Source organism: Halomonas dongshanensis (assembly GCF_024790395.1).
In the GTDB taxonomy this organism is placed as follows: domain Bacteria; phylum Pseudomonadota; class Gammaproteobacteria; order Pseudomonadales; family Halomonadaceae; genus Vreelandella; species Vreelandella dongshanensis.
The window spans coordinates 56,384-170,562 of the sequence record NZ_JAJISC010000001.1; the positions used below are offsets into that span (position 1 = coordinate 56,384).

General features: G+C 60.1%; 107 protein-coding genes (2 of these 107 running past the window's edge). 54 read left to right on the forward strand and 53 right to left on the reverse strand.

Going from position 1 to position 114,179, the window contains the following annotated elements:
* The 3 genes from LLY24_RS00265 to LLY24_RS00275 form a co-directional block, all read left to right on the forward strand.
* On the forward strand, positions 1-1,890 hold the 3' portion of the coding sequence (locus LLY24_RS00265; protein ID WP_259034266.1) for a DUF3987 domain-containing protein. Its footprint begins 615 nt before the window's first position; the window shows 1,890 of its 2,505 coding nt (coding positions 616-2,505); the start codon falls outside the window, past its left edge; it ends in the stop codon at positions 1,888-1,890.
* A gap of 516 nt (positions 1,891-2,406) precedes the next feature.
* A complete protein-coding gene (locus LLY24_RS00270) occupies positions 2,407-3,018 on the forward strand; it encodes a hypothetical protein (protein ID WP_259034267.1) in 612 nt (203 codons plus the stop codon).
* A 48-nt stretch (positions 3,019-3,066) separates the two neighbouring features.
* Positions 3,067-3,585, forward strand: coding sequence for a hypothetical protein (locus tag LLY24_RS00275; RefSeq protein ID WP_259034268.1), 519 nt, complete (start codon positions 3,067-3,069; stop codon positions 3,583-3,585).
* 408 nt (positions 3,586-3,993) lie between these two features.
* On the opposite strand, the gene LLY24_RS00280 is transcribed toward LLY24_RS00275, so the two are convergent.
* The 4 genes from LLY24_RS00280 to LLY24_RS00295 form a co-directional block, all read right to left on the reverse strand.
* Positions 3,994-4,194 (reverse strand): helix-turn-helix transcriptional regulator, encoded by a 201-nt coding sequence (locus tag LLY24_RS00280; RefSeq protein WP_259034269.1) that lies wholly within the window; start codon positions 4,192-4,194, stop codon positions 3,994-3,996.
* The gene (locus LLY24_RS00285; RefSeq protein ID WP_259034270.1) at positions 4,191-4,565 is read right to left on the reverse strand and encodes a hypothetical protein; all 375 of its coding nucleotides are present in this window, start codon (positions 4,563-4,565) and stop codon (positions 4,191-4,193) included. Before LLY24_RS00285 ends, LLY24_RS00280 begins: the two co-directional genes overlap by 4 nt.
* Positions 4,566-4,715: 150 nt before the next feature.
* The gene (locus LLY24_RS00290) at positions 4,716-5,180 is read right to left on the reverse strand and encodes a nuclear transport factor 2 family protein (protein ID WP_259034271.1); all 465 of its coding nucleotides are present in this window, start codon (positions 5,178-5,180) and stop codon (positions 4,716-4,718) included.
* 14 nt (positions 5,181-5,194) lie between these two features.
* Positions 5,195-5,806 (reverse strand): NAD(P)-dependent oxidoreductase, encoded by a 612-nt coding sequence (locus LLY24_RS00295; RefSeq protein WP_259034272.1) that lies wholly within the window; start codon positions 5,804-5,806, stop codon positions 5,195-5,197.
* 189 nt (positions 5,807-5,995) lie between these two features.
* Between LLY24_RS00295 and LLY24_RS00300 the strand changes: the two genes are divergently transcribed.
* Positions 5,996-6,373: a winged helix-turn-helix transcriptional regulator gene (locus tag LLY24_RS00300; protein WP_259034273.1), complete on the forward strand. Its 378-nt coding sequence runs from the start codon at positions 5,996-5,998 to the stop codon at positions 6,371-6,373.
* Here LLY24_RS00300 and LLY24_RS00305 read toward each other — a convergent pair.
* The 10 genes from LLY24_RS00305 to LLY24_RS00350 form a co-directional block, all read right to left on the reverse strand.
* A complete protein-coding gene (locus LLY24_RS00305) occupies positions 6,370-7,707 on the reverse strand; it encodes an MFS transporter (RefSeq protein ID WP_259034274.1) in 1,338 nt (445 codons plus the stop codon). The genes LLY24_RS00300 and LLY24_RS00305 overlap by 4 nt on opposite strands.
* Before the next feature lie 70 nt (positions 7,708-7,777).
* Positions 7,778-8,887, reverse strand: coding sequence for a cobalamin-independent methionine synthase II family protein (locus LLY24_RS00310; protein ID WP_259034275.1), 1,110 nt, complete (start codon positions 8,885-8,887; stop codon positions 7,778-7,780).
* A 113-nt stretch (positions 8,888-9,000) separates the two neighbouring features.
* A complete protein-coding gene (locus LLY24_RS00315) occupies positions 9,001-9,864 on the reverse strand; it encodes a 23S rRNA (adenine(2030)-N(6))-methyltransferase RlmJ (protein ID WP_259034875.1) in 864 nt (287 codons plus the stop codon).
* A gap of 88 nt (positions 9,865-9,952) precedes the next feature.
* Positions 9,953-10,636, reverse strand: coding sequence for a YiaD family glycine zipper/OmpA-like lipoprotein (locus LLY24_RS00320; protein ID WP_259034276.1), 684 nt, complete (start codon positions 10,634-10,636; stop codon positions 9,953-9,955).
* A gap of 21 nt (positions 10,637-10,657) precedes the next feature.
* The gene (gene hemW, locus LLY24_RS00325) at positions 10,658-11,839 is read right to left on the reverse strand and encodes a radical SAM family heme chaperone HemW (RefSeq protein ID WP_259034277.1); all 1,182 of its coding nucleotides are present in this window, start codon (positions 11,837-11,839) and stop codon (positions 10,658-10,660) included.
* Positions 11,832-12,440 (reverse strand): RdgB/HAM1 family non-canonical purine NTP pyrophosphatase, encoded by a 609-nt coding sequence (gene rdgB / locus LLY24_RS00330; protein ID WP_259034278.1) that lies wholly within the window; start codon positions 12,438-12,440, stop codon positions 11,832-11,834. Before rdgB ends, hemW begins: the two co-directional genes overlap by 8 nt.
* Before the next feature lie 206 nt (positions 12,441-12,646).
* Positions 12,647-13,927, reverse strand: coding sequence for a glutamate-1-semialdehyde 2,1-aminomutase (gene hemL / locus LLY24_RS00335; protein ID WP_259034279.1), 1,281 nt, complete (start codon positions 13,925-13,927; stop codon positions 12,647-12,649).
* A gap of 14 nt (positions 13,928-13,941) precedes the next feature.
* Entirely contained in the window at positions 13,942-14,769 is an 828-nt protein-coding gene (thiD, locus tag LLY24_RS00340; RefSeq protein ID WP_259034876.1) for a bifunctional hydroxymethylpyrimidine kinase/phosphomethylpyrimidine kinase, read from the reverse strand.
* Between the two features lie 11 nt (positions 14,770-14,780).
* On the reverse strand, positions 14,781-15,212 hold the full coding sequence (gene hemJ, locus LLY24_RS00345) for a protoporphyrinogen oxidase HemJ (protein ID WP_259034280.1): 432 nt from the start codon (positions 15,210-15,212) through the stop codon (positions 14,781-14,783).
* Positions 15,213-15,221: 9 nt separating this feature from the next.
* Complete coding sequence (locus LLY24_RS00350) at positions 15,222-17,054, reverse strand: chloride channel protein (RefSeq protein ID WP_259034281.1); 1,833 nt, start codon at positions 17,052-17,054, stop codon at positions 15,222-15,224.
* A 149-nt stretch (positions 17,055-17,203) separates the two neighbouring features.
* On the opposite strand from LLY24_RS00350, the gene argC reads away from it, so the two are divergent.
* The 19 genes from argC (at position 17,204) to mgtE (ending at position 34,910) form a co-directional block, all read left to right on the forward strand.
* Complete coding sequence (argC, locus tag LLY24_RS00355) at positions 17,204-18,238, forward strand: N-acetyl-gamma-glutamyl-phosphate reductase (protein WP_259034282.1); 1,035 nt, start codon at positions 17,204-17,206, stop codon at positions 18,236-18,238.
* Positions 18,239-18,436: 198 nt separating this feature from the next.
* Positions 18,437-18,790 carry an iron-sulfur cluster insertion protein ErpA gene (gene erpA, locus LLY24_RS00360; RefSeq protein ID WP_259034283.1) on the forward strand — a complete coding sequence of 118 codons (354 nt, stop codon included), beginning with the start codon at positions 18,437-18,439 and terminating at the stop codon, positions 18,788-18,790.
* 140 nt (positions 18,791-18,930) lie between these two features.
* Complete coding sequence (locus tag LLY24_RS00365) at positions 18,931-19,737, forward strand: transporter substrate-binding domain-containing protein (protein WP_259034284.1); 807 nt, start codon at positions 18,931-18,933, stop codon at positions 19,735-19,737.
* A 118-nt stretch (positions 19,738-19,855) separates the two neighbouring features.
* Positions 19,856-20,527: an amino acid ABC transporter permease gene (locus LLY24_RS00370; RefSeq protein WP_259034285.1), complete on the forward strand. Its 672-nt coding sequence runs from the start codon at positions 19,856-19,858 to the stop codon at positions 20,525-20,527.
* Positions 20,528-20,536: 9 nt separating this feature from the next.
* The gene (locus tag LLY24_RS00375; protein WP_267135153.1) at positions 20,537-21,310 is read left to right on the forward strand and encodes an amino acid ABC transporter ATP-binding protein; all 774 of its coding nucleotides are present in this window, start codon (positions 20,537-20,539) and stop codon (positions 21,308-21,310) included.
* 553 nt (positions 21,311-21,863) lie between these two features.
* Positions 21,864-23,768, forward strand: a complete 1,905-nt coding sequence (gene mnmG / locus LLY24_RS00380) for a tRNA uridine-5-carboxymethylaminomethyl(34) synthesis enzyme MnmG (RefSeq protein ID WP_259034286.1) — start codon at positions 21,864-21,866, stop codon at positions 23,766-23,768.
* A complete protein-coding gene (rsmG, locus tag LLY24_RS00385) occupies positions 23,765-24,418 on the forward strand; it encodes a 16S rRNA (guanine(527)-N(7))-methyltransferase RsmG (protein WP_259034287.1) in 654 nt (217 codons plus the stop codon). Before mnmG ends, rsmG begins: the two co-directional genes overlap by 4 nt.
* A complete protein-coding gene (locus LLY24_RS00390; protein WP_259034288.1) occupies positions 24,419-25,186 on the forward strand; it encodes a ParA family protein in 768 nt (255 codons plus the stop codon).
* Positions 25,187-25,202: 16 nt separating this feature from the next.
* Positions 25,203-26,126, forward strand: coding sequence for a ParB/RepB/Spo0J family partition protein (locus tag LLY24_RS00395; RefSeq protein ID WP_259034289.1), 924 nt, complete (start codon positions 25,203-25,205; stop codon positions 26,124-26,126).
* Positions 26,127-26,363: 237 nt separating this feature from the next.
* Positions 26,364-26,711, forward strand: coding sequence for an ATP synthase subunit I (locus LLY24_RS00400; protein WP_259034878.1), 348 nt, complete (start codon positions 26,364-26,366; stop codon positions 26,709-26,711).
* An 11-nt stretch (positions 26,712-26,722) separates the two neighbouring features.
* On the forward strand, positions 26,723-27,550 hold the full coding sequence (gene atpB / locus LLY24_RS00405; RefSeq protein ID WP_259034290.1) for a F0F1 ATP synthase subunit A: 828 nt from the start codon (positions 26,723-26,725) through the stop codon (positions 27,548-27,550).
* Between the two features lie 68 nt (positions 27,551-27,618).
* On the forward strand, positions 27,619-27,846 hold the full coding sequence (gene atpE / locus LLY24_RS00410; RefSeq protein ID WP_259034291.1) for a F0F1 ATP synthase subunit C: 228 nt from the start codon (positions 27,619-27,621) through the stop codon (positions 27,844-27,846).
* A gap of 75 nt (positions 27,847-27,921) precedes the next feature.
* Complete coding sequence (locus LLY24_RS00415; RefSeq protein ID WP_259034292.1) at positions 27,922-28,392, forward strand: F0F1 ATP synthase subunit B; 471 nt, start codon at positions 27,922-27,924, stop codon at positions 28,390-28,392.
* A gap of 11 nt (positions 28,393-28,403) precedes the next feature.
* The gene (locus LLY24_RS00420; protein ID WP_259034293.1) at positions 28,404-28,940 is read left to right on the forward strand and encodes a F0F1 ATP synthase subunit delta; all 537 of its coding nucleotides are present in this window, start codon (positions 28,404-28,406) and stop codon (positions 28,938-28,940) included.
* Between the two features lie 16 nt (positions 28,941-28,956).
* Positions 28,957-30,501, forward strand: coding sequence for a F0F1 ATP synthase subunit alpha (gene atpA / locus LLY24_RS00425; protein ID WP_259034294.1), 1,545 nt, complete (start codon positions 28,957-28,959; stop codon positions 30,499-30,501).
* A 67-nt stretch (positions 30,502-30,568) separates the two neighbouring features.
* Entirely contained in the window at positions 30,569-31,453 is an 885-nt protein-coding gene (gene atpG, locus LLY24_RS00430; protein ID WP_259034295.1) for a F0F1 ATP synthase subunit gamma, read from the forward strand.
* A 68-nt stretch (positions 31,454-31,521) separates the two neighbouring features.
* Positions 31,522-32,898, forward strand: a complete 1,377-nt coding sequence (gene atpD / locus LLY24_RS00435) for a F0F1 ATP synthase subunit beta (RefSeq protein WP_259034296.1) — start codon at positions 31,522-31,524, stop codon at positions 32,896-32,898.
* Positions 32,899-32,922: 24 nt separating this feature from the next.
* Positions 32,923-33,351 carry a F0F1 ATP synthase subunit epsilon gene (locus tag LLY24_RS00440; RefSeq protein WP_259034297.1) on the forward strand — a complete coding sequence of 143 codons (429 nt, stop codon included), beginning with the start codon at positions 32,923-32,925 and terminating at the stop codon, positions 33,349-33,351.
* Positions 33,352-33,521: 170 nt separating this feature from the next.
* Entirely contained in the window at positions 33,522-34,910 is a 1,389-nt protein-coding gene (mgtE, locus tag LLY24_RS00445; RefSeq protein ID WP_259034298.1) for a magnesium transporter, read from the forward strand.
* A 122-nt stretch (positions 34,911-35,032) separates the two neighbouring features.
* Here the strand turns inward: mgtE and LLY24_RS00450 are convergent, their stop codons facing one another.
* Both LLY24_RS00450 and LLY24_RS00455 read right to left on the reverse strand, forming a co-directional pair.
* Positions 35,033-35,878 (reverse strand): helix-turn-helix transcriptional regulator, encoded by an 846-nt coding sequence (locus LLY24_RS00450; RefSeq protein ID WP_259034299.1) that lies wholly within the window; start codon positions 35,876-35,878, stop codon positions 35,033-35,035.
* A gap of 116 nt (positions 35,879-35,994) precedes the next feature.
* Positions 35,995-36,960 (reverse strand): XdhC family protein, encoded by a 966-nt coding sequence (locus LLY24_RS00455; RefSeq protein WP_259034300.1) that lies wholly within the window; start codon positions 36,958-36,960, stop codon positions 35,995-35,997.
* 13 nt (positions 36,961-36,973) lie between these two features.
* On the opposite strand from LLY24_RS00455, the gene LLY24_RS00460 reads away from it, so the two are divergent.
* Positions 36,974-37,375 carry an alpha/beta fold hydrolase gene (locus LLY24_RS00460; RefSeq protein WP_259034301.1) on the forward strand — a complete coding sequence of 134 codons (402 nt, stop codon included), beginning with the start codon at positions 36,974-36,976 and terminating at the stop codon, positions 37,373-37,375.
* 12 nt (positions 37,376-37,387) lie between these two features.
* Positions 37,388-37,555, forward strand: coding sequence for a hypothetical protein (locus LLY24_RS00465; RefSeq protein ID WP_259034302.1), 168 nt, complete (start codon positions 37,388-37,390; stop codon positions 37,553-37,555).
* A gap of 26 nt (positions 37,556-37,581) precedes the next feature.
* Here LLY24_RS00465 and LLY24_RS00470 read toward each other — a convergent pair whose 3' ends face one another.
* The 17 genes from LLY24_RS00470 to LLY24_RS00550 form a co-directional block, all read right to left on the reverse strand.
* Entirely contained in the window at positions 37,582-38,214 is a 633-nt protein-coding gene (locus LLY24_RS00470) for a UbiX family flavin prenyltransferase (protein WP_259034303.1), read from the reverse strand.
* Positions 38,201-39,151 (reverse strand): LysR family transcriptional regulator, encoded by a 951-nt coding sequence (locus LLY24_RS00475; RefSeq protein WP_259034304.1) that lies wholly within the window; start codon positions 39,149-39,151, stop codon positions 38,201-38,203. Before LLY24_RS00475 ends, LLY24_RS00470 begins: the two co-directional genes overlap by 14 nt.
* Positions 39,152-39,171: 20 nt before the next feature.
* Positions 39,172-40,611: an aldehyde dehydrogenase family protein gene (locus tag LLY24_RS00480; RefSeq protein ID WP_259034305.1), complete on the reverse strand. Its 1,440-nt coding sequence runs from the start codon at positions 40,609-40,611 to the stop codon at positions 39,172-39,174.
* 53 nt (positions 40,612-40,664) lie between these two features.
* Positions 40,665-42,083, reverse strand: a complete 1,419-nt coding sequence (locus tag LLY24_RS00485) for a UbiD family decarboxylase (RefSeq protein ID WP_259034306.1) — start codon at positions 42,081-42,083, stop codon at positions 40,665-40,667.
* 53 nt (positions 42,084-42,136) lie between these two features.
* Positions 42,137-43,372, reverse strand: coding sequence for an alpha-hydroxy acid oxidase (locus LLY24_RS00490; RefSeq protein WP_259034307.1), 1,236 nt, complete (start codon positions 43,370-43,372; stop codon positions 42,137-42,139).
* 64 nt (positions 43,373-43,436) lie between these two features.
* Positions 43,437-44,828 (reverse strand): sodium:solute symporter family protein, encoded by a 1,392-nt coding sequence (locus LLY24_RS00495; protein ID WP_259034308.1) that lies wholly within the window; start codon positions 44,826-44,828, stop codon positions 43,437-43,439.
* Positions 44,829-44,967: 139 nt separating this feature from the next.
* A complete protein-coding gene (locus LLY24_RS00500) occupies positions 44,968-46,605 on the reverse strand; it encodes a thiamine pyrophosphate-binding protein (RefSeq protein WP_259034309.1) in 1,638 nt (545 codons plus the stop codon).
* A 60-nt stretch (positions 46,606-46,665) separates the two neighbouring features.
* Positions 46,666-47,730, reverse strand: a complete 1,065-nt coding sequence (locus LLY24_RS00505) for a TAXI family TRAP transporter solute-binding subunit (protein ID WP_259034310.1) — start codon at positions 47,728-47,730, stop codon at positions 46,666-46,668.
* Between the two features lie 14 nt (positions 47,731-47,744).
* A complete protein-coding gene (locus LLY24_RS00510; protein ID WP_259034311.1) occupies positions 47,745-49,703 on the reverse strand; it encodes a TRAP transporter permease in 1,959 nt (652 codons plus the stop codon).
* 328 nt (positions 49,704-50,031) lie between these two features.
* Positions 50,032-51,261: a benzoate/H(+) symporter BenE family transporter gene (locus tag LLY24_RS00515; RefSeq protein WP_259034312.1), complete on the reverse strand. Its 1,230-nt coding sequence runs from the start codon at positions 51,259-51,261 to the stop codon at positions 50,032-50,034.
* 135 nt (positions 51,262-51,396) lie between these two features.
* Positions 51,397-52,200, reverse strand: a complete 804-nt coding sequence (locus LLY24_RS00520; RefSeq protein ID WP_259034313.1) for an enoyl-CoA hydratase/isomerase family protein — start codon at positions 52,198-52,200, stop codon at positions 51,397-51,399.
* Between the two features lie 32 nt (positions 52,201-52,232).
* Complete coding sequence (locus LLY24_RS00525; RefSeq protein ID WP_259034314.1) at positions 52,233-53,762, reverse strand: AMP-binding protein; 1,530 nt, start codon at positions 53,760-53,762, stop codon at positions 52,233-52,235.
* Complete coding sequence (locus tag LLY24_RS00530; protein ID WP_259034315.1) at positions 53,755-54,270, reverse strand: (2Fe-2S)-binding protein; 516 nt, start codon at positions 54,268-54,270, stop codon at positions 53,755-53,757. The genes LLY24_RS00525 and LLY24_RS00530 overlap by 8 nt, the downstream gene beginning before the upstream one ends.
* On the reverse strand, positions 54,254-55,081 hold the full coding sequence (locus LLY24_RS00535; protein WP_259034316.1) for an FAD binding domain-containing protein: 828 nt from the start codon (positions 55,079-55,081) through the stop codon (positions 54,254-54,256). The genes LLY24_RS00530 and LLY24_RS00535 overlap by 17 nt, the downstream gene beginning before the upstream one ends.
* Positions 55,078-58,053 (reverse strand): xanthine dehydrogenase family protein molybdopterin-binding subunit, encoded by a 2,976-nt coding sequence (locus tag LLY24_RS00540; protein WP_259034317.1) that lies wholly within the window; start codon positions 58,051-58,053, stop codon positions 55,078-55,080. The genes LLY24_RS00535 and LLY24_RS00540 overlap by 4 nt, the downstream gene beginning before the upstream one ends.
* A 293-nt stretch (positions 58,054-58,346) precedes the next feature.
* Entirely contained in the window at positions 58,347-58,997 is a 651-nt protein-coding gene (locus LLY24_RS00545) for a phosphatase PAP2 family protein (RefSeq protein ID WP_259034318.1), read from the reverse strand.
* Between the two features lie 54 nt (positions 58,998-59,051).
* A complete protein-coding gene (locus tag LLY24_RS00550; protein ID WP_259034319.1) occupies positions 59,052-60,272 on the reverse strand; it encodes a cation diffusion facilitator family transporter in 1,221 nt (406 codons plus the stop codon).
* Positions 60,273-60,480: 208 nt separating this feature from the next.
* On the opposite strand from LLY24_RS00550, the gene LLY24_RS00555 reads away from it, so the two are divergent.
* The 4 genes from LLY24_RS00555 to glmS all read left to right on the forward strand — a co-directional run bounded on the left by LLY24_RS00555 (position 60,481) and on the right by glmS (position 65,716).
* Positions 60,481-61,281 carry an undecaprenyl-diphosphate phosphatase gene (locus LLY24_RS00555; RefSeq protein WP_259034320.1) on the forward strand — a complete coding sequence of 267 codons (801 nt, stop codon included), beginning with the start codon at positions 60,481-60,483 and terminating at the stop codon, positions 61,279-61,281.
* Positions 61,282-61,365: 84 nt separating this feature from the next.
* Positions 61,366-62,475, forward strand: a complete 1,110-nt coding sequence (locus tag LLY24_RS00560) for an FAD:protein FMN transferase (RefSeq protein ID WP_259034879.1) — start codon at positions 61,366-61,368, stop codon at positions 62,473-62,475.
* A gap of 13 nt (positions 62,476-62,488) precedes the next feature.
* Entirely contained in the window at positions 62,489-63,853 is a 1,365-nt protein-coding gene (gene glmU, locus LLY24_RS00565; RefSeq protein WP_259034321.1) for a bifunctional UDP-N-acetylglucosamine diphosphorylase/glucosamine-1-phosphate N-acetyltransferase GlmU, read from the forward strand.
* Positions 63,854-63,874: 21 nt separating this feature from the next.
* On the forward strand, positions 63,875-65,716 hold the full coding sequence (gene glmS / locus LLY24_RS00570) for a glutamine--fructose-6-phosphate transaminase (isomerizing) (protein WP_259034322.1): 1,842 nt from the start codon (positions 63,875-63,877) through the stop codon (positions 65,714-65,716).
* Between the two features lie 31 nt (positions 65,717-65,747).
* Here the strand turns inward: glmS and LLY24_RS00575 are convergent, their stop codons facing one another.
* On the reverse strand, positions 65,748-66,176 hold the full coding sequence (locus LLY24_RS00575) for a type II toxin-antitoxin system VapC family toxin (RefSeq protein WP_259034323.1): 429 nt from the start codon (positions 66,174-66,176) through the stop codon (positions 65,748-65,750).
* On the reverse strand, positions 66,173-66,403 hold the full coding sequence (vapB, locus tag LLY24_RS00580) for a type II toxin-antitoxin system VapB family antitoxin (protein WP_259034324.1): 231 nt from the start codon (positions 66,401-66,403) through the stop codon (positions 66,173-66,175). The genes LLY24_RS00575 and vapB overlap by 4 nt, the downstream gene beginning before the upstream one ends.
* 314 nt (positions 66,404-66,717) lie before the next feature.
* Between vapB and nhaD the strand changes: the two genes are divergently transcribed.
* Positions 66,718-68,199, forward strand: a complete 1,482-nt coding sequence (nhaD, locus tag LLY24_RS00585; RefSeq protein WP_259034325.1) for a sodium:proton antiporter NhaD — start codon at positions 66,718-66,720, stop codon at positions 68,197-68,199.
* A gap of 186 nt (positions 68,200-68,385) precedes the next feature.
* On the opposite strand, the gene LLY24_RS00590 is transcribed toward nhaD, so the two are convergent.
* The 3 genes from LLY24_RS00590 to LLY24_RS00600 form a co-directional block, all read right to left on the reverse strand.
* Positions 68,386-68,985 carry a CBS domain-containing protein gene (locus LLY24_RS00590; RefSeq protein ID WP_259034326.1) on the reverse strand — a complete coding sequence of 200 codons (600 nt, stop codon included), beginning with the start codon at positions 68,983-68,985 and terminating at the stop codon, positions 68,386-68,388.
* A gap of 112 nt (positions 68,986-69,097) precedes the next feature.
* Complete coding sequence (locus LLY24_RS00595; protein WP_259034327.1) at positions 69,098-70,480, reverse strand: ATP-binding protein; 1,383 nt, start codon at positions 70,478-70,480, stop codon at positions 69,098-69,100.
* A complete protein-coding gene (locus LLY24_RS00600; protein ID WP_259034328.1) occupies positions 70,477-71,157 on the reverse strand; it encodes a response regulator in 681 nt (226 codons plus the stop codon). Before LLY24_RS00600 ends, LLY24_RS00595 begins: the two co-directional genes overlap by 4 nt.
* Positions 71,158-71,615: 458 nt before the next feature.
* On the opposite strand from LLY24_RS00600, the gene LLY24_RS00605 reads away from it, so the two are divergent.
* Complete coding sequence (locus tag LLY24_RS00605; protein ID WP_259034329.1) at positions 71,616-72,101, forward strand: c-type cytochrome; 486 nt, start codon at positions 71,616-71,618, stop codon at positions 72,099-72,101.
* A gap of 86 nt (positions 72,102-72,187) precedes the next feature.
* On the opposite strand, the gene rep is transcribed toward LLY24_RS00605, so the two are convergent.
* Positions 72,188-74,245, reverse strand: coding sequence for a DNA helicase Rep (rep, locus tag LLY24_RS00610; RefSeq protein WP_259034330.1), 2,058 nt, complete (start codon positions 74,243-74,245; stop codon positions 72,188-72,190).
* Between the two features lie 101 nt (positions 74,246-74,346).
* On the opposite strand from rep, the gene LLY24_RS00615 reads away from it, so the two are divergent.
* On the forward strand, positions 74,347-74,826 hold the full coding sequence (locus LLY24_RS00615; protein WP_259034880.1) for a tRNA (cytidine(34)-2'-O)-methyltransferase: 480 nt from the start codon (positions 74,347-74,349) through the stop codon (positions 74,824-74,826).
* Here LLY24_RS00615 and pyrE read toward each other — a convergent pair.
* Positions 74,814-75,485: an orotate phosphoribosyltransferase gene (pyrE, locus tag LLY24_RS00620; RefSeq protein WP_259034331.1), complete on the reverse strand. Its 672-nt coding sequence runs from the start codon at positions 75,483-75,485 to the stop codon at positions 74,814-74,816. The genes LLY24_RS00615 and pyrE overlap by 13 nt on opposite strands.
* 206 nt (positions 75,486-75,691) lie before the next feature.
* On the opposite strand from pyrE, the gene LLY24_RS00625 reads away from it, so the two are divergent.
* Positions 75,692-76,459 carry an exodeoxyribonuclease III gene (locus LLY24_RS00625; protein ID WP_259034332.1) on the forward strand — a complete coding sequence of 256 codons (768 nt, stop codon included), beginning with the start codon at positions 75,692-75,694 and terminating at the stop codon, positions 76,457-76,459.
* 91 nt (positions 76,460-76,550) lie between these two features.
* Here LLY24_RS00625 and rph read toward each other — a convergent pair whose 3' ends face one another.
* On the reverse strand, positions 76,551-77,300 hold the full coding sequence (rph, locus tag LLY24_RS00630) for a ribonuclease PH (RefSeq protein ID WP_259034333.1): 750 nt from the start codon (positions 77,298-77,300) through the stop codon (positions 76,551-76,553).
* Positions 77,301-77,424: 124 nt separating this feature from the next.
* On the opposite strand from rph, the gene LLY24_RS00635 reads away from it, so the two are divergent.
* The 3 genes from LLY24_RS00635 to LLY24_RS00645 all read left to right on the forward strand — a co-directional run bounded on the left by LLY24_RS00635 (position 77,425) and on the right by LLY24_RS00645 (position 80,347).
* Entirely contained in the window at positions 77,425-78,303 is an 879-nt protein-coding gene (locus LLY24_RS00635) for a YicC/YloC family endoribonuclease (RefSeq protein ID WP_259034334.1), read from the forward strand.
* Positions 78,304-78,432: 129 nt separating this feature from the next.
* Complete coding sequence (locus tag LLY24_RS00640) at positions 78,433-79,134, forward strand: hypothetical protein (protein ID WP_259034335.1); 702 nt, start codon at positions 78,433-78,435, stop codon at positions 79,132-79,134.
* 1 nt (position 79,135) lies between these two features.
* Positions 79,136-80,347, forward strand: a complete 1,212-nt coding sequence (locus LLY24_RS00645) for a helix-turn-helix domain-containing protein (protein WP_259034336.1) — start codon at positions 79,136-79,138, stop codon at positions 80,345-80,347.
* Between the two features lie 97 nt (positions 80,348-80,444).
* Here the strand turns inward: LLY24_RS00645 and LLY24_RS00650 are convergent, their stop codons facing one another.
* Positions 80,445-81,446 (reverse strand): YecA family protein, encoded by a 1,002-nt coding sequence (locus LLY24_RS00650; protein WP_259034337.1) that lies wholly within the window; start codon positions 81,444-81,446, stop codon positions 80,445-80,447.
* Between the two features lie 278 nt (positions 81,447-81,724).
* Here LLY24_RS00650 and LLY24_RS00655 point away from each other — a divergent pair, with 278 nt between their 5' ends.
* The 3 genes from LLY24_RS00655 (at position 81,725) to LLY24_RS00665 (ending at position 84,747) form a co-directional block, all read left to right on the forward strand.
* Positions 81,725-82,861, forward strand: a complete 1,137-nt coding sequence (locus LLY24_RS00655) for an ornithine cyclodeaminase family protein (RefSeq protein ID WP_259034338.1) — start codon at positions 81,725-81,727, stop codon at positions 82,859-82,861.
* Between the two features lie 78 nt (positions 82,862-82,939).
* Positions 82,940-83,365, forward strand: a complete 426-nt coding sequence (locus LLY24_RS00660) for a Rid family hydrolase (protein WP_259034339.1) — start codon at positions 82,940-82,942, stop codon at positions 83,363-83,365.
* 92 nt (positions 83,366-83,457) lie between these two features.
* On the forward strand, positions 83,458-84,747 hold the full coding sequence (locus LLY24_RS00665; RefSeq protein WP_259034340.1) for an NAD(P)/FAD-dependent oxidoreductase: 1,290 nt from the start codon (positions 83,458-83,460) through the stop codon (positions 84,745-84,747).
* Positions 84,748-84,761: 14 nt separating this feature from the next.
* Here the strand turns inward: LLY24_RS00665 and LLY24_RS00670 are convergent, their stop codons facing one another.
* Positions 84,762-85,691, reverse strand: a complete 930-nt coding sequence (locus LLY24_RS00670) for a helix-turn-helix domain-containing protein (RefSeq protein WP_259034341.1) — start codon at positions 85,689-85,691, stop codon at positions 84,762-84,764.
* 209 nt (positions 85,692-85,900) lie between these two features.
* Between LLY24_RS00670 and feaR the strand changes: the two genes are divergently transcribed.
* Positions 85,901-86,815, forward strand: coding sequence for a transcriptional regulator FeaR (feaR, locus tag LLY24_RS00675; protein ID WP_259034342.1), 915 nt, complete (start codon positions 85,901-85,903; stop codon positions 86,813-86,815).
* Positions 86,816-86,953: 138 nt separating this feature from the next.
* Here feaR and LLY24_RS00680 read toward each other — a convergent pair whose 3' ends face one another.
* The 3 genes from LLY24_RS00680 to LLY24_RS00690 form a co-directional block, all read right to left on the reverse strand.
* On the reverse strand, positions 86,954-88,432 hold the full coding sequence (locus LLY24_RS00680) for an aldehyde dehydrogenase family protein (RefSeq protein WP_259034343.1): 1,479 nt from the start codon (positions 88,430-88,432) through the stop codon (positions 86,954-86,956).
* A gap of 141 nt (positions 88,433-88,573) precedes the next feature.
* Positions 88,574-89,917, reverse strand: a complete 1,344-nt coding sequence (locus tag LLY24_RS00685) for an alginate export family protein (RefSeq protein ID WP_259034344.1) — start codon at positions 89,915-89,917, stop codon at positions 88,574-88,576.
* Between the two features lie 241 nt (positions 89,918-90,158).
* Entirely contained in the window at positions 90,159-91,775 is a 1,617-nt protein-coding gene (locus LLY24_RS00690; RefSeq protein WP_259034345.1) for a GMC family oxidoreductase, read from the reverse strand.
* Between the two features lie 262 nt (positions 91,776-92,037).
* On the opposite strand from LLY24_RS00690, the gene LLY24_RS00695 reads away from it, so the two are divergent.
* The gene (locus LLY24_RS00695) at positions 92,038-93,030 is read left to right on the forward strand and encodes a helix-turn-helix domain-containing protein (protein WP_259034346.1); all 993 of its coding nucleotides are present in this window, start codon (positions 92,038-92,040) and stop codon (positions 93,028-93,030) included.
* 158 nt (positions 93,031-93,188) lie between these two features.
* Here the strand turns inward: LLY24_RS00695 and LLY24_RS00700 are convergent, their stop codons facing one another.
* From LLY24_RS00700 to LLY24_RS00715, 4 genes are all read right to left on the reverse strand, one after another.
* Entirely contained in the window at positions 93,189-94,505 is a 1,317-nt protein-coding gene (locus LLY24_RS00700) for a TRAP transporter large permease (protein ID WP_259034347.1), read from the reverse strand.
* Positions 94,506-95,006 carry a TRAP transporter small permease gene (locus LLY24_RS00705; protein ID WP_259034348.1) on the reverse strand — a complete coding sequence of 167 codons (501 nt, stop codon included), beginning with the start codon at positions 95,004-95,006 and terminating at the stop codon, positions 94,506-94,508.
* A 63-nt stretch (positions 95,007-95,069) separates the two neighbouring features.
* Positions 95,070-96,152, reverse strand: coding sequence for a TRAP transporter substrate-binding protein (locus LLY24_RS00710; protein WP_259034349.1), 1,083 nt, complete (start codon positions 96,150-96,152; stop codon positions 95,070-95,072).
* Between the two features lie 238 nt (positions 96,153-96,390).
* Positions 96,391-98,277: an FAD-binding monooxygenase gene (locus LLY24_RS00715; RefSeq protein WP_259034350.1), complete on the reverse strand. Its 1,887-nt coding sequence runs from the start codon at positions 98,275-98,277 to the stop codon at positions 96,391-96,393.
* 427 nt (positions 98,278-98,704) lie between these two features.
* On the opposite strand from LLY24_RS00715, the gene LLY24_RS00720 reads away from it, so the two are divergent.
* The 5 genes from LLY24_RS00720 (at position 98,705) to LLY24_RS00740 (ending at position 103,446) form a co-directional block, all read left to right on the forward strand.
* A complete protein-coding gene (locus LLY24_RS00720) occupies positions 98,705-99,091 on the forward strand; it encodes a 5-carboxymethyl-2-hydroxymuconate Delta-isomerase (protein ID WP_259034351.1) in 387 nt (128 codons plus the stop codon).
* Between the two features lie 28 nt (positions 99,092-99,119).
* The gene (gene hpaE / locus LLY24_RS00725; RefSeq protein ID WP_259034352.1) at positions 99,120-100,628 is read left to right on the forward strand and encodes a 5-carboxymethyl-2-hydroxymuconate semialdehyde dehydrogenase; all 1,509 of its coding nucleotides are present in this window, start codon (positions 99,120-99,122) and stop codon (positions 100,626-100,628) included.
* 90 nt (positions 100,629-100,718) lie between these two features.
* Complete coding sequence (gene hpaD / locus LLY24_RS00730; protein ID WP_259034353.1) at positions 100,719-101,699, forward strand: 3,4-dihydroxyphenylacetate 2,3-dioxygenase; 981 nt, start codon at positions 100,719-100,721, stop codon at positions 101,697-101,699.
* Between the two features lie 69 nt (positions 101,700-101,768).
* The gene (locus LLY24_RS00735; RefSeq protein ID WP_259034354.1) at positions 101,769-102,659 is read left to right on the forward strand and encodes a fumarylacetoacetate hydrolase family protein; all 891 of its coding nucleotides are present in this window, start codon (positions 101,769-101,771) and stop codon (positions 102,657-102,659) included.
* A complete protein-coding gene (locus LLY24_RS00740; RefSeq protein WP_259034355.1) occupies positions 102,646-103,446 on the forward strand; it encodes an FAA hydrolase family protein in 801 nt (266 codons plus the stop codon). The genes LLY24_RS00735 and LLY24_RS00740 overlap by 14 nt, the downstream gene beginning before the upstream one ends.
* Positions 103,447-103,458: 12 nt before the next feature.
* Here LLY24_RS00740 and hpaA read toward each other — a convergent pair whose 3' ends face one another.
* Positions 103,459-104,358: a 4-hydroxyphenylacetate catabolism regulatory protein HpaA gene (gene hpaA, locus LLY24_RS00745; protein WP_259034356.1), complete on the reverse strand. Its 900-nt coding sequence runs from the start codon at positions 104,356-104,358 to the stop codon at positions 103,459-103,461.
* Positions 104,359-104,497: 139 nt separating this feature from the next.
* On the opposite strand from hpaA, the gene hpaD (LLY24_RS00750) reads away from it, so the two are divergent.
* From hpaD (LLY24_RS00750) to hpaR, 5 genes are all read left to right on the forward strand, one after another.
* The gene (gene hpaD / locus LLY24_RS00750) at positions 104,498-105,352 is read left to right on the forward strand and encodes a 3,4-dihydroxyphenylacetate 2,3-dioxygenase (protein ID WP_259034357.1); all 855 of its coding nucleotides are present in this window, start codon (positions 104,498-104,500) and stop codon (positions 105,350-105,352) included.
* 30 nt (positions 105,353-105,382) lie between these two features.
* Complete coding sequence (gene hpaI / locus LLY24_RS00755; RefSeq protein WP_259034358.1) at positions 105,383-106,186, forward strand: 4-hydroxy-2-oxoheptanedioate aldolase; 804 nt, start codon at positions 105,383-105,385, stop codon at positions 106,184-106,186.
* A 60-nt stretch (positions 106,187-106,246) separates the two neighbouring features.
* Complete coding sequence (gene gabD / locus LLY24_RS00760) at positions 106,247-107,698, forward strand: NADP-dependent succinate-semialdehyde dehydrogenase (protein ID WP_259034359.1); 1,452 nt, start codon at positions 106,247-106,249, stop codon at positions 107,696-107,698.
* A 194-nt stretch (positions 107,699-107,892) separates the two neighbouring features.
* Positions 107,893-109,236: a sodium/glutamate symporter gene (locus tag LLY24_RS00765; protein WP_259034360.1), complete on the forward strand. Its 1,344-nt coding sequence runs from the start codon at positions 107,893-107,895 to the stop codon at positions 109,234-109,236.
* 175 nt (positions 109,237-109,411) lie between these two features.
* Positions 109,412-109,846 carry a homoprotocatechuate degradation operon regulator HpaR gene (gene hpaR, locus LLY24_RS00770; RefSeq protein ID WP_259034361.1) on the forward strand — a complete coding sequence of 145 codons (435 nt, stop codon included), beginning with the start codon at positions 109,412-109,414 and terminating at the stop codon, positions 109,844-109,846.
* A gap of 14 nt (positions 109,847-109,860) precedes the next feature.
* On the opposite strand, the gene LLY24_RS00775 is transcribed toward hpaR, so the two are convergent.
* Together LLY24_RS00775 and LLY24_RS00780 are read right to left on the reverse strand one after the other, a co-directional pair.
* On the reverse strand, positions 109,861-110,025 hold the full coding sequence (locus LLY24_RS00775; RefSeq protein WP_259034362.1) for a hypothetical protein: 165 nt from the start codon (positions 110,023-110,025) through the stop codon (positions 109,861-109,863).
* 154 nt (positions 110,026-110,179) lie between these two features.
* Positions 110,180-111,574 (reverse strand): APC family permease, encoded by a 1,395-nt coding sequence (locus LLY24_RS00780; protein ID WP_259034363.1) that lies wholly within the window; start codon positions 111,572-111,574, stop codon positions 110,180-110,182.
* A gap of 256 nt (positions 111,575-111,830) precedes the next feature.
* Between LLY24_RS00780 and LLY24_RS00785 the strand changes: the two genes are divergently transcribed.
* The 3 genes from LLY24_RS00785 to LLY24_RS00795 all read left to right on the forward strand — a co-directional run.
* Positions 111,831-112,649 (forward strand): molybdenum cofactor biosynthesis F family protein, encoded by an 819-nt coding sequence (locus tag LLY24_RS00785; protein WP_259034364.1) that lies wholly within the window; start codon positions 111,831-111,833, stop codon positions 112,647-112,649.
* The gene (locus LLY24_RS00790) at positions 112,639-113,430 is read left to right on the forward strand and encodes an SDR family NAD(P)-dependent oxidoreductase (protein ID WP_259034365.1); all 792 of its coding nucleotides are present in this window, start codon (positions 112,639-112,641) and stop codon (positions 113,428-113,430) included. Before LLY24_RS00785 ends, LLY24_RS00790 begins: the two co-directional genes overlap by 11 nt.
* A 67-nt stretch (positions 113,431-113,497) precedes the next feature.
* Positions 113,498-114,179 carry the 5' portion of an SDR family oxidoreductase gene (locus LLY24_RS00795; RefSeq protein WP_259034366.1) on the forward strand. 89 nt of this gene lie beyond the right edge of the window, so the window shows 682 of its 771 coding nt (coding positions 1-682); it begins with the start codon at positions 113,498-113,500; its stop codon lies beyond the right edge, outside the window.

The following is a 114,179-nucleotide window of genomic DNA, read 5'->3' on the forward strand; positions in this document are numbered from 1 at the left end:
GCGCTTGCAGGGCGTGGCACCAAGGCCGGTGGCTACTGGGCAACGGAGCGCATACCGGGCGGCAACGGCCAAGGTGTGACCCTGCTGATAGGCGAAGGGGTGGCAACCGTTCTATCCGCCAGCGAGGCGACCGGACACCCGGCCATTGCGGCGCTTTCGTCGGGCAATATGCTGGTGGTGGCAAAAGCCATGCGAGAGCACTACCCGGCGGCGCAACTGGTGATCCTGGCTGATGTGGTGAAGGCAGACGGTAAGCCCGATCCCCATGCCATCGAGGCGGCGCAATCCGTAGGCGGGAAACTGGCGGTGCCGGAATTTGGCGCTGACCGTGACCCTAGCATGACCGACTTCAACGATATGGCTGTGACCATCGGCAAGGACGCGGTGAAGCGCACCATTCAGAGCGCCAGCGCTGCGGGCAGCCTATGGCCGGAACCCCAGCCCTTGACCGCCAGCCTTGCGTCAGAGCCTTACCCCTTGGACGCATTGCCCGACACGGTGCGGGCGGCGGTGGAAGAGGTGGCAGGCTTTGTGAAGGCACCCTTGCCCATGGTGGCGTCATCGGCACTGGCGGCGCTGTCGCTGGCGATTCAAGCCCATGCGGACGTGAAGCGAGCGGAAAAGCTGCACGGGCCTACCGGGCTGTTCTTGCTGACCATTGCCGATTCAGGCGAGCGCAAAAGCACCTGTGACGGCTTTTTCACCAAAGCCATTCGAGACTATGAAGCAGAGCAGGCAGAAGCCGCCAAGCCGGTTCTGAAGCGTTACAAGGCCGATATTGAGGCATGGGAAGCCAAGCGATCCGGCATCAAGGACAAAATCCGCCACCTTGCCAAAGACAGCAAGCCCACGGATGGCATGGAATCAGCATTGCGCGAACTGGAGCACGACAAGCCAGAGCCGCCAAGAGTCCCCCGGCTGATGTACGCGGACGCCACCCCCGAAGCGCTGGCGCATGGACTGGCGAAGCAATGGCCTTCCGGCGGCGTGGTATCGGCTGAAGCGGGCATTGTGTTTGGTTCCCATGGCATGGGCAAGGATAGCGTCATGCGCAATCTGGCGACGCTGAACCAGTTGTGGGATGGCACCAGCCTGACCATTGACCGGCGCACCAGTGAATCATTCACGGTACAGGGCGCACGGCTGACGGTGGCCTTGCAGGTACAGGAACCGACCCTGCGGGAGTTTTTCAGCAAGTCGGGTGCGCTGGCGCGTGGTACGGGCTTTCTGGCGCGTTTTCTGGTTGCGTGGCCTGCGTCAACCCAAGGCTTCCGACCCTTTACCGAAGCCCCTGCAAACTGGCCCGCCCTGGAGGCTTTTAATCAGCGGCTGGCGACGATACTGAGCCAACCGGAACCGATAGACGATGACGGCGCACTGACCCCGGCCATGCTATCGCTGTCCCCTGAAGCAAAACGGGCGTGGGTGGAGTATCACGACGCTATCGAGCGGGAGCTTGCCAGCGGTGGTGAACTCTATGATGTGCGGGACGTGGCATCAAAGAGCGCGGATAACGCGGCACGACTGGCGGCATTGTTCCAGATGTTTGAGCACGGCACGGGCGCTGTCAGTGTGGATTGCTTCGAGAGCGCCAGCCGAATCACGGCATGGCACTTGAGCGAGGCGCGGCGCTTCTTTGGTGAACTGGCCCTACCGCCAGAGATTGCAGACGCGGCGCGGCTGGATAGTTGGCTGATCGAGCATTGCCAGCGGGAGCGCGTGGAAACCGTCAATAAGCGTTACCTGCGCCAGCATGGGCCGGTTCGGGATGGGGCGCGACTGGATAGCGCCATCATGGAGCTGGCAGAGCTTGACCGGCTGCGACTGCGGAAGGACGGACGGCGCATTGACGTGGCGGTGAACCCGGCATCGCTGGAGGTGGCTGCATGAGGTTATCCGCACTGATCCGAAAACGCCCAAGACAGGCACTTGCTACAGCTACAGTTGCTACACCTGCTACACATAAGGGGGCAAAGGCCGGAACTGTAGCAACTGTAGCGAGTGTAGCCGTAGCAAACCAGCTATTGGCCGAAGAGGAAACGGCCATCCGGGCATGGCTGGCGCATATCGAGGAAACCGACCCGGCAACCATTGCGGATGTGCTGGCGCGGTGCCAGAGCGATGCGCAAGCGCGGGCTTATTGTCTGGAGCAGGCAAAAGAAGTACCACCCCCACCTGAGCCGGATTACACGGCCAGCTGTGGAGCCTGCAAGCACTTCCAGCGGATCGACCATCCTCACTTGGGGCACTGCACCCTAGGCGAGCCGGAAGCCCCTGCCGGGCTTTGGGACACTGCCCGGCGGTGGTGTATGAAATATGAGGCAAGCAACCATGACTGACACCAGAAAAGCAAAGCTACTGAGGAAGATTAAAACCCCTATTTACCAATTGATTTAGGTTCCCACGATGAGCAGAGCACGCGAGAAGGGCAGCACCGACGATTACCGTACGCTGAATATCAGCTCCTTAAAGCGGGATAAATGTTTAACCCCCGGTCAGTCTTTCGATTGGAGTTGGTGGCGGCGTGAAGAAAAGGTGGCTAGTATCGGCATTGAGATTGAAGACCGGTACACTATACGCCTGCGCTACCGCAGCCAGCGTTACGGGTGCGATCCGGTACAACACGACTATCCCGTGATAATCGACTGGACGACCTGCCACCTTGGAGGGGAGCGGCCTTGGTTTCGCTGCCCGTCCTGCCACAGCCGGGTGGCGAAGCTGTACGGCGCCGCTGTGTTCCTCTGCCGTCACTGTCTGCGCCTCAATTACCCCAGCCAGCAATCAAGCAAACGTGACCGGCCAATCGAGCAAGCTTGGGAGTTACGCCGTAGGCTGGGCTGTGACGCTGGCCCGTTCGACTACCCAGCGGAATACATAGCGCGCCCCAAAGGAATGCACCGGAAAACATTTGCCAAACGGATAGGACAGCTGGCAGCTGTTGAAGAGCAGGCCCTGGGCATACTTGAAGAGTCGCTGGCACGGATCGCTGGGGCTTTAACCCGAAAAAAGCTAGAGTGATGAATGCTGGGAACCTATTACAGAGAGGGCGACTTGTGAGGCGAAGATATGAGAGATTGGCTTAAGCAACTTTTTCGTGGTTCGGGAAAGACATCTACCCAGAAAAAAAGTCCCAACGAAGGAGGGGTGTTAGGTCAGTTTGATCTTTGGGACTGGTGGTATGAGGAATTTGGAGATGAAGAGAGGGGGTATATCATAGGAAAATATAATCCATTCCCAGATTACCCTGAGGGTAAGTCGGTCTTAACGGATGGAAATATTAGTATTGCGCACCCTAGAACCTTCCTGTCTAGCATTGCTCTATGGTTCAACAACCCGGAAGGGTTCTCTGTAGCGCTGAAATTCATGGATAAAGCGCAGACGTACCCACATTCCGAGCTTGATATATTAAGCTATCATTTTGACTGCCATGAGAGAATAAAATTTTACTATCGGTGGAGAAATGAGCTTGAGGAAGCCTTAGAGGCCGCAATCATGGCTTGCAAAGAACAAATTGCCTTAGCCGAAAACGCCGTGCCGGTCTGTCTTGAAAAATTTACATACCTTTCCTCGCCACACGGGCTATGAGCAGCTCGCGATCGTATATGAGAAGCAAGGCAAGCTGGAAGAAGCTATTGCAATTTGTGAGCAGGGGCGAACTCAGGGGTGGGCAAACGATTTTGAAAAGCGACTTGCACGCCTGAATAAGAAGCTTGCAAGGGTAACAGGCAGCGCCAAAGGTGTTTGACTTACAGAGGGAGGCAGCTACTAGAATCTAACAGCGGCAAGGTTCTCCCTGATTTTTAGCATGTGCGAGTCAAGCCACATGGGAGAAAGGCATGGTGGTTGACCTAAAACTGAGTGCTCGATCTTGCGCAGCGCCTTAAATGTGTGCCCTTATGTGTGCCCTTCTGGAGCCGTACCGATCCGTGAAGCCAGTACCCGCAAGGCTTGCGGACATTTTTCTAGTTTCTGCATTGGAAATAAGCAGATTCTCTACTCTTTCCTCTCCGGCTCAAACAGCGCCTCGATAGAGGTTTCGAACACGTCGGCGAGCTTGAAGGCTAGGGTGAGGCTAGGGTCGTAGCGGCCGGTTTCGATGGCGTTGACCGTTTGGCGGGAGACGTCCAGGCGCTCGGCAAGGGCGGCTTGGGATAGGCCCCGCGCCTTGCGCTGCTCGCGGATTTGATTGATCACCGGTAACGCCTCCACCCTATTAGCGTTCCCAGAGCCCATAGCGGCGCCATTACGCTCCAGACGACGAACATCGAAAGCCGTGGAAAGCCTGCGGTTTCGAGAAAGCCGTAGCTGAACGAAAGCAAGGCGGTGCCCACGAAGGCTATCGCCAGCCCTTCCAACTGAATCTTTCTCGCCAGTTCGTCCAGTGTTCTCACTTGGCGAATGACGACGATGGCAATGGTGATCATCGGTACGACGGGAAGCAGCGCCGCCAGGGTGCGCAGCGCTCCCATGGGGAGCGACACCTGCAAGTAGGTGCTCAACGCCACCGTGACGGCGTAGGCGGCCATGGCGAGGGCGAAATGGACGACGTAGCGCTTGTGCGTCATGATGGCATCACTCTAATGGAAAGGAAACTTTACATTAAGGCGGTGCCCGCATTTAGTCAAGAACGCTTTACATAGACAAAGACGCTTTACATACAAAAAAAGGGCCGCAGCGGTTTAGCTGCGGCCCCTCGTTCATTTCACTCTTGCGAATTAGAACATAGTGTTGGTATTGGCCGAGGGCTCGGGTACATCCTGGATGACGTCCCAGTGTTCGACGATCATGCCCTCTTCGACGCGGAAGATATCGACGACGGCCTGGCCGCGATCGTCTTCTCCATTGGTGGAGTGGACGTGTAGCCACACGAGGTCGCCATCGGTGGCGCTACGCACGATCTCGCTGCGGTAGTCGGGATTCTCTTCGAAATACCCGGCAAAGTAAGAGACGAAGGGCTCTTTACCATCCGGCACGTCGGGGTTGTGCTGGATGTACTCCTCGGCAATCACCTCAGGGCTTACATCGACTTCGTGCTCGTTGAAGAACTGGTTGTAGAAGTCGACGACCAACTGACGGTTGGCCTCTTCCTGGTCGAGGTCACGAGGTGCCTCGGCATGGGCGGCAACGGGCAAAAGCGCCATGGCGAGAAGAGCGAGCGGACGTGAGAAAGCGGTTTTCATTATCGAATGCCTGGTTAGTAGCCAACGGTGAAGCGTTGGTTGGGGTGGGCAGGGCGCTCTAGTTCATCGACCATCGCCACGGCGAAGTCTTCAAAGGAGATGCTGGAACCCTCTTCGGAGACCAAGAGGGCGTCCTTGCCCAGGCGGAAAGTGCCGGTGCGCTCGCCGGGAACGAATACGGCCGAGGGCGAGAGAAAGGTCCACTCGGGTTGGGTAATGCCCCGTAGGTAGTCGAGGAACACAGCGCCCGCCGTGGCTTCGGGTTTGTATTCTGGGGGAAAATCAGGCTGATCGACGACGCGCTCACCGGGTGCGACCTCGAGACTGCCTGCGCCGCCTACCACCAAGTAGCGTGGTACCCCGGCATCGCGAACGGCGCTCACCAGCGTAGCGGCATCGGAACCGGTGAAAGGCACCGCGCTGATTACCGCGTCGTGGCCCTTGAAGAGTTCGGCCAACGCCGCCGCGTCGTTGGCATCTCCCGCTACCGCACGCACGTTGGCCAGCGCTTCGATGCGCTCGGGCTGACGAGCAATAGCGGTCACCTGATGCCCGCGTTCGACCAACTCCTTGAGTAGACGTGCGCCCGCATTACCCGAGGCGCCAAGTAGAGCAACGTTAGCCATGAGAATTCTCCTGTGTACCTACTGGGGGGTGTACCTACTGATGTGTACCTATTGGTCAAAAGTCTATTTTTTAGACCACAAGAGTGATCCTATGGTACCTTGTGCGCCCACACAAGAAGTCACAGCCATGTGACCACCTATCTGACTGCCTATCGCCCCTTCATCTTTTGACCTGACGAGGCCTTTCGCATGACCGCCGAGACCGCTGCTCCCTGCCTTGAACAGTGCCCGATTCGTAACGTGCTCGACCGTATTGGCGGGCAGTGGAGTCTATTGATCATCGAAGCGCTGGCGGGTGGAACGCTGCGCTTCAACGAACTACGCCGCGAAATCGATGACATCTCACGCCAGATGCTATCGCGTAACTTGAAGCTACTGGAGCAGGATGGGTTCGTGGCGCGCAAGCTCTACCCCGAAGTGCCGCCACGGGTCGAGTACACCCTTACGCCCCTTGGCCACTCGTTTCTCGTGCCCATGGGTGAGCTAATTCACTGGGCCGATGAGCATCACCACGTCATTCTGGCGTCGCGTCTGGACTATCAGCAACGCAGTGAAAGCAATGCCTAAGCAGCATTGGGCACAGGATTTTCTGCCGCTCGTCCGCGCAAACGCTGTAGCCCCTGCACGGTCAGCAGCGCCAGCAAGAGCACCGCTGCATAGAGCCAGTAGAGGCTTTGCGGTGACCACTCGGCATCCAGCAGCATACCCGCCACTACAGGCGATGCCATGGCACCAAGCCGACCGACTCCGATCACGAATCCTACACCGCTGGTGCGCAGGCGCGCCGCGTAGCTCTGAGGCGCGATGGTGTAGAGGCTCGCCACGGCGCCGTTGAGCAGCATGCCGATACCAAAACCCACGGCAAGTGCTAGACCGAATAGCACCGTGGCGGGCACCATGGCCAGCATCAACAGCGCAGTGAACAAGAGAAAAGCGAACAGCAGGCGATAGCCGCTCACACGACTGGCAAAAAGACCCATCAGCAGCGCCCCCACCATACCGCCAATGGAAAGCAGCATGCCCCCGGCTATGCCATGGCTTGCCGAAAGCCCGCTCTGGGCCAGCAGCTTAGGGGTCCAGCTCATCACGAAGTAGAAGCAGAACATCACCAAAAAGAAGGCCAGCGCCAAGAGTAGCGTGGTGCGCCACTGGGCAGGCGCGAACAACTGCCAGTAACCTTGGGCATCGCCAATCTCCGCGCGATTGTCGGGCAGCGCTTCGAGCGGCGCCTGGCCCATACGGGAAAGAAGCGTATTTACCCGAGCAAGCGCGCGGCGTGGGCGTTTGTAGAGCAAGAAGTCGAGCGATTCCGGCAACAGCAGAGTACAGGCGGCCCCCGCTACCAAGGTGATCACGCCGCCATAGAGAAACACGTAGCGCCAGCCCAAGGTCTCGTTGAGCTCGGTGGCCAGAAGCCCACCCAGCGTTGCCCCCAGGGCAAAGCCCACCGACTGCAGGCCGATGGCGAGCCCACGCCAACGAGCGTTGGCGTTTTCGCTGGTCAAGACGTTAGCCCCCACCAGGATCACGCCTACTCCGACCCCGGTGATAAGACGCAGCACCCCAAGCGTCATCGGCCCCGCACTGTAGTAGGAAAGCAGCATGCCTACGCCGCTGACCAGCAAACTCGCCAGTAGCAACGGGCGGCGGCCAAAGCGATCGGCCAGTGGTGCCACGAACACCGAGCCTATCGCCATTCCCACCACGCCGGCGCTAAGCAGCAACCCCAGTTGGGCGCCGCTGAGCGACCATTCGGCCGAGACGCTGGTAGCGGTGAACGCCATCGCCATCACGTCGAGCCCGTCCACTGCGTTGAGTACCAGACACAATAAAACCACCAGCCACTGAAAGGGCGACATGGGGCTCGACTCTAACCGTTCGCGAAGGCTCAGCGTGCTCATCGTTCATCCTCATATTCAGGACATTAAAAAGCCCACCGCCGAAAGCAGTGGGCTAGCAAAGATATCCGCGCTATTCGCCCCAGACGTCGCGCGCGACTTGCACCACGAGTTCGAGCTTGGCTTTCTGCTGCGCTTCGCTCAGCGAGTTACCCTCTTCGGTAGAGGCGAACCCACATTGGGTGCTCAGACAGAGCTGATCGAGGCTTACGTACTGCGCCGCCTCATGAATGCGCGCCTTGATGGCCTCTGGGTCTTCGAGCTCGCCAGTCTTACTGGTCACAAGCCCAAGTACCGCTTTCTGATGGCCCGGCTTGATGAAGCGCAGCGGAGCGAAATCACCGGCGCGGTCAGTGTCGTATTCGAGGAAGTAGGCGTCGATGGCCACCGAGCCAAACAGCAGCTCTGCCACCGGCTCATAGCCGCCCTCAGAGATCCAGGTGGAGCGGAAGTTGCCGCGACATACGTGCATGCCGATGACCAGATCATCGGGCTTACCCTCGAGCGCCTTGTTGATGGTGCGAGCGTACGCCTTGGCCAGCACGTCCGGGTCCTCGCCGCGCTCGATAACGAGCTGGCGCTGGGCGTCGGAGCAGAGATAGGCCCATACGGTATCGTCGAGCTGAAGGTAGCGGCAGCCCGCGTCGTAGAACGCCTTGATTGCCTGTTGATAAACCTTGGCTAGGTCATCGAAGAAGTCGTCGATGTCTGGATAGACCTCGGCGCTGACGGCTTTGCGACCGCTTCTAAAATGCAGCACGCTGGGGCTTGGGATGGTCATCTTGGGCATGGCACTGCCTGAGATGCTAGCCAGATACTTGAAATCCTCGAGCATGGGATGCTCGCCAAAGCCAAGCTTGCCCGTCACTTTCACGCTGCGCGACTTGGTTTGCACACCGTTGAACTGAATGCCCTGGTCGGCATCGTAGCCTTCCACACCCTCGAGCCCTTCGAAGAAGTCGAAGTGCCACCAAGCGCGACGGAATTCACCGTCGGTCACTACGTTTAAGCCGCACTGGCATTGGCTCTCAACGGCGTGACGAATGGCCTCATCCTCGACGCGGCGAAGCGCCTGCGCGTCGAGCTCACCGGCCTGACGCGCCAACCGCGCCTGCTTGATCGAATCCGGGCGCAGCAGGCTACCGACGACGTCAGCGCGAAAGGGGGCGGCATTCAAGCTCATAGGTGTCTCCCAAATTAGTCAGCTAATGAACGCTATGCTCCAGGATTAGCGATTCATATGAAAGCGATAATTTTTGAAGTTAACATGAGCAAAATTCATAGTTAGCGGCGCTATCAACCTTCTCCCACTAACCATTCGGCCTCATAGCGACTCGCATCGCCCAATAGCGGCGTCAGCTCTGTCATGGCCGACGCCAGCCGTTCATCGAGCCCCCAGGGTGGATTGATCACCAGCATGCCGCTTGCGTACATGCCGTGGCTCTGCGTACCCGGTGGGCGCTGAATCAGTTCGCTGCGCCAAATTTTGCTGATACCGCTCGCCGTGAGCGCCTCGAGTAGGGTGCGATGGTGTCCTGCAGGTAGCAGCGGGTACCAAATTGCCACGACGGCGTGGCGCGCTTTGGCAAGCGTAAAGGCAACCGTCTCGGCCACTTCCTGATACTCGCTCTTGCGCTCGTAGCTAGGGTCGATCAGCACACATAGGCGCGGCGTGGCTACCGGCAGGCGCTTGCGAAGCCCCTCTAGCCCGTCGGCGTGGATACGCTTCGCGTTAGCGGGCAGGCGCTGCTCTCCCAGGTGACGGTGCTCGCCGGGGTGAAGCTCGAACAGCGTCAGCGCATCCTGAGCGCGCAGCGCGTGGCTAAACCACCAGGGCGAGCCGGGATAGTGAGTGAGTGCACCTTGACTAGACTTTGACGTTGCTGGCTGTGATAGCGCCAAGGCGGCGAGCCAATCGCGGTTCAACTCATCGTGTAGGCGCGCCTTGGGCTGCCAAAGCTTGATTACCCCGCCTTGGTGCTCCTTGAGGCGTTGGCTCTCTGGAGCATCGAGCGGATAGTGACCGCGCCCGGCATGGGTGTCGATATATGTAATGGCCGTTTTTTTACGTAATAAGTGATCAAGGATGGCGTAAAGCGTAATGTGCTTGTGCACGTCGGCAAAGTTGCCGGCGTGATAGGCGTGCTGATAAGAGAGCATGAAAGGCCACCAGGGAGATGAAACCGAGCGATGAAAAAAGCCCGCCTCGAGGCTGGCGGGCTTTGTCATGATACGTCAGCAAAAAGGATCAGGGCTGATAGTTCTGCGCCGCGTTGGTCGGCGTCAAAGTAATCTCGACGCGACGGTTTTGCGCGCGACCCTGTTCGTTGTCATTGCTTGCGACCGGCTGGGTGGCGCCATAGCCCGAAGTGACCAAGCGCGAAGACGACACGCCGCGCTGGCTCAGGTAGCTACCTACAGCCTGGGCGCGTCGCTCGGAAAGACCCTGGTTGTAGTTGGCGTTCCCTACGCTGTCGGTATGTCCGGCAATATTGACGCGCGTATCGGTGTACTGCGCCAGTACGTTACCCACCTCGTTGAGCGCGCTGCGGGCATCGGGGGTGAGGTCGGCTGAGTCGAAGCCGAAGGTCACGCTGCTCGGCATGTTGAGCACAATGTCGTCACCGCGACGGTCGATCTCGATGCGCGAGCCCTGAAGGCTTTCACGCAGCTGATTCTCCTGGCGATCCATGTAGGCGCCCACGCCAGCACCAGCGGCCGCGCCTACGGCTGCGCCGATCAGCGCGCGATCGCGACGGCTGGTGCTGCCATCACCGGAAAGCGCACCGGCTGCTGCCCCAATCGCTGCACCGATCCCGGTACCCATACCGGTGCTCGAGCGCTGTGTCTGGCCGCCGTAAGGGTCCGACGTAGCGCAGCCTGCCACCAAAATGGCCGCTGCCAGCGGGGTCATGAGTCGAGATATACGCATCACTCTCTCCTTGATGGATCGTTAACGTTGTGGCGTTTCGTCGCTGATCATCGCCAGCAACTCGTTCAAGAATAATAGACCCTGAGGCGATGCTTGAAGGATTTCGGGCATTTCCATCAAAAGTCCTTTTTCTCGCGCCGCCGCCAAGCGGGGTTCGAGCACCTTGCGCTCGAGGCCCGTATGAGCCTCCCAAGCGCTCATTATCACGCCATCGGTGAGGCGTAGCGCATTCATGGCGAACTCAAGCGGTAACTCGTCCGGCATCACTTGGCGCTTGCCCGCCACGAAACCGCGCGGGTCGTTATCACGCCGCAAATACGCCTCGGGCTGACGCGTTTTCCACAGGCGTTGGACCACAAGCTCGCCCGAAGGATCCCGCACGCTTAGCTTGGCATGGGCACCGGCGCCGATGCCGAGGTAATCTCCAAACCGCCAGTAGTTGAGATTATGTTGGCTCTGCTTACCTGGGGTTGCATAGGCGGAGATCTCGTAGCGGGTAAAGCCGGCGCTCTCCAGCCGCTCGTGGCCCAGCTCCTGAATATCCCACAGCGCCTCCTCTTCGGGCAGCGTTGGCGGCTGAGAGTGAAAGGCGGTATTGGGCTCGAGGGTAAGCTGATACCAGGAGAGGTGATCGGGCGAAAGCGCCAGCGCCTGATCGATATCGGCCAGCGCGAGCGTCATCGTTTGCCCCGGTAAACCGTGCATCAGGTCGATATTGATATTGTTAAATCCGGCGCGACGCGCCTGCCCCACGGCCTTAATGGCCTCATCACCACCATGAATGCGCCCAAGGGCTTCGAGCTGGGCGGGTTGAAAGCTCTGAATACCCAGCGAGAGGCGATCGATTCCCGCCTCGCAATAGCCCTCGAAACGCGCCTGCTCGGTGGTGCCTGGGTTGGCCTCCATGGTGATTTCGATAGCCGACGAAAAATGTAAGCGAGCGCTCACTTCCTTCATTAGGCGCTGATAGAACCCTGGTGAGAGCAAACTCGGTGTGCCGCCGCCAATGAAGATAGAGATGAGCTCGCGCTCTCCCGCCCAGGTGAGATCGGCGTCGAGATCAGCGAGCAGCGCCTCCAAGTAGGCAGTTTCTGGCAACGTCTTACCCTGGGGCTCATGGGAGTTGAAGTCGCAATAAGGACATTTGCGTACGCACCAGGGGGTGTGGATATACAACGATAGCGGCGGCAACGACTTAGCCATGCGCCACCTTGAGTAGATCGACAAGACCCTGTAGCGCGCGGCCGCGGTGGCTAAGCCGATTCTTGGTTTCAGCCGAAAGCTCGGCCACACTCATGTTTTGATCGGGCAGCCAGAACAGCGGGTCGTAACCAAAGCCGCCCTCGCCGCGCGGATGCGCCAGAATCTCACCCTCCCAGCTGCGCTGAACGATGACCGGCACGGGATCGTCGGGGTGGCGCAGATAGACCAGCACGCACCAGTAGCGCCCGCTACGTTGGCCTTCGACACAGTCCGCCAGCGCCGTTAGCAGCTTTTCGTTGTTACGCGTGTCGCTTTTGGGCTCACCGGCAAAGCGCGCCGAATAGATACCCGGCGCGCCGTGGAGCGCGTCTACTTCGAGGCCGGAGTCATCGGCAAGCGCTGGCAGGCCGCTGACGCGACTGGCTTCGCGCGCCTTTAGCAAGGCATTTTCGACGAAGGTGAGCCCAGTCTCTTCGACATCGTGAACGCCAAAATCCGCCTGGGGGCGCACATCGAATCCCAGCGGCTTGAGCAGCCCATCGAACTCTTTTAGTTTTCCAGCGTTGCCGCTGGCCAGCACCAGGGTTTTCTCGGCCGTCATGGCGTTTCTCCTGTGGATAGAACAGAAAGTGTACGTTCACTTACCGCTTTCGCAAGCACCTCGCTTGCGCATACCACCCTTTAAACACCCCAAATAAACATCCCGCGTATTAAAAATACCCAGAGCCGCACGCAGGCGGCTCTGGGGTAAGGCTTTACGTGTGGCGAACGCTTGGCAACAACGGCTTGCGTAGCGCCAGTGAATGCTTACATCAGCGAGAAGGCTTTCTCGGCGGCATCCAGCGTGAACTGGATGTCTTCGGCGCTATGGGCGCTGGACATAAAGCCTGCCTCGAACGCCGAGGGTGCAAGATAGACGCCTTGGTCGAGCATCGCCCCGAAGAAGCGGCGGAAGGCCTCGGGATCGCAGGCGGTCGCTTGGGCGAAGTTATCGACCCGGCGCTGGGAGGTGAAGAAGACCCCAAACATACCGCCAGCGGACTGGGTCATCATCGCCACTCGCGCGGCGTCGGCGCGCTCCTGAAGCCCATGGCAAAGCGTTTCGACACGCTGGCTCAAGGCATCGTGGAAGCCCGGCGTGCGCAGTTTGCCAAGCAGAGTAATGCCTGCCGCCATGGCCAAGGGGTTGCCCGAGAGCGTGCCCGCTTGGTAGATCGGCCCCATGGGCGAGATGTTCTGCATGATCTCGCGCTTACCGCCGAAGGCGCCCACCGGCATTCCACCGCCGACGATCTTGCCAAGGCACGTAAGGTCGGGAGTAATGCCGTAGTGCGCCTGGGCACCGCCGAGCGCCACACGAAAACCGGTCATCACCTCGTCGAAGATCAGGATGCTGCCGTGCTCGTCGCACACCCGGCGCAGCGTCTCCAAGAAGCCAGGCTGAGGCGGAATGCAGTTCATGTTGCCGGCCACCGGCTCGACGATGATGCAGGCGATCTGCTCGCCGATCTCGGCAAAGCACGCTTCCACCCCTTCCGGGTCGTTATAGGAGAGCGTCACGGTGTGTTCGGCCAGTGCCGCCGGCACGCCGGGTGAGCTCGGCTCGCCGTGGGTCAGCGCGCCGGAACCGGCCTTCACCAGCAGCGAATCCGAGTGGCCGTGGTAGTTGCCCTCGAACTTGACGATCTTGTCGCGGCCGGTGCTGCCACGGGCCAGGCGAATCGCCGACATGGTCGCCTCGGTGCCGGAACTGGTCATGCGCACCATCTCCATGGAGGGAATCATCTCGCAGATCAGCTCTGCCATGGTGGTCTCGACGGCAGTGGGCGTACCGAAGGAGAGGCCGTTGTCGAGGCGCGCGCGTACCGCCGCCAGCACGTCCTGATCGGCGTGACCGGTGATCATCGGCCCCCAGGAGCCGACGTAGTCGACGTAGCGCTTGCCTTCGACGTCGAACAGGTAGGCGCCCTGGGCGCGCTCCATGAACACGGGGGGACGATGCAGCCCTTTGAAGGCGCGCACCGGAGAGTTGACGCCACCGGGAATATGGCGGCTGGCAAGATCGAAGAGTTCAGCGGAGGTGGTCATAACATCCTCAACGGTTACGGTGATTCATCTGGCCACCTCGACAAACGAGGCAGGCGATTGGGCAGGTACTGGCCGCGTTCGGGGCGGTACGCCTTGGCAAGGCTCTGCCAAGCGAACGCCTGCGCCTGCTCGCAGGCGGTAAGCAAGCGCTCACCAACGGCAAGGCGCGCGGCGATGGCCGAGGCCAGCGTACAGCCGGAGCCGTGGTACTGCCCCGGCAAACGCTGCCACTGCCATTGCCGCGTGGCCTCCGGCGAGTGCAGCGTATGCACCACGTAAGCAGCCTCAGCAGCGGTTTCGGAGCGCACGGGTAGCGGGTCATCGGTGCCGGTCACCAATACCGCTTGGCAGCCATGGGAGATCAGCGTCACCGCCCGAGCGGTGTCGTCTGCGCCGGGCGTGGTGGCGGTCAGTTGGGCCAGCTCGAAGCGGTTGGGCGTCAAAATATCCACGCAGGGCAGCAGGCGCTCGACGTAGAGCGCATGAAGCTCGGCGGAAGTCAGCGTCGCGCCGCCACCGGCCTTGAGCACCGGGTCGGCCACCACGGGCACGCCGGGAAAACGACGAATGATCTCCACTACGGCCAACAGTGTGGCGCGGTCGGCCACCAACCCCACCTTGATGGCGGCGATCGGCTCGGCTTCAAGGGCATCGACCATCGCCCGCATGGCGTCAGCCGCCACCGGCATCACTTGGCGCACATCAACGCCGTTTTGCACCGTTAGCGCCGTGGGCACCGTCAGCGCCCAGCCGCCGCAGGCGGCAATGGTTTCGCTATCGGCGATTAGGCCCGCACCGCCGGTGGGGTCGTGTCCCGCCAAGACCAGCACCAGCGGCGGCATGGGACGCGTACTCAAAAGGGTTTCACCACGGCCAGAATCACCGCCCCGATCAGAACGATTACCGGCAGCTCGTTGAACCAGCGAAAGAAAACATGACTGCGCTGGCAGCGCCCGGTCGCCAACTGCTTGAGATAGATCAAGCAGACATGGTGATAGGCGATCAATAGCGCGATGAGCAAGAGCTTCGCGTGCATCCACCCCTGGCTAAGCCAGGCGGGCACCAGCCACAGCATCCAGCCGCCGAAGAGCAGCACCACGATCATCGAAGGCATCATGATGCCGCGATAGAGCTTGCGCTCCATCGTGACGAAATAGCCAATCGCCTGCTGATCGTCGCGATCGCGGGCGTGGGCGTGATAAACGAACAGCCGTGGCAAATAGAACAGCGCGGCGAACCAGGTCACCACGGCCATCAGGTGGATGGCTTTCGCCCATAAATACATGCTGGCTCCTTACACGGGGGGCTTGTTGCGTTGCACGTCGAGATCGCGCGGGTCGGCATAATGATAATAGCGCTCTATGGCGCCGCGGGTGATGATACCCGAAATTCGCTGCTGCTTCGGGCGATAGCCGTGAATCACGTAGAGTGCATCGAGGGTGCGATCCTGCAGCGCAATGAACGCCTCGGAAAGCGTCGCCTGCAGGGCGATGGGCGCCATCTCCAAGCGCTCGCCTGGAATTTCGAGCAGGTCGATGCGCGTCTCGCTCGCGGTATCCGGCGCGCTGGCATCCTCTTCGGCCTCTTTCTCGCTCTGGCGTTCGTCATACTTGAGCAGCCAGCGGGCAAGATCGGCGGCCTTGAGGCCGATAAAGGGCTTCTCTTCGCTCGAGCGCTCGATGAGCAGCCACACCGGATTGCCCTCGAGCAGCCGCCGCGCCTGCGCGACCGTTACCTCGCGCTCGCAGCGGGCAAGCCCGCGCTCCATCACCGCCGGTACCGACACGCGCGAGAGCGCCTGCATCAAGGGCTGCTGCAGCGGATGGCGGCCATAGCGCACCGAACTGACGAAAAAGCCCTCACAGTGGGTAAGCTGGCGTGCCGTTAGGCAGGCCACCACCACGGTGAGCATGCCGGGCAGCATCAAACTCGGCGAGTGGGTCAGTTCGAGCAGAGCCATCAACGCCGCTAGCGGCGCCTGAAGTACAGCGCCCATCATCGCCGCCATACCGAGCATGGCGTAGATACCGGGGTCGGCGGCGTGTTGCGGCCATAGCCAGCCGCCTAGCTGGCCGTTCAGCGCTCCTGCCGCCGCGCCGACCACCAAAACCGGGCCGATGATACCGATGGGCACGCCGCCAGCGACGGTCAGCGCCGTTAGCAGTAGCTTGGCGATCACCAGGGCCAACAGTAGTTGGAAGCCGAGCTGGTTGTTGAGCGCGGCGGCAGCGCTGTCGTACCCAATCCCCTGCACCTCGGGCAGCCAGAAAGCCACGCCACTGGTGGCGATACCCACCAGGCAAAGCCGCAGCCACAGCGGCCGCGAGGTCAACCACTTGCTTTGCGAGACATGGATGAAAAGCCCCGCTAACAGCCCGATCATCAGCCCCGTGACGACGATCCAGGGCAGATTGATGAGCGACCCCAAAGCCACTTCGGGAATTCGGAAGGCGGGCTCGTTGCCGTAAACGAGCTGCGCGACCAGCGCCCCCATGGTGGAGGCCAGAATCACCGGCATGAAGCTCATCAGGGTATATTCCATCATCACCACTTCCATGGCGAAGATCACCCCGGCCAAGGGCGTATTGAACGACGCCGAAATGCCCGCTGCGGTACCGCAGGCGACCAGCACACGCAGGCTGTTGTTGGGCAAGCGTAGCTTGAGCCCCAGGCCGCTGGATGCCGCAGCGCCCAAGTGAATGGCTGGGCCTTCGCGCCCGGCAGAGAGCCCACCCAGTACCGATACCACGCCCACCCACCACTGGTTGAGCCAGTTGCGTAAGGGAAACCGCCCCTGATGGTAGGAGAGCCGCTCGATCACGTGGCCCACGCCGAGCTTGCGCGCGCTTTTTTTCTGGCGGTAGAGAAACACTCCTACCATGGCAACGGCCACCAGCGGCAAGAGCGCCCGCAGCCAGGGAGCAAGCCCCTCGAAGGCCTCGGGATCGTTGTTCGGCATATAGAGAGTGGCGCCGAGCTCCAAAAGCAGACGAAAGGCCACCATCAGCGCGCCGGTGATCACCCCCGAGATCAGCCCCAATACGCACAGCTGCGGCAGGGCATCGACGTTGGCCAACTGGCGACGAAAGCTTTCCAGGGTGAAGTCGGAGCGGGAAAAGCGCGCCACGGCAGGGCTCCTTGGGCATGTTGTGGTAATACGTGTGTACCATACCCCCATCCTAGACGACAGGCGACGGCTCGCCGCAGAGGCAGCGTCGCGCTATCATCGCCCCAGGGTCGTCCCGTCATCAACGCGAAATTCGCAAGGAGTGGTTCGTGATCAAGGTTGGTATCGTCGGCGGAACCGGTTACACCGGCGTCGAGCTTCTTAGACTACTCGCCCAACACCCCGACGTCAGCGTGGAGACGATCACTTCGCGCTCCGAAGCAGGCGTGAAGGTGTGCGACATGTACCCCAACCTGCGCGGCCACTATGACCGCCTCGCCTTCAGCGAGCCCGATGCCCGCGCGCTCGGCGCGCTCGATGCGGTGTTCTTCGCCACTCCCCACGGCGTCGCCCACGCGCTGGCCGGAGAGCTTTTGGATAACGGCACCCGGGTCATCGATCTCTCAGCGGATTTCCGCCTGCGCGATGCCACTGAGTGGAGCCGCTGGTACGACCAGGCCCACGGCGCCCCTGCGCTGTTGGGCGAGGCCGTCTATGGGCTTCCTGAGATGCACCGCGAGAAGATCAAAAACGCGCGCCTGATCGCCGTTCCCGGCTGCTACCCAACGGCGGTTCAGCTTGGCTTCTTACCGCTGCTCGAAGCAGGGCTAGTCGATGCAAGCCAGCTGATCGCCGACTGTAAGTCTGGCGTCACCGGTGCCGGGCGCGGCGCTAAAGTGCCTTCGCTATTGGCCGAGGCCAGCGAATCGTTCAAAGCCTACGGCGCCTCTGGCCATCGCCACCTGCCGGAAATTCGCCAGGGGCTCAACGACATGCACGACACACCGGTGGGCCTCACCTTCGTGCCTCACCTTGCGCCCATGATTCGCGGCATCCACGCGACGCTCTACGCGCGGCTCGATGCCAAGGCCGGGGATCTGCAGGCACTGTTCGAAAACCGCTACGCAAACGAGCCCTTCGTCGATGTCATGCCCGCCGGTAGCCACCCCGAAACACGCAGCGTTAAGGGCAACAACACCTGCCGCCTAGCGGTGCATCGCCCCGAAGGCAGCGATACCGTGGTGGTACTCTCGGTGATCGATAACCTGGTCAAGGGCGCTTCGGGCCAAGCGATTCAGAACCTCAACCTGATGTTCGGCTTCGATGAGAAGGCAGGGCTCAATGCGCCAGCGCTGATGCCCTAACAAGCCCTGCTACGGCGTCGCCAGATAGCTACCCAATAGATAAGTTCTCATAGATAGTTCCCGGCAATAGTTGACCCTTTTGCTGGGAATTACCCATAATTGTGCCCCATGTCACTTTATCTAGGCCTTGCTCATCGCGCGTCGCCGCCGGTTTTTACGCGGCGATGCTGCTGACGCCAGGGCCCGCGGGAGATCTTCATGAGCGGTGCCGAATCCTTCGTTCCCACTCCGCTGCTGCTGTCCGATAGCGCGCGCAAGCGCATCGAAGCACTCAAGGCCGAGGAGAACAACGCCTCCCTAAAGCTGCGTGTCTACGTTACCGGCGGCGGCTGTTCCGGTTTTCAATACGGTTTCGACTTCGCCGATAGCGTCGCCGAGGACGACACCGTGATCGAATTCGGCGGGGCGACACTCGTGGTCGATCCACTGTCGTATCAATATCTCGTTGGCTCTACGGTCGATTTCGAAGAGGGCCTTGCCGGGGCGCGCTTTCGCGTGCAAAACCCCAATGCCACCACGACCTGCGGCTGCGGCGCTTCCTTCATGGTCTAGGCGTCCCAACGTTGATTCCCCACCCCTTCCTGACTTGACGCCTGCCGGGTTTCTCGCCAAGGTTGAAAAGGTCAATAACAGCGCCATGCGACCGTTTTCTTTAACGCCGCTGCGCCATAAAGATCGGGGAAACTACGTTTATGTCTATCACAACACTGCCTACTCACGCCCTACCCACTCGCTCATCTTCTCGTGTTGCTCAGCTCAGCGCTGTCACGCTCGCCCTCGCCTTGGGTGCGGGTACGACGTCGGCACTGGCTCAAACCGTCAATGTCGCCACCGATCCAAGCTTCGTTCCCTTCGAGATGATGGACCCAGAAACGGGTGAAATGGTCGGCTTCGACATGGACATCATCAACGAAGTCGCCGAGCGCGCCGGTTTCGAGGTCAACCTGACCACGATGGAGTTCTCCGGCATCATCCCGGCGATCCAGACCGGCAACCAGGAGATCGCCGTTGCCGGTATCACCATCACCGACGAGCGCGCCGAGATCGTCGACTTCTCCGACCCCTACTACGATTCGGGCCTGCGGATCATCGTACGCAGCAACAACGATGAAGTGACTAGCCTCGAAGATCTCGCCGGGTTGACGATAGGTACCAAGATCGGCTCGACGAGCTACGACTTCCTTCAGCAGGAACTAGGGGAAGACGCCGAGATCACGCCCTACCCAGGCACCTCGGATATGTACATGGCGCTGCTCGGGCGCAACGTCGATGCCGTTTTTTATGATGCGCCCAACGTTGCCTACTTCTCCCAAACCCGCGGCGAAGGGCGCACCAAAGTGGTGGGCGATCTCTACGAGGGGCAGCAGTACGGCATCGTTTTCCATAAGGGCAGCGAGTGGGTGGAGCCAGTCAACGAGGCGCTCGCCAGCATGCGCGAGGACGGCACCTACGACGAGATCTACGAGAAGTGGTTCGGCGAAGCGCCCAGCGCCGACTAAGTTTTCACTCTGACACCTCTACTCAACAGCGCGCTTTAAGCGTTCAGGGCTGGGTGGCTTTGCCCCCGGCCCTGTTGCGCTGGGCGCTCTTGTCCTGCTTTCACTCTGGAGATGTCTCGTGGACGTCACTTTTCAGTTCGACTGGGCGGCGGCTTTTCGCTCCATCCCCTTTCTCTTGCCCGGTATCCCCTGGACCCTTCTGATCTCGTTCGGCGGACTCGCCATCGGCTTCGTCATCGGTATCGTCTTCGGTTTGATGCGTATCAGCCGCTCGCGTTGGCTTAGCATTCCGGCACTGTTCTATATCGAGATCTTTCGCGGCACGCCGATTCTGGTTCAGGTGCTGTTCATCTTCTACGGTCTTCCACAGCTGATCGATCGTCCCATCAATGCCCTCGCCGCCGGTATCGCCGCCATCGCGGTCAACTCCGGCGCCTATATCTCCGAGATCGTGCGCGGCGGCGTGCAGTCGATCGAACGCGGCCAGCGCGAAGCCTCGCTGTCGCTAGGGCTCTCGCGCTCCCAGGCCTTCACCTATGTCATCTGGCCTCAAGCGTTCCGGCGCATGATTCCGGCACTGGGTAACCAGGGCATCATCAGCATCAAGGATACCTCGCTGTTCTCGGTGATTGGCGTGGGTGAGCTGGTGCGTCAGGGGCAGATCTACATCGCCACCACCTTCACTGCGCTCGAGGTCTATTTCATGGTCGCCATGCTCTACCTGGCCATTACCTGGACGCTCTCCATCGTTCTGCGCCAACTCGAGCGCAGAGGCCTGGTCGGACAATAAGGAGTGCTAATGAATACCCCTCAACGGCCGACCCACGGCCAGCCCATCGTCGAGATGCGCAAGCTCAACAAGCACTTTGGCAGCCTGCACGTACTCAAGGAGATCGATCTTAGTGTCACCCCCGGCGAGGTCGTCGTAGTCATCGGCGCCAGTGGCTCGGGCAAGTCAACCTTGATTCGCTGTATCAACGGCCTCGAAGAGTTCCAGTCGGGTATGCTCGATGTCGATGGCAACCGGCTCGTGCCGCTAGGCAAGAGCACCAAGGCGCTGCAGACCATCCGCACCGAGGTGGGGATGGTCTTTCAGCAGTTCAATCTCTTTCCCCATCTGAGCGTGCTCGACAACATCACCCTGGCGCCAATGAAAGTACGCGGTCAGAGCCGTCAAGAGGCCGAGGCGACCGCCAAGCGGCTACTCACCCGTGTCGGCATTGCCGACCAAGCGCAAAAGCTGCCCACCCAGCTCTCCGGCGGTCAGCAGCAGCGTGTGGCGCTGGCTCGGGCGTTGGCCATGGAGCCACGGCTAATGCTCTTTGATGAGCCCACCTCGGCGCTCGACCCCGAGATGATCGGCGAGGTGCTCGATGCCATGCGCGAGCTGGCGCGCGAGGGTATGACCATGGTGATCGTCACCCACGAAATGGGCTTCGCCCGCGAAGTAGCCGACCGCGTCATCTATATCCATAAAGGCGAGATCACCGAGCAAGGCCCCCCTGAACAGCTCTTCGACGCGCCTCAACACGAACGCACCAAGAGCTTCTTGGCCCGGGTGCTCAAGCACTAAATCAGCGTTCCAAACCGCTATTTTTTCTTGGCCCATCCTCGCGGTGGGCTTTTTTTTGCCTGTGGATATCATTTTTAGGATTTTCATCTCGCCTTGCTGAAAGCCCCGGCATGGACACGTTTCATGACGACGTGGATAACCTATCGAGTTGTTCACAGTCGCGGTGACAAGCCCGGTATGCGCAGGTGGATAACCCCGGGCACGAAACCGCTGTGAACAACTCGCCACTTCATCCACAGGCAAACCACCGCTCGTCAAACGCTGATCGGCTGCTTTTACGCAGAGTTATCAATACTCCAATATATTGATAATTAAAAAATTAGTGTGGATATCCACAGAAAATGTCCACACCATTAATCACTACAACAACAGAACTTCTTTATATTCTTTTTTTATGTATTGATTGTTAATCAGTGTGGTGAAAACTCCGTGTGGAAAAACCTGACGGTTACCCACAGGAGGTTTATACTGGCGGGCTTATTTACCCCTGTTGCTCAACGGCGCCTTTAGGTAGGCGTCCATCCGTGCCGCTAGGCGCAAGACGAGGTGTCTTTTGAATTACCCCGACCGCTTTGACGTTATTGTCATCGGCGGTGGCCATGCGGGAACCGAAGCCGCACTGGCCTCTGCTCGCATGGGCTGTCAAACCCTGCTGCTCACCCACAACATCGAGACGCTCGGCCAGATGTCCTGCAATCCCGCCATCGGCGGGATCGGTAAGAGCCATTTGGTCAAAGAGATCGATGCTCTGGGCGGAGCCATGGGGCTGGCAACCGATTTGGGTGGCATCCAGTTTCGCGTGCTCAACGCCCGTAAGGGCCCTGCGGTACGCGCCACCCGCGCGCAGGCCGATCGCATACGTTACAAAGCCGCCATTCGCGGCATGCTGGAAAACCAGCCCAACCTGACGCTGTTTCAGCAGGCCGCCGGTGATCTCATCGTCGAGAACGACACCGTGCGCGGGGTCGTCACCGAAACCGGCATTCGCTTTCTTGCCGAGAGCGTCGTGCTGTGCACCGGGACCTTCCTGGGGGGCGTCATCCATATTGGCCTCGAGCAGAGCCGCGGCGGTCGCGCGGGTGACCCGCCCTCCAACGCCCTGGCCGAGCGCCTGCGCGCCTTGCCGTTTCGCGTTGACAGACTCAAGACCGGAACGCCGCCGCGTTTGGACGCCAAGAGCATCGACTTTAGTCAGCTCGAAGAGCAGCCGGGCGATACGCCGACGCCAGTGATATCGTACTTAGGTAGCCGCGAGATGCATCCGCGCCAGGTGAGCTGCCATATCGCGCACACCAATGAGCGCACTCACGAGATCATCTTCGCCAACCTCGACCGCTCACCGATGTATTCCGGCGTTATCGAAGGCGTTGGCCCGCGCTACTGCCCGTCGATCGAAGACAAGGTGCACCGCTTCGCCGATAAGTCGAGCCACCAGGTCTTCATCGAGCCCGAGGGTCTGGATACCCACGAGCTTTACCCCAATGGGATCTCCACTTCGCTGCCGTTCGATGTCCAACTGCAGGTGGTGCGCTCGATCAAAGGCTTGGAAAACGCCCATATCACCCGGCCGGGATACGCCATCGAGTACGATTTCTTCGATCCGCGCGATCTCAAGCACTCGTTGGAAACCAAATTTATCCACAACCTCTTTTTTGCCGGCCAAATCAACGGCACGACAGGCTACGAGGAGGCTGGCGCTCAAGGGCTTCTGGCCGGACTCAACGCTGCCCGCCGCGCCAAGTCGCTCGAGGCCTGGGCGCCCCGGCGCGATGAGGCCTATCTGGGCGTGCTGGTCGATGACCTGATCACGCTCGGCACCAAAGAGCCCTACCGCATGTTCACTTCGCGGGCGGAGTATCGCCTGCTGCTGCGCGAAGACAACGCCGATTTGCGCCTGACCGAAACCGGTCGCGCGCTAGGGCTCATCGACGATACCCGCTGGGCGGCGTTTGCCACCAAGCGTGAAGCGATCGACAAAGAGCGTACGCGCCTAGAGAGCACCTGGGTGCAGCCTGAAAGCCCTGCGGCCAAGCGCATTGCCGAGAAAACCGGCAAGACGCTAGGCCGCGAGTATCGCCTCGCTGATCTGCTCAAGCGCCCCGAACTCGTGTATGCCGACATCGCCGCGCTGCCGGGGCTCGAAGGCCACTGGGTCGAAGACGAAGCGGTCGCCGAGCAGGTGCAGATCCAGGCAAAATACCAGGGCTATATCGACCGACAGCAGGAAGAGATCGACAAGCTCAAGCGCCACGAAGCCATGCCGCTGCCTGCGGATCTCGATTACCTCAAGGTCGAAGGGCTCTCCCATGAGATTCGCCAGAAACTTGGCGAAGCCCGGCCCGAGACCCTGGCCCAGGCCAGCCGTATCTCTGGTGTGACGCCAGCGGCGGTGTCGATTTTGCTGATTCATTTGAAAAAGCGCCGGTTGATCGCCAACGCCGAGGTAGCCAACGGATGAGCTTGCCTGCCGAGGTGGCCAAACGGCTCGATCACGGGCTTGCCGCGCTTGAAATCGAAGCCGATGGTGCGCAGCGTGAACGCCTACTCGGACTCGTTGCCCTGTTGCACAAGTGGAACCGGGCTTATAACCTCACCGCAGTGCGCGATCCCGTCGAGATGGTGTCCCGTCACGTGCTCGATAGCGCCGCCGTGCTGCCTTACGTGCGCGGCCCGCGTCTACTCGACGTTGGTGCGGGCCCTGGGTTTCCGGGGTTGGTGCTGGCGATTTTGGCGCCGCAGCTCAAGGTCACGCTGCTCGACAGCAACGGCAAGAAGGTGCGTTTTCAGCGCCAAGCGGTAATGGAGCTTGGGCTCGACAACGTCGAACCGACCCAGGCCCGCGTCGAAGCCTTCGACGTAGCGCCTTTCGAGCAAGTGATTTCGCGCGCCTTCGCAAGCCTTGGCGACTTCGTCACCCTGACCCGTACGCTGGTACGCCCCGACGGCGAGTGGCTGGCGATGAAGGGCCCCGGCGCCGATGAGGAGCTGCGCGACGTGCCAAGCGACGTGCGTATCGCAGCGCGCCATACGCTTTACGTACCGGGCGATCATGCCGAGCGACAGCTACTGCGGCTGACCCCCCTACCGATGCCAGAAGGAGCGGAGTAAGTGACCCAGATCATTGCCCTGACCAATCAGAAAGGCGGCGTGGGCAAGACCACCTCCGCCGTCAACCTGGCGGCGAGCCTGGCCGGGCTCGACCGGCGCGTGCTACTGGTGGATCTAGACCCCCAGGGCCACGCCAGCATGGGTAGCGGTATCGACAAGCACGCGCTCGAGGTCAGCGTGCTCGACGTGCTTCTGGGTGAGGCGTCGGCAGCGGATGCCATCGCGCGTGATCTGCCGGTCAAGTTCGACGTGCTGCCAGGCAACGGCGATCTGACCGCCGCCGAGGTCGAACTGTTAGACAGCGATGAGCGCCAGAGCCGCCTTGCACAGGCGCTGGCGAGCGTGGCGGGCGACTACGACGTCATTCTGATCGACTGCCCGCCGTCGTTGAACATGCTCACCGTCAACGCCCTGACCGCCGCCAACGGCGTGCTGATTCCGCTGCAGTGCGAGTTCTACGCCCTCGAAGGGCTCTCGGCGCTGCTCGACACCATCGAACAGATCAAGCAGAGCGTGAACGCCGAGCTTGGGGTGAGCGGCATCCTGCGTACCATGTACGACAAGCGCACGAGCCTCACCCGCGAAGTCGACAAGCAACTGCGCGACTACTTCGGCGATGCACTTCTCAAGACCACCATTCCGCGTAACGTGAAGGTAGCCGAGGCGCCGAGCCACGGCGTGCCGGTAACTCAGTACGCGCGTTTTTCACGAGGCAGCCAGGCGTACCGCGTGCTGGCCAAAGAGATGATTCGCCGCTTGGCGCTGTAATCACGAGGGAAAGCGAATGACGCGTAAACGCGCGCTGGGACGTGGCCTGGATGCCCTGATCGGGGCGGGAGCCCGCCGCCGAGACACTCTGGAACTAGCGGGAAACCCCACCGAGCCTACCGCTTCGCAGGCGCAGGCCGCTGCTGCCAGCGAACCCGAGGAGCGTTTGGAGCGTTTGCCCCTGGGCCAGCTTACTCGCGGTAAGTACCAGCCGCGCCGCGACATTCAACCCGAAGCGCTAGAAGAACTGGCCGACTCGATTCGCGCCCAGGGCGTCATGCAGCCCATCGTCGTGCGCCCTGTAGGCGAGCAGCGCTTCGAGATCATCGCCGGGGAGCGCCGCTGGCGCGCCGCTCAGCTCGCCGAGCTCGACGTCATTCCAGCGGTGATCCGCGAAGTCAGTGACGACGTTGCGCTGGCGCTGGCGTTGATCGAGAACATCCAGCGCGAGAACCTCAATGCCATCGAAGAGGCGCTGGCGCTCAAGCGCCTGGGCGAAGAGTTCGAACTCACTCAGCAGCAGATTGCCGATGCCGTAGGCAAATCGCGCACCCAGGTGGCCAACCTGCTGCGCTTGCTGGCGCTCGACCCCGAAGTGCAGACACTCCTCGAGCGCGGTGATTTGGATATGGGCCACGCCCGGGCGCTGCTCACGCTTTCGCCCGGCCAGCAGCGCAAAATTGCCCATGAAGTGGTCAACAACGACCTCACCGTGCGTGCTACCGAAGCGCTGGTGAAGAAACTGCAAAGCGAACCCACTGCAGTAAAAAGCGCCGAACGCGTCAACAAGGGAGCCGACATCGCTCGCCTCGAAACGCGGCTGGCGGAAGTGCTCGGGGCGCCCGTTTCCATCGATCACTCCCCGCGTGGCAAAGGCAAGCTAACCATTCGCTACACCAGCCTCGACGAGTTGGACGGCATTTTGGCGCACATTAAGTAGCAGGCTATTCAAAATCGCCACGATAGCGACAAGTTTTAGCGCTTTGGTCGCAGGAGAAGCGCGTTAGAGCCAAAATCGGTGCAACTTCGGTTGAAGGTGTGATAGCGCTTCCCTATAATCCCGCAAGATTTACGCAGGCGTCGAATATCGACCCCACGCCATCACTTTTACGCCACCAAGACCACTATGCGACGAATGGAAGTCTCTAGACGCCGGGTACTGGTTCAACGGTTGGCCGTGATTCAATTCTGTATGATGGCGGTGGGCGCGCTGATCGGCTATTTGCTCGGCGCGCGTGCAGGTGCTGTTTCCGTGTTGACGGGAATGCTGGTGGCCATCCTCCCCCACGCCTTCTTCGTCGCCCGTATGGGCTGGTTGAGATCCAGCCAACGTAGAGTGCGCAGCGCACAGAAGTTGTTCGGCGCCGAACTCGGTAAGTTTGGTTTGACGGTGGCACTGTTCGTAGTGGTGCTGAGCCTAGCGCCCCCTTCAAACCCCGCTTTGTTTTTCATCGCTTATGTCGCGATTCTCTCCACGCATTGGCTGATTCCTTGGCTCATGCCGGAACATCGCGCAATCAATTGAGGTAGATGCCCATGGCAGCAGGAAATGAAGTCTCCGCGACTTACTATATCCAGCACCACTTACAGAACCTGACCTTTGGTCATCATCCGGTCAATGGCTGGTCGCTGGCGTCGACCTCTGCCGAGGCGACCGAAATGGGGTTCTGGGCGATCCATCTCGACACCATGGGCTGGTCGATCGCCATGGGCGTTCTGTTTCTGTGGCTCTTTCGCAAGGCCGGCAAGATGGCAACCACTGGCGTGCCGGGCGGTTTGCAAAACGGCGTCGAAATGGTCATCGAGTTCATCGAGAACCTGACCCGCTCTACGTTCCACGGTCAAAACAAGAACATCGCGCCGCTGGCGCTGACGCTGTTCATCTGGATATTGTTGATGAACAGCTTGAAAATCATTCCGGTCGACTACTTCCCCGTGCTGTTTGCCAAGCTCGGCGTCGATTACATGAAGATCGTCCCCACTACGGACGTCAACGCCACGCTTGGCATGGCGCTCGGTGTGTTCATGCTGATCATCTTCTACAGCGTCAAGGTCAAGGGTGTCGGTGGTTTTGCCCGCGAGCTTTCGCTAACGCCGTTCAACCACTGGCTGCTGATTCCCTTCAACCTACTGCTCGAGATCGTCTCGCTGCTGGTGAAGCCCTTCAGCCTGGCCATGCGTCTATTCGGTAACATGTTCGCCGGTGAGGTCATCTTCATTCTGATCGCCCTGTTACCGTTCTGGGCCATCTGGCTGCTCGACGTGCCGTGGGCCATTTTCCACATTCTGGTGGTGACACTGCAGGCCTTCATTTTCACCACGCTGACCGTGGTGTACCTGAGCGCCGCTCACGAGCACCACTGAACCAAGCAACGCTAACGATTCCATCAACCCTCAACCCTTAACCAATACTTGAACTCAGGAGCAACATCATGGAAATGGTCTACATCGCAGCTGCCATCATCATCGGTATGGGCGCACTGGCTACTGGCATCGGCTTCGCCATCCTCGGCGGCAAACTGCTCGAATCCACCGCGCGTCAGCCGGAGCTGGGTGACCAACTGCAGACCAAAACCTTCATCATGGCCGGTCTGCTCGACGCCGTGCCGATGATCGGTGTCGGTATCGCGATGTACCTGATCTTCGTTGTCGCCGGTTAATGACGCACTACCGAGTGCTTGCCGCTCGGTATTGTTTCACTCCGGTCGCCACGAACTTGTCAGAGGTACATCCCTGTGAATATCAACATGACGCTAATCGGGCAGACGATCGCCTTCGCGATCTTTGTCTGGTTTTGCATAAAGTATGTGTGGCCGCCGATCAGCAACGCGCTCCACGAGCGTCAGAAGAAAATTGCTGACGGCCTGGATGCGGCGAGCCGTGCGACGCGTGATCTCGAACTCGCTCAGGAGCAGGCATCACAAACCCTGCGCGAAAGCAAAGAGCAGGCATCGCAGATTCTCGAGCAGGCCAATCGTCGCGCTGCTCAGATCGTCGAGGAAGCCCGCGTTGAAGCGCGCGCCGAAGGCGAGCGTCTGATTGCTGGCGCGCGCGCCGAAATCGAGCAGGAAGTCCATCGGGCGAAAGACGAGCTGCGTGCCCAGGTGTCTCATCTGGCCATCGTCGGCGCCGAGCGCGTCCTCGAAGCCTCCGTCGACGAAAAAACGCATCGCGAGCTGCTCGATAAGCTGGCTGCTGAACTGTAAGGAGGTGAACCATGGCGGAACAATCCACCGTCGCTCGTCCTTACGCCAAAGCGGCGTTCGAATACGCGCGCGATCATGGGGTGCTCGATAGCTGGTCCGAGTCGCTTGCTTGGGCCGGTGCCATCGTCAAGGAGCCCCAGGTAGCCGTACGACTGGGTAGCGCCAAGCTGACCGCTGAGCAGAAAACTAAGCTTTTGACCGAACTTCTGGCCGATAAGGCCGACGACGGTTTCAAGCGTTTTCTAGCGACACTTGCCGACCAGCGCCGTTTGATGACGCTGAGCGCCATCGCTACTCACTTCGAGCACCTTCGCGCAGAGCACGAACAGCGTATCGACGTCACCGTGGTTTCGGCCTACAAGCTGGACAGCAAGCAGCAAACCAAGCTTGCGAATGCGCTTAAAAAGCGTCTGAACCGCGAAATCTCCATTACCACTCAGGTGGACAAGTCGCTCATCGGCGGCGTCATCCTGCGTGCCGGCGATACCGTCATCGACGGTTCGGTGCGTGGCCGTTTGACCCGTCTATCCGAAGCGCTGACCGCTTGAGTCTGAGGGACATGGCATGCAGCAACTGAATCCTTCCGAGATCAGCGACATCATCAAGCAGCGTATCGAAAAGCTTGACGTCGCATCCGAAGCCCGCAATCAGGGTACCATCGTCGGCGTTTCTGACGGCATCGTGAAAATTCACGGCCTCGAAGACGCTATGTTCGGTGAAATGATTGAATTCCCCGGCAGTATCTACGGTATGGTGCTCAACCTCGAGCGCGACTCCGTAGGCGCCGTCGTCCTGGGCGACTACCTCCAGCTCGAAGAGGGCATGACCGCTACCTGTACCGGTCGTATCCTCGAAGTGCCGGTGGGCCCTGAACTCATCGGCCGCGTAGTCGATGCGCTGGGTAACCCCATCGACGGCAAGGGCGAGATCGCAGCCAAAATGACCGACGCGGTCGAGAAAGTCGCGCCGGGCGTCATCACGCGTCAGTCGGTCGACGAGCCGATTCAGACCGGTTTGAAGTCTATCGACGCCATGGTGCCGATCGGCCGCGGTCAGCGTGAGCTGATCATCGGCGACCGCCAGATCGGTAAGTCGGCGATCGCTATCGATGCGATCATCAACCAGAAAGGCAAGGGCGTCACCTGCGTCTACGTGGCCATTGGTCAGAAGCAGTCGACCATCGCCAACGTCGTGCGCAAGCTCGAAGAGCACGGCGCTATGGGGCATACCATCGTCGTCGCCGCTGGCGCTGCCGATCCTGCCCCGATGCAGTTCCTGGCGCCTTACGCTGGCTGCACCATGGGCGAGTACTTCCGCGATCGCGGTGAAGACGCGCTGATCGTCTATGACGATCTCTCAAAGCAAGCCGTGGCCTACCGTCAGGTGTCTCTGCTGCTGCGTCGTCCGCCGGGCCGTGAAGCCTACCCGGGTGACGTCTTCTATCTCCACTCGCGTCTGCTCGAGCGCGCCGCGCGCGTCAACGCCGACTACGTCGAGAAGTTCACCAATGGTGAAGTGACCGGTAAGACCGGCTCACTGACGGCGCTGCCGATCATCGAGACCCAAGGTGGCGACGTTTCTGCGTTCGTACCCACCAACGTGATCTCGATCACCGACGGTCAGATCTTCCTCGAGACCAACCTGTTCAACTCCGGTATCCGTCCTGCGATCAACGCGGGTCTGTCGGTATCGCGGGTAGGCGGTGCGGCCCAGACCAAGATCATCAAGAAACTCGGTGGTGGCGTCCGTCTGGCACTGGCGCAATACCGTGAGCTGGCAGCCTTCTCGCAGTTCGCTTCCGATCTTGACGAAGCGACCCGCAAGCAGCTCGAGCACGGTCAGCGCGTCACTGAGCTGATGAAGCAGAAGCAGTATTCGCCGCTCTCCGTCGCGGAAATGGGCATTTCGCTCTACGCCGCGAACGAAGGCTTCCTGGACGACGTCGATGTCAGCAAGGTACTGGACTTCGAGCGCGCCCTGCACGACTACATGAAGTCGGAATACGCAGAGCTGCTCGACAAGATCAACCAGACCGGCGGCTACGACGACGAGATCCAGTCGGGCCTCAAAGAGGGTCTCGAGAAGTTCAAGACGACTCAGAGCTGGTAAGGCGCAGGCCCACCTTCGGGTGGGCCGGCATGCTTTTCTGAGAGTCACGAACGAAAGGTAGATCGCTATGGCAGCTGCAAAAGAGATACGCACCCAGATCGGGAGCATCAAAAATACGCAGAAGATCACCAGCGCCATGGAAATGGTGGCTGCATCGAAAATGCGTAAAGCGCAAGATCTGATGAAGGCCAGCCAGCCTTACGCCAAGCAGATTCGCAACGTGGTCGCCCACATTGCCGATGCCAACCCCGAATACCGCCACGACTATATGGTCGAGCGTGACGAGGTGAAGCGGGTCGGCTATATCGTGGTCTCCACCGACCGTGGACTCTGCGGTGGCTTGAACGTCAACCTGTTCAAGGCCGTCATCAAGAACGCCGCCCAGTGGCGCGACCAGGGCGCAGAACTCGATTTCTGTGCTCTGGGCAGCAAGGCTGGCGGCTTCTTCAAAAAGTATGGCGGTAACCTGGTAGCGGCCAAGAGCGGCCTTGGCGAATCGCCCAAGGTCGACGACTTGATCGGTAGCGTCAAGGTCATGCTCGATGCCTACGACGACGGACGCCTCGATCGTCTGTTCGTGGTGTACAACGAGTTCGTCAACACCATGACGCAAAAGCCGGTCGTTCGTCAGCTGTTGCCCCTGTCCACGGACATCGGTGGCGACGAGCAGGATGAAGAAAACGCCCGTCCCGGAAGCTGGGACTACCTGTATGAGCCGGATGCCAAGGCGTTGCTGGATAATCTGCTGGTTCGCTTCATCGAATCGCAGGTCTATCAGGCCGTAGTGGAAAACGGTGCCTGCGAGCAGGCCGCTCGTATGATCGCGATGAAGAATGCGACGGACAACGCAGGTGGGCTGATCGACGATCTGGAGATGGTGTACAACAAGGCCCGTCAGGCCGCCATCACCCAGGAAATTTCCGAAATCGTCGGCGGCGCCGCTGCCGTATAACGCCGAAGGGATCGTCCTGCGGTCCCTGGCTGACAGGTTTCATTTGCAGGTTTTTAAGAGGAACCAAGATGAGCGGACGTATCGTACAAATCATCGGCGCGGTGATTGACGTAGAGTTTCCGCGGGACTCCGTGCCCAAGGTCTACGACGCGCTGAACGTCTCCAATGCCGAGACCGTTCTCGAAGTCCAGCAGCAGCTGGGTGACGGCGTGGTACGTACCATCGCCATGGGCTCTACCGAAGGGCTCAAGCGCGGCATGGAGTGCGTGAACACTGGCGACGCGATCGCCGTACCGGTCGGTACAGCGACGCTGGGCCGGATCATGAACGTACTCGGCCAGCCGATCGACGAAGCAGGCGACATCGGTGAGACCGAGCGCATGCCGATCCACCGCAAGGCGCCGAGCTACGCCGACCAAGCCGCTTCCAACGAGCTGCTGGAAACCGGCATCAAGGTCATCGACCTGGTCTGCCCGTTCGCTAAAGGCGGTAAGGTGGGCTTGTTCGGCGGCGCTGGCGTGGGCAAGACCGTCAACATGATGGAACTGATTCGTAACATCGCCACCGAGCACAGCGGTTACTCCGTGTTCGCGGGCGTGGGCGAGCGTACCCGTGAGGGTAACGACTTCTACCACGAGATGACCGAATCCAACGTCATCGACAAGGTAGCGCTGGTTTACGGTCAGATGAACGAGCCGCCCGGTAACCGTCTGCGCGTAGCGCTGACCGGCCTTACCATCGCCGAGAAGTTCCGCGACGAAGGCCGCGACGTTCTGCTGTTCGTCGACAACATCTACCGCTACACCCTGGCGGGCACCGAGGTATCGGCACTTCTGGGCCGTATGCCGTCAGCGGTAGGTTATCAGCCGACCCTGGCCGAGGAGATGGGCGTTCTGCAGGAGCGTATCACCTCCACCAAGAACGGCTCGATCACCTCCGTGCAGGCGGTCTACGTACCCGCGGACGACCTGACCGACCCGTCACCGGCCACCACCTTCTCGCACCTGGATGCGACGGTAGTACTGGCGCGCTCTATCGCCGAGTTGGGTATCTACCCGGCCATCGACCCGCTCGACTCGACCTCGCGTCAGCTCGATCCGCTGGTCGTCGGCGAAGAGCACTACGACACCGCGCGTGGCGTTCAGGGCGTGCTGCAGCGCTACAAAGAGCTCAAGGACATCATCGCGATCCTGGGCATGGACGAGCTCTCCGATGAGGACAAGCTCACCGTGGCCCGCGCGCGTAAGATCCAGCGCTTCTTGTCGCAGCCGTTCTTCGTGGCCGAGGTCTTCACCGGTGCACCGGGCAAGTACGTCTCGCTGAAGGAAACCATCCGTGGTTTCCAGGGCATTTTGTCCGGCGAATACGACGACATGCCGGAGCAGGCCTTCTACATGGTCGGCACTATCGACGAAGCCGTCGAGAAAGCCAACCAGATGAAGTAATCCCGGCCATCAGGGGGATTCGCTATGGCGAACAGCTTCACATGTAACATCGTCAGCGCCGAAGCGTCGATCTTCTCAGGTAGTGTCGAGCAGATCATCGCTTCCGGTCAGATGGGGGATCTGGGTATTCTGCCCGGCCACGCCCCGCTTCTGACCGAGCTGCAGCCGGGGCCCATTCGGGTCATCCACGACGGCGGCAAGGAGGAAAACTTCTTCGTCTCCGGCGGCTTCATGGAAGTGCAGCCCGACGTGGTGACCATTCTGGCCGATGCCGCTTCACGCGCTGGTGACCTCGACGAGGCCGCAGCGGAAGAGGCGCGTCAACAGGCGCTCAAGGCCTTCAACGAGAAGTCCTCTGAGCTCGACTATACCCGTGCCGCGGCAGAGCTTGCCGAAGCCGTCGCTCAGCTGCGAACGATTCAACAGCTGCGCAAGAAAGCGGGTAAAGGCTAGACCGACGCCTTAGGCGTGACGACAACGCCTCTCGAACCCGCTAGGGTTTGAGGGGCGTTTTTTATGCACTTTTATTATGACAGGAAGTCACAGCGAGTTCGTACGCCGTCGTCTTACGCAACGTAACGCAAGTGAGTCAAGACAGGGCGTGCCCCGTCAAGGAGAAAGCGATGTCATTGAACGATGAAACCTTGCAGGAACTGAAAAGCGAGTTGCTGGACGAGCTGGAAAAGGAGACGCCGAGCAAATCGCTTCTGGCCGAACGCTTAGCCGAGATTCGTTCTGCCGACATCGGTGAAGTGCTCGAAGAGATGATCGAGGAGGACGAGGAGCTCACTGCAGCCCTCACCGTGCTCGATATTCTCTCCACCGAACGCGCCGCCAACGTATTGGGCTATCTGCCCGGCGAGAGCCAGCTCGAGGTAGTGGGCGAGCTCAGCGACGCTCAGGTGCTCACTCTGCTCGAAGAGATGGGCTCGGATGAACGGGTGGATCTGTTCAACCTGCTCGGCGAGGATCGCCGCGAGGCGCTACTACGGCGTATGGCACGCCAGGAGCGCGAGGATCTCAAGCGCCTGGCGAGCTACCAAGAGGGCACCGCTGGCGCCATCATGACCTCTGACTATGTCGCCATAGCCAGTGGCATGACGGTGTCTCAGGCGCTGATGCGGGTACGGCAAACCGCGCCCGATGCCGAAACCGTCTATCAGCTCTACGTGCTGTCACTAGAGGGCGAGCTGATCGGCACCATGTCGCTGCGCCAACTCATGGTTGCGCGGCCGGGCGCGGTGGTCGACGACATCATGATCAAGGATGTCATCCGCGCCGCCGTGGATGAAGCCCAGGAGGAGGTGGCGCGCATCGTCGCGCGCTACGATCTTTTGGCGCTGCCGGTGATCGATACCGACAACCGCTTAGTGGGCATCGTCACCCACGATGACGCCATGGATGTGGCCGAGTCGGAGGCCACCGAAGATATCCACAAGGGGATGTCGATTGGCCAATTGGAGGATGGCGTTAGCCGGGTACCGCTATGGAGCCTCTACCGCAAGCGGGTGACGTGGCTGGTACTGCTAGTATTCGCCAATCTCTTTTCCGGCGCGGGGATCGCCTATTTCGAGGACATCATTGCCGCCCAGGTGGCGTTGGTCTTCTTCCTGCCCCTTCTGATTGGCAGCGGCGGTAACGCGGGTGCCCAGGCGGCGACGCTAATGGTGCGTGGTATGGCCACCGGCGATGTCGGGGTCAAGGACTGGAGCAAGATGCTCGGGCGCGAACTCCTGGTGGCGGGCTCGCTGGGCCTCACCATGGCGATTGCGGTCACGCCCATCGGTATCATGCGCGGCGGCGACGCCGTAGCGGCCATCGTCGCCTTGAGCATGGTCACCATCGTGCTCTTTGGTAGTCTGATGGGCATGTGCCTGCCCTTCGTGCTGGAGCGCTTCAAGGTGGACCCGGCAACGGCGTCGGCGCCGCTGGTGACCACCCTGATCGATGCCACGGGGGTGTTGATCTACTTCACCATCGCCACGGCCATTTTGGCCCAGGTGAGCGGTTAAATAATACATAATATTTTAGTGTTTTTTTAATTTTAAAAAAGTAATAGTGAGGCGGTAGAAGATTTTAACTCTATCGCCTGTTTTTAATTTTTAATATAATTCGATGTTAAATATCCCTAGTTTTAATAGCTATCTACCACACATCGATACTGGCTTGGAGATGCGCCAATATGTTGGCGAAAGAAACGAGTAAAGTGCCCTTGCTCGGTAAAGCCAAGGTTCTCGGCGAGCTGGCCAAGGGTACCGTTACGTTCTTGTTCAAGCCAAGTGAAGGCCCGACGCATTTTGGCGTCATTGAGCACAAGCCTCGGCGTCATTCCGGTATCCTTGCGAAACAGAGTAAAAAAGTGAGCACGAGATAAATTTGCGGCCTTTGCAGCGTTGTGAATGCAATGAGGATCGTCAAGATGAGCTTGCAAGTAGGCGCAGGCACGGCGAATACGTACATCGTAAAATCCTTGTTGATTCTGGGCACCTAGACGAGATAAATGTTTCCATTGCGAAAAATGCTCGATCAGCTCGATTAGAAAATTGAAAAGTAAAAATTCAATATGTTCGCGTTGCATTAACCCGATGCTATACGCATCGGCGATTAATCGGTCTGCTAACGCTCTATTTTTGCTACTAAGCTCAATGCTAGACTGAGTAAAAAATCCAGTATGTGAACTTAATACTAGTGTTTTATGGGCTTCAGCTAGCCAAGATGGCTCTATATAGAGCGCAAGAATCTGTGTCTGTCCGACCCCGACCTGGTAATCAAAAAAATGCGGTTGCCAAGCATTTATCAGAACTGCATTACGGTCGGTAAGTGGAACTTTATGGCCGTTGACGTTGAAGAATGTGTCGGCACCGGAGACTTTCACCAGCACATGGCATTCGTGGTGAGAATGGACAACAAGAGGACGATCCATGTCGAGGAGGGCAACTCGTCCGAACCTACCGTGGAAGACACGCTGTGCGGTAGACATCGCTAGCTCCTTAGTGCGTAGTGGGGAAGGAAAGGCTCGGAATGATTATTTAGCAGTGTATCACCCGTCTGATCTATAAGATTTAGATGTGCCAACGCCAAGTCTCATACTTTCGTTTAGAGCACATTTCGAGGCTTTCCGTGATATACACGAAGTACGTCAGCAACTACTGCTAAAGCAATCTCAGCAGGTGTTTTACTACCTAAGTTAAGGCCGATAGGCATGTGGATACGCGCAATCTGTTCCTCTGACAGCCCGCCCACGCGCGCCAGTCGTTCGGCGCGTCGGGCCGAGGTCTGCCGCGAGCCCATGGCCCCGATGTAGAACGCCGGCGTGCGTACCGCCTCCATCAGTGCCAGGTCATCAATGCGTGGATCATGGGTGAGGGCGACCACAGCAGTGGCTTCATGGCTGTGCCCGGCGGCGATGAACGCCGACGGCATCTGCGCCTGAAAGTGCACCCCCGGTTGAGAAAAGCCGGCCATCTCTTCGCGTGGATCGCAAGCGATCACTTCACAGCCTATGGCCTGTGCATAAGTCGCGCAGTACTGCGCGACAGGCGACAAGCCTGCCAGAATCAGGCGTAGGGCCGGGCCAATGCGGACCTGTACGCGCTCGTCCTGAACACGGGCAACCTCGCCCCCCTGGTCTGCCAGCAACGTGAAGGAGCCCGCGCTGAGGTCGAGGTCACGCACTAGGCGGCGCTGCCCCAGCAGGGCATCGTGCAGGTCGCACAGGTGGTCGATCCAGGCTTCGTCTGCCGCACGGTGCTCGACCAGCACCTGCAAAATGCCGCCACAAGGCAATTGCAGACGTTGCCGCTCACCGTCAGCCTCGCCGTAGCGCACGATCTGCGCCGGGGCACGCAGCTCGCCGCAGGCTAGCGCCTCAAGAAACACCTCCTCGACACAGCCACCGGACAGCGAGCCGACAAACTGGCCGTCGCCCCGAGCCACCAGCATCGCTCCAGGCGAGCGGGGTGCCGAGCCGTAGGTGGACAACACGGTACACAGCCACATGGGATGCCCCTCGCGCGCCCAGCGCAGGGCGCTGCCGATGACCTGCAGATCAAGCTGGCGCATGTGTCCGCTCCTCATGCCTAGCGCAGCACGTAAATCGGTTACCCTGCGCAGCGTCAGTCAGGCAGGCCCGTACTTCATGACCGCTCGCCAGTTTCTCGACACCTCTGCTGCTCGTCTCGAATACCAGTGGCTGCGCCCCGCACAGGCCGGAGGGCCGACCTTCGTGCTGCTGCATGAAGGACTCGGCAGCCTGGAGCTGTGGAAGGATTTTCCGGCTCAGCTGGCCGCGACCTGTCATGCCTCGGTACTGACCTACAGCCGCCAGGGCTACGGGTACTCCAGCGCGATCAGCCTGCCGCGACCGCTCGACTACCTGAGCGTGGACGGCCCCAGTGAGCTGGCGCGTCTGCTTGATGCGCTGGCCCTCGACCAGGTGGTGTTGCTCGGGCATAGCAACTGCGGCTTCCACGGCTGAAGCGAAACTTAGTTGAAACTGGCATTCTTCATCATCGTGCAACTGCGGATCATTGTTTGCTTGGCCAGTAATTTCTATCACATCATACTGCTCGAACACTGCCGCCACTTCCCGCAGAACCAGGCCCGCGAACGCGTGCTGGCCCTGCTCGGCGAGTTTCACGCGAGCCTGTCTGGCTGAGGGAAGGAAGGCGGCAGGCATGCTCGTCAGGCCTCGCGCAGCGTCGTCTCGACGTCATCCAGGGTCGGCAGGTGTTCTTCTGTTTCGCGCCAACGCCTGACCACGCCGAGCTCGATGTCGAACATGTCGAGCACACGGCCCAGCGTATGGTCGACCATCTCGTTCAATGACGCCGGCTTGGCATAGAAGGCCGGGACGGGAGGCGCGATGATCGCCCCCAGCTCGGCCAGTTCGGTCATGGTGCGCAGGTGGTTACGGTGCAGCGGCGTCTCACGCACCATCAGCACCAGGCGCCGCCGCTCCTTGAGCATGACGTCGGCAGCGCGGGTCAGCAGCGTCGAGGTCACACCACTGGCGATTTCCGACATCGAGCGCACGGAACAGGGAGCGACGATCATCCCCATGGTCTTGAACGAACCGCTGGCGATGGACGCACCGATGTCCTGATTGGAATGGCAGACGCTGGCCATCGGTTTGAGCTGCGACCAGGACAGGCCGGTTTCATGCGCCAGGGTGATCAGTGCCGACTTCGATACCACCAGATGGGTCTCGATCGGCGTGTCACGCAACAGCTCCAGCAGGCGCACGCCATAGATGGCTCCCGAGGCGCCGGAAATGCCGATGACCAGCCGCTGCGGGCGCGGACTATTTGAGTTCATGCTCGGAATCCTCAAGTGCGCCTTCCTTGTAGAAATGGATGGCATTGAGCGCGGTGGCCAGCGTCTTGCTGATGATGTCGATGAACAGCAACGCGGCCGGTGTCAGCGGACGCCGACTGTCATGCACGCAGACCATGCGCCGGGTGATACCGGGTGCCGCCAGTGGGTAGGCGCGCAACGCGCCCTCCTCCAGGCCGGAGCGCAGCAGCGTGGCCGGCAGTACGCTGATCCAGTCGCTGCGCCGGAGAAAGCTCTCGATCACAGTGAGATCGTCCAGCTCCAGGTGCGGGGTCAACTCCAGCCCCTGGGCAGCGAGCGCCTGGTCGATGACCATGCGCAGGCCATGCCGCCGTGACGGCAGTATCAGCTTGAGCGCCCCCAGTGCCTCGAGCGGAATCGGTGCGCAAAGGCGCAGTCGCGTGGCCGCGCCGGTCGCTACCAGCAGCTCTTCATCGAGAATGTCACGGCGGTGCAGATTCTCCTGCTGGAAGCTTTGATTGATCACGGCAAAATCCAGCGCTCCGGACAGCACCCGGTCGATAAGCTCCTGACTGTAGCCGTAGCTGAGCTGTAGCTCGACCTCCGGATGATGCTCGACGAAATACCCCAGGGTGCTAGCCAGCGCCTGGTTGGCAGCCGAAGCGATCAAGCCGGCATTGATTCGTCCGCCAATTGCACCGCTGCGGTCGATCAGGGTCTGCCGGGCCTCCAGCAACTCGCCCAGAATCGGCATGAACAGGCGGTAAGCCTGCACCCCGGCCTCAGTAGGAATCATGCCCTTCGGCGTGCGCTCGAACAGCGCCTGGCCGAGCTCCTCCTCGAGCTTGGCGATCTGCATCGACAGGGCCGGCTGCACGATATTCAGCCGCTGCGCCGCCTTGGTCACGGACCCTTCCTCGTACAGACAGGTGAAGTACTTCAGCTGGCGCAGCTCCATCACGACCTCTTCGATGCTGCCTATAGGGAACCGACATTCTGGTAGACATGTTTGAGCTCTGTGAAATCCAGCAGCGCGTCGTAACCATGCAGGCGCCCCAGCCCGCTTTTGCGATAGCCACCGGTCTCCGCCTCGGCAAACAGCTTGTTGTGATCGTTGATCCACACCGTGCCATTGCGCAGGGCACGCGCCAGCCGCATGGCCCGTGCGCCATCGGCCGTCCACACGCTGGCCGAAAGGCCAAACTCGCTGTGGTTGGCACGCTGCACGGCCTCGCTTTCGCTGTCGAAGGTTTCCAGCACCAGTAACGGGCCGAAGATTTCCTCCTGGCAGAAGAACGCGGCACTGTCGTGATGGGTAATCAGTGTGGGAGTCAGGAAGGCACCACTATCCAGACCGGCCGGCCGGCCGCCGGCCAGCAGCACTTCATCGCAACTGTCGAGCGCCAGGGCAATGCGCTGCTCGACGCCATCACGTGCACTACGGTCGATCAGTGGCCCCATTTGCGTCGCCGCATCCAGACCATGACCAACACGTATCTCGGCCAGCGCAGCCGTCAGCGCCTGCTTCATCTCTGCCGCGCGGCTGGCATGCACCAGCACCCGCCGGGCCGCCGTGCATTGCTGGCCGGAGATGATGGTCGCCGCGGCCGCAATCTTGAGCGCCACACTGGCGATGTCCACATCGTCAAGCACCAGGCAGCAGGACTTGCCGCCCAGCTCCAGCGACAGCTTCTTCATGGTCGGCGCAGCGTCCTGCATGATTCGCGTGCCGGTGGCGGTCGAGCCGGTGAAGCTGAGCACGTCCACCAGCGGCGTGGCCACCAGATAGGCGGCGCCAGCATGCCCGCACTCGGCGAACAGGTTGACCACCCCAGGAGCCAGGCTCGGCAGTTCCAGCAGCGGCGCCAGCAAGGCCGCGTTGAACAAGGTGGTCTGCGGCGCCGGCTTGACCACACAGGTGCAGCCGGCCGCCAGCGCCGGGGCCAGGGCTCGTACCAGCAGTACCGCCGGCGCGTTCCAGGGGATGATCAGCGCCGCCACGCCGGCAGGCTCGCGCAGCATGGTAGAGAACTCGCCCGGGGCCACTTCGAGCACGTGTCCGGGGTTATGCCGGGCCAGCCCCGCGTAATAGAGAATCTCCGAAATGGCGCCGGCGATTTCGCCACGCGACTGCGCCAGGGCTTTGCCGTTTTCACGGGTCAGCAACGTCGCCAGCTCATCCTGGCGGCGCTGCAGAGCCGCTGCCCATTCCAGCAGCACCTGCTGACGCAGGCGCGGATTCTGCGACCACTGCGGCTTGGCGAAGGCGCTGACAGCCGCTGCCACAGCGGCGCGCGCCGTGCCTTCGTCGCCATCGGCAAAGCGGCCGATGAGTTCCCCGTTGGCCGGGTCCAGGCTGTCGGCCCAGCGCCCATCGTCACACCACTGGCCGTCGATGAAATGTCGTGCCTGTTGCATCTGTGTCTCCTGTCCGGCGATCTCTTTAGTTGTTGTCACGCAAGGCTCGCAGCTCAACCGAGCTGCTGCTGCCAGTCGGCACCGGCCGGGCGGCTGACAGCGGCCAGATCCACCTCGGCTTCGCCGGGCACGCGAATACGCTTGAAGCGCATCGGTGGTGCATCCAGCGGCACGGTGGCATCGAAGCCCACCTTCGAACCCACTCCATCGCAGGTCGACGGGTCCAGTTTCGAGCCCTGGGAATCGTGAATCAGCACCAGGTCACGGTGTGCCTGGAAGCGCGTCGCCACCGCCCACTCGACCTCGGTCGGGTTATGGATGTCGACGTCGGTATCGACCACCACCACGTGTTTGATGTCGTAGTGCCCGCCCAGGGCGCCGAGGATGACGTTTTTCGCCTCCCCTTCCGAACGCTTGTCGATCTGCACGTACAGGTGGTAACGACAGACGCCGCCACGGGCAAGGTGCACGTCACGCACGCAGGGGAAACTACGCCGCAGGTGCGCCAGCATGGTCGCCTCCCGCGGGATGCCACCGAGCAGCAGGTGCTCCAGGCCACCGCCGACGATGGTATGGAACAGCGGTGAGCGGCGATGGGTAACGGCGTCGACCTCGATCACATGGCGCTTGGCACGCTCGCCGTAGTACTGCGGGAACTCGCCGAACGGCCCTTCTTCTTCACGGGCATTGGCCAGCAGGCGACCTTCGATGACGATCTCCGCCTCAGCCGGCACGCGAATGCGGTTGGTCACACATTTGGCGACCGGCAGCGGCCGGCCCTGCAGCGCACCGGCGATTTCCAGTTCGTCATGGTCGATCGGCACGATGGCCTGGGAAGCCATCAGCGTCAGGGGATCACAGCCCACCACCACGGCAACTTCCAGGTCTTCGTTGTCACGCTCGGTTTCCTGAAAGAAGGCCAGCGCATGACGCGGCAGCAGCAACGCACCCAGGCGGTTCGGCCCGCTGACCTGCAGGCGATGAATCGACACGTTCTGCACCCCGGTGCGCGGATTGCGGGTAATCAGCAACCCGGCAGTGATGTAGGCGCCGCTGTCGTGTTCGTTGTGCGTCGGAATCGGCAACTGGGCCAGCAGATTTACCTCACGGTGTACCACCTGCTGGCAAGGGGCGTCGTTCTGCTCCTGCCAGGGCAAGGGTTCCAGACACGCCTGCTCGAAGCGCGCCAGCACCTGGCTCGGCTCGACGCCCATGGCCTCGGCCATCCACTGACGATCGGACAGCAGCCCGGAAATCACCGCAACAGGGTGCTCACTGGGGCGCAGAAACAGCGAGGCGCTCTGGCCATCCAGGCGGTTGGCAACCGCCGCCACGCCAAAGCGCAGATCGGTGCCGGGATTGACGATGCTCAGCCGCCCGCTTTGCTGCAGGCGGTCGAGCCAGCCGCGCAGGCTGGCCCCCACCGGCAGGCTGGTGTTGTCAGCGTTGGCCATCATGCCTGGGGTACTCATATGTGTTCCTCATCTTGTCTGTTGGGTCATGCGCGCCGTCTGTGCCGGTCTGGCTAACGCCAGCGCGAGGGGTGGCGAATGCTGGCGTTGCGCAAGGCGGTAAAGTCATGCGCGCCAGACTGCGCCATGGCGACACGGAGTTCGTCGGTAAGCATCTCGGCGACGTAGTCACCGCCCTCAGCGCCGAGCGCGGCCAGGCCAAGCAGAAATGCCCGCCCGCAGAAGGTGCAATCGGCACCCAGGGCGACGGCGCGGGCAACGTCCAGACCGGAGCGGATACCGCTGTCGAACAGCAGCGTGGCGCGCTGGCCGACCACCTCGGCAATCGCCGGCAGCATGTCGATGGCAGGCGGTGCCGCCTCGGACTGACGACCACCGTGGTTGGAAACCAGAATCCCGTCGATGCCGATGGCCAACGCCTGCTGCGCATCCTCGGGATGCAGCACGCCCTTGACGATCAATGGCTTGTCCCAGCGATCACGCATGCGTTTCAGGGTCTCCCAGTCGAAAGTGCCCTTGATCTCCCGCTGCACGAAACCCGCCGCCTGTGCCTGACTGGCGTTCTCGCCGACATAGCGCTCGATGTTGGCGAAGCGGGGGCTGCCGGCGCTGAGCAGTGCCATGGCCCAGGGCAGCGAGGTCGCCACCTGCCAGACCGTGCGCAGGTTCGGCCGGAACGGCACCACCAGACCATTGCGCATGTCCCGCGGGCGCTTGGAGCGCACCGGTGCATCCAGTGTCGCCACCAGCGCATGAATACCGGCCCGGGTGGCTCGCTCGACCAGGTCGAACGTCACCCGGTGGTTATCCCGCGGCATGCCGTAGAGCTGGAGCCAGGCACCATGCGGGCACAGCTCGGCCACCTGCTCCAGCGAAGCCGACGCCAGCGTCCCGGTGATATAGGGGATGCGTGCGGCCTGCGCGGCCTTGGCCAGCAGGATCGTGGCGCCTGGCCAGACCAGGCCATCCACCCCAACCGGAGAGATGCCAATGGGGCTTGCATAACTGCGCCCGAAAAGCTCGACGTCGGTACGCACCGCCGTTGGCGCGCCATAGCGCGGGACAATCTCGATGGCGTCGAACGCATCTTTGTTGCGCCTGGCGCCCAGGTGCTCACCGGTACCGCCATCGACGAAGTCGTAGGCGAAACCGGGGATCCGCCGCCGGGCCTGCGCGTCGAGGTAGCTAAAGGTCGGCAGGCGCCGCTTGCGCTCGGCCGCCCTGCCCTGCGCGCTTCCTGCACCCCAGGCTTGAGACACAGGCTGCACGGCAGTTTCTACCTTTGACATATCCATCTCCGTACCACTGCTATGGGTTTGCGCGGCACCTGCTGGCACCGCACTTGTTACGTCACTAGGAGCCTTGCTGCAGCAGTCGATCTGGCGCGCCACGCAGGATATGGCTGGCGGTCATGATGATCAGCGGGGTTACCAGCGCGACATAGGCGTTGTCGATGCCGTAGGGGTTGCCCATCAGGAACCAACTGACCGTAACTACCAGCGAGGCGATGATGCTCAGGAAGGCGCCACGCTGACTGCCGAAATGGGGGGCGTAGAACATCATCAGCACCAGTACTGCCAAGGCGGTGCGCAAGGCTTTGGCAAGGAAGGTGACCTCCAGCACGCCGGAGGCGAATATCGCCAGGGAGATCGGCACCAGGCCGGCAAATATGGTCGCCAGCTTGACGAAGATCAGATCCTTGCGGTCGTCTTTGCCAGGGTTGAAGAAGCGCTGATAGAAATCCTTCAGGGCCAGCGTCGCGCAGCCCATGGTGAGCGCCGCGATGGTGCCGAACAGCGCGCCGGCAATCCCCGCCACGACGATGCCCGCGGCCAGGGTATTCATGTGGCTGAGCACACTGGGGAAGGCCTGCAGCGGCTCGATACCGGGAAACATGACCGCCGCACACATGCCGACCAACGCCGCGAAGAGGGCGTAGGGAATCAGCATCAGCGCACAGAAGAAACTGGCTGTCTGGGCCTTGCGGCCATCGCTGACGGTGGTGATAGCCTGCACGATGTACTGGGTGGCGAAGGTGGCGCCGATACCGGCCACCAGCCAGGCGAAAATCTGCGACCAGCCAACGTTGCCCGGCTCGAACATTTCCGCCGGCAGGGTCTGCGTGAGCGAACCGATACCGCCTACGTTGCTCAGCGCGAAGCCCACTGCGAGGATGATGCCGGCGTACATGACGATGGCATGGATGGTGTTGGTGTAGATAACCGAGCGCATGCCACCAATGCTGACGTACATCACCGCCACCACGCCGGTGACGATGATTGCGTAGGTGCGATCAATACCCATCAGCCCGGAAAGAATGGCACCGCCGCTGGCATACACAGAGACCGCAACGATCATCAGTGCGCAGATCATGATGACCGAGGTGGCCAGGCGAACCGGCTCTCCATAGGCCTTGGCCAGCGCGCCGGAGATGGTGTTTTCACCCAGCTCCTTGTACTTCCTCGCCAGCAGCAGGGAAAAAATCACGAAGCCGATACCCAGCGCGGCCAGGTTCCAGGCAGCGGAAATGCCATGGGTGTAGGCAGCCTGTGCAGTGCCGACACTGGCTGTGGTGCCGATGAACTCGGACATCATCAACAGGCCGATCAGCACGGCCGGGAAATGCGCACCACCGGTGGTGAAGTTCTTGGCGTTACGCGAATGTTTACGCACGGCGAAACTGATCAGGGCCAGCACCAGCATGTAAATGGCAGTGATCAGCAAGACGGAATAGGCTGGTTCCATATTTATTACCTCTTTTGTTTTTATGATGTGTTGTAGTGCCGTTAATGATGCTAATGAGCAGTCAGCACTACTACAATTAACTAATTCTGATTGGCTGCATCACGGCGCCTGATTGCGCCGCAATGCCTTGCCTGAGCGGTCAGGGCCGGAGGATTGCGGCATCCATGATCAGTTCCAGCAGGAACGGTCGGTCGGCGGCGAGTGCCTGCTCGAAGGCGTCGGCGAAGTCCTCGGTACGCTCCACCCGCACGGCCCCGGCACCGTAGGCCTGAGCCAGGGCGACCATGTCCGGGTTGAGCAGATCGGTGCCGTAGCGCCGCCCTGGGTAATGCTTGTCCTGGTGCATGCGGATCGACCCGTAGGACCCGTTGTTGACCACGATGACGATGACGTTGGCGCCATACTGCACAGCTGTAGCCAGCTCCTGGCAGGTCATCTGAAAGCAGCCATCGCCGGCAAAACACACGGCAGGCCGCTCGGGCCTGGCAAGCTTGGCAGCGATGGCGGCGGGCAGGCCGTAGCCCATCGAGCCGGAGGTCGGTGCCAATTGGCTGCCCCAGCCATGGAAGGGATAGAAACGGTGCAACCAGAGCGTGTAGTTGCCGGCGCCATTGCTGAGCACCGCATCGTCCGGCAAACGCTCACCCAGCCAATGCACGATCTCACCCAGTTGCAGCGGCCCAGGCAACTGCGTCGGCCGTTGCCAGGTCTCGCGCCCTTCCCGGGCACGTGCCAGCCACGCCTGCCGCGCTGGCGACAATTCACTGGCCGCTGGCAACCCGCTGGCGGCCTCGGCGAAATGCGCCACCGAGGCGCACAGGCTCAGCTCTGGCAGATAGACGCTGCCGGGCTCTTCAGGGTCGGGATGAATATGAATCAGCCGCTGCTGCGGCTGCGGTGCCTTGACCAGCTGGTAATGCCGCGTGGTGATATCGCCCAGCCGCGTACCGACGGCGATCAGCAGGTCGGCCTCCTCGATCAGCGCCGCCAGGGCCGGGTTCATGCCCAGACTGGCGTCGCCGGCATAGTTCGGATGACCATTGTCGAAGCGATCCTGACGGCGGAACGCAGTCGCCACCGGCAGCCCATGATCTTCGGCAAAGCGCTGCAAGGCTTGTCGGCACTCAGCGTCCCAGCCGGAGCCGCCATAGATGGCCAGCGGCCGTTGTGCCTGCTGCAGCATCTGCTGCAGCCTGGCCATGGCCTTAGGAGCCGGGTAGCCCTGATTGATCGGCGCGGCAGCGACAGGTTGCGGCTCGACAGCCTCGAACAGCATGTCTTCGGGCAGGCCTAATACCACCGGGCCCTGCCTTCCCGAGCAGGCGGTGCTGAAGGTGCGGGTCAACTGCTCGGGCAGACGGCTGCTGTCCTGCAGGTCGACCGCCCATTTGGCCACCGTACCGAAGAGCGCAGCGATGTCCACCTCCTGCCAGGCTTCACGCTGCTGAAAACCGCGCGGCACCTGGCCGACGAACACCAGCAACGGCGTGGAGTCCTGCGCTGCGACATGCAGCCCGGCCAGGGCATTGGCGCTACCCGGGCCGCGGGTGACGAAACACACGCCAGGGCGCCCGGTGGTCTTGGCATAAGCCTCGGCCATCATCGACGCGCCGCCTTCCTGACGACAGACCACCAGCTCGATATCGGGCGCATCGTGAAGCGCATCGAGTACCGGCAGAAAGCTCTCGCCCGGCACCGTGAACACCCGGTCCACACCGTTGACTCTGAGCAGTTCGACAATGGCATGTCCGCCATCGAATCGCGTGTCGGTTGTCATCTGATTCTCGCTTGACTTGGAATGATAGAAGTCGAACGCCAGATGGCGCTCGATAAGGCGTTACTCGATCACACCAATCTCGCGGTAGAAACGCGCAGCACCCGGATGCAAGGGTACAGATAGATTGGTGGTTGCGGCCGAGCCTTCCACCGTCCAGTCACGCATTGAGCCGAACGAATTTTGTAGTGTCTCGCGATTTTCAATTATTGCTTTGGTGACCTGATAGGCATCATTTTCAGAGATATCTGCATTGGCATAAAGCGAAGTACTAAAGCCAACGCCTTCAACTGCATTATTTTGTCCGTCGAACATGTTCGGTGGCATGGTCGCCCGCACGAAGCCGTAATTTTCCAAGAAGGTAATTGCATCTTCGGTCAGGCCCAGAAAGCGTTGACCAGGTGCAATGGAAAGCTGGGCGGTGTTGGGATGGCCTTCGGTGGTAATACCAATGATCATATCCAGTTGTTTGTCGCCGAACTGGTCTTGCAGAATGCTTAGGCTCGATTTGCTAATGCTACCGCCGTAGGACTCGATATCTTCGTAAGTTAGGCCGTTAGCCTCAAGAATCAGCTTAGCAATGTACTCGTTGAGACTACCTTGCGGGCCAGTACCGATTCGCACGGCCAGTTCATTCTCCTTGATCTCTGCAATTGAAGTGATCGGGCTGTCATTCTGCACAGTGATGCGCTGGTAGTACTGATCAAGGCCGCCGACCAAGCCCAGTACATTGTCGATAGTTGTATCGAAGGGGCCGAAGCCATCAGTAGCCCAGGCAGCCACGGGTGGGAAGATCAGACCGATATCGGCGCGTCTAGCAGTCAGTAGCTTGGTGTTGGCGATGGCCATCGGGGTGCCGAGGATGTCTACAGTTGAGCCGGCGGGCAGGTCCTTAAGCATTTCGGTGCGCAGGGCGCCTGCATAAGCGTACCAGGTTGTACCGGTGGGCCCGGCGGCGAACTTAATATTCACTGGGTCGTCAGCCATGGCACTGCCGGAGAAGGCGAAAGCGCTACCGAGGACGATAGACAAAGCGTGCTTTTTCAATGTGTTGATCATTTTTTGTTCTCTCTGTAGGTAAAGATATTGGCTGGAATGTTTTGTCGCTTTGCGGGAAGATCCAGCCACGCGTCCGAATACCTTCAAGTGCGCGAACTTCTCAACGTCGCCTTTCTAGAAACGGACCTTGTCTTTCGGCTCTGCCAAGCCCATAGCGCACTTAGTATCACCAGACCTACTGCCGATGCTTTGAGTACGGGCGTGATAAGCAGCACTGCAGCAATTAACAACAGCACCGATTCGCTGGTTGTACTTCTCGCCCGCAGGTAGCCAGTGACACAGCCAGCTAGCGCATAGCATCCGATGATTGCGGTGAGCACTGCCGGAACGATTTGGATCCATTCGGCCTGCAGTAGCAGCGCTGGACTGAAAACGAATGCGAAGGCTACCAAGAAGCCAGCCAAGCTATAGCGGAACGCCACCCAACCAGTTTTCCATACATTGGCTTTGGCGATGCCCCCGGCCACGAACGCGGCCAGCGCGACTGGCGGGGTGACCATGGATAGAGCGGCGAAATACAGTACGAAGAAGTGTGAGGACAGCGCGGGGATGCCCAACTCGCTCAACGCAGGGATGGCGAGAATTGCACCCATGATGTAGGCCGCTGTGGTTGGCATGCCCATGCCCATCACGATGACCATGAACATTACTAGTAGCAGCGCCGGGATCAGCATCCCGCCGGATAGCGCAGTGACGAATGAGCCAAAGGTCAGCCCCAAGTTGGTGGTTGAGGCAATACCTACAACGATACCGGCCCCGGCACAGGGGATGGCCACGGCGATTGCACCGCGCGAACCGCTATCCAACGCCTTAAGTGAATCAACGAAAACGGTACGTGTGGCATTTAGCGCACCGTTCATACCCGAGACACGAAAGCCCTCGTACAAATGGGTAATCATTCCGAACACGATGGTGACCCAAATGGCCTCGAGAGTGGCTGAGCTTAGCGCACGGCCAGACATTATCTGATAGACAAGCATCACTACTGGGATAAGTAAGTACAGGCGTTTGAGCACGCTGGTCCAGTTGGTGCCCAGCTCGCTCTTCTTCAGTCCGATCAGCCCTTTGCGGCGGGCCAGCAGGTCTACCACAAAATATAACGCGATGTAGAACAGCAGTGCAGGAATTAGCGCGGCTATTGCTACCTGCGCGTAAGGGATGCCCATGAACTGCGCGATGAGGAAAGCTGCTGCACCCATCACTGGTGGCATCAACTGGCCCCCAGTGGAGGAGGTAGCCTCGACAGCGGCGGCCTCTTCCGAGCTCATGCCGGCCTTTTTCATCGCCGGTATGGTGAACATGCCCATGACAGCGGCATTAGCCGTGGCACTGCCGCTGACAGAGCCGAACAGTGTCGAAGAGACGATGGACACTTTAGCCATACCACCACGGAAGCGACCGACCAAAAGAACCGACAGATCCATGAACAGCTGACCACCACCGAACCGCTGAAGAAAGGCTCCGAACAACAGGAAATAGAACACTTGGTTGTACGAGACGATACTAGGAATGCCGAACACACCTTCGTTCTGCAGCGCCTGCATGTCGATGAAAGTCTCGAAGAACATCCTGCTCGGTTCACCCCCGTGGCCGATGATGCTTAGCAACGGCAGTTCGCGCAGCGCCGGGCCGCTGAACTGGTACGCTAGAAACACCAGGATCACCACTGTCAGGCCCATGCCTAGCGCCCGGCGCACGGCCTCAATGACCAGCACCAGTGTTGCGACACCGATCACGAAGTCGGTCGGCTCCAGCAGGTCGACCATGGCGATGCGGCTGACCAGCCGTTCCGAATTGGCCAGGTAGTACAATGCAATCGCGGCGGCGCTGGCGGCCATCAGATAGTCCGAGGCGCGGGCGAAGGAGAAACTGCCGGTGCTGTTCTTTCGAATCGGATGGGTGATGAAGGTAAGCATCACGCCAAACATCACGTGAATCGGCACAGCGACGATAAGGTCCAGCGGGGTGCCGTAAACCATATAGATCTGGAAACTGGCCCAGGCGAGAGCTACGAGGGAAGCGGGATTGAGCAGACTTCTCATGCCTGTACCTCCGCGTCCGTTTGCTTTGTAAGGTACTGGCAAAAAGGGAATACGATGATAGAAGTCGGCCAGCACAGGCCGGGGCGTGGTGCCTCGCCCGGAATCATCTGTTCGGATAGCATAAATCAACCTTTATTGTAGTTTTATGAATCAACAACTTATGTGCGGGGCCGGTCGTACTGCAAAGCTGTTGCAGAGTTTGGTTCTGATCAACCTAAGGTCATGTTAAGAGTATCGGTAACGACCTATCTATTAACGAATTTTGATACGTCTCATCACCGCCTGCTATAGACGACTACCGTGCGCTTGGCACGGTGGTCGCCCTCGGTCAGCGCTTAATTTCGCCCAGTAACCCCGATACCAAAACCCCGAACAGCAGCGCCCAGAACGGCGAGCTGATACCCATGACGGAGAACTGGCTCATAGCCACGGCTAGTGCAATGAAGGCACCCATTTGGCAGTAGCCGCCCTTTTGAAATGCCTGTTGCAGTGCGCTGAGCAGTACGCCCAGCATGGCAAGGCCGGCAATGACCACAATCAGCGTTTTGGGGAAGGCCAAGAGGAAGGGCACGGCAAGCCCGGCGAACAAGCCGAACAGCGCGAATAGCCCCCCATTAATTAGGGCTGCGCCATAACGCAGGTCTCGGTCCTCCCCGGCCTGTTCGGAAGAACAAATAGCGGTCATCGGGCCGGCGATATTGGCGTTGTGGCCACCGAGTAGCCCGGCGAGTATGCCACCAATGCCACTAGCCACTGTCATCGCATTGACTGGCGGACGGTAGCCCTCGGTAACCAGTACGCCAGTCGCCTGGGCGTTTTCAGCACCTATCACCAGCGCTGTCAGTGGGATAGTAATAGCGAGGAAGGCGTCCAGAGAAAAACTGGGCATGGTGAAATCCGGCATGACGAAGCCGATATTTACATCGGCAGGCTGCAATTGCCCCATGGCGTAGGCCAGTATTATCCCGACTATGCCGGCGACTAGTACTGGTGGCACCGATTTAGCAAATCGAGTAACCAGGAAGAAGCTCAGTGCTGCGACTCCGGCGACAATGGGAGCGGTGACGACCGAATCAACCGCGCCAGTAGCGAAGCGAATCAGTGCACCAGCGATCATCGCCATCACAATTGGCATGGGTAACCAGCGCATCAGTCGGCCGATCAACCCGGTGATGCCGAGTATAAGCACTAGTAGGCCACTCATGATGAAGGCGCCGATGGCCTCATTAAAGGGGATGGTGCCAAGCGAGCCGATCAGAATCGCCGCACCGGGGATGGTGAAGGCGCCACAAAGCGGCTGACGATAACGCAGGGTGAGCACCAAGCTGATCAGGCCACCGAGCACGTACACAGCGAACAACCAGGCAACTGTTTGGCCTTCACTCAGGCGGCCTGCTTCCGCAGCATTAATAATTATTAGCGCAGGGCCAGTACAGCCGAACAGTGCGGCAACCACCCCCGCGCTGATGGACTTCGAGTTGAATGCATGACGCAGAGAACGCTTCGTCACGGGTTCGGTATGAGAGGCGCTGGCCTCGATTGCAACGGGGCTGGACATGGGCGTGCTCCGCTAATTAATTATTTTATACGGGTTAGGGCGTTTGGTACCAACGCCATAGCGCTTAGCGCTTACCGGCCATCAGGTGTCAGGTCGACGGTTGCCAGATGTGCAACCGTCGCAGTCACATCGGTATTATTCTCCGTGAAATATGGCCGGACGCTTGCTGTGAAAGGCTTCGACGCCCTCTTTGAAGTCCGCCGAGCTGCGCAGGCGGCTATAGCAGTGGCCTTCCATCTCGATGGCGACCTTTAGTGATGCGTCTTCGTTGTCGTTGAGCAGCTTCTTCGCCGTACGCTGGGCGAGCGGCGAGAATCGGCGCAGTTCATCGACTAGTGCATCGACGGTGCTTTCCAGCTCCGTTTCGGGTACGCACTCTGTAACGAAGCCCCAGTCATAACCCTGTTGGCCGGTGATGCGCTTGGCACGCATAACGATGTGTTTGGTGCGAGTGATGCCGATCATCTTCTGCAGGCGAGCCGAGCCGCCCGAGCCGGGAATCTGCCCGAGATTCTGTTCCGGCAGGGCATAGCGTGCGGTTTCCGAGGCGATGCGAAAGTCACAGGCCAGCGACAACTCGAAACCGACACCGAAGGTGTAGCCGCGGTTGGCAGCGATCACCGGCTTGCTGCAGCGCTCTGGCGCGGCGACGTTCCAGGCCAGCTTGGAGACATGCTCCGGCGATGCCTCCAGGAAGCCCTTGATGTCGCCACCACTGGAGAAGTGCTCGCCCTGAGCCCGCAGTACGATGACCCGTACCCCGGGGTGGGCATCCAGCGCCTCGAATACCTGGCGCAGGGTGTCACGCTGACTCATGGCGATAACGTTGAACGGTGGACGGCCGAGAATGATGTCCCCGCGCTCGCGCTCAAGGTTTAACTCCACGGTGAAACCGTCGAGTTCGGTGCTCAAGAATTGTTCGATCTGCTGGGTATTCATGTAGATTCGTTCCTCGTGTAAAGCATATAGTGTTAATTGGCGGAAGTGGGCTGGCCGTAATTGGTGACCAGTATGCGGCGCAGGATCTTGCCGACCGGGGACTTGGGGATCTGGTCGATGAATTCGTAGCGGCGCGGGCGCTTGAAGCGCGCCAGACCCGAGGACACGCAGTGGGCGTCTAGCTCTTCCTCGGTGACCGGGTGACGCAGCTTGATGAAGGCGGCAATCAGCTTGCCCCACTGTTCGTCGGGTAGGCCGACCACGGCGACTTCCTCGACCGCAGGGTGCAGCGACAAGGTATTCTCGATCTCCGCCGGGCTGACGTTTTCGCCACCGGTAATGATCAGGTCGTCAACACGACCAGTCACGAACAGGTCGCCGTCCTCGTCGAAGAACCCAGTATCGCTGGTGAAGTACCAACCCCCATGGATCGTCTTAGCATCGGCATCGGGCCGCTTCCAGTAGCCCTCGAAAGCTTCGTCGCTGGACAAATCGGCGATGATCTTGCCTTCCTCGTTGGGCTTGCAGATGTCATCCGGTGCCTCGCTGTCCAGCGCCACCACGCGAATGCGTTGGTTCAGCGCGCTGCGGCCAGACGAGCCAGGTTTGGCGCTGGCCTTCTGATCGATGGTGAAGGTGTAGATCTCCGAGCTGCCATAGTGGTTGACGAACAGCTCCGGATTGAATGCGGCCTCGACACGTTGCAGCAGACCATCGCTCATGGCCGCGCCGGCGAAACCTAGCTTGGTGACGCTGGCTACCCGCTCGGGGCTGAAGGCCGAATGTTCAATCAGCATGTGGTAGAGCGTCGGTACCAGGTACAGGTTAGTGATCTTCTCGCGCTCGATGGCGTCCAGCGTGGCTTTCACATCGAACTTCGGCACGCAGACGAAGTGCCCATCAAGCAGCGCCATCGACAGCAGCGAACGCACGCCCATGGTGTGGTAGAGCGGCATCACGCCGAGGGTACATTCCTCTTGGCCGTACAGATTCTGCGCTACGTGGGCAACTGCGGCGGCGCGCTCGGCGCGGTGGCGGCGCGGCACGCCCTTAGGCCGGCTGGTGGTGCCGGAGGTATAGAGCATCAACGACCAGTCTTCGGGGTTGGCGCGCAGTATGATTTCGCTTGGCGACTCAGCGCACAGTTCTTCGAAGCTGATTGCGCTTTCGTTACCCGGCTGGCCGACACTGACGCATTGCCAGGTGCTCTTGCCGCAACCAGCAACGGCTTCCTGTGCGGAATCGTCGTGTATGACCACGCGCGCTTCGGCATCATTGATGCACCAAACGAGATCGTCGGTGGAAGAGCGCCAGTTGAGCGGGGTTATTATGATACCGGTGAACTGACAGGCCCAGTGTAGGGTCGCCATTTGCCAGCGGTTCTGCATCACCGCCACTACGTGGTCGCCTTTCTTCAGGCCAAGTTGTTCGAGGCCGTGCGCGGCACGTTGGATGTCGACGAACCAAGCCTCGTAGCTCTTCTTCAGGTCGCCGTCGCTGATCGCTACGGCATTTGGGCGCCGCTCGACCGCGGCGAGAAAGCTGCGTCCAAGGTCAAACATCGTTGTTGTTCTCCACGGGTGTTTCTTGTCGTTGCTGCGCCACTTCCAGCACTGCCCGGACCATGCCGGTGTAGCCGGTGCAGCGGCACAGATGGCCGGAGAGCATGTCGCGAACCTGGGATTCGTTCGGGTTTGGGACGCGCTCAAGGAATTCCACGCATGACATCAGAATGCCTGCGGTGCAGAAGCCGCACTGCAGAGCGTGGTGACGGCTAAAGGCCTGCTGTAGGTCGTTCATGATGTTGTCGCGTGACAGTGACTCCACCGTGTCGACCCGGCGCTCGTGGGACTGCACGGCGAGCATTAGGCAGGAGCGTGAGGCGACGCCATCGACCAGCACGGTGCAGGCGCCGCAGACGCCGTGTTCGCAACCGACATGCACCCCAGTGGCGCCTAATTCGTGGCGCAGGAAGTCGCATAGCTGCATGCGTGGCTCGGCGAGCCCTTCGCGTTGACGGCCGTTGAGTTCCATCTGTACAGGGAAGCGCTGATCAGCTTGCGCGTGCATGGTCGTTGCCCTCGATCAGTTGTTGGCCTAGTTCCCGTACTAGCTGGCGGCGATAGGGTGCGCTGGCGTGCACGTCATCTTGGGCGCCGAGCGACCAGGCCAGGGTGTTGAGTGAATCCTTAAGCTCTGCCCCTAGGGGGAGGCGGTGCAGCGTTGGCCGGTCGGCGACACCACCAATGCCTAGGTCCGCCTCCCTCTGGCGAATGCAGGCGGCAAGCGCCACCAGAGCGAAGTCACCATGACGCATGGCGATCTCGCGGAAGCGGTAGATAACGCCGGTCTCGCGCAGCGGAAACTGAACCTCCACGACCATCTCGTCTGGCCGCTTCTCGGTGGTTAGCACGCCTTGGAAAAACTCGGCGGCAACAACCTCGCGGCGCTTACCCTTGAGCGATTCGAGCACCACGGTACCGCCTAATGTGACCAGACATAGCGGAATTTCGGCGCTCGGGTCGGCATGCGCGACCGAGCCGCACACGGTGCCTCGATTGCGCGTCTGGAAGTGGCCGATCCAAGGCATCGCCTGGGCCAGGAGGGGGACCTCATCGGCTAGGCTGGCACGATCGAGCAGTTCGACCTGACGCACCGCTGCACCGATCTTGAGATGGTTATTTTCTAGCTTCAGGTAATGCAGGTCGCTGGCTTGGTTGATGTCAATCAGTATCTTCGGCTGGGCTAGGCGCATGTTCAGTACGGCCATCAGCGACTGGCCGCCAGCGATGATGCGGGCCTGCTCTCCGTACTCTGAAAGCTGCTGCAGGGCTTCGCGCTTGTTGGTTACACGGACATAGTCGAACGCGGCGGGTTTCATTTCGTACCTCCCATGCTGAATAGGTCACGCAGGCGCTGCCATAGGCTGTTGTCGATAGACTTGCCGGAAAGCCGCTGGGCCAGACGGGTGAATATTTGGCCAATGATCACGCGCGAGGCGCTCTGCAACATGCGCCCGCCGATAGCGGCGATCTTGCCGGTCACCGCGGCCTCATAGATGTATTCCAGCCGTGTATTACCGTTCTTCAGCGCCACTAGGTTGATCTTTGCGCTGCCGTTGGCCGAGCCCATAGGGCTATTGCCGGAGCCGGACAGGCGTAGCGAGTGCGGACGGTCAAGATCGGTCAGGGCGACTCGTGCGGCGAAGCGCGCACGGATCATGCCCACGCCGACGGTGACATCAGCCCGGTAATGGTTTTCGCTTTCCAACTCCAATGCGTGGCAACCCGGGATGATGGCCTTTAGCGTCTCGGGATTGAGGATGGCGTCGAATACTTGCTGCGGAGGCGCGGGAATTTCCACCAAGTCGTTGGCCTGTAGGGCCGAACCACCGGCTACCTTCGGTGCGTCCAAAACCAGACCTTCTGGCGCCGCTGGCTCTTCGATGCCGATCATCGAACGCACTCGTGAAGGCGTCAGCGGCAGCTTTATGTCAGAGCGGCCCAGTGCATCGGCTACGGCATTGGCGATGCATACCGGAGTGCTCATATTGTTGCCTTCACCGACACCCTTGGCCCCCAATGGGGTAAAGGGAGAGGGAGTTTCCATGTGCAGAATTATCGGGTCGACTACCTCCGGTGCAGTCGGGATCAGGTAGTCGGCCAGGGTGCCAGAGAGGAAGCTGCCGTCCTCGCCGTAGGCAAGCTCTTCCATCAGCGCCACGCCTAGCGCTTGGGTATAGGCGCCGCGAATCTGCCCCTCGACCAGCATTGGATTGAGAATGCGCCCGGCGTCATGGGTCGTGACGTACTTGTCGATGCGTACCTGGCCGGTGACGCGATCGATCTCCACCCCACAGAAGTCGAGGATGAAGCCGTAGCACAGCGAACTGTTAATGCAGTCCTGGTCGTTTGGCGCTTCGAGCTGGGGAGGTGTCCAGAACGCGGTTTCCCGCAGGCCGCCCGTTTCACCTTCCGGCAGCAGGCCCGGGGACCAGTGGGTGGCGCCAGCTACACGATGAAAGGGCTGGCTGGGGCCGTTTTCTACGAAGATCTTGCCTTCGGCGAAGCGGACGTCAGTGGCGGATACCTGCCACATGTCCGCGGCGATGGCGGCCATGCGCTCACGGATTTTCAAAGTGGCGTTGTACACCGACCCAGCGACGGCGCCGGAGAAGCGGCTCGAGTAATTGCCGGAGGCGATCGACCAGGCGTCCTTGCTGGTGTCCAGCTCAACGTTGACGCTGATGCTTTCTATTTTCACACCTAGCAGTTCGCTAATGATCTGCGCCACCGCTGTTTGATGGCCCTGGCCCTGTGGGGTCGAGGACACATGAGCGGTGATGCTGCCGAGCGGGTCGACACTGACAGTGGCTGTACTCACTGCTCCGTTCTTCGGCCCGGTCTTCTGACGCTCTTCGGGCGTCATGGCGACGGTAATGTAGCCCATGTTGGAAACCGAGGGTTCAACCACAGCGGCATAGCCGATGCCATACAGGCGCCCCTCGGCACGAGCCTTATCGCGGCGCCGAAGGAGTTCGTCAAGTTTGCCTTCACGACGTGCCAGTTCCAAAGTGGCCGGGTAGTCGCCTGAATCGAGCAGCGCGCCCGCTGCGGCGCGGTAGGGGAACACGCCGGCGGGAATCAGGTTGCGCTGGATGACCTCGAGCGGATCGAGATCTAGCTCGGTAGCGATGTGTTGCATCAGCCGCTCGAGGGTGAAATAGACTTGGCCGCCCCCAAAGCCACGGTTCAGCCCGGTAGGCATCTTATTGGTAAGCACCACCCGGTTGCGCACCGCCAGGTTGCGGATGGCGTAAGCGCCGCTGAGGTTACCGTGCATGCGGTAAAAAGTGGCTGGCTCAGGAGCTCGCAGGTAAGCGCCGCAATCGTCGATCTGGTTGTAGAGCAGGGCCGTTACACGGCCGTTGGTCTCCACTGCAGCCTCGATTTCGCAGACGCGGTTGGTGGCGCTGGAAGAGGCCTGCAGGTGCTCTAGGCGATCCTCCACCCACTTCACTGGTGCGCCGACCTTGCGCGAGGCCAATCCCATCAGCACCACATATGGGAATACTCCCTGCTTAATGCCGAAGCTGCCACCGGAATCTGGCGGGGTGCGCAGGCGCAGGCGGTTGGCCGGCACGTTGAGTGCCCGGCACATTACCGAGTGTAGTGCGTAAGGCCCCTGGAAGTTGGCCATCACGTCGTAGGTTTCTGAGGCCGGCAGATACTGTGCCAATACCACATAGCACTCAATCGGCGTGCAGGAGTTTCGCGGGTACTGCACCTTCAGCGTGATGTGGTGTGGCGCTTCGGCGAAAGCCCGCTCCGGATCGCCGTAGCGGAAGCTGCGCTCGTTAACTACGTTGCTGCCAACGGCTTCATGCAGTACCGGTGCATCATCGAGGCTGGCCGCTTCAGGGTCGATGATAGGTGTCAGCGGCTCGTATTCGACCTGAACGGCATCCAGTGCGTCTTCGGCCAAGTAGCGGTCGTCGGCGATCACTACGCAGACTGGTTCGCCAACGTAGCGCACCTTGTCGACGGCCAGAGGCCAGTGCTTCATCGGAGCTCGGACACCCACCGGGAACGGGTTAGCCCAGCGCTTTACGTCTTCGCCAGTGAGCACGTCGTGTACGCCCTTCATAGTCAGGGCACGCGTGGCATTTACCGAACGGATATTGGCGTGAGCATGGGGGGAACGGACAACAGCAGCGTGTAAGGTTCCGGGGGCTGTTGCCATGTCGTCGGCGTAGCAGCCTTGGCCCTGCAGGAGGGCTGCGTCCTCGATGCGGGTTTGACTATTTCCGATATGACCGATGGTGGTTTCATCGGTCTTTTGCTGCATATCCATGGCGCACTCTTGTTTTTATGCACGAGCTGAGAGGTTGCTACTAATTTTCACTAATTAGTTAGGACAAAGCTTTGCCTGGGACTATGCATTAATGCTTTTAAGTCTGCTTATTTACCTTATAGTCTGATTTATAAGAGACTCACATTGATACATAAATGAATTTACTGCCGAAATGTAATGCCCCTTGGTTTCTGCACATCTCTCATTAACTGAATGAGGTGTGCAGAAACCAAGGGGCATTACAGGGAGTTCAAAATTCTATGTAAGTAACTCTTTAAATTATATATGCCGCCTTAAGGCTTGACCCAGCCGCGCACGATCAGCGGGGCAAAGAGCCTGGCGTACCAGCGGTAGGCCACGCGGTCGTAAAAGGGCGTTACCCACCACGCGCGCGAGAGCCCCGTCAGAGCGGCGATGACGGGCGCCAGCAGCAGCGCGCCGATCATGTCCTGGGGGAAGTGCACGCCGAGGAAGATGCGTCCCCAGGCCACCGGAAGAGCAAGCAGCAGCAGCACGTGGCCGATACGCCGTGTGGCGTCGTGAAGGGTGAGGCTGAAGGCCATGGTCAGCATGATCGTAAGATGATTGCTGGGGAAGGCGGGCGTAGGTGCATGGGCCTGAAGGTGCTCACCAATGGGCACCATGAAAGGACGCGGCGTAGGCCACAATGTACCGATGGCCCAGCTAACCGTAAGGGCGGCAAGCGTAGCGATGAATGCCTCGAGGAGCGGCTGCTTGACGCGGGCATCGCCGCGTAGCCAGCCAACCACCAGCAGTGCAGGAATGGCCAAGATGATGTCCGAGGCGCAGGCATGAGCCAGCATGATCAGCCAGCTAGGCGCCTCGGGGGAGGCGTTGAGCAGTTCGAAAAGAGCGAGATTGAGCGCGTCCATGTCGTCCAGAGCGTATAAAAAGTAGTGAGATGTAAGAAGTAGGTAGAGCATTAGCGAATGCCCAACGGGCACCAGCGCTTTGGGACAGTGGTCCAGCCAGATTGTTCAGCGCAGTGGGCTGCTTGCCGCTCGGGTAATGAACAGCACTTCGACGTGCCCTAGCCACTCGATATCGCTGGCCAGCGCCTTGAGCTGGCTGGCCAGGCACTGCGGCGGCTGTTGAACGGCGTCGCCGATGATCAACGAGACCGAGACCTTGTCGCCCAGGTAGTGCAGCTGAAAGTCGTCCAGGGTGCGCCAGACAGGGTGCATGTACCAGCGGGCGTCGAGAGCGGCTTCCACCTCGGGGCGCAGGGGCAGGCCCGGAAGACGGCTAGGGTCACCGGCACCGGCGTCGTCTTCGGGGTCGATATGAAAAATTACGTCGGTGAGATCGGGAAACGCCTGCCGCAGGCGTCGGCTCACCTCGTTGCCGATTTCGTGAGCCTCCGAGACGGTGATCTTGGGCCCGACCACGATATGCAGATCGACCATTACCCAGCCAGCGGATTGACGGGTGCGTAGATCGTGAACGCTATCGACACCTGGCACCTTGCAGGCCACCGCATGCATCTGCTGCTGCACGTCTTCGGGTAGCGCCGTATCCACTAGCTCACGCGCCGACTCCCACAGCAGGTCCCAACCGACTTTACCCACCAATAGCCCCACCACCACGGCGGCGACCGCATCCAGCCAACCCAGGCCGAACTGAGCGCCGATCAGCGCGACCAACACCACGGCAGTGGACATGGCGTCACTGCGCGAGTGCCAGGCATTGGCCTCCAACAGCCGCGATTTGACCCGCTTGGCCACGCGCATGGTGTAACGAAAGATCCACTCTTTGGAGACCAGGGCCGCCACGGTCACGCCGATGGCGAAAAGCCCTGGGGCGGTGGCGAGCTGGCCGCCGATCAGACGGTCGATGCTCGACCAGGCGATGCCGCCTGCCACGAAGATCAATACGCTGCCGAGCAGCAGCGTGGTCAGCGTTTCGATGCGCCCGTGGCCGTACTGGTGGTCGGTATCGGGCTCTTGGCGCCCGTAGTGGAGCGCGGCGAGCACGAAGCCATTGGTGATCAAATCGGAGAGCGAGTGAATGCCATCGGCTACCAGCGCCGCCGAGCCCACCATAAAGCCAACCACGACCTTCACTAGACTCAGCAGCGCATCGAGCCAGGAGCCAATATAGGTCACGCGTTTGGCATCGCGGCTCTGCAGCGCCTTGTCGGCGGCAGTATCGTGGGCAGTGGCGGGTCTTGGGAGAGAGGAATCAGCGGTCTGAGTCATGGTCTACCTGACGAGCGTCATGCGCTAGGCCCCTAGTGTAGCGCACTCGCTGCGATTCTCTTAATCTCTCCCGGTTCGATACGGCGGCGTTTCTCCTCACGGGGGTACCGCGCGATGGCGGACAACCTCAATGAGGGCGTGTATCCTTGTTCGCCTGCGTATCGGTGAGATACGAGGCGTCGACGAGCCTCTTTCAAGGGAATAGCGGATGGATTGGTTACAAGTAGTGGTGTTGGCAGCGGTGCAGGGACTGACCGAATTTCTGCCCGTTTCGAGCTCCGCCCACCTGATTCTCGTCCCCGTGCTCACCGATTGGCAGGATCAAGGCTTGGCCTTCGATGTCGCCCTGCACGTTGGCAGTCTCACCGCCGTCATCGTCTATTTTCGCCACGAGATCTTACGCATGGCGTACAGTGCGCTACGCGCCTTGGGGGGCAAGGGCGTAGACGACGACGCTCGCCTTGCCCTATGGGTGGTGGTCGCGACGCTTCCAGTGTGTATCGTCGGCTTTCTTTTGCGCGATTTCATCTCTTTGTACATGCGCTCGACGCTGATCATCGCTCTCAGCTTGATCGTCTTCGGGTTGTTGCTTGGCTATGCCGACTTTTTCAAGCGCGATACGCGCAGCGAGTATCAAATGGGGTTGAAAGACGCGCTGATCATCGGCTTTGCCCAGGTGCTGGCGCTTATTCCCGGCACGTCGCGTTCGGGCATCAGCATGACCGCTGCGCTGATGGTCGGTATGAGCCGTGAAGGGGCGGCGCGTTTCTCTTTTTTGCTCTCCATTCCGGTCATCGTCTTGGCCGGAGGGCTCGAAGCCATCGAGCTTATCCGCCAGCCCGACCCTATCGATTGGCTGACGCTCGGCGTTGGAACGCTGCTGTCGGGGCTTTTCGCCTACCTCTGCATTCACTATTTTCTCGCCGTGATCAAGAAGCTGGGCATGCAGCCCTTCGTCGTCTACCGGGTGCTGTTCGGCGCTTGGCTTCTCTGGTTCTTTTATGTCTGAATCTCGTATCGAGAGAGCACGCTTATGACTTCATTCACACCTAGCGCGGCAGGCAATTGTGCCGTCGGCAAGACCAAGGGACGTATGGCCTTGGCGGCATTGGCACTGCTGTGGCTTAGCGGCTGTTCCGAGAACGATCGTCCCTTGGAGTCGCCGGTTCACCTCGATGGTGAGATCTTTGGCACCTTTTATCAGGTCACCATTGGCGATCCACTGACCCAGGGCCGTGCTCAGGAGCTCGAAGCGGGATTCAAGGCCGAGCTCGATAGCGTCGATGCGGCGATGTCCACCTACCGCGACGATTCGGAGCTGGTCGCCTTCAACCAGGCGCCGCTAAATGAGTGGCAGCCCCTCTCCAACGAGCTGATCGACGTACTCGCCATTAGCCGTGCGGTAGCCGAGCAAAGCGATGGCGCCTTCGACGTCACCGTGGGCAACCTGGTCAATCTGTGGAGTTTCGGCCCCGGCGCCCGGCCTCATGAAATTCCCGACGACGAGGTGCTGGCCGCGCGCCTAGCCGAAGTGGGCTATGACGCCGTCGACGTCGACACCACCTTGATGCAGGCGCGCCGCACCCGCGATGTTTTCGTCGATCTTTCGGGGGTGGCCAAAGGGCACGGCACCGACCGCGTGGGCGCCTACCTCGACCAGCAGGGCATCGAGAACTATCTGGTCAATATCGGCGGCGAAATGCTCGCACGCGGCTATCGCGACGATGAGCAGACGCCCTGGCGCGTGGGCATCGAAACGCCCCAGAGCGGAGCGCCCGAGGCGCAGCATATCGTGCCGCTACACGACATGTCGGTGGCCACCTCCGGCGACTACCGTAACTACTACGAGGTCGATGGCCAGCGCTTCTCGCATACCATCGATCCGCGCACGGGGCGCCCGGTGACCCACCGGCTCGCCTCGGTCACGGTGATTCACCCCTCCAATGCCTGGGCGGACGCCTGGGCCACGGCGCTGCTGGTGGTGGGCGAGGAGGACGCCATGACGATGGCACTCGACAACGAGTTAAAGGTGCTCTTGTTGGTCAGCGACGGCGACGACTGGCAAAGCCTGGCAAGCCCCGGCTTCATCGACTACTTCGGCGCCGAACGTATCGACGCGCTGGGCATCGAACGCTTTCCCGGCATCACCCCGGTCGAGAGCGGCTTGAATGCAATCGAAACCGATCACTTGAGCGATCAATGAAGAGATCAATGCAATGACAGAACTGGACGTCGTGATTCTCGCCGCCGGAAAGGGCACTCGGATGCGCTCTGCGCTGCCCAAGGTGCTGCATACGCTGGCTGGAAAACCCCTGGTTCAGCACGTGTTGGATACGGCCACGGCGCTGAACCCTGATCGTTTGCACGTGGTCGTCGGCCACGGCGCCGATCAACTCAAGGCAGCGCTTGCCGAGCGAAACGTGAGCTTTGCCCTGCAGGCCGAGCAGAAGGGTACCGGCCACGCCGTCGCCCAGGCGGTGGATCACCTAGGCATTGGCAAGGTATTGGTGCTCTATGGTGATGTGCCGCTGATTCGTCGCGACACGCTCACCCAACTGCTTGCCCAGGTCGACGAGCAGCGCATGGGACTGCTCACGGTGAGGTTGGAAGACCCCACCGGCTACGGTCGCATCGTGCGTAATGCGGCAGGGGAGGCGGTCGCCATCGTCGAGCAGAAGGATGCCTCGCCCGATGAGCTTGCCATCACCGAGTGCAACACCGGCATCATGGCGATGACGGCTGCCCAGCTCAAACGCTGGCTGCCCCAGCTCTCGTCCGATAACGCCCAGGGCGAGTACTACCTTACCGATCTGATTGCGCTGGCCGCCGCCGAGGGTATTCAGGTGGCCACTGCCGAGCCAAGTAGCGCTCTTGAGGTGGAAGGCATCAACAACCGCGCCCAGATGGCCAAGCTCGAACGCGCCTATCAGCAACAGCTTGCCGAGGCGTTAATGGAGCAGGGCGTGGCCCTGGCCGATCCTGCGCGGCTCGACGTTCGTGGCAGTTTGACCTGCGGTCATGACGTCTTCATCGACGTTGGCTGCGTCTTCGAGGGCGAAGTGGAACTGGGCGAAGGGGTGCATATCGGCCCTTACTGCGTAATCAAGCAGAGCACCATCGGCGCCCAGAGCGTGGTTCACTCGCACAGCATCGTTGAGCAGAGTGTGGCGGCAGGACACAACCAGATCGGCCCCTACGCGCGGCTGCGTCCAGGTACGCGCCTGGGTGCTCAGGCCAAGGTGGGCAACTTCGTCGAAACCAAGAACGCCGACGTGGGCGAAGGCAGTAAGATCAACCATCTGAGCTACGTCGGTGATGCGCGGCTGGGTCGAGACGTCAACGTCGGCGCGGGAACGATCACCTGTAACTACGATGGCGCCAACAAACACCGTACCGAGATCGGTGACGAAGCCTTCATCGGCTCTAACAGCGCGCTGGTCGCGCCGGTGGCGATCGGCAAGGGCGCGACGGTGGGCGCGGGTTCGACCATTGTCAAGGACGTTGCCGACCATGCTCTGGCCGTGACCCGCAGCCGCCAGTTGGAAAAACCGCAGTGGCCGCGCCCGGCCAAGCGTCACTGATCGTTAACGAGGAGAAGGGCTATGTGTGGCATCGTCGCCGCCGTTGCACAGCGCAACGTACAGGGCATCTTGCTGGAGGGGCTCAGACGCCTAGAGTATCGGGGCTACGACTCCGCTGGCATGTCGGTCATCGATGCCGGTGCGCTGACGCGCAAACGGGCGCTGGGCAAAGTGGCCGCGCTCGACGCTCAGCTTGCCGCGGGCGCGTTGCCTGGGCATACCGGCATTGCCCACACCCGTTGGGCGACCCATGGTAAGCCCTCTGAGGCCAACGCCCATCCCCACCATAGCTACGAACAGATCGCGGTGGTGCATAACGGCATCATCGAGAACTACGAGCGCTTGAAGGCGCGGTTAGAGGCAAAGGGCTACTCCTTCACCTCCGAAACCGATACCGAAGTGATCGCGCACTTGATGTTCGAGCGCATCCAACAGGGGCTTACCCTTTTCGACGCCACCGCGCAGATCGTAAGCGAGCTGGGCGGCGCCTACGCCTTGGGGTTGATCAGCACCCATGAGCCAGATGTCGTGGTGGGCGCGCGCCAGGGTAGCCCGCTGGTGGTGGGCGTGGGTATCGATGAGGCGTTTCTCGCCTCCGATCCGCTGGCGCTTTTGCAGGTCACCGACCGCTTCATCTACCTCGAAGAGGGCGACGTGGTGGAGCTTCGCGGCCTGGGCGAGATACGTATCCGTGATCGCAGCGGCCGCGCCGTCGAGCGTCCGGTGCACACCTTCGAGCACGGCGATGGGGCGGCGCATAAAGGCGAATATCGCCACTTCATGCTCAAGGAGATCTTCGAGCAGCCCGAGGTGATCGCCACCGCACTGGAGGGTCGACTGAGCGAGGAGGGCGTGCTCGTCGAGAGCTTTGGCCCCGAGGCCCAGGCGCTCTTCGCGCGTGCGCGCCAGGTGCACATCATTGCCTGTGGGACGAGCTACCATGCCGGGCTTGTGGCGCGTTACTGGCTGGAGCGCTACGCCGGGGTGCCGGTACAGGTGGAAGTGGCCTCGGAGTACCGCTACCGCCATCCGGTGGTGTTGGATGACACGCTCTTCGTCACGCTATCTCAATCGGGCGAGACCGCCGATACCCTGGCCGCGCTGCGCTTCGCCAAGACGCTTGGCTATATCGGCAGCCTAGCGATCTGTAACGTGCCGGGCAGTTCGCTGGTGCGCGAATCCGATCTTACCCTGATGACCCGCGCGGGCCCGGAGATCGGCGTGGCCTCGACCAAGGCTTTCACCACCCAACTGGTGGCGCTAATGCTGCTGACGCTGGCCATGGGCAAAGCGCAAGGGCTCGACGATGCTCAGCGCGCCGAGCAGGCCGAGATCGTCGCCGCGCTCAAAACGCTCCCCCGCGTATGCCAAAAGGCGCTCGCCTTGGATGGCGCCATCGAAGCGCTCTCCCAAGCCTTTGCCGAGAAGCATCACGCGCTCTTCTTGGGCCGTGGCGCGCACTACCCGATTGCGCTGGAAGGCGCGCTCAAGCTCAAGGAAATCTCCTACATTCACGCCGAGGCTTACCCCGCGGGTGAGCTCAAGCACGGGCCGCTGGCGCTGGTCGACAGCGAAATGCCGGTAATTTCGGTCGCCCCCAACGACGATCTGTTGGAAAAGCTCAAGTCCAACCTCCAAGAGGTGCGCGCCCGCGGCGGGCAACTCTTCGTCTTCGCCGAGGAGAGCATCGGCATTCGCGATCAGCAAGACGTGCGTGTACTCGGCGTGCCTGTTATCCACGAGTCTCTCACGCCGCTGCTCTACACTTTGCCGCTGCAGCTTCTGAGTTACCACGTCGCCGTGCTCAAGGGCACCGATGTCGATCAGCCGCGTAATTTGGCCAAGAGCGTAACGGTGGAGTAAAAGAGGGTAGAAGAGGGAGGGCGCGGTAGCCTTAGTGAGTATCGTCGAGCTGTGCCCAATCTTGATAAACGAGCTGAGGAACGCGGCTGAATTCGCGAACGTTATGGGTGACGAGCGTACAGTCAGAGGCTATGGCGTGCCCAGCAATGGCAGTGTCATTGGTGCCAATGAGGGTGCCTTTTTTGGTTAACGTTCTCGCGATATCGATGGTGGCGTCTACTGCCCCTTGATCCCAAGCGAGAACGGCATCCAAGCGCTCGACGAAGGCATCTATCAACGTTTTATGCTTGGGGGAGGCCTTCTTTCCGATTTGTCCGTAGCGCATTTCCGCATAGGTGATGGCCGATATCACGATACGGCTACCGTGCTCTACCTCGGTGGATAGGCGATGGATTACCTGGGCGGGGTGCTCGCGCATTAGATAAGCGCAAATACAGGTATCTAGCATGAAGGTGGTCACGGCTCGAACCTGCCTTCGTCGCTCACGATGGAAACACGCTGTTGGAGGAAGTCGTCGTCGGCTTTGGGCAATTCTAATAGCGTGCCCCAGGAAGGGCGTACGGGACGCAGCGTGATCACGTCGCCCTCACGAGATATTTCGAGTTCCCCAATACCCTCATAGGCCATATCGGCAGGCAGCCGAACGGCTTGGTTTTTGCCATTTTTGAAAATTGAGACGGTACGCATCCTCGTTCTTCTCCCTTTCTAAGCCTAAATACACCATAGCAATGTTTTGTACATATGCAAAGCATATGTCTTGCGCGCTATGATGTTAAAAGAGCTTTTTAAACTTAACTCCTTGATAGAAAAGTGCTCTAAACGATACGCCGCGTTGCGCTCTACTCCTCTGGCAGAAAGAGTCAAAAAATAGTCGCGCGGTGCGTTGCAGCAGGACTTTAGGGTGCTTATCATTTAGCCGCTCACGTGAAAGCGCCTGCGAGCATCGGGCGTGTTTCGTGTGGGTCCCCCGGCTTTCTCACGCTCCGCCAAGGACACGCCACATGACTTCTCCTCACGACCTTGCACTTCGGCTCACACTGCGCCGAGGTGTTTGGCTACTTGCTGTTACCTGCTTTTTGCTGTTCTCCTCCTTTTTTTCCACCTCAGTGTTTGCTGCCGAGGTCGGCACGCTTCCGTTGACGGGATCGTTCGTCGGCATCGCCTCGGTGGTGATCTTTTTGCTGGCCTATTTGCTGGTCATGCTCGAAGAGATCCTGCACATGCGTAAGTCCAAGCCCGTGCTGGTTGCGGCGGGTCTTATCTGGGCGATGGTGGCTTACGTCTACGTGCAGGCTGGGCTTCCCGACGAGGCCGAGACGGCCTTTCGCGAAACGCTTCTAGAGTACACCGAGCTTCTGCTCTTCTTGCTGGTGGCGATGACCTACATCAACGCCATGGAAGAGCGGCGCGTGTTCGACGCCCTGCGTGCGTGGCTCGTGCGCACGGGCTTTAGCTACCGCAGCCTGTTCTGGATCACCGGCTTTCTGGCTTTCTGGATCTCGTCGATTGCCAACAACATGACCACCGCCATGCTGATGTGCGCGGTGGTGTTGAAAGTGGCCGAAAACGACAACAAGTTCATTAGCCTCTGCTGCGTCAACGTCGTCGTCGCTTCCAACGCAGGCGGCGCTTTCAGCCCCTTTGGCGATATCACTACGCTAATGGTCTGGCAGGCGGGGCAGGTGCCTTTCGGCGGCTTCTTTGCACTCTTATTGCCCGCTATCGTCAACTTCATGGTACCTGCGGTGATCATGAACTTCTTCATCGTCAACCGTCAGCCCGCGGCTCTGACCGAGCGGGTCTGGCTCAAGCGCGGGGCGCGGCGCATCATTGTGTTGTTCTTGATCACCGTCGCCATTTCGGTGCTGTGCCACTCGATGCTGCACCTGCCGCCAGCGGCCGGCATGATGTTTGGCTTGGGCCTATTGCAGTTCTTTGGCTATTACCTGCGCAAGAGCCTGCCGCGCTCGCTGGAGCGCAAGCGCGAGCGCTACTCGCGCCGCGGCGACTGGAAGAAGCTCGAACAGCTCGGTAGCGTCGTACCTTTCGATATCTTTAGCCGGATCGCCCGCTCCGAGTGGGACACGCTGCTGTTCTTCTACGGAGTGGTAATGTGCGTCGGCGGCTTGGGGTTTCTGGGCTACCTTGGCCTGCTGTCGGAAACGCTCTACGGCAGTTGGAACCCGGTGTGGGCCAACGTCGTTCTGGGCTTGATCTCGGCAGTGGTGGATAACATTCCGGTGATGTTCGCCGTGCTCTCCATGGCACCCGACATGACTACGGGTAACTGGCTCTTGATCACCCTGACCGCAGGCGTCGGTGGTAGCGTGCTGGCCATGGGGTCGGCGGCGGGCGTGGCGCTAATGGGCCAGGCGCGCGGTATCTACACCTTCGTTGGCCACTTGCGCTGGGCGCCGGCCATCTTGCTGGGCTATGCCGCAAGCATCGCCGTGCATCTGTGGCTCAATGCTTCGATGTTTTAAACAGCCAGGCTTTAGGCATAAGGTTTTAAGCACAAGGCTTTAACCGTTAGTTAAGTGAAGAAAAAAAGCCTCTCGCCGATGTTCGGCGAGAGGCTTTTTAGGATAAAAACTCGACGTGGTCATATAAGGGGGAGACGTACCACGCCGAGTGAAACCATAAACCTTTCCGTATCGTTTTAAATCTGGTTACAGGTCGTGGCCGGTTACCACGTGGCAGATATCGGCGAAGCTACGTGCCATGGGCACGACAGTGAGCTTCTTGCCCAGGGTGTTTTGAATGTCGGTAGCAGAGACCAGACCGCGTACGGTGACTTCGTGCTTGTCGTTGTACTCGGTGACCAGCAGGTGCTGCTCGGTAACGTCTTCCATGACCCGCATCAGCTCTTCGATGGTGAGCGCGGAGAGCTTGTCCAGCGGCATGGCGCTAAGCGTGTTCCAGGGCGTCATGATCATCGATACCGTCACTTCGTCACGGGTCAGGCTGCGCTGCTGCATGGCTAGATTGATGCGCCGGGTGCCCACGATCTCGCGGGAGGTGATAAGACCGATGCAGTGCTGGTCGCGGTCGTTGACGAAGAGCAGACGAACGCCGGTATAGCGCATCTTGAGGTTGGCTTCTTCGACCGAGGTATCGGCATCCACGGTTTGTGGCTTCACCTGAGTGAAGTCGGTCAACAGCAATGCCGCCGAGCTTTCGAGTGTGACGTCCTTCGCCGCAGGCATTGCGATGCGCGGGCTTTGAGTGAACTGAATCAACGTTTTGGGTTTGAATGCAACTTGGTTCATCGGGGGTACCTCCTGTTATAGGTGGCCAGCCGTATGAGACCGATTGGCCTAGTACCCTAAGAGTTGCAGGTGATTCTTACCGCAATCTTAAGACCCGCGACGATTCGTCGCACTATTCGCTCGAGGGCTCGTCCATTGGTAGCGTATCGAGATGGCGGGGCAAGGAAACCGCCACGCGCAGACCGCCGCTTGGCGCCTCGTCGAAGGCCAGCGTGCCGCCGTGCTGGCTGACGATACGCTCGACGATGGAGAGACCAAGCCCTGAGCCTGCGCCCGGTCCGGCGCGATGGAAGCGCTGGGTCACCGCCTTGCGTTCGTGGGCGGGAATGCCGGGGCCCTCGTCGTCGACGATAAGCGTCAGGGCTGCTTTTGTCGCACTCAAGGCCACGCGGATGGTGCCTTCGGGCGGTGAGTGCTGAATGGCGTTGCCGACCAGGTTCTGCACCAGTGTGCCGACGGCACCGGGCGTCTCGGCCAAGCGCCAGTCGGCGGTGTCATCGACGTCGAGATAGAGCTCGTGGCGCTGCTGTTTGGCCAAGGGTGTGAGCTTCGATAGGGTATCGCGCACCTCCTCTCGCGCGTCGATGCAGCGCCGAGGTAGGCTGTTTTCGTCGGGATCCAGGCGCGCCAGGGTTAGCAGCTGGCTGACCAGGTGGGTCGAACGCGTCACACCTTGGCGCAGGTGTTCGAGCGCTTCTTGACGGTCGGCGGCGTTGTCGGCGGCCAAGGCATTCTGGGCGTGCAGATCGAGCACGGCCAGTGGCGTGCGCAGTTCGTGGGCGGCGTCGGCGATGAAGCGGGTCTCGCGCTCACGCAGGCGCTGAACGCGGACCAGCAGGCGGTTGAGAGCACCCGAAATCGTCGCCAGTTCGCGCGGGAGCGGCGAGAGCGTGAACGGCTGTAAATTCTGCGGATCGCGGCTTCTAATCAGCGCCGCCAAGCGCGATAGCGGCGCCAGCCCCCAGCCGATGCTCCACCATAGCAGTACCGTCAAAATGATCAGACCAAGAAACTCGGGCAGCAGCGTGCGCAGCGCGACTTGGCGAACCAGGCTGGCGCGAACGTCGTTGCGCTCGCCAACGATGATGCGGCGCTCGCCGTCGGCCAGGGGAAGAGCGTAGGACTGCCACACCTGATCTTGATAGGTTTGCCGCGCATAGCCGCTGGGCTGATCGCTCATCGAGGCGGGCGGCGCATCGGCCGAGCGCAGCAGCAGCGCCTCTCCTTCCCAGAGCTGGAACGCCAGGCCGTCGGCGTTACGCTGCTCGGTCTGTAAGGTATTTTCAATGCTTTCGAGCAAGGCGCGTCGATACGCCGGGGGGATGGGCGTTTGTAGCAGCTCGCCCAGTAGGTGCGCCTGGCGGGCGAGGTTGTCGTCGTGCAGGCGCTGAATTTCGTGGGTGGCGTAGCGGTAGCTGATGACGCTGATGACCATGACGCTGAGGACGAAAATCAGCAGCGTCAGCCCCAAGGTCCGCTGGCGAATCGAGCTCACCGCTCGCCCTCCTGGGCGTGACGATCCATGACGTAGCCAATGCCGCGCAGCGTACGAATCACGTCGGGAAAGAGTTTGCGCCGCAGATGGTGGATGTGGACCTCGATAGCGTTGCTCTCGACGTCTTCATCCCAGCCGTAAATCAGGCTGGTGAGCGTATCGCGGCTAAACACCCGATCTGGATGACTCATGAACTCCTGCAGCAAGGTGAACTCTCGGCGTGAGAGCGCCACGGGATGATCTTGGTAGCTGACGCTCATGGTCACGGGATCAAGGCGCAGGCCGCGGCACTCGATATGGCTATCGAGCTGCCCTTGGCTTCGACGCAGCAGGGCGCGTAAGCGCGCTTTCAACTCCTCCACTTCGAAGGGTTTGACCAGATAGTCGTCGGCCCCGGCATCGAGCCCGGCAATGCGGTCGTCGATGGCATCGCGTGCGGTGAGAACCAAAATGGGAATTTGACTGCCGTGACGGCGTACGGCCTTGATGATCTGTAAGCCATCCAGCCCCGGCAGGCCAAGATCGAGGATCACCGCGTCGAAGGGCTCGGCCTCCTTGAGTGCTACGAGCGCACTCGGGCCATCGTCGAGATGATCGACGGTGTAGTGCTCCGGCTTGAGCGCCAGGCGAATGCCCGAGGACAAGCTGGCGTCGTCTTCCACCAGCAGTAAGCGCATGAACGGCTCCTTTCCCAGGCGGCGCTTACCCGCGCGGCCTCACTGTTGACGAGTACAGGTCGTGATAGTGGCTCAACTCGGGCGTTGAGATCAACGCAAAGAACGATGCTGCGCCAACGGTTTGTTTTTTCTTCTATACTGACGGTGTTACGTTGATCGAGGCGTTAGGATTCGCCCTCCAATGGAGCCTCGCCATCATCGACCGTTTAAGATCAAACTGCAGGACACATGACATAAGGAGTGTGGCATGAAAATCATTCTATGGATCATCATCTTCATCTTCGTCGTTGGCCTTCTGACGCTGACCGGCATCTTCAATCTCATCTTCTAACGTCGCGCTCTTTGCGCGCGATCAATAGCCGTCTTTCCAATCGAGGTATACTTCCGGCCAGCCTTCCAACGCGTATCGTTGGGAGGACGTTTCACGCTGGCAAGACGCTGGCAAGAGAGGAGAGGCGGTGAGCAAGACATTCGCGCAGGTCATGGGCATTTTGATGACGTTGTCACTTTTCTCGGTGAACGTCGCGCTCGCTAGCGAAAACGAGGCCGAGCGCCAAGCTATCATCGAGCGTATCGCCCCTACCGGGCAGCTATGCGTGCAGGGCCAAGCCTGTGGCCCCGATGCGCCGCCACCTGAAGTGGCGGCGTCTGAAGCCGATACGCCCGAAGCCGGTACACCTGAGGAGGAAGCCTTACCCCGCCTCGATGGCGAGGCGCTCTACTCAAGCGCTGGCTGCGCTGCCTGCCACCGCTCCGGCATTGCTGGAGCGCCCGTGCTGGGTGATAGCGCCTCTTGGGTTGGCTATTTGGATAAAGGCATGGAAACGCTTTACGAAGGTGCCATCAGAGGCATTGGCGCGATGCCTGCCCGTGGAGGCAACCCGCGCTTGAGCGACGAAGAGATCGAGGCAATCGTCGATTACATGGTCGAGCAGGTGGAGTAACACGCAGCGCTTTTCACCTCCAAAAAAAACTACCCACAGGCAGGTGTTAACGAGCACCTGTGGATAGTTTTTCTGGGTGCGGGAATTTATCCCAGCAGCGAGCGTAGCCCGGCGATGGCATCTTTACCGCGCGCCTGCTTCTTGTCCGGGTCTTCCTTGTCGGCGCGGCCTTCCCATTCGAGATCTTCCGGCGGCAACTCATCGAGAAAGCGGCTCGGCTGGCAGTCCATCAGCTCGCCATAGGCTTTGCGCTGGCGGGCGAGCGTCATGGTCAAGGTGCGCCGCGCGCGGGTAATGCCCACGTAGGCCAAACGTCGCTCCTCCTCGACCGTGCCCACCTCGATGGCGTTGCGGTGGGGCAGCAGGTCCTCCTCCAGGCCCATAAGATAGACGTGGGGAAACTCCAGCCCCTTGGAGGCGTGCATGGTCAAAAGCTGCACGCGGTCGGAGTCGTCCTCTTCGGCCTGCTGTTCGAGAATATCGCGCAGCACCAGCCGCGAAATCGCCGCCTCGACGCCGTCGGTTTCCGTGGCGGTGGAATCCGCCTCCTCTTCCGGATCGCGGTTGAGCGACTTCTCGAGCTGATCGATCAGAATCCACACGTTGGCCATACGCCGTTCGGCGATGGTCGGGGCGCTAGCGTTCTGGTAGAGCCAAGCTTCGTAATCCATGTCGCGCAGCATGTCGCGAATGGCGGCGATGGCGTCGCCCTGGTCCATGCGTTTGCGCACGCCGTCGATAAAGTGGGTGAAGCGCGAAAGTCGCTCCGTGGCGCGGGTCGGCAGCACCTGCTCGAGCCCCAGTTCGTGGCAGGCAGCGAACAGCGAGATCGAGCGCTCGGTGGCGTAGTTGGCGAGTTTCTCGACGGTGTTAGGTCCCACCTCGCGGCGCGGCACGTTGACGATGCGCAAAAAGGCGTTGTCGTCCGCCGGGTTGATCAAAAGGCGCAGGTAGGCCATGGCGTCCTTGATCTCGTTACGCGAGAAAAACGAGGTGCCGCCAGAGAGCTTGTAGGGAATCTGGTAGTGCTGGAGCTTCAACTCCAAAAGCCTTGCCTGGAAGTTGCCTCGGTAGAGCACGGCGAAGTCGCGCCAGGAGGCGGACTCCTTGATGCGCCGGGTGAGTATTTCGCTCGCTACGCGCTCGGCCTCGGCTTCCTCGTGGCGGTTGACCACGACGCGAATCGGCGCGCCGTCGCCCATTTCCGACCACAGCGTCTTGTCGTAAACGTGGGGGTTGTTGGCAATCAAGGTATTGGCCGCGCGCAGGATGGTGCCGGTGGAGCGGTAGTTCTGTTCGAGCTTGATCACCTTGAGGCGGGGGAAGTCCTCACCTAGCGTCACCAGGTTCTCCGGGCGCGCGCCGCGCCAGGCGTAGATCGACTGATCGTCGTCGCCGACCACGGTGAAAGTGGCGCGCTCGGCCATCAGCAGTTTTACCAGCAGGTACTGCGAGACGTTGGTGTCCTGGTACTCGTCCACCAGCATGTAGTGAATCTTACGCCGCCAGCGCGCGAGCGCCTCTGGGTCGTTTTGCAAAAGCACGACGGGCAGCAGGATCAGATCGTCGAAATCCACTGCGTTGTAGGCTTTCAGATGGCGGTTATAGGCTTCATAGACCCGCGCGGCGAACTGCTCGTCCTCGTTCTCGGCAAAGGAGAGCGCCTGGCCCGGCAGCACCAGGTCGTTCTTCCACTGAGAAATTTTGCTCTGCACCGAATTGATCTGCTCGGCATCGACCTGGGCGTCCTTGTTCATCAAGTCGCGCAGTAGCGCTTTAGCGTCTTCCGGGTCGAACAGCGAGAAGCCCGCTTTGTAGCCCAGCGTCTTGAGCTCGGCGCGAATGATGTTGAGCCCCAGAGTATGGAAGGTCGAGACGGTGAGCCCGTGGCCTTCGCGGCCCTTGAGCATCTGTCCCACGCGCTCTTTCATCTCGCGGGCGGCCTTGTTGGTGAAGGTGACCGCAGCAATGCGCCGGGCGCTCATCCCGCACTCCTGCACGAGGTAGGCAATCTTGGTGGTGATCACGCTAGTCTTGCCCGAGCCTGCGCCGGCCAATACCAGGCAGGGGCCATCGATGTATTTCACCGCTTCCTGCTGGCGCGGGTTGAGGCGTTGAAGGCGTTGAGAAGTCGTCGGCGTCATGGAGCAGGTTATCCTCGGCGATTTTTCATCTACAATCGGCAGCGGCTGGCAGGACCAGCCCCATTTTCGATGACCGATTTCTTCGACGAACAGGGCACGTGATGTTCGAAATAGCGCTCTTCGAGCCGCGCATGGCGCCCAATACCGGCAACATCATGCGGCTAGTCGCCAACAATGGCTGTCGGCTGCATTTGATCGAGCCGCTGGGCTTCGACTTGGAAGAGAAGAAGCTACGCCGCGCCGGACTCGATTACCGCGATCTCGCCAACGTTACACGGCACGCCGATTTTACGACGTTTTTAACCGCCATGCAGGGGCGGCGTCTGTGGGCGCTAACCACGCGCGGCAACCGTGCCTACAGCGAGGTGGCGTTCGAACCCGGCGACGTGCTGCTGTTCGGCTCGGAGACGGCGGGGCTATCCAGCGAGGCCCACGCCGCCATTCCCGAGGCCAACAAGCTCCTCATTCCCATGCAGCCCAACAACCGCAGCCTCAACCTTTCCAACGCCGTCGCGCTGGTGAGCTTCGAGGCCTGGCGGCAGCAGGGATTTGCCGGGGCGGGGAATCTTCACACGCCGTAGGCGGCGCGGTAAGCGCGAATTGCCTCGGCGTGGGGCTGCATGGTGTCACCGGCGTGGGTGTCGAGATAGGCCAGAACATCGGCCAGCGTCACGATGCTGACTACTTCGATGCCGTACTGCGCTTTTACCTCTTGAATGGCGCTCTGCTCGCCCTGGCCGCGCTCCTGGCGGTCTAGCGCGATGATCACGCCCGCCGCGCGCGCCTTTGCCGCGTCGATCAGCGTCATCACTTCGCGGATCGCGGTACCGGCGGTGATCACGTCGTCGATGATCAGGATATCACCGGAGAGCGGCGCGCCGACGATGTTGCCACCTTCGCCGTGGGTCTTGGCTTCCTTACGGTTGAAGGCGTAAGGCATGTCGCGATCGTGGTGATCGGCCAAGGCCGCAGCGGTAACGGCGGCTAGTGGAATGCCCTTGTAGGCGGGGCCGAAAAGCACGTCGGCACGCACATCGCTCTCGATGATCGCCTGGGCGTAGAAGCGTCCCAACCGCGCCAGGGCGCGGCCGGTCTGGAATAGCCCGGCATTGAAGAAGTAAGGGCTCACCCGGCCTGATTTGAGCGTGAATTCGCCGAATTTGAGCACGCCCTGCTCGATGGCGAAGGCGATGAACTCGCGCTGATAGGGTTTGAGAGCGGTAGCAGAAGAGGTGGCCACGACTATCCTCGCAGGTCAGGGTCGAAAAAAACGGGCTCGGCGGCATGCGATGCCATACGCTGAAGAGAGCCTATCGCGCGCGTACACCTTTAAAATTGACCGGAAGGCAACAATAAAGGGGGCAAAAGTGCAAGTTTTAACGGCTGGATTTACCCAAACGTCTAAACCTCGGGTATCATACAGCAGCGACGCAAAAGGGACGATTTATGAAAATTGCCAGCATCAACGTCAATGGTATTCGTGATGCCGTCGACCGTGGCTTCCTGGACTGGCTGGCTCAGCAGGATGCCGACGTGGTCTGCGTGCAGAACATCAAGGCGAAAAGTTTCGAACTAGGTGACCACATCCTCTATCCGGAAGGCTACGAAGGCTACTTCCTGGATGCCGAAGAGGATGGTTTCGCTGGCGTTGGGCTCTACTGCCGCAAGATTCCCAAGGCCATCATGTACGGCCTGGGCTTTCCCCAGTGCGACCATGAAGGGCGCTTTCTGCAGGCGGACTACGACCGCTTCAGCATCGCCACCTTCCTGATGCCCGATGGCAGCGACCAGAAGGCCAAACAGGCGTTCATGGATCAGTACCAAGAGTATCTGACCAAAATGGCGCGTAAGCGCCGTGAGTACATCATTTGCGGTACCTGGAACATCGCCCACAAGACGATCGACCTAGCCAACTGGTCCGATAACCAGCTCACCTCCGGTTTTCGCCCGGAAGAGCGCGCGTGGATGGATCAGATTCTCGGCCCGACCGGCTTCATCGACACCTTCCGGGAAATCAACCGCGATGCGGGTGAGTACACCTGGTGGCCCAAGCTCGATCAGGACGTACCGCGTAGCCGTCAGGAAGGCTGGCGCCTCGACTACCAACTGGTCGGCCCCAACTTCCGCCGCCACGTGGTCGATGCCTGGATCGACAAGGACGCGACCTTCTCCGAGTTCGCGCCCTTGATCGTCGAGTACGATCTCGCGCTGTAACCCCGCTTCCCGCGTCGCCGCCTAGCAAAGAGCCGACCTCAGGGTCGGCTCTTTGTATAGCGAGGTTGATGCGGCAAGCACCCTTCCTATCTTATCCGCGAATACCCAGCGCCTCGCGCTGGTGTTCGAACAGGCGCGCACCGGCCGTTTCGGCTAAGTCCAGCATGGCGTTGAGCTCAGCGCGATCGAAAGCGTTGGCCTCGGCGGTGCCCTGCACCTCGATCAGCCCGCCGCCTTCGGTCATCACCACGTTCAAATCGGTATCGGCCTTGCTGTCTTCGGGATAGTCGAGGTCGACCACCGGTACGCCTTTGTAGATACCTACCGAGATGGCGCTAACCAGCTGCTGGAAAGGATCGCTCTTGATCAGCTTCTCGCGCTGCAGATGGCGAATCGCATCCACAAGCGCTACGCAGCCGCCAGTGATCGACGCCGTGCGGGTGCCGCCGTCGGCCTGGATGACATCGCAGTCCACGGTGATGGTGAATTCACCAAGCTTCTTGAGATTCACCGCCGCGCGCAGGCTGCGCCCGATCAAACGCTGGATCTCCAGGGTGCGCCCGCCCTGCTTGCCGTGGCTGGCTTCACGCCCGCTTCTGGAATGGGTGGCGCGGGGCAGCATGCCGTACTCGGCGGTCACCCAACCCTGGTTCTTGCCGCGCAGCCAGCGCGGTACGCCCGCCTCGACGCTGGCGTTGCACAGCACCTTGGTATCGCCAAACTCCACCAGCACCGAGCCTTCCGCGTGGCGCGTGTAATCGCGGGTCAGGCGAATCTCGCGCAGCGCATCGGCGGCGCGAGCGCTGGGGCGAATCACCTCGGGACGCTTGGCATCTTTCATGGGGCACCTCTTGTGGGGTCAGCGAGAAAAAGGGGGCATTGTACACGTCTTGCCGTTCAAGCCTGCGCTTATCGGGTAGACTGAGGCCATACGTTCACCACCTGCCTTGCATAGGATCGCTCCCATGGCTACTTCCCGCCACGTCCACAGCATGACCGCTTTCGCCCGTGCCGAGCAGGCAGGTGCCTGGGGCGCGCTACAGGTCGAGATTCGCTCGGTCAACCAGCGCTACTTGGAACCGCACTTTCGCCTGCCCGATGGCCTGCGCGAACTGGAACCCGCGCTGCGCGACGCCCTACGAACGCGCCTGGCGCGCGGTAAGGTGGAGTGCAGCCTACGCTTCGAGACCGATGCCGCCCATCAGGCGCCTGCGGTCAACGTTGAGCGCCTCCAAGAGATCGCCGATGCCCTCGCCGTCATCCAGCAGCAGGTGCCGAGCGCCACGCCACCGACAACGCTCGAACTGCTCAACCAGCCTGGCGTCATGGTGGGGCAGACGCTCGATCACGACGCCATCGTCGCCGCCGCCAAGACGCTGTTTGGCCAAGCCCTCGATGAACTCATCGACGCCCGCGCTCGCGAAGGCGGAAAGCTTGCCGAGATGATCACCGCTCGCCTCAATGCGGTGAGCGAACAGGTCGCGACGGTGCGCAGCTTATTACCGCAGATCCTCGAACGTCAGCGCGCCCAGCTCTTGGAGCGTTTGGAGAGCGCCAAGACCGAGCTCGACCCCCAACGTCTGGAAGCCGAGCTGGTGCTGGTAGCGCAAAAGGCCGACGTAGACGAAGAGCTCGACCGCTTAGGTGCTCACGTCGAGGAAGTGCGCCGCCAGCTCAAGCAAAAAGGCCCCAAAGGCCGCCGCCTCGATTTCCTCATGCAAGAACTCAACCGCGAAGCCAACACCCTCTCCTCGAAGTCGGTCGTCGCCGAATCCACCCGCTGCGCGGTCGAACTGAAGGTGCTGATCGAGCAGATGAGGGAGCAGGTGCAGAATATTGAGTGATAGCGCTGTGTTTGCTCCATGTATTTCATGAGGTGACCGCCACATCGAGCGTTTCAACTGGATGGTTAACAGGAAAATATGGACCTATAATCCGTTTAACAAGATCATTTTTCTTCCTGGGAGTCGCTCATGAACCAAGCAGAACTAAATAAAGAAGAGCTATGCCGCTATATTTGCCAGGAGTTACCTCGCCATCGCTTGCAGCAAATGCTCGAAAGCATCGAGGCAGCTTTTCTGAAGAGCGATAGCCATCTCAGGGAGACTTATAAGCATGTACCGCTGGCTGGGCCTGGGCCGCAGTCACATCATTTTACGGTGCAGGAAGCCCTGCTGAGCCTGGCCAAGGACGAAAGTTTTGAAGTCAGCAACCAGGTGACCAGGCCCGCTGGAGGGCATTACGCGCTGGTTCGTGCGGGCAGCATGCAAATCACCACCAGTGTGATCACCATGGGAAGGACGCCTCCTATTCGCGATGCTCGTTTTAGACGTTTGCTTGGACTCATTAATAAAAGACTGGAGAAACAGCACCCTGACCTTTTCAAAGCGTCTGCTTCACCTTTAGGGCCCAGCCAGGAAGCGCTTCATGCGTTATTACTTCCCCATACAGCGAAATGGACAGACAGTAACGACCATAGTAGTCCAATCGGCGTGGCTATCGCAGTGCCTTACTCTGACCCTCGGGCTGGGTTCCATCTGTTCATGGATATAGGCCAGTTATGGCAGTACTACAGTGAAGCAGGCAGTGAAGTAGAAGATATTGCCTATCCGACCCTGCGTGATAGGATGCGTCGCGCCGAGAGTCTGGATCAACGTGAAGGCGGGAACGATTGACATGAGAACAGGGGTGGATGGCTTTCAAGGTCAGCGGTTGAACCAACTGCGCATGGCCCAGAATCTGACCCTCGCGGAGCTGGGTGAGCAGGTAGGACGCTCTTCCAGCACGGTATCGGCTTGGGAAAAAGGCACCCAGCTACCTGAGGTCGATTCTTTTGATCGCCTTTGCCAACTGTTTCAAGTGTCGCGCATGTGGTTTTTGAAGCCTGTTCCTCCCTTTGTTGAGGAAAGCCAACGACCTTACTTTTTCCGTTCACAAGCCTCTGTTCATAAACAGGCGCGTGAAAGATCACAGCTCTATTTAGCGTGGCTACAAGAGATTTCTGACTTCTTCCAGCAAGCGATGGAGTGGCCAGAGGTCAACGTGCCGATGCTGGACGCGAACGATTGCCGGTTGATCAGCGACGAAGAGATCGAAGACATCGCCAGAGAGTGCCGAGATGTCTGGAAGCTAGGCTCTGCTCCTATCCCAAATGTTATCCAGGTCATGGAAAATGCAGGAATCATTTGTACTCGGGCTACCCTTGGGCACGTCAAAATGGACGGTGTTTCCCATGTCTCCGTTTTAGATGGCCGGCCCTATGTGTTGATCGCTGAAGACAAAGCCAATGCCATACGCAACCGCTTTGATGCCGCACACGAACTTGGGCATGTCGTGCTGCACGCCAAAATTCCGGCTGCGCAATACGCTAAAAAAGAGTTGTATGGCCTGCTTGAAGCGCAAGCACATCGCTTCGCCAGTGCTTTCTTGATGCCGCCCGAGAGCTTTGCCCAAGAGGTCGTATGGCCAACGCTGGATAACCTGCTTTCGCTCAAATCGCGCTGGAAAGTCTCGGTCGCATCAATGATCGTCCGCTGTCGAGACTTATTGCTGCTATCGGAGCAGTTAGAGCTAAGGCTCTGGAAAGGGCGCTCGGCACGCAAATGGACGAAAGGCGAGCCAGGCGACGATGCTCTGGCTTTCGAGCAGCCCAAGCTGATGATGCGCGGCGCGCACCTTCTGGTAGATAACGGCATCTTCGAACGCACTGAACTGGTTCACCAGATTGGTCTGCCGTCAGAGATGATTGAGATGCTGTGTAATTTACATCCAGGTTACCTGAGTGTTCAGCCTGACGCTGTAGACAACGTAGTGCCTCTCAAGCTCAAACGTAATACGGCAAGGTCTGGCCGGACGAGGCGAGCGGATGTTTTGCCGTTCCAAAAATAGCGTAATTGTTGCGGATGTGGCGATGGCATCGTCCATTTTTGCGAGGACCAGATAGCCACTGCCAAGTTCTACCAGGGTGGCTGGCAGGCGAGGTGCGTTAAACGTGAAAGATAAACGTGGCCTCGAACAGGGGCTGAATCTCGGCCTTGCGTTTGATGGCCTCTGCGTTTGAAACACGTAAAGGGTCGATGATGACGAACCCCCAGAACTGCAAAAACCGTTCGATAAAGCGGGATTCGATCATGAGACCCAGCTGCTTTCTAGGCGTAGTGTAGGAACGCTCTGACAGGTAAGACAGAATATCCGGAAACGCCGTGATGACCTCATCGGTCAGTGGGTCTACTCGGGTGTGGGTGTGCAGGCGCCACAGCATGAACAGCCAAACGCTGGCAAGGTCGACGCTCTCTTCCCATCCATCGAAATAGCCCCAGTTATAGCGCTGCGTCGCGGCCTCAAGCATAGGAATGAAAAAGGCCTGAAGCCCTTGGGTCTGGTACTGCTTTCGGGCGCTTTTCTTGACGTGAAAATGGCCCTTGCGGCGATAGAGAATGCCGGCGATTTCTGCCAGTACGCGGGTATAGTGCAGCGCGTTGATACTCTCTTCGTTGTGCCCGGCAAAGTCGCTGATGCTGATGTGGCCAGCATATCGAGCGACCGCAAACTCGGGCAAGAGCGCGCTTGCCTGCTTGACCAGTTTGGTGGGCAGGTTGCCCCTGGGAGTCGCCTTGAACGCGCCGCCGTGGTGTTCGGCTTCGTCCAGCATCAGGGCCAGATAGCGCATCACCGGGCTGGATGAAAACGTATCCGGCGTATTGATGGTCACGTTTTTCAGCTCGTGCCACGGGGCGTATAGCCAGTTGGCCATCTGCTCGGGCGATAACCCACAAAAATCCAGGTTGGGCTGCTGGTTATGCGCTGCAAACGTGCGTTGCACGAATGTCTCGAAATCTTCCTGCGTCAAGCCGGGGTTCGATTCGTAATATCGCTTGATCTCGCTCAGCACGTCCTCAGCCGAGGTGACTGGGTCCTTCCCCATGGAGCAGCGTTTATCTTTCTTTTGGCTGCCACAGGGGCAGGCATCGTTGCGTTCTGGTTTCATGGAAGTGGCCTGGTGTCGATTAGTACCCAGAAGATAAAGACACAGCTTTTGGGCGTCTAGCGTATTGGCGCGGCTACTTACCAAGGACGGTCGGCAGCGCGTCGCGCGCCTCGCAAAAATACGCTTTATCTGCCTATCGGGTCCCGCGTGATTAACTACCCATTTGTCTAAAGTCGCATATCAACCATGACTTGCCGATCTGTGCTAACACCCATCTCTTCTCGGCTGCATCATGAAACGTAGCGTATCCAATAAAAACTCTGCCGAGGACTCGAAACATGCACGATACCAAGATCGATTTCATCTATCTCTCCGAGCAGGACATGATCCGCGCTGGTGTCACCGATATGGCCGCCTGTGTCGACACCATGGAGGAGATGTTTAACCTTCTGCATATCGGCGATTATCGTATGGCTGGCCCCAATAACGATTCCCATGGGGCGATGATCATGTTTCCTGAGGAGTCGCCTTTTCCCACCATGCCCAAACCGACGGCTGATCGGCGCATGATGGCGATGCCGGCCTATCTGGGCGGTAGCTTCTGTACTTCGGGCGTGAAGTGGTACGGCTCCAACATCGCCAATAAGGAGAAGGGGCTACCGCGCTCTATTCTGATGTTCACGCTGACCGACCCGGACACCGCCGCACCGCTGGCGTACATGTCGGCCAACCTGCTGTCAGCCTATCGCACCGGCGCCGTCCCTGGCGTTGGCGCCCGCTATCTGGCACGTAAGGACTCACGCGTCATTGGTCTTTTGGGGCCTGGCGTGATGGGGCGCACCAGCGTAGCCGCCTTCATGGCGGTTTGCCCCGGCATCGATACTCTCAAGGTCAAGGGGCGTAGCGGAGAAAACCTCACCACCTTCTTGAACTGGGTGAAAGAGCACTACCCGCAGATCGTCAATATTGAGCTCGTCGACTCCGTAGAGGCGGTGGTACGTGGTTCCGACATCGTGACCTACTGCGCCTCCGGCGAGGTCGGTGATCCTTCCAAATACCCGCTGGTCAAGCGCGAGTGGGTCAAGCCCGGTGCTTTTCTGGCCATGCCCGCACCGTGTAATTTCGATGAGGGTATGGGAGCGAATGACGTGCGCAAGGTGCTCGATGACACCGGTCTTTATGAAGCCTGGTATGAGGAAGTACCCAAGCCCGCGCATAACGTGATTCCGCTGGTTGGCGTGAAGTTCATGGACATGATCCATGCTGGCACCCTCGAGGCCAGCGCGCTGGAAGACCTGGGCGCGATCGTCTCCGGCGATAGCCCTGGGCGTCAAAATGACGACGAGATCATCATGATGTCGGTCGGCGGTATGCCGGTCGAGGATGTCGCTTGGGCCACGGTGGTTTACCGGCGGGCCCTAGAGCAGGGCATCGGCGTCAAACTGAATCTCTGGGACGAGCCCGTACTGAGATAACGTACTGGCCATGTGCTTGACGAGTGCCCCGGCTCGGGGCGCTCTTCCTTTCATCGACTTCAACGCGAGCGTTTAACCATGAGCACGATTACCAAAGTCAAGACCGGTTCAAAATTCGAAGAGCACGCCAGCTATTCCCGCGTGGTGGCCGTCGATAACTGGATCCTCGTGTCCAACACCGCCGGGCGTAACCCTCAAACCAAGGAGATTCCCGATGACGTCAGCGAGCAGCTGAAACAGGTATTTGCCAATATCGAAGGTGGATTGGCCGCCGTCGACAGCAGCCTGGCCGATGTCGTTGCGGCGAAGATCTTCATTCAGAACCCGGCGGATACCGAAACCGTCATGACGCTGTTTGGCGAAACCATGCGCGGGATCGATCCGGTCATCACCGTGACCTGCCCACCGCTGGGTTCCGAAGTTTATAAGGTCGAGCTCGAAGTGACCGCCTATCGCGGCGCCGGTAGCGCCGAGACCCGCCGGATCGATACCTCCGCACAGTGAAACCGTGCCCGGCCCGCTAACCGAGCGTTCGAACCGCGACTGGCATCGTCCGGTCGCTTCGGGTTTACCGATCCACTGCTCAGGACTCTGTCATGGCACCGACCATCGCACCCGTTGAGACCTCCAACGAATTTCCCGCCTCGACTACCGTGGTCATCATCGGTGGCGGCATCATCGGCCTGACCGCAGCGCTGACCCTTGCCGAGCGTGGCGTTTCTGTCACGGTATTGGAAAAGGGACGGCTCGCAGGTGAGCAGTCTTCCCGAAACCTGGGCTGGATTCGCAAGACCAGCCGCCACGGAGAGGATGTGCCGCTGGCGCTCGCCGCCGATCGGCTGTGGGCGAAAATGGCCGAGCGCACCGGCAGCGACGTGGGCTATCGCCAATCGGGCATCCTGTTTCTGTCGCGTACGCCAGAGCAGCTCGCGGTGCACGAAGCCTGGCTCAAGTCGGTTGCCGATCTGTCGCTGGACTCGAAAATCCTGAGCGCACGAGAGATCGATGCCCGGGTGCCGGGTGGGCGAGGCGATTGGGCCGGGGGCATCTTTACGGCCTCGGACGGCTGCGCCGAGCCGACGTTGGCCTCCAGCGCTATCGCCAAGGCGGCGATCGCCCGCGGGGCGGTGATCGTCGAGAACTGTGCGGTGCGCAATTTGACGCGTACTGGCGGGCGAGTGAGCGGCGTCGTGACCGAGCGCGGTGAAATCGAGTGCGATCAGGTATTGCTGGCCGGCGGCATGTGGTCGCGACGTTTTCTGGGCAATATCGGGGTATCACTGCCGACGCTGCCGCTGGTGCTGTCGGTGTTTCGCACCGGCGCGATGCAAGGGCCGACTGACACGGCCGTGGGTGGGCCGGACTTCTCCTTTCGCAAACACAAGAATGGCGGTTTCATCGTCACCCAGCGCGGCGCGCTCGATGCACCGCTCACACTCGACCATCTATTGGTCGGCTCCAAATATCTGAGCGCGCTACGTGCCCAGTGGGGGCTCATGCGGATATCGCTGGGCAAGCATTTCTGGCGTGATCTAACGCTACCGCGGCGCTGGAAAAGCGGCCATTCACCCTTCGAGCGCGTGCGCACCATGGACCCGCCGATCAACCAGGCGCTCAACGATGAGGCCTCACGCAACCTGTCGGCGGCCTGGCCGGTGTTCGAGAACATGACCGTCGAGGAGTCCTGGGCGGGGATGATCGATATCACCCCAGATTCTAATCCAGTCATCGATGGCGTACCCGGCGTGCCGGGCCTTACGCTCGCCACGGGGTTCTCCGGGCACGGCTTTGGCACCTCACCGGCGGCGGGCCAGCTGGCCGCTGATCTGTTGATGGGAAGTGATCCGATCATCGACCCAAGGCCCTATCGGTTCGGACGGTTCTAGACCCATCGGTGCGGCTAGGCCGCGCTTTGCCGCCCGGTGTCGATCGCTCTTGCGCAGGTCGTCGATGGCAGTTCCTGAAATAGGCGGCGGTACTCGCGGCAAAAATAGCTTTGGTGAAAAAAACCCTGGGCGGCGGCGGCGTCAGCCAAACGCTGAGTGGGGTCTTGAAGGAGGCTACGGCGTACCGCGTTGAGGCGCATGGCGCGCAGGTAGGTAACCGGAGAGTGGCCGACCTCGGTCTGAAAACTGTATTGCAGCGTACGCCGCGAAATCTTCAACTGACTACAAAGCGTGAGCAGCGAGGGCGGCTCCTCGGGATGCTGGCGCATCAGATCATGACAGCGCTCGACGATGTAGCGGCGGGTGCGGTAGTTAGCAATATTGGGCTCCCGTCCGAGTTCGCCGTCGTCGAGCAGCAGCGAAATGCTCTCTTCGAGCTGGACGATCAGTGCCTGCTGAAGTACCTCTGGTACGGGGGCGTCCTGAGGACGCTGGCGCAGGTAATCGGTCATTGCCCGCCACTGCTCGCGCACATGCTTGAGGCATTCGAACGGCACGTCAAGGCGTCTCAAGCGGCGCTCGTTATGGCCAACCCACTCATGCTGGCCGCGAGCAACGGAAACGACCAGCAGGTCGTAATGAGACGGCGTTACGCTCCAAAACTGATCGCAGCGAGGCAGCACGGTCACGGTGTCTTTATCGAAAAGCTCGCCACTCGACCAGCAAAGAGGGGTGACCAGATGCCAATGAGAGTCCGGAAAATGCATGTGTTGAGATAGTCCCAGATTGGCACTTTCACGAAAAAGCCGCACTTTGTTACTCGATATGTCGACGATTTCACCCGAAAAAATGCCGGGCTCGATCTGGCTGGACTCTTGCTGCCAGCCCTCCAGCCGCTTCGCGTGGTCGACGGCGTCAAGGCAATGGTGCAGGGCAATTGTCATGAAAGACTCCTTAGAGCGATCTCCCCGTACTTATGGCATGTAAATTGCTTTTTTTAGTGCACGGTATGGAAGAATGCTCGCCTTATTAAGCGGGGCTTGACCATGGGAGAGTGGTGTCAGGCCACTTTTTTATCTAGAGTTAGCTCAACCATTAAAATATTAATGAAAATGGTGGCCCTATGCTATCCCCGACTTCAGATGCAACCTCCATGCCGTTTGATGCCTGGATTGGCGCCCTCCGACAAACCTGCGGCTACTTCGACTGTACGCTCAAGGATCGCCGAAGCTTTAAAGGCAGCGTATCGACCCGTACCAATGGCGGCATCGATATCGCCAACATCGTGACGAATGCCGAGAAGGTGACCAGCAGCCGCTCGCAGCGCAGTAACGAAGATCGTTACTGCTTTTTAATCGTGCAGAAGCAAGGGCGCGCCACCTTAGTGCAAAACGGAACCCCTATTACACTGCGTCCAGGCGAGATGGCACTGATGGACTCCGTCAAAATGTGCGAGATCATCTCCCACGGCTTGATCGAGCACGACTCGCTCCATCTATCGCGCAGCGAAGTAGTGAGATGCTTTGGTGACACAGCGATTCCGTTCATGAAGATCACGCCAGACTGTGCCAGCAGTCAGATTCTGCAGTTGGTGGTCAATCGGATGGTGACCGAGCCGCTGGTTTCGGTAGGGAAGGGAGAGGAGGGCGTGGTTAACTCGCTGGCAGCGCTGCTACCGTCGATTTACCAGCATCAAGCGCAGTCGCCTGCTTTCATGGAGCAGGCCGATGGCACGCTGTTCAACTGCATACAGCAGTTCATCGAGCAGCACCTGCACGAGGAGGATATGGGGCCAGAGCGTTTGGCGAGTGCCTTTCATATTTCGGTTCGCCAGCTCTACCGCTTGTTCGAGCAGCATGACGAAACGGTATGCCGTTACGTTCAGCGCCGTCGCCTGGCCCGCTGTGCCGAGGAGTTGGCAAGCCCGATGCTGAGCAAGTGCTCGATCACTCAGATCGCCTACAAGTGGGGGTTTACCGATTCGGCGCATTTCAGCCGATCCTTCAAGCGTGAGTTTGCAAGCTCGCCCCGGATGTATCGTCGCGAACATCTCGCCCTCGCCGTCTAACGGCCCAGACCATCAGTAGTAGAAAGACAAGCAAGAAAAGAAGGAAACTGATTGTCGGCAAAGAGAAAGGCCACCAACTAGAAAAGGCCACCCCGCAGGGAGTGACCTTCAAGCGCCGTTTCCGGCTCGGGACTCGTGCTAGTAGGCGATACACACCGACTTGAGCTCGGTGTAGGCGTTGACCGCCTCCGGGCCGAACTCTTTGCCGATGCCGGACATCTTGAACCCGCCGAACGGCATGGCCGGGTCGAGCGTTACGTGGGTATTGACCCACACGGTGCCCGCTTCGATACGCGGCGTCAGCGCCATGGCCTTGGACAGGTCGTTGGTCCATAGGCTCGCCGCCAGCCCCAGGTCGCTATCATTGACCATGCGCAGCGCTTGCTCTTCGTCATCGAAGGGAATCACGGTCAGTACAGGGCCGAAGACCTCTTCGCGCGCGATCTCCATATCGTGACTGGCGCCGCTGATGATGGCTGGCGACACGTAGAAGCCTTCTGTAGGCACGTCATTACCTACATGGATCTTTGCACCCTGCTCGCGGGCCCGGTCGAGATAGCCGCGCACGCTCTCCTGCTGACGCCTGGAGACCAGCGGGTTGACCTGCGCCTCTGGGTCCATGCCGGGACCCGCTTGCATGGTATCGATGGCGCTTGCCAACTGCTCGCAGAAAGCGTCGTGAATGCTGCGATGCACGTAAAAGCGCGAGGCGGCCGCGCAAACCTGACCCTGGTTGAACAGCCCCCCCATCAGCGCGCCGTTGACGGCTTTTTCGACGTCGGCATCTTCAAGCACCAGCATCGGGTTCTTGCCGCCCAGCTCCAGCGAGAAGTGCGCCATGTGCTCGACCGCGGCGTGGCCCACCTGCTTGCCGACCGCAGTGCTGCCGGTGAAGGTCACTTTGCTGACATCGGGATGTTCGGCCAAACGAGTACCGACCACTGAACCCGAGCCCAGCACCACGTTGAACACGCCTTTCGGCACGCCGGCTTCGATCGCAAGCTCGGCCAAACGCAGTACCGTCAGCGGCGTTTCCGAGGCGGGCTTCAATACCACCGTGCAGCCCGCCGCCAGGGCCGGAATGACCTTCCAGAGCGCGATCATCATGGGGAAGTTCCACGGCACGATGGCCCCCACCACGCCGACCGGCTGGCGTAGGGTGTAGGCGTTGAACTTAGCGCCTTCCGGCATGCCGATGGAAACGTTGCGGGTGCTGCCTTCAAGCTTGGTGGTCCAGCCGGCCATATAGCGGATGAAATCGATCGAAAACCCCACGTCCACGCCGCGCGAAAGATTGATCGACTTGCCCTGGTTGAGTGTCTCTAACTGGGCGAGATCCTCACCGTTTGCTTCTACAAGATCGGCAAAGCGCAGCAAAATGCGCTCGCGCGCCGCCGGCGTCATACCGCTCCAACGGCCATCGTCGAAGCTTTGTTTGGTCAGCGCGATGGCCTGGTCGGCCAGCTCGCGGTCGCCGGCGGCGAGCGTGACCAGCGGCTGTCCGTTCGACGGGTCGAGCACGTCAAACGGGGTGCCCTCGGCGACGAAGGCGCCGTCGATGAACGAGCCCGTTGCGCGCTCGAAAAATGCCTGTACGGTTTGTGAATGCTGGCTCATGAACGATCTCCTGCGTGTGCTGGGTGTCGAACGACCCAAGGCCGTTCGACATGAAAAGGCGTGCTTGTGGCTCAGGCTAAAGTGCTATTTTGCCAATGGCTTGTCCGTTCTTGCCCTTGGCATGACGCTCTCTGCCGAGCTCTAGAAATTGAATCCGACCAGCAGCTGAGTGTAGTAGTTGGGGTCGCTGTCACCGAGCTGCGTTCCTCCTTCGGCAATCGAGGCATCCGGATCGTAACGGCCTACCAGCGGCATGACCCACCAGCGGTCGTTGATCGCCCAGGTGGCGTAAAGGTCTATCTCGTTACCGTCGAGATTCGGCCCTCGCGTGGTATCGAGCGTATCGAAGCGGTACATGAGCAGGCCAATACTGAGCTGCTCGGTGGGCTCTAGCGCCAGGTTTAACTGGTGAATGCGCGCGTTGGTGGCGAAGGGGCCTGCGTAGTTAGCCGCCACTTCGCCCTGAAACCAGGTGCCGAGCGCTCGGCCGTTGCCGTAGAACAGCGGGTCGTAGCCATCGGAGAAGCGGCTGAAGCGGTAGCTGGCGTAGGGCGTGCCGGGAAGCTGATCGAAGGTCCAGCCCGCTTCGAGATACCAGGCGTTTTCGCTATCGTCGTTGCTCTTCTCCTGGAAGGCGTACTGGCCGGAGAGAAACAGGTTCTCCACGCCCGCGTTACCATTACCGTAAATCGTGTAAACCCGCGTCCCGTCGCGGTCGGGGTAGAGGAAGGCGTAGTCGTCGTCGGTATCGAGCACCTTGAGGTAGGTCGCCCCAAGGGTTGCCTCGTCGGCCACGTGCTCGATGGTGCCCACCGCCATTTCGGGTTTGGCCTGCGCACGGTTGTCCGACTCAAGCCACATCAGCTCGCCGCGCCAGCCCGCTTCGCCACCAAGGCGCACCACGGCGGTCTTGTCGAAGGATTGCCGCGCCGCCAGATAGTAGCCGCCGCCGCGGTTGAGCTCCCCGCCCAGCACGCCTTCGCCGAAGTTGAGTGAGTCACCGGAGATCAGAAAACCGTCCCCGATCTGGATGTATTGACGGCCCACGGAGATATCGAGGCCATCACTGCCGAGTGATGGAATCAGGTTGCCGGATCGCCAGCCGACGGCCAGATCCTCGAGGCGGGTGCGTCGCTCGTCGCCGGTGGTGAACCCGCCAGCGTCGCCCTGGCCCCAGGTAGCGCTTGAGGTCCAGGCAACGTTGGCATAGAGCGAACCAGCCGACGGTGAAGGCGTATGAGTGACATCGAGCCCGTACTTGAGAAAGCCTTCCTGCCAGTCCCGGCCGCCGGGTTCGGCGGTTTCCGACTGGGCGTAGCCTTTCTGGCTATGAAATGCCCCGGCAACGCCAGTGACGTTGAGGTTGATCGTGGTCTGATCGGTGCCGTGAAGTTCGAGTGCCGAGGCACTTCCGCACATGGCAATCGTCATGGCCGAACCAAGAGCGAGTGCTGGAAGTTTGGAAGAGTCGCGTGGAATCGTCATGGTGAAATGCTTCCCGTAATGGCATTACTTTTGTTGTGCAGCTTTTTTATCCAGGCATATCGCGCCTTCTTGAGGCGGAGCCTTCACCTGACAGGCTAGCGAGCAGCCGTGAGCGGTTCTTGTCTACGGCTGACGAAAACCGGCCTTGCACTGCCTCGCATCGCGTTTTGAAAAGATGAAGCCATCACTGCATCCCGGAAATATCCACTGAGGAAAAGCAGTCAGGCGTCATTGACTGGTATCAGGAAGTACGATGGGTTCTGTCGTTTTTGGCACTTCCCAGAACGAACTCGGCGCAGCGCTCGGCGATCATGATGACCGGCGCGTTGGTGTTGCCCGATATCAAAGTAGGCATGACCGACGCGTCAGCCACGCGCACGCCCTTGACGCCGTTCACCTCGAGCTGCGGCGAGACGACGGCTTGGGCATCCGAGCCCATGCGGCAGGTGCCCGCAGGGTGATACACCGTCTTGGCGTAGGTTCGAACGTGGGCCTCGAGCGCTTCATCGGAAACCTCCTCCTCGGCGGAGGGCAAAAGCTCGTGGTCGATCAGCTCGGCAAGAGCCGGGGCACGCAGTATCTCTCGCGCCAGACGAACTCCACGCACCATGGCATCGACATCCTCCTGGACGGAGAGCGCCCCGCTATCGAACAGCATCCTGTCTTCGGCAACGGCGCTGCGAAGCCGCACGGACCCACGCGAACGAGGCCGTAAAAAGCATGGGCTCAACGTGATACCGTGGCCTTTTAGCGGCTCGCGATCCACATCGCCCATCAACGTGGGCACGACATGGAACTGGATATCCGGACGGCCCTCGCCAGCGGTATCCACAAAGCAGCCCGACTCCACCACGTTGGAGCTCAAAAGCCCAGTGCGGAAAAGCGTCCATTGAATGCCGTTTTTGAGTGCTTTCAGCCCCTTGTCCTGCCCAAACAGGCTGATAGGGGCTTTTGTGCGTCCATACACGCTTACCTCGAGATGATCCTGAAAGTTTTCGCCTACCTGAGCGCTCACGGCGATCTGCTCGATGCCATGCTTGCTTAGCTCGCTCTGAGGGCCAATGCCGGAAAGCATCAGAATCTTGGGCGTGGCCAGCGCTCCGGCGCACAGGATGACCTCTTGGCTGACGTTGACGCGCTCCATGGCGCCTTTACTGTTGCGGTATTCGACGCCGGTCACCCGCTTGTCGTCGTCGAACAGTAGCTTATGTACGTAGCAGCCAGTCTTGATCTCGAGATTGGGGCTATCCTTGACCGCTGCCAGATAAGTCGTGGCGGTACTGCCACGCTGGCCGTCGAAGGTGGTGGTGTGATAGAAGCCGACGCCGGTTTGATCCCGGCCGTTGAAATCGTCGTTGTAAACCAGTCCGCGCTGCTGTGCCGCCTTGACGAAGGCGAGACTGAGCGGATGGCGGTGGCGCGTATCGCTAACGCGTAAAGGCCCTGCGTTGCCGTGGTAATCGCCGCCCAGGCGCATATGGTTTTCGGCACGACGAAAGATCGGCAGGACATCCCGCCATCCCCATCCGGTGCACCCTTGCGCTTCCCAGTCATCGTAATCCCTGGCCTGACCGCGAATGTAGATCATCGCATTGACCGAGCTTCCTCCTCCGAGCGTGCGCCCTTGCGGTACGTAAGAGATACGCCCGTTCACTCCAGGCTGGGGATCGCTTTCATAGATCACCGTGCGCTTGCTGCCCAGTACCTTGACGAAGGTTGCAGGCATGTGGACGAACAGAGAGTCATCCGGCGGCCCGTCTTCGAGCAGCAGTACTTTCTTGCCCGCCTGGGTTAGCCGGTGCGCCATTACACAGCCTGAAGAGCCGCCACCCACAACAATGTAGTCAGGTTGAGTCATTTTACTCTATCCATTTGTTTATGATAGATAATTTATATAAATCAATGCACTGGGAGTTACGTTACCGACCCCAGCGAAGAACTGCTTGATTCAACGTGCCAGATGCTTGACTCAACCATTCACTTGCGACTATTGGCGTATACCCTTGTCAGAGGGCGAAAAAACGCGCACTACGGCTAATTGTTAATATGTTATCAATAGGCCGGGCGGTATCTTCCCTGGTTACTACCAGCGACGATACCTGGGCGGGTTAGGAGGCCTTTTGAAGAAAGCCGTAGCCCCAGAGGGCAGTTGGCTGTCAACGAGTCAACTTCCCCTTGCTGAACGCCATCAATTCTGGCGTGACTGCGTCAACGAATGCCTCATTGATGTCGACTTTCCCGGCGATGCCGACCATCCCATCGAGGCGTCGCTACGTCACACCGACCTGGAACGGGTGCGCTTGAATCAGATACGCGCCCAACGCCACTGCGTACAGCGAAGCCAAGCCAACATCGCGAAAGACAGTCGCCATTCGGTCTTTCTATGTTTCATGCTTTCGGGCTACGGCTTCTCCTATCAGGGCACTCGCTGTGTCCAGCACGCGCCGGGGGACATCGTTATTTACGACACCCGCATGCCTTACGGCCATGGATTCGCTGGCGATATGGAAATGCTGATCGTCGATTTATCTGTTGAGTTGGCGCACCATCATCTGGGTGCCTGGCCGCGCAAAGAACTGCTTTATCTGGGCCGCGATACGCATATGGCGGCTGACTGCAAGCGACTGTTCGGCTCCCTTGAACCGCTACTGCAGGTTACCTATAGCCAACGTGCCCGCCTTGAATGCGCGTTGGCGCTACTCAAGCAGCTAGGTACGTTGGCTGGGCGCCTGTACGCCAGCGACAACCAGCCGGTGCTGTGGGGGCAGGTCGAACGCTATGTGCTACAACATCTTCATGATGAACTGACTGCCGACGACTTGGCCCGAATGCTTAATATTTCGAGACGAACGCTTTATCGCCTTTTTGCTGCCCAGGGGGTGAGCGTACAAAATTACATCTGGCAACAGCGTCTGGCTCGATGCCGAAAAACGCTGCATAGCCCTCATCAGGTCAATCGCAGTATTAGCGAGATTGCCTTCGAGTGCGGGTTCAACGATGCGGCGCACTTCAGCCGACGCTATAAAGCATATTACGGCGAAACCCCTCAGCAAACTCGCAGCGCGCTTCAGAACAAGGCTGGCTACCCACCACTTGAGCCACCCCTGCGCTGAGGACTCAAAATACCCCGTGCTCGCCCTCGCTAGGGTACCCGTCACCTACGACGATTGCGGTGAAGGAAAAAGCGGAAGACAGACAAAAAAGCCGACCCGGAGGTCGGCAACGAGAGATGCTCTGTATTAAGACGTGCTCTGTATCTTTAAAAGTGGTGCTAGAGCCAGACCAGTGAGAGCGCTGGTATGAACACCACGATAGCAATGCGCACCATGTCCGCCCCCAGAAACGGTATGATGCCGCGACTGACGGTGCCTAAGGTGGTGCCTCGGCTGTATTTCTGCACGATGAACAGGTTCATTCCCATCGGTGGCGTAATCAGCCCGATTTCGACCACCATGAGCGCGACGATACCGAACCAGATGGACTTTTCCGCCCCGGTCAGGCCGAATAGCTCGAGCCCCATGATCACCGGGTAGAAAATGGGAATGGTGAGCAGGATCATCGACAGCGAGTCCATGACGCAGCCCAGCAGCAGGTACAGCACCAGAATCAGCGCCAGTACGGCAAGCGGCGCAAAGCCGCTGTTTATTACCCACTCCGCCAGCGTCGAGGGGAGCTGGCCCAGGGCCAGACCACTGTTGAGAAGATCGGCGCCAATGACCACCAGATAGATCATGGCCGTGGCCTCGGCGGTACCGATCACACTTTTATAGAACCCGGATAGGCGCATCCCGCCACGCACGACCGCGTAGATGCCGCAGGCCGCCGCGCCAATGGACGCCGCCTCGGTGAGGTTGGCCCAGCCGCCGTAAAGCCCGACGATGACCACGATGAATATCACCAGTATCGGTGCGATATCGCGCAGACTCTTGAACCGTTCTCTCCAAGAGTGACGCGGTGCCCGCTCGACGTCGCGCATGGTGCGCATGGCCATGAGGCGAATGACCACCATATAGCCGATCATCGCCAGCACGCCTGGCAGTATTGCCGCCATGAACAGCGCCGCGATCGACTCCTGGGTCAGCACCGCGTAGACGATCAGCGGTACCGACGGCGGAATCAGTATGCCTAGCGTGCCCGCCGCCGCCACGGTGCCGGTCGCAAGCTCCTTGCCGTAGTGGTAGCGTTCGAGCTCCGGTAGTGCCACTTGGCTCATGGTAGTCGCCGTGGCTAACGACGACCCGCAGATAGCGCCGAATCCTGCGCAGGCGCCTGCCGCTGACATTGCAAGCCCTCCCCGCCAATGTCCGATCCAACTGGCACAGGCGCGAAACAGCGACGCCGAAAGCCCGCCGTGGATGGCGAACTGCCCCATCAGCACGAAAATTGGAATGACCGCCAAGTCGTAGCTTGAAAAGCGCGCGTAGGTGAGATTATTGAGCGTGAACAGCAGTGAGCCGAGCTCGCCATCATACACCAGCCAGTAGCAGATCGCTCCGGCCAGTAGCATCGCCACTCCCACGTGCAGGCGAATCCCCAGCATTACCAGCAGTATGCCAAGGGAGATGGCGCCTATCTCGATGCCTCCCATTCAAATACCCTCCCCGGCGGTGTCATCGTCGCTGGCGTAATACAGGCTGCGAACGCCCATGTAGAGTGCGCAAACGCCCAGCATGGCAAGCCCCGGTAGCATGGCGGCCTGGGGAATCCACTGGGGAACGCCCAGTTGAGTGCTCTGGGCGTTGTAGGCCAGGCTATCCAATGCCAGCAGCGCCGTGCGCCAGACCAGCAAGGCGCTGACCAGCGCCAGCGTCCAGTGAGCGAGCGCCAGAAGCGCCCGATTCAGTCCCTCGGGAAACATCGTTCCCACGATATCGACACGGATATGGCGATCGTTGATTTCACAAAGCGGCAGAAAGCAGGCCACGGCAACGGCGATCATCATCTGCAAAAGCTCGATGTCCCCTGAAAGTGGCGCTGACCAGAGCCGCCGGCCCAACATCGAGATCAGCGAGATACCAATCGCGCAGACCAGCAGAAGCCCACCGAGTAGCGCCAGGGCAATGGCGGACCTTTTCAGCACTATCCTCATGGCGGTGCTCCTTGAAACCTGTGTCGTAAGTCGTTCAGATGATCGATCTACTGATGTGTCGCCCTACTGATGTGAAGCCCTATGCTCGAGCGTCGGCGCTTCTTCCTCGACCAGTGCCGTCAGCGACGCCGCGAGCGCCTGGCGATCAATACCGCCCTGCTGATCGGCCATCCACTGCGCTGCCACGCCCTGGGTAGCTTCCTCCATGGCCTGCCAGGCTTCATCGTCCAGCGTGATGACGGTGTGAGCATCATCAGAAGCGACATCGTCGCGGGCGCGGGCAATCGCCTCGTCCCAAGCGCGGCCAAAGCGCTCCGAAAGTACTTCACCGCTTAGTTCATCCAACGCTTGGCGGGCGGCTTCAGGTAGGCGATCGTAGCTTCGCTGGTTCATCAGCATGGCGAGCACGGTCACGGTCGGGGTGGCCTGATCGTTGGCGGTATCGGTGTGATAAAAGGTCACTTCGTTGAGCTTGGTTGGCGGCACGACTTCCCAGGAGGCCGAGGCGCCGTCGATCACGCCCTTGGCTAGCGTATCGGCAATCTGCGCTGGCGGCATGCTCACCGCCGAAGCGCCCAACTCGTCGACGATTTGTGACGCCATGCGCGTCGAGGCCCGTAGGCGCAGTCCGTTCATATCCTCAAGAGTCGAAATCGGTGTCTCTCGAGTGTGAAAAACGCTGCCGCCGTCGCTGTGTACCGCCAGTACTTTGAACTCACGGAAATCATCGGCGGCCTGCTCCTGGCTGAATCGCCAAGCAATGCGGCTGGCATCGACGCCACCGGCGGGCAGCATGAACGGAAGCTCCAGCGCTTCGCTGCGCGGGAAGCGCCCGGCGGAGTAGCCAAGCGCGGTCCAGCCGATATCCACCACGCCGTTGCGCACCGAATCTGCCAACTGCGCTGGCGTGCCGCCCAACTGCATGGACGGGTAGATCTGGCACTTGAGCTCGCCTTCGGAGCGGGTTTCGAGTTCCTCACACCAGGGTTCGATGACCTGCTGCTGGGCATTCGACATGGCCGGTAGAAAATGCATGATTCTGAGCGTCGTTGCCGCTTGGGCGGGTAGTACTGCCGTTAGCAGAGTGAGCGCAGAAAGTCCCAGTGCGGCGCGCGCGGTGCGGCGAAAAGCGAACGAATGACGCATGGCAGTCTCCGTTATTGTGGAATCAGAGGCAGGAGTGAAAAGAGCGCTCGAACCTTCGGGCTCGCCCGAGCGACTCATACAAGGAGCGCTTTTATGCGCCTCTCTGTAATTTCATTAATATATAAACAATATGACGTTAATAAAAAGCCATACATTAGTCTCATGCTTTTAAAAACAGCACATGATAATGACGTTGAAATTACAGGCCCCCTACCCGAGGCCTGTAACGTCATCCCGTTTATTGGTCCATCTTCAATAGCGGGCCGAAAAAGCGCGTCAACGCGTCGGTGGCCGTAAGCGGTAGCACATCAGCCACGTACTGATCGGGGCGCACCACCACCACCGCGCCGTCGCGGTCGATACCACGAGCGTCGAAGATATCCTCATCGGGGGCCACGCCGAACACGTTTTCCAGATCCACCAGCGCGAACGGGCCTACCTCAGGCTTGAAAACGTCCGGTACTTTTTCAATGGCGATCTCTTCGTGGCGCTGCTGGTAGATCACCTTGACATCGAACCAGTCGACCCACGTGCTACCCAAAAGTGCTGCATTGAGCGGAGAGTCGCTCGAGTTAGCTAGCCACTCGGCCAGACGATGGGTGTTGGATGCCGTCTTTTGGGCATCGGCACCGGCGAACACATAGAGTCGCCAGCGGCCGTCGGCTTTGGCCTGATGGCCCAACTGCAGCGGGTTGCCGTCACAGACCCGCGATACCAGGGCTGACTTGAAGCGCTTGCCGACCGGAAAGCCGGTAGCAAGTGCCTGGTGTTCGGCGTCGCTGGTAATCATGGACGGCGTGTACTCGGTCATGAAACCTGCCGGAAACTCGATGGTGCGGGTGTAGAACGCCTCCAACTCGTCGGGGGTGTCGAACTCTTCCGGACGCTTGGCCATCATCGACGACCACTGCTTGTCGAAGTCGATCAGGTTCTTCGCTACCGTCTGGCGCTCGGCGGAATAGGTGGACAGCAGGCGCTTCGGGGCGATACCGCTGAGCACATGGCCCAGTTTCCACGCCAGGTTGAAGCCATCCTGCATCGAGACGTTCATCCCCTGGCCGGCCTTGGCGCTGTGGGTATGGCAGGCATCGCCGGTGATGAATACGCGTGGCAGTCGGCCGGAAGACGGGTCCTCGACATCGTCGAAGCGATCGGTGAGGCGATGGCCTACCTCGTAGACGCTGTGCCAGGCCACGTTACGCACATCCAGCGTATAAGGCGCGAGAATGTCGTTGGCCTTTTGAATAATTTGATCGATAGACGTATTGCGCACGGCGCTGCTGCCGTCGACGGGCACTTCGCCCAGGTCGACGTACATGCGAAACAGATGCCCGCCTTCACGCGGAATGAGCAGGATGCTGCCGCCTGATCGAGACTGAATGGCGCACTTGGTGCGAATGTCCGGAAAGTCGGTCTTCGCCAGTACATCCATTACGCCCCAGGCGTGGTTGGCCTGATCGCCCACCAGTTTGCAGCCAATGGCACTGCGCACGCTGCTTCGCGCGCCATCACAGCCGACCACGTAACGGGCGCGCACGGTACGCTCACGCTCCTGATCCGTATCGGCGTTCATGCGCAGCGAGACCCTGACCGGGTAGTCACCTTCGTCATCGATCGTAAGGCCATTGAAGGCGATGCCGAAGTCCGGGCGAATACGTGCGGGGCCGTTCAGGGCGGCCTCGGCTAGGTAATCGAGTACCCGCGCCTGGTTGACGATCAGATGAGGAAACTCGCTGATGCCTTTCGGGTCATCCGGCGTACGGGCGGTGCGAACGATGTGCTCGGGGCGGTTCGGGTCCGGCTTCCAGAAGGCCATTTCGGTAATCCGGTACGCCTCGGCGGTAATTCGGTCGGCGAAGCCAAAAGCCTGAAAGGTTTCGACGCTGCGCGCTTGAATGCCGTCGGCATGGCCAATTTCCAGTCGTCCCGGGCGGCGCTCGATGATACGGGTGCGAACGTTGGGAAACTGGGCAAGCTGCGCGGCCATGATCATGCCCGCAGGGCCGGTGCCGACGATCAGGACATCGACCTTTTCGGGCAACTCGTCGGGCCGGTCGAGTCCTTCTTTCGTCGCTGGCTGTTTGCGCGGGTCGCCGGATACGTAGCCATAGTGATGAAATTGCATGGTGATTCCTTTTTGAGCGTAGCGACACCCTCCGCTAAACACGCAGCTGTATCGAGATGAGGCCCTGGCATGATCTCGATACCCGGTGCCCTGGGTGCCATGACGCCTTCATGCTGACCATTCGATAAGCCCATGGGGATGTGTTTTAGCTCCCCTAGATTGTACTTTTCATAAAAAAGGCCCCTACCTTGGTCGAGCGTAAATTAACGCATCACGCTAATTCATTAATTTATAAACAATATGGTGTGATAAAGAATAAATGTCTTTACTTTACTGGCAGTAAGAAGTGAGTAACCATCGATTCATATATGGCTAAATGATTATCCGAGACTGCTTGACAGCGACTGCTTGCTTGTTCATTAATATGTTAACAAGTAAGCGATGGACCCGCTCATTCCACGGTTTTTTCGGTTTCAAGGAGAACGATGTGCCCCATCTGCATATTGAGTACTCGCCAGACCTCGAGCAGCGAATCGACATGAATGACGTATGCAAGGCCGCTCATCGGGTCATGACGGCGTCCACGCTTTTTCCAATGGCGGGGATTCGCATTCGTGCCTTTGCCGCCGATCACTGCATCGTGGCCGACGACCACCCCGACAACGATTTTTTAGCCATGACGCTGAGCGTGGGAAGCGGACGCTCCCAGGCAGACCTGAAAGCCGCAGGCGACCAGCTGTTCGCCGCCGTACAGAGCGTGCTGGCTGGCCCGCTCGCAACCCCGCACTTCGCCCTGTCGCTTGAAATCCGTGAAATCGATGCCGCGCTGAGCTGGAAGGACACGCCGATTCACGCTCGGCTGTCCCGGCAGTGAGCCCCACCCCTCTTCAGGAGAATTTTCGATGAGTCAAATGAACGACAACATTGCCCGCGCTCAGGCGTACATGAAGCGCTTTCGCGACGAAGGCGTCCTGAACCACATCAACGGTGAGTCGGTGCCCGCCGATTCCGGCAAGACCTTCGAGACTCTATCGCCGGTGGATCTTGCGCCGCTGGCCAACGTCGCTCACGGTGATGCCAGCGACATCGACCGCGCCGTTCAGGCCGCCGAAAAGGCCTTCAAGACCTGGAGCAAGACGCCGGGCAAGGAGCGCCGCGCGATTCTGATCAAGGTAGCCGAGGCAATCGAAGCCCGTGCCGAAGAGATCGCCTTCACCGAGTGCATGGATACCGGGCAGTCGCTGCGCTTCATGTCCAAGGCGGCCATCCGGGGGGCGGCCAACTTCCGCTACTACGCCGATCAGGCGCCCCAGGCCGAAGACGGCCTTGCGCTAAGAAACGACACCCAGATGAACGTGACCTCCAAGCGGCCGCTGGGGCCTATCGGCGTCATTACGCCGTGGAACACGCCGTTCATGCTCTCCACCTGGAAGATCGCCCCGGCGCTCGCTGCGGGCTGCACCGTGGTGCACAAGCCGGCGGAATTCTCGCCGATGACCGCCAAGCTGCTGGTCGAGATTGCCGAAGAAGCCGGGCTGCCCAAGGGCGTGCTGAACCTGGTCAACGGTATGGGTGAGGGCGCGGGCAAGGCGCTGACCGAACACCCCGGTATCAAGGCGATCGCCTTCGTCGGTGAAAGCCGCACCGGCCAACTGATCATGGCCCAGGCCGCGCCGACGCTGAAGCGTTTTCACTTCGAGCTGGGCGGCAAAAACCCGGTCATCGTGTTCGACGACGCCGATATCGAGCGCGCCGTCAACGCCGCCTCCTTCATGATCTACTCGCTCAACGGCGAGCGCTGCACCTCGTCGTCACGCCTGCTGGTGCACGAAAGCATCTACGAAGAGGTCACCCGTCGTGTGGCCGAGGTTGCTAACGGCGTGAAGGTTGGCCATCCGTTGGACCCGGATACCGTGGTGGGCCCGCTGATCCACCCGGAGCACGAGCAGAAGGTGCTGTCGTATTTCGACAAGGCACGCGAAGAGGGCGCTACCATTGCCGCCGGCGGCGAAAAGGTGGGCGAACAGGGCTGCTTCGTACGCCCGACGCTGTTCACCAATGCGCGTAACGACATGACCATCGCTCAGGAAGAGATTTTCGGCCCGGTGCTGACCGCTATTCCCTTCAAGGACGAAGAAGAAGCGCTGCGTCTGGCCAACGATACCCAGTACGGCCTGGCGGCCTATCTCTGGACCAACGACCTCGACCGCGCCATGCGCCTGACCGACGCGCTGGAAGCGGGCATGATCTGGGTCAACTCGGAAAACGTGCGCCACCTGCCGTCACCTTTCGGCGGCGTGAAGTCCTCCGGTATCGGCCGCGACGGCGGCGACTGGTCGTTCGACTTCTACATGGAGACCGTCAATGTCTCCTTCCCGCGCAAGGTTCATCAGGTGCCGAAGCTCGGATGATGCCACTCGGGCCGGGCGGTACGTACCGCCCGGCCTTCGAATAGCCGTTGGTTTTGACACTCTTAGCTGGTCCTGAAAAGGAGACACGCCATGCCCATTCCCACGCCCAATCTCTACCCCCCGTTCAACATCATTCGCTTGAGCCACGTGGTGTTCGGCGTCCGTAATCTGAGCAAGAGCCGCCACTTCTACGTCGACACCCTCGGGCTTCAGGTCACCGATGAAGACGATAAGCGCATCTATCTGCGCGCGATGGAAGAGCGCGGTCACCACTGTATCGTGCTGGAGAAAAGCGATAGCGCCACCGTTCAGTCGCTGTCGTTCAAGGTGTTCGATGAGCAGGAGCTCGACAAGGCCCACGACTGGTTCAAGGACCAGGGCCATCCGGTCGAGTGGGTCGAGCGCCCCTATCAGGGCCGTACACTGCGCACTACCGACTGCTTCGACGTGCCGATCGAGCTTTACTTCAAGATGGACCGGCTCGCGCCTATCCATCAGCAGTACGCGCTCTACAAGGGCGTAAAGCCCCTGCGCATCGACCACTTCAACCTGTTTTCGCCCAGCGTCGACAAGGCGGTCGAGTTCTACAACCAGCTCGGCTTTCGCGTCACCGAATACACCGAAGACGAGGAGAGCGGCAAGCTATGGGCGGCCTGGACCCACCGCAAGGGTGGCGTACACGACATGGCCTTCACCAACGGTCGCGGCCCGCGCCTGCACCACACTGCGTTCTGGGTGCCAACACCCCTGAATATCATCGATCTGTGCGATTTGATGGCTACTACCGGCTACGTGAGCAACATCGAGCGCGGACCGGGCCGTCACGGCATCTCCAATGCTTTCTTTCTCTACATTCTCGACCCGGACGGCCACCGCATCGAGATCTACTGCTCCGACTACCAGACCGTCGACCCGGATATGGAAGCGATCAAGTGGGATCTGAAAGATCCGCAGCGTCAGACGCTCTGGGGCGCGCCTGCTCCGCGCTCCTGGTTCGAACACGGCTCCGAGTTCGTCGATCTCGAACCCAAGGATTCCCAGCTCAACGCCACGCCTATCGTCGCGCCCTGAGCCGACCGACTACTGCGTCGCAACAGTGATTCACAAGGCCCGGACGCTCGGGCTTTCAGGAGAGTTTTCATGAGTAACGTTCTACCGCCTCGTCTTGCCTCCTTTCGGGCCAACGGCGCCGACCGCTTCGGGGTCGTCACCGACAGCGGCATCGTCGATTTGACCCCGGAGTTCGGCGCCCGCTTCAAGGGCCTCAAGGAAGTGATCGAGGCCGGTGCCATCGATGAGCTCTTGAACGTCGCCGAAGGCCGCAGCCCCAGCTACCGCGAGGAAGACGTCACCTATCTGATTCCGATCACTAACCCGGAGAAGCTGATCTGCGTCGGCGTCAACTTTCCCTCGCGCAACGAGGAGTACAAGGATGGCCAAGCCGCGCCGGACAAGCCCTCGCTGTTCATTCGTTTTCCGCGCAGCTTCGTCGGCCATAACGAAAATCTCGTGCGCCCGCCGGAGAGCGAACAGCTCGATTACGAAGGCGAAGTCACCATCGTGATCGGCAAGGGCGGTCGTCGAATCCCCCGTGAGAAGGCCTATGAGCACATCGCGGCACTCACGCTGTGCAACGAAGGGACCATCCGCGACTGGGTTCGCCACGCCAAGTTCAACGTCACCCAGGGCAAGAACTTCGATGCGACCGGTGCCATCGGCCCGTGGCTGGTACCGTTCAAGCGCGCGGAACAGCTCGACGATATCGAGCTGACCACCCGCGTCAACGGCGAAGTGCGCCAGAATGATCGCACCTCGCGGATGATGTTCGATTTCCGCTACATCGTGAATTATGTCTCGACCTTCACCACGTTAGTGCCGGGTGACGTCATCGTGTGCGGCACGCCCACCGGTGCCGGTGCACGTTTCGAGCCGCCGGTCTGGCTCAAGCCAGGCGATGTGATCGAGGTCGAGGCCGAGGGTATCGGCAAACTGGTAAACGGCGTGGAGGACGAACGCCATGGCGCTCACTGAAACCCAGGTCAACGAGGCGGCAGAAGCGTTGCTCGAGGCCGAGAAAAGCCGCAAGCAGATCAGCCTGCTGTCAAAGGCTTATCCGAACATGACGCTGGATGACGCCTACGCTATCCAGACCGCTCAGATGGCACGCAAGACCCAGGAGCATGCCATCATCGGTTGGAAAATCGGATTGACGTCTCGCGTCATGCAGGACGCGCTCGGCATCGACACGCCAGATAGCGGCGTGCTCTACGATTACATGCGCTTTGACACCGGTGCGGTGATCCCCAAGGGGCACTTCATCCAGCCGCGTATCGAGGCCGAGATCGCCTTTGTCATGAAGGCACCGCTGGAAGGCGACGTCACCCGCGAGGACGTGCTGGCCGCCACCGACTACGTGGCGCCGGCGATCGAGATTCTCGATACCCGCATCGTCAGAAAGGACGACGAGACCGGCAAAACCCGGGTGATCGTCGATACCGTCTCCGACAACGCCGCCAATGCCGGCATCGTGCTCGGCGCCGAGCGCCACGACCCCGAAGCGTTCGATCTGCGCTGGGTTGGCTCGATCGTCAAACGCGATGGTGATGTCATGGCCACGGGGCTGGGCGCTGGCGTGCTGGACGATCCGGTCACCGGCATCGTGTGGCTGGCCCGGCGCATGGCGACCTACGGCCAGCGCATCGAGGCCGGTCAGGTCATCCTGTCGGGCTCCTTCATCGGCCCGATAGAGTGCCCATCGGGCAGTCGGATCGAAGCGGATTACGGCGCGTTCGGCTTCGTGGCGTTGACGTTCGACTAAACGGGCCGCCCGCTAGCCAAGGCCTGGCGGGTTGCCGCGGTAATTCGAGGGGGTAGTGCCCGCATGGCGCGCAAAGAATCGGCAAAAGTAAGCGGGGTCCTTGAACCCGAGCTGGTAGGCGATCTCGTTGACGCTCATGCGGGTGAAGGTGAGAAGGCGCCGCGCCTCTTGCATCAGACGATCGTGAATCACTCGCTTACTGGGCACGCCGACGATGCGCCGACAAACGGCGTTGAGGCGCGCCTCGGTGACGTTGAGCGCGCGGGCGTAGGCCGCCAGCGTCCAGTGCGCGGTGTAGTGGGCCTCGATCTCCAGATTGAAGCGGCGAAACAGCGACAGCTCGTCGTGACGCACGCTCTGGGCCTTGAGCGAGTTGGCCGAAAGCCGAAAAAGGCTTACGAAGATCAACCGCGTCAGGGTGATCAGCGCGGTTTCGCGGCCAGGGCGGTTGGCCTCGAACTCCAGACGCAGCTCATCGAACAGCCGCTCGACCCGGTTCACCTCCGGTCGCGTGTCGTCGCTGACCCGGCCGGTCGCCACGCACACGGGCGCCACGCTCGAAGCGTCGCCCAGCGTCGGCGTCTCCTCGAGCAGCGACCACACCAGCTGTTGTCGTACCGTCAGTACGTGACCATCGCTGCTTTCTTCGGTCGTGAAGGCATGCGGCACGGTCGGCGGCGTCAGAAAGAACATCGGCCCCTGCTGATGAAACGGCCGCTCGTCCAGATAGACCCGTACCATGCCGCGCATGACGTAGTGCACCTGAAAAAAGCGGTCATGATGATGCACCGGCATGTTGCGCCCATAGAAGTCCGCCATGGGGCCCAGCGCATCGTAATGCACCGCCGCATCGGCGTACCGCTGATCGTACTCCTGGCCGATCGTGATGTTGGGGATAGGTTCCAGCGTCATGGTCACCCTTTTGAGCCTGTGCAGGGCGTCTGCCCGGCAAGCACTTATATTAACCACCAAAGGACGCTTGGCTCCATGACGTTGACTGCCTGTTGTTCAGGTCGCTCGATCCCGCCCGTCCCTTACAAGGAGTTTTCTCATGGGTGAAATCGTTCTCGCCGCCAAGATCACGCACGTGCCCTCGATGTATCTCTCCGAGCAGCCCGGCCCGCACCACGGCTGTCGCGCCGAAGCCATCGCCGGGCACAAGGAGATCGCCCGTCGCGCCCGCGCGCTTGGCGCCGACGTCGCCGTGGTGTTCGACACGCACTGGCTGGTCAACAGTGGCTACCACATCAACTGTGGCGACCACTTCGAAGGTCTTTACACCAGCAACGAACTGCCGCACTTCATTCAGAACATGGCCTACCAGTACACCGGCTGTCCGGACCTTGGCAACGCGATCGCCGAGCACGCCAATCGCTCGGATATCCGCACCATGGCGCACAACATTCAGAGCCTCAAGCTCGAGTACGGCACCCTGGTGCCCATGCGCTACATGCACATGGACGTGCCGGATGAGCAGCCCTTCAAGGTGATTTCCATCGCCGCCTGGGATGCCTGGCACGATCTCAACGACAGTATTCGTTTCGGCGAAGCCGTGCGCCGCGCAATCGAAGAAAGCGATTACAAGGTCATGGTGCTGGCGTCCGGGTCGCTATCGCATCGCTTCAGCGACAACGTCAATGCGCTCGAGAACCTGCACCGCTGGACGCGTGAGTTCGACCGTCAGATGGATATGCGCGTGGTCGAGCTGTGGCGCGAAGGCAGGTTCGACGAGTTTCGCGCCATGCTGCCGGAGTACGCCCAGCACTGCTACGGCGAGGGCGGCATGCACGACACCGCGATGCTGATGGGCGTGCTCGGCGAGGGCTATGACCGTCCGGCGGAGATCCTGACCGCGCCGTTCGGCAGCTCTGGTACCGGTCAGATCAACGCCGTTTTCCCGATGTAACGCCATACGCCAACTTTCAAGGAGTGCCTCATGGACATGCCCCGCAATACCTTCAAGCAGGCCATTGGCAACCAGCAAGCCCAGATCGGTCTCTGGCTGGGCCTTGCCAACGGTTACTGCGCTGAGCTTGCCGCCAACGCCGGGTTCGACTGGCTTCTGATCGACGGCGAGCATGCGCCGAACGATTTACGCACCATCCTCGGACAGCTTCAAGCCGTCGCGCCCTATTCGGTTCAGCCGATTGCCCGCCCGCCGGTAGGCGATGCGGCGACGATCAAGCAGTATCTGGATCTCGGCGTGCAGACCCTGCTGGTGCCCATGGTGGACACCGCCGAACAGGCCCGTGAACTGGTGCGCGCCACGCGTTACCCGCCAGAAGGCATTCGCGGGGTGGGTAGTGCGCTGGCCCGCGCCTCGCGCTGGAACTCGATTCCAGGCTATCTCGATCACGCCGATGGCGAGGTCTGCCTGCTGGTTCAAATCGAGACCAAACAAGGGCTCGAAAATCTCGACGAGATTGCTGCCGTCGAGGGCGTCGATGGCGTCTTCATCGGCCCGGCGGATCTCAGCGCCTCTCTCGGTCACCGCGGCGATCCAGGGCACGACGATGTACAGGCCGCCATCGAGGACGGTATCGCGCGTATCCAGAAGGCTGGCAAGGCCGCCGGCATTCTCTCGGCCAACAAGACGCTGGCCCGGCGCTATCTCGAGCTTGGCGCCACCTTCGTGGCCGTGGGAGTCGACACCAGCCTGCTAATGGGCGCGCTGAAAGCCCTGGCCGGTGAGTTCAAGGGCGGCGGCGCCCCGTCGGCATCTGCATCATCGGTGTACTGAGCCTTCCTCTTTTGACTCATCAGGCCAAGCCTTGGGGCTGGCCTCTATTCGGAACCGACCATGAACCTCACTGATTCGAAACTTCTACGTCAACAGGGCTATATCGACGGCCAGTGGCTGGATGCCGATAGCGGCGATACCTTTGACGTAACCAACCCCGCCAACGGCGACACCATTGCTTGTGTGGCGCGCATGGGGGCGGGCGATACCCAGCGCGCCATCGAGGCCGCCAACACCGCTCTACCCGCCTGGCGCGAGATGACCGCCAAGGCACGCTCGCAAATCCTCAAGCGCTGGTTCGCGCTGATGCAAGAGCACAAGGAAGATCTGGCGCGTATTCTGAGCGCGGAGCAGGGCAAGCCGCTGGCCGAAAGCCGCGGTGAAGTGGATTACGGCGCTAGCTTCATCGAGTGGTTCGCCGAGGAGGGCAAGCGCGTCTACGGTGACGTGATTCCCCACGATAAACCTGGCCGTCGGCTGGTCGTCATCAAGCAGCCGGTGGGCGTAGTGGCGGCCATCACGCCGTGGAACTTCCCCATCGCCATGATCACCCGCAAAGCGGGCCCGGCACTGGCTGCCGGCTGCACCATGGTACTCAAACCCGCCTCGGAGACGCCGCTTTCCGCGCTGGCTCTGGCCGAGCTTGCCGAGCGCGCAGGCGTCCCAGCCGGGGTGTTCAACGTGGTGGCCGGGCGCGCTGGCGAGATTGGCACCGAGCTCACCCACAGCCCGATTATCCGCAAGCTCTCCTTCACCGGCTCCACCGAGATAGGCCGCCAGTTGATGGAAGAGTGCGCAGGTACCATCAAGAAGGTCAGTATGGAGCTTGGCGGCAACGCGCCGTTTATCGTGTTCGAGGATGCCGATCTTGATGCCGCTGTCGAAGGCGCGATCGCCTCGAAATTCCGCAACAGCGGCCAGACCTGCGTCTGCACCAATCGCTTTTTGGTCCACGATGCGGTTTATGACGCCTTTAGCGAGAAGCTGGTGACTGCCGTTAAAGCGCTCAAGGTCGCCGCCGCCGAAGAAGATGGCGCCCAGCAGGGGCCGCTGATCAATTCGAAGGCCGTCGACAAGGTACGCGCCCACATCGACAACGCTATCGGCCACGGCGCGAAGGTGCTCTGCGGCGGCCAGTCCCACGCGCTGGGGGGTAACTTCTTCGAGCCCACGGTGCTGGGCGATGTGACCTCGGCCATGGACGTAGCCGGTGAGGAGACCTTCGGCCCGCTGGCGCCGCTGTTTCGTTTCAGCACCGAGCAGGAGGCTGTCGCCACGGCCAACGACACGCCGTTTGGTTTGGCGGCCTACGTCTACACCCAGAATTTGGGTCGCAGCTGGCGCATGGGCGAGGCGCTCGAATACGGCATGGTCGGCATCAACGAAGGCATCATCTCCTCCGAAGTCGCCCCGTTCGGCGGCATCAAGGCCTCCGGCGTCGGCCGCGAAGGCTCGCACTACGGCATCGAGGACTACCTCGAGGTCAAGTATCTGTGTATGGGTATCAAATAGGTAAAGATGGCTGGTCGGCATGAATATGCCGACCGTTTTTTTGAAAGTGTGTTTCTGCCACGCTATCGGTGATTAATTTTCGACATGCTTTTAATTACGTTAACCATGTCGTTCTTGATGCCAGATATTCGTCGATTACTTGCGTGTAAACCGCAATGTAGTTTGGACTTTTGTAAGGCTGCCGGATTATAAAAATGAATATCACCTTGATGAATATCATCAATGATGCAGGGATTATGGCCATCCTTTTCCTGTTAGGCGTCGTGCTACGGGCCCGAATCCAATGGGTGCAAAAGTTATTCCTTCCAGCAAGTATTATCGCGGGGCTGATGGGGTTGATAGCAGGCCCTAACGGTTTTGCATGGCTGCCGCTGTCGAACAATATCGCTCAGTATCCCGGAATACTGATTACGTTGATATTTGCATCGCTAGCGCTGAATACCCGTCGCTTTAACATGGGTGAGATGACGCGTTATGCCGGAAGCATGTGGTCTTATGGCGCAATAGGCATGGTAGGAATGTACGGTGGAGGCGTGTTGATCACTCTGATCGCATTGCAGCCATTCTGGCCCGATTTACCTGATGGCTTCGGTATTTTATTAGCGGCCGGGTTTATTGGTGGCCACGGCTCTGCTGCGGCAATTGGCAGTGTGTTCGCCGATAATGGCTGGCCCGAGGCCACCTCGTTGGGGATGACGGCGGCGACTGTTGGCGTATTGGCTTCCATCGTTGGCGGCATGGTCATCATTCGTCATAGTGTGCAGCGCGGAGAGAGTAGCTTCATTCATGGTTACGATCAGTTGCCCGTTGAAATGCGTACGGGTTTGGTGCCCGAGGATAGGCGCTCTAGCGTGAACATCGAGACGGTATCCTCGATGACGATCGATCCACTTTTGTTTCATGCTCTATTGGTTTTGGGCGTGGCGGCGGCTGCTTTCTGGATTCAGAGCGCCATTATTTGGCTGTTCGATTTTGCCGCGCCTACGTTTGCTATCGCGTTTCTGTTTGGTTTAATGGTGAACGCTTGGTTAAATCGCTGCGATATCAAGAAATACGTAAGCCCCCCTGTATTAAACCATATCGGCGGTTGTTCGACGGATGTACTCGTCGCCTTTGGTATCGCGTCCATTAACTTGTCCGTTGCACGTGATTACTTTGTTCCTCTGTTGATACTGATGATCTTCGGTATTGTATTCAGCTATTTGATGTTGCGTTTCATGGCGCCCCGATTCTACGCTTCTTATAGCTTCGAGAAAGGTATCTTTGGCTGGGGCTGGTTTACCGGCACGGTGGCGATGGGAATCGCGCTATTAAGGATCGTCGATCCAAAAATGCAGAGTAAAACGTTGGATGAGTTCGGCTTTGCCTACGTGCTATCGGCGCCGTTCGAAATTCTGATCGTTACCTTCTCGCCCTTGATTCTCCTGGCGGGAGCGGGGTGGCTATATGTGGGAGCAAGCGTGCTGATCCTTGTCGCGATCCTGCTGGTATCACACCAGTTGAAGTGGTATCGACATGGTCTTTCCGACGTTCACTAGATGTCGTGAGAACGTCGATCAGGTCGAGCGCTCGATCATCTTGATGGCAGAATGACCTCTACCAAAATGTGTATGATAGCGTCACTTTTTGATAAGGCCTGCATTGCATTCATCTTTGGCGATTTCGCAGCAGAAAAGCCGCTAACTCTATGGAATCTTCTAGAAAGGGCAGCACATGGCGCGACCGACTCCTTCAATGACCTTGGCCCTGCTTCAGGCCCGTGAATCCGCCATGGATTTTTTTCGGCCACACCTTAACCGCAATAACATTACCGAACAGCAGTGGCGGGTGATCCGTATCCTGTGGCAAGCCGAAGAGCAGACGCTAGAAAGCTACCAACTGGCTGAGCTCGCTTGCATCCTGCGCCCGAGTCTGACCGGCGTACTGGTGCGTCTGGAACAAAACGGCTTGGTCACGCGCTGGAAGCCCGAAAACGATCAGCGTCGGCTGTGCGTCACGTTGACCCCCAAGGGCAACGAGCTATTCGATAGCATGAAAGACGAGATGATGCGCCAGTACCACAAAATTCAACAGCGGCTTGGTCCCGAGAAGTACCGTACGCTGATGAAGCTGCTCGAAGAAGTACAACAGCTCGACTCCAAAGAGTAAGCGTTTACGTTCGGTCAGTGCGCTGACCGTTCCATGTTACGAATCGTACGCTCGAGAAAAGCGGCCTTATCAACTTTCAACTGCTCTCGAACCTGACGGGTCATATCGCTAAAGGCGCTACTCGAGAGCAGCATACGCGCTAGCGGGTCCGCCGCGTTGGCATCGAAGCCGCAGGCCACCAAAAAGAGCTGTGAGCGAAAGCGCTCGGCTCTTCTTGATGGCCATATTGGTCAGACAGCAGAAGCTCATGGCTTGGTCCGACAGGCAGTGATAGCCGGGAGGGCGCGACAATGCACAGGCGTTGTCGGCCTCCCCGTTGGTCAACGTAAAGCGTTACTCGCTCAGATCCGGCTCGAATAGCCCCTTTTTCATCTTGAACTTGACCCACACGATGGCGATCAGGCTGACAATGCCGAGTACCACGCCCAGCAACGTGTAGATCAGCGTGGTCATCTCGGGTGAGGGTGAGGCGTTGGCCGCTACGTACGCCATGCCGATGATGCCCAGGATCTGCGGCAGCGGGTAGAAGGGCGTGCGGTAAGGGCGGCGATGATCGGGACGGCGGCGGCGAAGTACGATGACATCGATATGCGCCACGATGTAGGCCAGAAGCCAGCTGGTCGCCGCCGCGATCACCAGCGCGATGATCTGGTCGGGCTGGATCAGTAGAAAGGGTACGAGCACGCCGACGGCTATAAAGAGGATGCTGACCCAGGGCGTCTTATAGCGTGGGTGGAGCTTGCCCATGATGGCAAACGCCTGGCCGTTGTCGGCCATGCCGGAGAGCATACGGGGTACGGCAGCCAGCACCGTATTGACCGTACTGCAGGTCGCAGTCACGCCCATTACGGTAGCGATGATCAGTCCAGCCTGACCGAAGACGCCATCGACTAAATCGAGGTACGGCAGAGGCGAGGTGGTGAGTGTTTCAACGGAGAGATAGTAGCCAGCGCCGAGGCAGAAGATCGAAAACAGCACGAAGATGATGCCCAGCGACAGGAACATGGCGCGAGGTATGCGTTTCTCTGGCTGACGGATCTCGTTGATCATGGGGCAGATGAACTCGCAGCCGACGAACATCCACATCGCCAGCGCGATCAAACCGATAAAGCTGCCATCGGTAATTCCGCCAAGACCCCAGTTGATGCCGGGTGCGGCCTGCGCCACCTCTGGTGTCGGTGGCTGGATCAGCGCCGTGGCGCCGACCACTAAAATGGCGACCACCATGGCGAAAGTGAACACGTTTTGCAGTTTGGCAAACACGTCGGTGCCCAGGATGTTGAGTATGGCAATGGTCGCCAGTAGCAGAATCGGCACTATGTGAGAGGGCAGCGTTTCGGGGAAGAGTGTCTGGAGCAGAGCATCGACCAGCAAAAACTCGGCCGGAATCGCAAAGATGGCCACTACCACGTAGCCGGCAAACACCGAAACGATAGCTGGAAAATGGCCGATCGCTTTTTGCGTGTAGGTGGCAAGCGTGCCCGCCTGCGGATACATCAGTGAAAGCTCCGAGAAGCTCATGGCGTTACAAACGGCCAGCAGCGTCGCCGCCAGCATGGCGGCCAAAAAACTCAGGCCGCCGATGCCAAAGCCCAGTAGGGCCGATGCCATAGCGCCCTGGACGACCACGGTTCCTACGCAGATGGCGATCATGGTATTGAAGCCGATCGCTTGGCGCGCCGGAGCGCTGACCAGAGGCGCCGAGCCTGTCTTCGAGGTATCGAGCATAATGAATTGTCTCCTGCCAGTTTAATTATTGTGCGGCCGATTCGGACGGCCTGAGATCAATGTGCACCTTATCCCGATGTCGTTCTTGTTCGCGGCTGCCAGACAGTTTCTTCTGCTTGCCGTGCTGACCCTGGCTAATGGGCACCTTTGGTGCTCCCCCATTTGGGGGATTTTCTGCCAGCACTACCCGGTAGACCATGAATATGTTCATGACACACCCTGTGTGACCCATATTCCACGACCTGGAGACAACAACATGACAACGACCACTTCCCCCTCCGACTGGATCTCCGTGACCGGCCTTGAAAAGGGCTTCGAGACGGACTCCTACGCGCTGGATAACTCCGCTGATCTAAGCGGCAAAAAGATCGAGTTGCACGACGCCAGCGGTAACGTTCGCCGCCTCGAGATCGACCAGCAGACGCTGCGCGTCGACGACGGCGAGGCGGTCAAGCTGCGCTTGACCTCCCTGCGCCAGGGCATTTATCTGCTCGACTGGCTGGATGAATCAACGCGCCCGACCGCCTCCTATACCGTGGTGCTGGATACACTGACCGACAGCTATACGCAGATCATCGGCACGCTGCCCACGTTCGAGACCATCAAGACCGGTCTGTACGAGCGCGCCCTCGGCGGGCGGGCACTGACCGATGTGAACGTCGAGATCAGCCACGGCACGGTGAATAAATCCTTCAGCGACGGCGCCTGCCCGCATGCCTTGACCGATGAGCTGATCGGCGTACGCAATCTCTATCGCTACAGCCCCACCGAGGTGTATGAACACACCTATCTGAACCCCAACTTCTACACTTGGCAGTGCCTGAAGGGCGTAGAGCAGGGCCTGTGCGACACCGATCTGTGCCACTACTACAAGATCGCCGACGACCTCTACCTGTTCGTCTGGCGTGAAAAGATCGTGCCGACGCTGGGCATCGTCATGATCGATGAGCAGAACCACAGAAGCGATGGCAAGATCTTCGGCGTGGGGGATACCGAGGACGCGCCGCTGGCCAACTTCCCGATGGCTTCCTACTGCCAGCGCCTGAGCCGCACGGAGTACCCCGATGACCTCTGACACTAGAACCGTCGTCATTACCGGCGCCGGAACCGGCGTCGGAGAGGCCTGCGCCCGCGAGCAGGCCGCACTCGGGCACAATGTGGTGCTGATCGGCCGCCGCCATGAACCACTAGAAGCACTGGCCGGCGAGATCGGCGGACTGGTGCTGGCAGGCGATGCCGCCAGCGCCAGCGAGTGGGAAGGCTTTTGCCGACAGATCATCGGCACCTTCGGGCGCCTCGATAGCCTGATCTGCAGCGCCGGCGGCCACGATCTGGGCGCGGCCACCGACATGTCGGAAGAGGACTGGCAAAAGGCGATGCGTCTGAACCTGGACACCGCCTTCTACAGCGCCCGGGCGTGTCTGCCGCACCTGATCGAGCAACAGGGCACCATGGTGCTGCTGGGGTCACTGGCCTCGTTTCAGGCCGGCGGCGACATCTGCGGCTACACCACCGCCAAGCACGCGCTGGTCGGCCTGACCCGCTCGCTGGCCCGCGACTACGGCCCCCGGGGCGTGCGCGTCAACTGCGTCTGCCCGGGCTGGATTCGAACGCCGATGGCCGATGAAGAGATGCAGCCGCTGATGGATCACTATCAGGAGTCGCTCGATGACGCCTACGCCCGCGTGACGCAGCACGTGCCGCTGCGCCGGGCCGCCAGCGCCCACGAGATCGCCGAGGTCTGCGCCTTTCTGATCGGCCCGGCCTCCGCCATCATTACCGGTGCGATGATCATGGCCGACGGTGGCTCGCATATCGTCGACATGCCCACACTAGCCTTCGAGGCGCTGTCCTAACGTTCACGCTTTACCGGCCGGGTCGCCAGTGGCCCGGCCATTTCTCCTTAGTAACAGGAGTTCACTCATGAGTATCCGCATCGACTACAGCGGCCGCCACGTGCTGGTGACCGGCGGCGCCCAGGGGATCGGCGAGGCTATCGTGACCCGCTTTGCCCAGGCTGGCGCCCGCGTGACGCTCGCTGACATCAACATCGAACAGGCCCGTGAGGTGGCCGAACGGCTTTCAGCCGAGGGCCATCAGGTGACGGCACGCCAGGTGGATCTCGCTGACGAGGCTGGCACCCGCGCCATGATCGAAGGCAGCGATCCGATCGACGTGCTGGTGCACAACGCCGGCTACTTTCCGCTGACGCCGTTCGAGGAGCTCACCCGTGAGCGGGTCGAGCGCACTTTCGCCGTCAACGTGCAGTCGCTGTTCTGGATGACCCAGGCGCTGCTGCCAAGCTTCAAGCAGAAAGGCAAAGGCGTGATCCTGTGCACCTCCTCGGTGACCGGCAACCGCGTCGCCTACCCAGGCCTGACCCACTACGCCGCCTCCAAGGCCGCGGTCAACGGCTTTATCCGCAACACCGCGCTGGAGATGGGCGGGCAGGGCATTCGCATCAACGGCGTCGAGCCGGGCATGATTCGAACGCCTGCGATGGATAACCTGGGGGATGACGAGCACAGCCAGAGTCTTGAGCGCGGCATTCCGCTGGGTCGGCTGGGCGACCCGGAAGACATCGCCAACGCCATGCTGTTTCTGG

What these genes read in the sequence shown, in the direction of transcription:
- LLY24_RS00270 (WP_259034267.1), top strand. Translation starts at nt 2,407, where the DNA reads ATGAGCAGAGCACGCGAGAAGGGCAGCACCGACGATTACCGTACGCTG.
- LLY24_RS00275 (WP_259034268.1), top strand. Translation starts at nt 3,067, where the DNA reads ATGAGAGATTGGCTTAAGCAACTTTTTCGTGGTTCGGGAAAGACATCT.
- LLY24_RS00285 (WP_259034270.1), bottom strand. Translation starts at nt 4,565, where the DNA reads ATGACGCACAAGCGCTACGTCGTCCATTTCGCCCTCGCCATGGCCGCC.
- LLY24_RS00290 (WP_259034271.1), bottom strand. Translation starts at nt 5,180, where the DNA reads ATGAAAACCGCTTTCTCACGTCCGCTCGCTCTTCTCGCCATGGCGCTT.
- LLY24_RS00295 (WP_259034272.1), bottom strand. Translation starts at nt 5,806, where the DNA reads ATGGCTAACGTTGCTCTACTTGGCGCCTCGGGTAATGCGGGCGCACGT.
- LLY24_RS00300 (WP_259034273.1), top strand. Translation starts at nt 5,996, where the DNA reads ATGACCGCCGAGACCGCTGCTCCCTGCCTTGAACAGTGCCCGATTCGT.
- LLY24_RS00305 (WP_259034274.1), bottom strand. Translation starts at nt 7,707, where the DNA reads ATGAGCACGCTGAGCCTTCGCGAACGGTTAGAGTCGAGCCCCATGTCG.
- LLY24_RS00310 (WP_259034275.1), bottom strand. Translation starts at nt 8,887, where the DNA reads ATGAGCTTGAATGCCGCCCCCTTTCGCGCTGACGTCGTCGGTAGCCTG.
- LLY24_RS00315 (WP_259034875.1), bottom strand. Translation starts at nt 9,864, where the DNA reads ATGCTCTCTTATCAGCACGCCTATCACGCCGGCAACTTTGCCGACGTG.
- LLY24_RS00320 (WP_259034276.1), bottom strand. Translation starts at nt 10,636, where the DNA reads ATGCGTATATCTCGACTCATGACCCCGCTGGCAGCGGCCATTTTGGTG.
- hemW (WP_259034277.1), bottom strand. Translation starts at nt 11,839, where the DNA reads ATGGCTAAGTCGTTGCCGCCGCTATCGTTGTATATCCACACCCCCTGG.
- rdgB (WP_259034278.1), bottom strand. Translation starts at nt 12,440, where the DNA reads ATGACGGCCGAGAAAACCCTGGTGCTGGCCAGCGGCAACGCTGGAAAA.
- hemL (WP_259034279.1), bottom strand. Translation starts at nt 13,927, where the DNA reads ATGACCACCTCCGCTGAACTCTTCGATCTTGCCAGCCGCCATATTCCC.
- thiD (WP_259034876.1), bottom strand. Translation starts at nt 14,769, where the DNA reads ATGCCGCCGCTGGTGCTGGTCTTGGCGGGACACGACCCCACCGGCGGT.
- hemJ (WP_259034280.1), bottom strand. Translation starts at nt 15,212, where the DNA reads ATGTATTTATGGGCGAAAGCCATCCACCTGATGGCCGTGGTGACCTGG.
- erpA (WP_259034283.1), top strand. Translation starts at nt 18,437, where the DNA reads ATGAGCGGTGCCGAATCCTTCGTTCCCACTCCGCTGCTGCTGTCCGAT.
- LLY24_RS00365 (WP_259034284.1), top strand. Translation starts at nt 18,931, where the DNA reads ATGTCTATCACAACACTGCCTACTCACGCCCTACCCACTCGCTCATCT.
- LLY24_RS00375 (WP_267135153.1), top strand. Translation starts at nt 20,537, where the DNA reads ATGAATACCCCTCAACGGCCGACCCACGGCCAGCCCATCGTCGAGATG.
- rsmG (WP_259034287.1), top strand. Translation starts at nt 23,765, where the DNA reads ATGAGCTTGCCTGCCGAGGTGGCCAAACGGCTCGATCACGGGCTTGCC.
- LLY24_RS00395 (WP_259034289.1), top strand. Translation starts at nt 25,203, where the DNA reads ATGACGCGTAAACGCGCGCTGGGACGTGGCCTGGATGCCCTGATCGGG.
- atpB (WP_259034290.1), top strand. Translation starts at nt 26,723, where the DNA reads ATGGCAGCAGGAAATGAAGTCTCCGCGACTTACTATATCCAGCACCAC.
- atpE (WP_259034291.1), top strand. Translation starts at nt 27,619, where the DNA reads ATGGAAATGGTCTACATCGCAGCTGCCATCATCATCGGTATGGGCGCA.
- LLY24_RS00420 (WP_259034293.1), top strand. Translation starts at nt 28,404, where the DNA reads ATGGCGGAACAATCCACCGTCGCTCGTCCTTACGCCAAAGCGGCGTTC.
- atpA (WP_259034294.1), top strand. Translation starts at nt 28,957, where the DNA reads ATGCAGCAACTGAATCCTTCCGAGATCAGCGACATCATCAAGCAGCGT.
- atpG (WP_259034295.1), top strand. Translation starts at nt 30,569, where the DNA reads ATGGCAGCTGCAAAAGAGATACGCACCCAGATCGGGAGCATCAAAAAT.
- atpD (WP_259034296.1), top strand. Translation starts at nt 31,522, where the DNA reads ATGAGCGGACGTATCGTACAAATCATCGGCGCGGTGATTGACGTAGAG.
- LLY24_RS00440 (WP_259034297.1), top strand. Translation starts at nt 32,923, where the DNA reads ATGGCGAACAGCTTCACATGTAACATCGTCAGCGCCGAAGCGTCGATC.
- mgtE (WP_259034298.1), top strand. Translation starts at nt 33,522, where the DNA reads ATGTCATTGAACGATGAAACCTTGCAGGAACTGAAAAGCGAGTTGCTG.
- LLY24_RS00450 (WP_259034299.1), bottom strand. Translation starts at nt 35,878, where the DNA reads ATGTCTACCGCACAGCGTGTCTTCCACGGTAGGTTCGGACGAGTTGCC.
- LLY24_RS00455 (WP_259034300.1), bottom strand. Translation starts at nt 36,960, where the DNA reads ATGCGCCAGCTTGATCTGCAGGTCATCGGCAGCGCCCTGCGCTGGGCG.
- LLY24_RS00460 (WP_259034301.1), top strand. Translation starts at nt 36,974, where the DNA reads ATGCCTAGCGCAGCACGTAAATCGGTTACCCTGCGCAGCGTCAGTCAG.
- LLY24_RS00470 (WP_259034303.1), bottom strand. Translation starts at nt 38,214, where the DNA reads ATGAACTCAAATAGTCCGCGCCCGCAGCGGCTGGTCATCGGCATTTCC.
- LLY24_RS00475 (WP_259034304.1), bottom strand. Translation starts at nt 39,151, where the DNA reads ATGGAGCTGCGCCAGCTGAAGTACTTCACCTGTCTGTACGAGGAAGGG.
- LLY24_RS00480 (WP_259034305.1), bottom strand. Translation starts at nt 40,611, where the DNA reads ATGCAACAGGCACGACATTTCATCGACGGCCAGTGGTGTGACGATGGG.
- LLY24_RS00485 (WP_259034306.1), bottom strand. Translation starts at nt 42,083, where the DNA reads ATGAGTACCCCAGGCATGATGGCCAACGCTGACAACACCAGCCTGCCG.
- LLY24_RS00490 (WP_259034307.1), bottom strand. Translation starts at nt 43,372, where the DNA reads ATGTCAAAGGTAGAAACTGCCGTGCAGCCTGTGTCTCAAGCCTGGGGT.
- LLY24_RS00495 (WP_259034308.1), bottom strand. Translation starts at nt 44,828, where the DNA reads ATGGAACCAGCCTATTCCGTCTTGCTGATCACTGCCATTTACATGCTG.
- LLY24_RS00500 (WP_259034309.1), bottom strand. Translation starts at nt 46,605, where the DNA reads ATGACAACCGACACGCGATTCGATGGCGGACATGCCATTGTCGAACTG.
- LLY24_RS00510 (WP_259034311.1), bottom strand. Translation starts at nt 49,703, where the DNA reads ATGAGAAGTCTGCTCAATCCCGCTTCCCTCGTAGCTCTCGCCTGGGCC.
- LLY24_RS00515 (WP_259034312.1), bottom strand. Translation starts at nt 51,261, where the DNA reads ATGTCCAGCCCCGTTGCAATCGAGGCCAGCGCCTCTCATACCGAACCC.
- LLY24_RS00520 (WP_259034313.1), bottom strand. Translation starts at nt 52,200, where the DNA reads ATGAATACCCAGCAGATCGAACAATTCTTGAGCACCGAACTCGACGGT.
- LLY24_RS00525 (WP_259034314.1), bottom strand. Translation starts at nt 53,762, where the DNA reads ATGTTTGACCTTGGACGCAGCTTTCTCGCCGCGGTCGAGCGGCGCCCA.
- LLY24_RS00530 (WP_259034315.1), bottom strand. Translation starts at nt 54,270, where the DNA reads ATGCACGCGCAAGCTGATCAGCGCTTCCCTGTACAGATGGAACTCAAC.
- LLY24_RS00535 (WP_259034316.1), bottom strand. Translation starts at nt 55,081, where the DNA reads ATGAAACCCGCCGCGTTCGACTATGTCCGTGTAACCAACAAGCGCGAA.
- LLY24_RS00540 (WP_259034317.1), bottom strand. Translation starts at nt 58,053, where the DNA reads ATGGATATGCAGCAAAAGACCGATGAAACCACCATCGGTCATATCGGA.
- LLY24_RS00545 (WP_259034318.1), bottom strand. Translation starts at nt 58,997, where the DNA reads ATGCTCTACCTACTTCTTACATCTCACTACTTTTTATACGCTCTGGAC.
- LLY24_RS00550 (WP_259034319.1), bottom strand. Translation starts at nt 60,272, where the DNA reads ATGACTCAGACCGCTGATTCCTCTCTCCCAAGACCCGCCACTGCCCAC.
- LLY24_RS00555 (WP_259034320.1), top strand. Translation starts at nt 60,481, where the DNA reads ATGGATTGGTTACAAGTAGTGGTGTTGGCAGCGGTGCAGGGACTGACC.
- LLY24_RS00560 (WP_259034879.1), top strand. Translation starts at nt 61,366, where the DNA reads ATGGCCTTGGCGGCATTGGCACTGCTGTGGCTTAGCGGCTGTTCCGAG.
- glmU (WP_259034321.1), top strand. Translation starts at nt 62,489, where the DNA reads ATGACAGAACTGGACGTCGTGATTCTCGCCGCCGGAAAGGGCACTCGG.
- glmS (WP_259034322.1), top strand. Translation starts at nt 63,875, where the DNA reads ATGTGTGGCATCGTCGCCGCCGTTGCACAGCGCAACGTACAGGGCATC.
- vapB (WP_259034324.1), bottom strand. Translation starts at nt 66,403, where the DNA reads ATGCGTACCGTCTCAATTTTCAAAAATGGCAAAAACCAAGCCGTTCGG.
- nhaD (WP_259034325.1), top strand. Translation starts at nt 66,718, where the DNA reads ATGACTTCTCCTCACGACCTTGCACTTCGGCTCACACTGCGCCGAGGT.
- LLY24_RS00590 (WP_259034326.1), bottom strand. Translation starts at nt 68,985, where the DNA reads ATGAACCAAGTTGCATTCAAACCCAAAACGTTGATTCAGTTCACTCAA.
- LLY24_RS00600 (WP_259034328.1), bottom strand. Translation starts at nt 71,157, where the DNA reads ATGCGCTTACTGCTGGTGGAAGACGACGCCAGCTTGTCCTCGGGCATT.
- rep (WP_259034330.1), bottom strand. Translation starts at nt 74,245, where the DNA reads ATGACGCCGACGACTTCTCAACGCCTTCAACGCCTCAACCCGCGCCAG.
- LLY24_RS00615 (WP_259034880.1), top strand. Translation starts at nt 74,347, where the DNA reads ATGTTCGAAATAGCGCTCTTCGAGCCGCGCATGGCGCCCAATACCGGC.
- LLY24_RS00625 (WP_259034332.1), top strand. Translation starts at nt 75,692, where the DNA reads ATGAAAATTGCCAGCATCAACGTCAATGGTATTCGTGATGCCGTCGAC.
- rph (WP_259034333.1), bottom strand. Translation starts at nt 77,300, where the DNA reads ATGAAAGATGCCAAGCGTCCCGAGGTGATTCGCCCCAGCGCTCGCGCC.
- LLY24_RS00635 (WP_259034334.1), top strand. Translation starts at nt 77,425, where the DNA reads ATGGCTACTTCCCGCCACGTCCACAGCATGACCGCTTTCGCCCGTGCC.
- LLY24_RS00640 (WP_259034335.1), top strand. Translation starts at nt 78,433, where the DNA reads ATGAACCAAGCAGAACTAAATAAAGAAGAGCTATGCCGCTATATTTGC.
- LLY24_RS00645 (WP_259034336.1), top strand. Translation starts at nt 79,136, where the DNA reads ATGAGAACAGGGGTGGATGGCTTTCAAGGTCAGCGGTTGAACCAACTG.
- LLY24_RS00650 (WP_259034337.1), bottom strand. Translation starts at nt 81,446, where the DNA reads ATGAAACCAGAACGCAACGATGCCTGCCCCTGTGGCAGCCAAAAGAAA.
- LLY24_RS00655 (WP_259034338.1), top strand. Translation starts at nt 81,725, where the DNA reads ATGCACGATACCAAGATCGATTTCATCTATCTCTCCGAGCAGGACATG.
- LLY24_RS00660 (WP_259034339.1), top strand. Translation starts at nt 82,940, where the DNA reads ATGAGCACGATTACCAAAGTCAAGACCGGTTCAAAATTCGAAGAGCAC.
- LLY24_RS00665 (WP_259034340.1), top strand. Translation starts at nt 83,458, where the DNA reads ATGGCACCGACCATCGCACCCGTTGAGACCTCCAACGAATTTCCCGCC.
- LLY24_RS00670 (WP_259034341.1), bottom strand. Translation starts at nt 85,691, where the DNA reads ATGACAATTGCCCTGCACCATTGCCTTGACGCCGTCGACCACGCGAAG.
- feaR (WP_259034342.1), top strand. Translation starts at nt 85,901, where the DNA reads ATGCCGTTTGATGCCTGGATTGGCGCCCTCCGACAAACCTGCGGCTAC.
- LLY24_RS00680 (WP_259034343.1), bottom strand. Translation starts at nt 88,432, where the DNA reads ATGAGCCAGCATTCACAAACCGTACAGGCATTTTTCGAGCGCGCAACG.
- LLY24_RS00685 (WP_259034344.1), bottom strand. Translation starts at nt 89,917, where the DNA reads ATGACGATTCCACGCGACTCTTCCAAACTTCCAGCACTCGCTCTTGGT.
- LLY24_RS00690 (WP_259034345.1), bottom strand. Translation starts at nt 91,775, where the DNA reads ATGACTCAACCTGACTACATTGTTGTGGGTGGCGGCTCTTCAGGCTGT.
- LLY24_RS00700 (WP_259034347.1), bottom strand. Translation starts at nt 94,505, where the DNA reads ATGGGAGGCATCGAGATAGGCGCCATCTCCCTTGGCATACTGCTGGTA.
- LLY24_RS00705 (WP_259034348.1), bottom strand. Translation starts at nt 95,006, where the DNA reads ATGAGGATAGTGCTGAAAAGGTCCGCCATTGCCCTGGCGCTACTCGGT.
- LLY24_RS00710 (WP_259034349.1), bottom strand. Translation starts at nt 96,152, where the DNA reads ATGCGTCATTCGTTCGCTTTTCGCCGCACCGCGCGCGCCGCACTGGGA.
- LLY24_RS00715 (WP_259034350.1), bottom strand. Translation starts at nt 98,277, where the DNA reads ATGCAATTTCATCACTATGGCTACGTATCCGGCGACCCGCGCAAACAG.
- hpaE (WP_259034352.1), top strand. Translation starts at nt 99,120, where the DNA reads ATGAGTCAAATGAACGACAACATTGCCCGCGCTCAGGCGTACATGAAG.
- hpaD (WP_259034353.1), top strand. Translation starts at nt 100,719, where the DNA reads ATGCCCATTCCCACGCCCAATCTCTACCCCCCGTTCAACATCATTCGC.
- LLY24_RS00735 (WP_259034354.1), top strand. Translation starts at nt 101,769, where the DNA reads ATGAGTAACGTTCTACCGCCTCGTCTTGCCTCCTTTCGGGCCAACGGC.
- LLY24_RS00740 (WP_259034355.1), top strand. Translation starts at nt 102,646, where the DNA reads ATGGCGCTCACTGAAACCCAGGTCAACGAGGCGGCAGAAGCGTTGCTC.
- hpaA (WP_259034356.1), bottom strand. Translation starts at nt 104,358, where the DNA reads ATGACGCTGGAACCTATCCCCAACATCACGATCGGCCAGGAGTACGAT.
- hpaD (WP_259034357.1), top strand. Translation starts at nt 104,498, where the DNA reads ATGGGTGAAATCGTTCTCGCCGCCAAGATCACGCACGTGCCCTCGATG.
- hpaI (WP_259034358.1), top strand. Translation starts at nt 105,383, where the DNA reads ATGGACATGCCCCGCAATACCTTCAAGCAGGCCATTGGCAACCAGCAA.
- gabD (WP_259034359.1), top strand. Translation starts at nt 106,247, where the DNA reads ATGAACCTCACTGATTCGAAACTTCTACGTCAACAGGGCTATATCGAC.
- LLY24_RS00765 (WP_259034360.1), top strand. Translation starts at nt 107,893, where the DNA reads ATGAATATCACCTTGATGAATATCATCAATGATGCAGGGATTATGGCC.
- hpaR (WP_259034361.1), top strand. Translation starts at nt 109,412, where the DNA reads ATGGCGCGACCGACTCCTTCAATGACCTTGGCCCTGCTTCAGGCCCGT.
- LLY24_RS00780 (WP_259034363.1), bottom strand. Translation starts at nt 111,574, where the DNA reads ATGCTCGATACCTCGAAGACAGGCTCGGCGCCTCTGGTCAGCGCTCCG.
- LLY24_RS00785 (WP_259034364.1), top strand. Translation starts at nt 111,831, where the DNA reads ATGACAACGACCACTTCCCCCTCCGACTGGATCTCCGTGACCGGCCTT.
- LLY24_RS00790 (WP_259034365.1), top strand. Translation starts at nt 112,639, where the DNA reads ATGACCTCTGACACTAGAACCGTCGTCATTACCGGCGCCGGAACCGGC.